Here is a 113,090-nt window from a genome sequence, read left to right as displayed (position 1 = left end):
GATATGGTGAAGGGCTACTTCAATATGGGGCTGGCCCGCTGGGGCACAGCGACCCTGCTGACCATCAGCGCAGCCATCGGTATTATCCTGGCGATGACGGTGACGGGCATCTGGGGGTGGAAGGTATGATGGTTGTTGACTCTGAGTTGGCACATGAGGATCTGGCCATCAGCGCAGGAAGCCATATCGGCATCATTCTGACCATCTCGGTGACCGGAATCAGGGGGTGGAAAGTATGATGGATCTGCTCTGGCTGCTGGCCAAGGATGCCTTCTGGTCGGCCATACCGGCGGTGGGTTTTGCCATGATCTTTAACGTGCCGCCGCGCATGCTCAAATATTGCGCCATGGGCGGGGCGCTGGCCCACAGCCTGCGTACCCTGCTCATCCATTACGGCATGACCATCGAATGGGCTACCCTGGCGGCGGCGACCACGGTCGGGTTTGTCTGCGTCTACTGGTCACGCCGCCTGCTGGCGCCCCGCCCCGTATTCAGCGTCGCCTCCATTATTCCAATGATCCCGGGCAGCTATGCGTTCAAGACCATGATTGCGGTGGTGGAGCTCAATATCTCGGGGGTGAGCATGGAGCTCATCCAGAGCGCGGTGGAGAACGGGTTAAAGTCTATCTTTATCGTAGGGGCCTTAAGTTTTGGGTTGGCGATCCCCTCTCTGGTCGTATATCGTAACCGGCCCATAATTTAGATGGTTTTGTGAGAGGCTGACACCATGAAGATTTCCATGATCGCCGCCATGGCCCAGGATCGGGTGATCGGCAAGGACAACCAGATGCCCTGGCATCTGCCGGCCGATCTAGCCCACTTCAAGCGGGTCACGCTCGGCAAGCCGGTACTGATGGGGCGCAAGACCTTCGAGTCCATTGGTCGCCCCTTGCCCGGGCGCCGCAATTTGATCATTAGCCGCAACGCCGCTTATACAGCTCCTGAAGGAACCGAGGTGTTTCCATCCATTGAGGCCGTGTTGGCAACGTTGGCAGAGGTGGGGGAAGTGGACGAGCTGATGGTGATCGGCGGTGGTCACCTCTATGGCCAGCTGCTGGCCAAGGCCGATTGCCTCTATCTGACCCGCATCGAGCTGGCGGTGGAGGGGGACACCCGTTTTCCTGCGTTTGATGACGGCCAGTGGCAGCTTGTCGAAAGCGAAGCCTATCCCGCCGACGAGAAGAACCCGCATCCCTATCGTTTCGAGACCTGGCAGCGCTGCTGAACCTCATTGCATCATCGTTGAAGCCAAAAAGCCCCTGGTGCCGCACAAGGGGCTTTTTCTTGCAATGAAGCTTCTGTCTGGCAGACAAGATCTCTGCCATGGCTGCACCAAACCGCGCTACTTCATTCGCTCCTTTTTCGGCTTGATATCGTTAGGGTTGTAATGATTTTCACAGCCCTGATGACTGCTCGGGAGCATGTCCCGGCGCCACCACCGAACAGTCTGATCTTTCTCCCGCTCTTCATGACTTGTCAAAACGCAACAATGATGAGTTACCTGACCACATAATTGATGCCGGCATGACCCATGCTTTTTTGACGCTCAAGCTTTCCTGTTTTTCATCCCGGCTATGGCGTCGCCAACCTTGTTAATACGGGCGATTCTGAACCTGCTGACGACTCCCATTTTCTTGCCAGCGTTCCCTCTGTCACTGACTGTTCAATAAAAATATCAATTATTAAATGGCGAAGTATTTTTCATCCTGTCATCTGAATAATGTTCAACTTAATGTATTTTTGTTGTTCAAATAAACCCTTTTCAATCAATGAATTGGCTGATTCCGTTCTTTTCTAGTGGCATATAAACCTTTTTTTCTAGATGCAAATTGCTTAGTGTTAAAAGCAATTGGCTCGCGTTCGGCAGGCAAATTGCCAAGATGCCGACCATGAAAAAAGGACAGTATGACAGTCAAAATCGAAGTCAAATCACTCTATAAAATCTTCGGAGAACAGCCGGAAAAGGCGTTCAAATTACTGGCGAAAGGGCACGACCGCGCCAGCATTCTAAAAAAGACCGGACAGACCCTGGGTGTGCAGGGGGTCGATCTGGCCATCCACGAGGGGGAGATCTTCGTCGTGATGGGCTTGTCCGGCTCGGGTAAATCTACTCTGGTGCGGCTCTTCAACCGGCTGATCGAGCCGACCCGTGGTCAGGTACTGATCGATGGTGAAGACATTGCCACCATCTCGGACAGAGAACTGCGTCAGGTGCGGCGCAAGAAGATCAGCATGGTGTTTCAGTCTTTTGCTCTTATGCCTCATTTGACCGTGCTGGAAAATACCGCCTTTGGCCTGGAGCTGGCTGGTGTGCCACTTCTCGAGCGCCAGCAAAGTGCCCGTCAGGCTCTCGATCAGGTGGGGCTGGGGCCCTGGATGAATGTCTTCCCCGACGCCCTCTCCGGTGGCATGAAGCAGCGGGTTGGCCTGGCCCGGGCGCTGGCCAATGATCCCGACATTCTGTTGATGGATGAGGCCTTCTCCGCGCTGGATCCGCTGATCCGCACCGAGATGCAGGATGAGTTGCTCAAGCTGCAGGCCAGCCACCAACGCACCATCGTCTTCATCTCTCACGACCTGGATGAGGCGATGCGCATCGGTGATCGCATCGCCATCATGCAGGATGGGCAGGTGATCCAGGTCGGGACACCCGACGAGATCCTGAGTCAGCCTGCCAACGACTATGTGCGTGCCTTTTTTCGCGGTGTGGATCTGGCCAACGTGTTCAGTGCCCGCGATATTGTCAGCCGTAAGCAGATGCCGCTTATCAAGAAGCACACCACGGACGGGCCGGCCAACGCCCTGCGCCAACTCAAGCAGCAGGATCGTGAGTTTGGTTATGTGGTTGATCGTGCTCGTCGTTTCGTGGGCGTTGTCTCTCTCGCATCGCTGGCGCGCACTGTGGATAGCAAGGGCAGCCTGGAACAGGCCTTGCTGGATGAGGTGACGCCGCTATTGGCTGATACCCCGCTGCATGAGCTGATCAGCCAGGTAGCGGCGGCTCCCTGCCAGGTGCCGGTTATTGAGGAGGATGGTACTTATCTGGGCCTCATTTCAAAGGCGAATCTACTCAACACCCTGGACAGGAGTACCCCGGCATGAAGCAATTACTCTCCCTCTGCCTGGCACTCCTGTTGCTGGCAAGCTACCCCGCATGGGCTGAAGAGGCGACGGCCAATCATCAAGATGATGCGGTCAGCAGTGAGACTAAGGACGCGGCCGAGGATCCCTGGGGCAGTTCAACCGAGACGGCGGTGGCCAGCAATGACTGGCAGGCCGAGCTTGCTGCGAAAGCGGAAGAGCCGGCTTTCGACCCCCTGGATCCTTTCCAGCATGCCTGGGTGCCACTCGATAGCTGGGTCGAACAGGGCATTGGCGTGCTGGTGAGCAACTTTAGACCCCTGTTCCAGATCATACGTGCACCCGTCGAAGTGACACTCAATGCGCTGACCAGTGCGCTGCAAAGCATTCCTTCTTCCATCATGGTTGTGCTATTGACCCTGGTTGCCTGGCAACTGGTCAGTGGGCGGATGGCGTTGGGGACGTTGGTCTCGCTGATCGGCATAGGTCTTATCGGTGCCTGGGCTGATGCCATGGTGACCCTGTCGCTGGTGTTGACTTCACTCTTCTTCTGCATCCTGATTGGCTTGCCGGCCGGTATTCTGCTGGCCCGTAGCGAGAAAGCGACCAGCTGGACCCGGCCGTTGCTGGATGCCATGCAGACGACCCCGGCCTTTGTCTATCTCATCCCCATCGTCATGTTGTTTGGCATAGGGAATGTGCCCGGGGTGGTGGTGACCATCATCTTTGCATTGCCGCCCATGATCAGACTGACCATCCTCGGCATTCGTCAGGTACCGGAGGATCTCATCGAAGCCGGGAATTCATTTGGTGCCAGCCCCTCCCAGCTGCTGCTCAAGGTGCAGCTGCCGCTCGCCATGCCCACCATCATGGCAGGGGTCAATCAGTCGCTGATGCTTTCCCTCTCCATGGTGGTGATCGCCTCCATGATAGCCGTGGGGGGTCTTGGCCAGATGGTATTGCGCGGTATCGGACGTCTCGACATGGGGATGGCCTCGGTAGGGGGGCTTGGCATTGTGCTGCTGGCCATAGTGCTGGATCGCATGACCCAGGCGATGGGCCAGTCCAAATCAGGGCATGTTGGCCGCTGGTATCGGCGTGGTCCTATTGCCCTGTTGCTCGCCCCGTTCGAACATCGCCACAAGACTCACACCAAAGGAGGACAAGTATGAAAGCCATTACCCAAGGAATGACGCTGGGTTGCCTGCTGCTGAGCACGGCCGCCATGGCCGGTGTCACGGTTCAACCCATCCAGAGCACGTTGCCGGAGGAAGCCTTTCAGACTCTGCTGGTGAGCAAGCTGCTGGGTGAGCTGGGTTATGATGTCAAACCAGCCAAAGATGCGGACTACAACGTAGGATATGCCTCGGTCGCCAGTGGCGATGCCACTTTTCTCGCTTTCAACTGGGATCCGCTTCATAAGGACAAGTATGAAAAGGCCGGGGGCGATACCAGGTTCTACCGCAAGGGTACCTATGTGACCGGGGCGGCCCAGGGTTATCTCATCGACAAGGCTACTGCCGACAAATACGGCATCACCAACATAGCCCAGTTGAAGGATCCCAAGCTGGCTGCCCTGTTTGACAGCGATGGCGATGGCAAGGCTGATCTGGCCGGCTGCAATCCGGGTTGGGGCTGCGAGATGGTGATCAATCATCAGCTCAAGACATACGGTCTGGCGCAGACAGTGACGCATCAACAGGGCAATTATGCGGCCATCATTGCCGACACCATTACCCGCTTCAAGGAACAAAAAACCGTGCTCTACTACACCTGGACCCCGTACTGGGTGAGTGGTGAGCTGGTGCCCGGCAAGGATGTGGTATGGCTGGAAGTGCCTTATACCGCCTTGCCAGAGGGACGTGAGGGGGATACCCAATTGGCGAATGGCAAAAACTATGGCTTTGAAATGAATACCATGCACATAGTCGCCAACAAGGGGTTTGCCGAGGCCAACCCCTCTGCCGCCAAGCTGTTTGCCGAGATGAAGCTGCCCATCAATGACATCAACGTACAAAATGGGCTGATGAAGCAGGGTCAGAACAAGCCGGCGGATATCGAGCGTCACGCAGATGCCTGGCTCAAGGGGCACAAGGATTTGGTCAACGACTGGCTGACTCGGGCTCGCGCCGCGAAGTAAGCGGGGGCAGGGAACAAGAAGATGCAACCGTACCGCTCAGGCATCCAAGTTCTTTGAGTGTCACTTATAAAAGTGCCCGGCAGTTGCCGGGCGCTTTTTGTGGTCGGAAGGGTGCGTTGCCGGACGGGATCAGATGCCGGAGCCGTCGCTCTCGCCATTCTCCTCGTGCAGGCCGCACTCGCGCTTGAGGCCGAAGAAGCGGGTCTGCTCCTCGCTCATGCCGGGCTCCCACTTGGTGGTGGTGTGCACATCGCCCACCGACAGGTAACCCTGCTCCCACAAGGGGTGGTAGGGGAGGTCGAACTCCTTGAAGTAGTAGAAGACGTCCTTGTTGCTCCAGTCGATCACCGGCAGGAACTTGAAGCGACCGCGCTGGATGGCCAGCACAGGCAGCTTGCCCCGGCTGCCGGATTGCTCCCGGCGCAGACCCGAGAACCAGGTGCGGGCGCCCAGCTCGCTCAGGGCGCGATCCATCGGCTCCACCTTGTTGAGCTGGTTATAGCGGGTGATCCCCTCCACCCCCTGTTCCCACAAGAGGCCGAAGCGGGCCTCCTGCCAGGCCGGGCTGAGCGCGGCCCGGTAGATCTTGAGGTTGAGGGCGAGACGCTCGGTCAGCTCGTCGATGAAGCGGTAGGTCTCGGGGAAGAGATAACCGGTATCGGTCAGCACTACGGGCACGTCGGCCCGCTCCCGGCTCACCAGGTGCAGCATGAGCGCCGCCTGGATGCCGAAGCTGGACGACAGCACATGCTCTCCCGGCAGGTTGGCCAGCGCCCAGCGCACCCGCTCGGGGGCGCTCATGGCGTCCAGCTCCCGGTTGAGGGGAGCCAGCGCCTCGACCTGCTCCTCCCGGCTCAAGGCCAGCAGGGCGTCGAGGTCGAGCTGGCCGTCGGCAGTGCGCGCCAGCCGGGCTGTATCAGTCTGTTCAGGCTGCATAGAAGTCCCTCGCGGAGTCGATGACCGGAGCTATGATCCCGGCGCGAATGACAAAATCGCCGAAGCACTCGCCTGGGTTGCGATCCTTGGCCCAGCGGCCGATCAGGGCGTCCAGCTCGGCCAGGATCTGCGGCTCCGTGATGTTCTCCAGGTGCAGGCGCGGGATGCGGGTCCCCTCCAGGTTGCCACCCAGGTGCAGGTTGTAGCGGCCGGGTGCCTTGCCCACCAGACCCACCTCCGCCAGCATGGCGCGGCCGCAGCCGTTGGGGCAACCGGTGACCCGGAAGATGATGGCGTCATCGGCGAGATCGTGTTTGGCCAGCAACCCCTCGATGTCGGTGACGAAGGCCGGCAGCATGCGTTCGGCCTCGGCCATCGCCAGCGGGCAGGTGGGCAGGGCCACGCAGGCCATGGACTGTTTGCGCTGCTCGCTCACGCCGTCATCCAGCAGGCCGTACTGGCGCGCCAGCGCCTCGATGCGGGCCTTCTCGCCGGTCGGGACGCCCGCGATGATGAGGTTCTGGTTGGCGGTCAGGCGAAAATCTCCCTGATGCACCTTGGCGATCTCCAGCATGCCGGTTTTGAGCGGCTTGCCTGGGAAGTCCAGCAGGCGGCCATTCTCGATGAACAGGGTCAGGTGGTGCTTGCCGTCGATCCCCTCCACCCAACCGAAGCGATCGCCGCGGCTGGTGAACTCATAGGGGCGAACCGGCCCGAACTGGATACCGGCACGACTCTCTACCTCAGCCTTGAAGGCCTCGACCCCCACCCGTTCAAGGGTGTACTTGGTCTTGGCGTTCTTGCGGTTGACCCGGTTGCCCCAGTCGCGCTGGGTGCCGACCACGGCTGCCGCCACCTCCAGCACGTGGGAGAGGGGCACGAAGCCAAAGTCGCTCGCCTTGCGCGGGTAGGTGCTGGTGTCGCCGTGAGTCATGGCCAGACCCCCGCCCACCAGCACGTTGAAGCCCACCAGCTTGCCACCTTCGGCGATGGCCACGAAGTTCAGATCGTTGGCGTGGATGTCCACGTCGTTGTGGGGCGGGATCACCACGGTCGTCTTGAATTTGCGCGGCAGGTAGTTGGAACCCAGGATCGGCTCCTCGTCATCCCCCAGCTTCTCGCCGTCCAGCCAGATCTCCACGTAGGCGCGGGTCTTGGGCAGCAGGTGCTCGGAGATCTTCTTGGCCCACTCGTAGGCCTCCTGATGCAGCTCGGACTCCACCGGGTTACTGGTGCACAGCACGTTGCGGTTCACGTCGCCGGCGGTGGCGATGGAATCGATGCCGGTGCTGTTGAGGGTCTGGTGCATCAGCTTGATGTCGCGCTTCAGTACCCCGTGGAACTGGAAGGTCTGGCGGGTAGTCAGGCGGATGCTGCCGTACAGGCTGTGTTCCTCGGCGAACTTGTCGATCACCAGCCACTGGGCCGGGGTGATGATGCCGCCGGGCAGGCGGGCGCGCAGCATGACGTTGTGCAGGGGCTCCAGCTTCTGGGCGGCGCGTTCCGGGCGAATGTCGCGGTCATCCTGCTGATACATGCCGTGAAAGCGGATCAGCTGGAAGTTGTCGCCGTTGAAGCCGCCGGTGAGCGGGTCCTTGAGATCCTGCTCTATGGTGCCGCGCAGAAAGTTGCTCTCGCGTTTCAGACGTTCGTTGTCGGCCAGCGGTCCTTCCACCGGTCCTGGAATAACTTGTTTGCTCATCAATAGACATCCCTTTGATAACGTTTGGCACGACGCAATTCGCTCAGATACTCTTCTGCTTCCTCACGGCTCTTCTGGCCATGTTCGGCAATCACATCCAGCAGGGCTTCCTGCACATCTTTGGCCATATGATTGGCGTCGCCGCACACATAGAAGTGAGCGCCTGCTTCCAGCCACTGGTAGAGCTCGAGCCCCGCCTCGCGCAGGCGATCCTGCACATAAATCTTGTTGGCCTGATCCCGGCTGAAGGCCAGGGAGATCTTCGACAGCAGGCCCGACTTCACATAACGCTGCCACTCCACCTGATAGAGGAAATCCTGGGTAAAGTGGGGGTTGCCGAAGAAGAGCCAGTTCTTGCCGTCGGCCCCTTGCGCTTCCCGCTCCTGCAAGAAGGCTCGGAAGGGGGCGATGCCGGTGCCCGGGCCCACCATGATGACGGGGGCATCGGGGTTAGCAGGCAGGCGGAAGTTGTCGTTGTGCTCCACGAATACCCGCACCTCGGCATCTTCCGGCAGACGGTCCGCCAGATAGGAGGAGGCGGCGCCGCTGCGCACTGTGCCGTCTTCCTGCGGGTAGCGCACCACGCCGACGGTCAGGTGCACCTCTTCTTCCACCTCGCTCTGGCTGGAAGCGATGGAGTAGAGGCGCGGAGTGAGCGGGCGCAGCAGGCCCAGCAGCTGTTCGGCTGTGAGCTCGGTCGGGAAGCGTTTGAGCACATCCACCACCTGGGCGCTGGCCACCAGCGCGTTGACCTGGGCCTTGTCACCGGCCAGATCTTTGAGCGCCGCGTTGTCCGAGATCTCTGCCAAGCCGGTGATAAAGCCGCCGTGCAAGCGAGTCAGCTCCAGCTCGCGGCTGAGCACCTCGCGCAGGCTGCCGCGGGCGGTGGCCTCGTCGCCGGAGAGATGAGCCAGCGCCAAGACCTCACCGACCAGGTCGGCATCGTTGTCAAACCAGATGCCCAGCGCATCGCCCGGCTGATAGCGGATGCCGGACTCTTCCAGGCTGATCTCGATGTGGCGGATATCCTTGGTCGAGTCGCGGCCGGTGATCTTCTGGTTGACCGAGAGCCTGGCCGGGAAGGGGTTCTCCTTGCTGTACTGGCTGTGGCCGACCGCCTGCTGTACCGCGCTGGCTACGCTGCTGCCGGCAGGGCCGGCAGAGAGGGTGGCGGCGATGGCGTTGAGCGCCTGCTCGCCCCACGCCTTGGCGGCATCCTGATAATCCACGTCCAGGCTGGCGAGTTCATGCACCCGATCGGCGCCGGCCTTGGTCAGCAGGCTGTCAAAGTCCTTGCCGGTCTGACAGAAGAACTCATAGGAGCTGTCACCCAGCCCCAGTACGGCGAACTTGAGCCCTTCCAGCTTGCCAACCTTGCCCTTCTTGAGCTGCTCGTACAGATCGACCGCGCTCTCCGGTGGTTCACCCTCCCCGTAAGTGCTTACTACCACCAGCAGGTGGGTCTCTTTCTTGAGCTGCTTGGGTTTGTAGTCCGCCATGGAGGTGAGGGTCACCGGCAGGCCACGGGCTTCGGCCTGCGCCTTGATGGCGCTGGCCACGCCCTTGGCGTTGCCGGTCTGGGAGCCGTAGAGAATGGTCAGGCTGCCGCTGGGGGTGGCGGCTGCTGCCCCGGTCACGGCAGGCTGGCTGCCCGCCTGGGAGAGACCGTAGAGATAACCGCTCACCCAGGCCAGTTGCTGGGTATTGAGGGTCGATAGCGCCTGGCTCAGTTGTCGCTGCTGCTCGTCAGAAAGGGGAGTCAGGTTGGTCAGGGAGTCCTTCAATTGCATCACACACGTCTTCCATGGTCTGATTTTTGGTCAGGTTAAGGGGTGTGATGGATAACAACAAAGAATAAAAATGTCTTTTTTATTCTATTACTGCATTAAAAAGGCGATGGAGAGGGTCGCAAGGCGACGCAGGTCGACAGGGTTCTCATGGTATAAAGGGCGATGAATGAGCCCGTATTACCCACACAGGAAGCGTGAATGTCGATCATCAGCTTGTTTCATGTCAATGCCTTCAGCCGGCGCCCCTTTGGCGGCAACCCGGCGGTAGTGGCGCTGGGGCCGAGCCAGCCGGATGCCACCCTGCTGGCCATGGCGGCCGAGTTCAACCAGTCGGAGACCGCCTTTTTGGTGCCCCTTGGCCATGCCCGCTACCAGTTGCGCTGGTTTACCCCCGAGCTGGAAGTGGATCTCTGTGGTCACGGCACCCTGGCGGCGGCCCACGTGTTGTGGCAGACGGGAGCGGTGGCAGAGGATGAGGTCATTGGCTTCGAGACCCGCAGTGGCGAGCTGCTGGCCCGGCGCGAAGGGGAGTGGATCTGGCTTGATTTTCCGTGCATCCCACTCACCCCTCTGACGCTGGACCCTGCCTATGCTGTCGCCCTTGGTTGCAAGCCACTGCAGGCGCTGGCGGCCGGCGCTAAGTTCTTGCTGGAGCTCGCCAGCGAGGAGGAGGTCCGCGCGCTCAGCCCAGATTTTCAGGCCCTGCGCGCCCTGCCTGGCCGCGGCCTGATGGTGACGGCGCCCTCGCGCGATCCGGACCATGACTTCGTCTCCCGCTACTTCGCCCCCTGGGTCGGGGTAGACGAGGATCCGGTGACCGGCTCCAACCACTGCGCCCTGGTGCCCTTCTGGGCCGAACGGCTAGGCAAACAGCAACTGCGGGCCCGCCAGATCTCGGCCCGGGGCGGTGAGCTGCGGCTTGAATTGCAGGGAGATCGGGTGCTGATGGCGGGTCAGGCCGTCACCTTGTGGCAGGGGGAGTGGCTGTTGCCGCCAGCCTCATAAGCGGCAAGCTGGCGGCGGCTTGAGTGTTCGCCACCGGTTTGTGTCCGCCATAAAAAACGCCCCGCAGTGGCGGGGCGTTTTGATTGTCATGGACGGCAGCAGTGCTGCTACGGCCTTATGTCTGCGGCGCTTACTTTTGTGGACGCAGAGCCGGGAACAGGATGACGTCGCGGATGGTGTGGCTGTTGGTGAACAGCATCACCAGACGGTCGATACCGATACCCTGACCGGCAGTCGGCGGCAGACCGTGTTCCAGCGCAGTCACGAAGTCGGCGTCGTAGAACATGGCTTCGTCATCGCCGGCGGCTTTCTGGTCAACCTGAGCCTGGAAGCGCTCGGCCTGATCTTCCGCATCGTTCAGCTCGGAGAAGCCGTTGGCCAGCTCGCGGCCGCCGATGAAGAATTCGAAGCGGTCGGTGACGTCCGGGTTCTGGTCGTTGCGACGGGCCAGCGGAGAGACGGCGGCCGGGTACTCGGTGATGAAGGTCGGCTGCAGCAGCATGTGCTCCACGGTCTCTTCGAAGATCGCGGTGATCACATGACCCAGCTCCCAGCTCTTCATCAGCTCGATGTGCAGGCGCTTGGCGACGGCGGTGGCCTTCTCCAGGGTCGCCAGATCGTCGCGGGTCACATCCGGGTTGTACTTCAGGATGGAGTCAACCATGGAGAGACGCTGGAACGGCTGACCGAAATCGATGGTCAGGCCCTCTTCGCCCTCTTTGGCGTAACGGATCTTGGTGTCGCCCAGAATGTCTTGCGCCAGGGTGCGCAGCATCTCTTCGGTGAGGTCCATCAGATCGATGTAGTCGGCGTAGGCCATATAGAACTCGAGCATGGTGAACTCGGGGTTATGGCGAACGGAGATACCTTCGTTACGGAAGTTGCGGTTGATCTCGTAGACACGCTCGAAGCCACCGACCACCAGACGCTTCAGATAGAGTTCCGGAGCGATACGCAGGTACATGTCGATGTCCAGCGCGTTGTGGTGGGTGATGAACGGACGGGCAGAGGCGCCACCCGGGATGACCTGCATCATGGGGGTTTCCACTTCCATGAAGCGCTTGTCGTTCAGGAACTTGCGGATACCGGCCACCACCTTGGTACGGGTCACGAAGGTCTTGCGGGACTCTTCGTTGGCGATCAGATCCAGGTAACGCTGACGGCAGCGGGCTTCCTGGTCGGTCAGACCCTTGTGCTTCTCGGGCAGCGGGCGCAGTGCCTTGGTCAGCAGGCGGATGTCGGAGACGTGCACGGACAGCTCGCCGGTCTGGGTCTTGAACAGGGTGCCTTCGACACCGACGATGTCACCCAGATCCCACTTCTTGAACTGCTCGTTGTAGAAGCCTTCCGGCAGGTCGTCACGAGTCACATAGACCTGGATCTTGCCAGCCATGTCCTGCAGGGTCGCGAAGGATGCCTTGCCCATGATCCGGCGGGTCATGATACGACCGGCAATCTTCACCCGTTTACCCAAGGCTGTCAGCTCCTCGGCGCTTTTGTCGCCAAACTCTGCCTGCAGATCGCCGGAGAGGCTGTCACGACGAAAGTCGTTGGGGAAGGGATTGCCCTGGGCGCGCAGGGCGGCCAGCTTGGAACGACGCTCTGTCATCTCATTGTTGAGTTCGAGAGTTTGGTCGACTTCCGGAGTAGTGGTTTGTTCAGACATGGTGATTCCTGCTTGTTTACAGACCTGATTTCAGGCTGGCTTCGATAAACTTGTCCAAGTCACCGTCGAGCACCGATTGGGTATTACGGGTTTCGACGCCGGTGCGCAGATCCTTGATACGGGAGTCATCCAGCACGTAAGAGCGGATCTGGCTGCCCCAACCGATATCGGACTTGGTCTCTTCCAGGGCTTGTTTCTCAGCGTTTTGCTTCTGAATTTCCAGCTCGTAGAGCTTGGCTTTCAGCTGCTTCATACACTGATCTTTGTTTTTGTGCTGGGAACGGTCGTTCTGGCACTGTACCACGACACCGGTCGGGACGTGGGTGATACGCACCGCGGATTCAGTCCGGTTAACGTGCTGACCGCCGGCACCGGAGGCGCGGTAGACGTCGATACGCAGATCGGCCGGGTTGATATCGATTTCGATATCGTCGTCGATCTCGGGATAGACGAACACGGAGCAGAACGAGGTGTGGCGACGGCCACCGGAATCGAACGGGGATTTGCGAACCAGACGGTGCACGCCGGTTTCGGTGCGCAGCCAGCCGAAGGCGTATTCGCCGGTGAACTTGATGGTGGCGGACTTGATGCCGGCCACGTCACCCTCGGAGCATTCGATGAGCTCCGGCTTGTAGCCGTGGGCATCGCCCCAGCGCAGGTACATGCGCAGCACCATGTTGGCCCAATCCTGTGCTTCGGTACCACCGGAGCCGGATTGAATGTCGATATAGCAGTCGGAACCGTCGTGCTGGCCGGAGAACATGCGGCGGAACTCCAGCTCCACCAGCTTGGCTTCCAGTTGCTCGGCTTCGACGATGGCCTCAAGGAAGGTCTCTTCGTCTTCCCCTTCCACGGCCAGGCTTACCAGCATCTCGACATCTTCCACGCCCTGAGTCAGGGTATCGATGGTGCCAACCACGTTTTCCAGCGCGACGCGCTCCTTGCCGAGCGCCTGTGCGCGCTCCGGCTCATTCCAGACGTCGGGCTGTTCCAGCTCGGCGTTTACCTCTTCCAGACGCTCTTTCTTGGCGTCATAGTCAAAGGTACCCCCTAAGAAGCTCGGTCCGCTCAGACAGCTCCTTAAGTTTGTTCAATACAGGATTAACTTCGAACATCGTGAAAACTCTCAGGATCGATGTGATTTGAAAACGGGTCATTCTAGCCAATTGTGGAAGGAATAAACAGGGCCGCCTGTCCTTGTGCGTGCCCTGTAGGCAATTTCTGGTGCAGTTTTCCCCACTCCAGTAGAAAATACCGCCCGCAACCCTGAATAAGGGTTCAGTTCTGGCTAATAACGTCGCTATAACATACGGGTGCCATGCACTTTTTGGGAAATCCTGTTCCTGATCTCATAAGAAGAACCATGATGAAAAATCTATCACTCAAGCAAAAGATACTGTTATCGGTGGTGATCGCCCTCTCGCTGGTGATCACCTTGCTCTCCTGGCAAGGCTACAGCAGCCAGAAGTCGCTGCTGTTGCAAGGTAGTCAGGAGCAGGTACAGCGTCTGGGCAACCAGCAGGCTGAACGGATCAGCGACTGGCTGGCTGCCCGTCGCGATGTAGTGCAGGCCCTTGGCAACAAGGCTGGCGCCGAGCCCCTTAATGCCCTGCAGCAGGCACAGGTATCCGGCCGCTTCCAGCTCACCTATTTTGGCGAGAGCAGTGGCAAGATGAATGACTCTGACCCATCCATCAACCGTGACGGTTATGATCCCCGCTCCCGTGGCTGGTATCAGGAGGCCATGGCCAAGGGGGGCATGATCGTCACCAAACCCTATCTGGACGTGGCCTACAACATCCTGGTGGTGACCCTGGCCCAACCGGCCCAGGGCGGTGTGGTTGGCGGCGATCTCTCCATCGCCTCTCTGGTGGAAGACGTCACCAAGATGACTCTGCCGGCCGACGGTTTCGCCGTCATGATGCACAAGGATGGCACCGTCATCGCCTACAAGGATGCCGCCAAGGCGATGAAGCCGGCCACCGAGATCGACAACGATCTGACCAACGCCCTGATTGAGCAGAGCAAGGCCAGCCACGAGCTGGTGCCGGCCTACTTCGACGGCGAAGGACGCGACAAGCTGCTGTGGGCGGTGGACATTCCGGACACCGACTGGGAGCTGGTATTGGTGCTGGACAAAGCGACCCTGGAGGCGCCGCTCTCCTCCCTGTTGATGACCCAGCTCGGCCTGGCCCTGCTGGTGCTGGTGGGCAGCATCCTCGCCATCTCCTGGTTGGTCAGCCTGCTGCTCGGCCCCCTCACCAAGGTTTCCCATGCACTGGCTCGCATCGCCGACGGTAACGGCGATCTTACCCAGCGCATTAAGATCGACACCAATGACGAAGTGGGTCAGCTGGCCAACAGCTTCAACCGCTTCGTGGGCAGTCAGCACCAGCTGATCGGCAATATCCGCAAGCTGGCCAGCGAGCTGGACGCCGATGCCGAGCGCAGCCTAGTGACCAACCAGGCGGCGGTTGAAGAGTTGCAGCGCCAGCAGCAGGAGGTGACCATGGTCGCCACCGCGGTCACCGAGATGGCGAGCGCCACCCAGGAGATCGCCAACAACGCCGAGAGCACCGCCGCTGCGGCCCAGCAGTCGGCCCAGAGCAGTGAGCAGGGCAAGATGCTGGTCAACAAGACTCGTCAATCCATCAACGGTCTGGCCGATGAAGTGGGTCAGGCGACCGAGGTGATCGGCGAGCTGAGTCGTCACGCCCAGGCCATCTCTGGCATCCTCTCCACCATTCAGGGGATTGCCGAGCAGACCAACCTGCTGGCGCTCAATGCCGCCATCGAAGCGGCCCGTGCCGGTGAACAGGGTCGCGGTTTCGCCGTGGTGGCGGACGAGGTGCGGGTGCTGTCGCGCCGTACCCAGGACTCCACCCAGGAGATCCAGTCCACCATAGAGACGCTGCAGCAGACCACCTCCCGTGCCGTGAGCCTGATGCAGACCAGCCAGGGGCTGGCCGACAACAGCGTGCAGGATGCCGATGCCGCCGCTGCCGCGCTCGAAGAGATCACCCAGGCCGTCTCCCTCATCTCCGACATGGCGGGCCAGATTGCCACTGCCGCCGAGGAGCAGACCCAGGTGACCGGCGAGATCACCCAGAACACCACCGCCATCAAGGATGTGAGCGACGAGATCACCGCCGCCGCCATGCGGGATCTAGATCAGGCCGCCGGACTCAAGGGACGGGCAACCGACCTGAACCAGCAGGTCGCGACCTTTATCCTGTAATCAGGCAGACCCGTTGCAACCGAGCCCCGCGATCGATGATCGCGGGGCTTTTTATTGGTCGTTATCGTGGTCGCAGCGGTTGGGAAAGGGGAAGTAGGGGGGAAACGGCAACCTGCGCTTAACTCCCATGTGCCAGGGGACAGCATATCTGGCCTTTGGTCAGCACTTTGCCAAGCAGATTGATGCCCAAAACAGAGAGCCCACCTTGTGGTGGGCTCTTGTCATCATGGTTCTGTCTGGTCGGGCTTACAGGAAGGGCAGCGCCATAAACAGCTTGATCACCATGGCGTTGATGATGTCGATGAAGAAGGCCCCCACCATGGGCACCACCAGAAACGCCAGGTGAGAAGGGCCGAAGCGCAGGGTGATGGCCTGCATGTTGGCAATGGCCGTCGGAGTCGCCCCCAGGCCAAAGCCGCAGTGACCCGCCGCCAGCACGGCCGCATCGTAGTTTTTGCCCATGACCCGGAAGGTGACGAAGACGGCGTAGAGCGCCATCGCCACTGTCTGGGCGGCCAGCAGGATGAAGATGGGCAGCGCCAGGCTGGCCAGATCCCACAGCTTCAGGCTCATCAGCGCCATCGCCAGGAACAGCGACAGGCTGATGTTGCCGAGCAGGGAGACTTCGCGGTCACTCACCTCATGCCAGTTGAGCAGGGTCAGGGCGTTGCGCAGCAGTACGCCGACGAACAGCACGCAGACGAAGATCGGCAGCTCGAGGACACTGCCCTTGAGGTAGAGGGAGAGCAGCTCGCCCCCTTTCAAGCTAATGGCGATGAGCGCCAGGGTCTCAATCACGCTGAACGGGGTGAGCGGGCGCTCCATGTCGGGCATCTCGAAGCCCTGGGGCGCGTCATCCTGGTTGTGCTCTTCGCCCGGCACCTGCACCTTCTTCACCAGATAGCGGGCCACCGGGCCGCCGATCAGGCCACCCAGCACCAGACCGAAGGTGGCGCAGGCGATGGCGAGTTCGGCAGCAGACTGCACGCCGTACTTGTCGGAGAAGGTAGCGCTCCAGGCCGCTCCGGTGCCGTGGCCGCCGGAGAGGGTGATGGAGCCGGCCAGCAGCCCCATGTGGGGATCCAGACCGAGCAGAGTGGCCAGGCCCACCCCCAGGCTGTTTTGTACCAGCAGCAGGCCGGTGACCACCATCAGGAAGGTGACCACCGCCTTGCCGCCGCGCTTGAGGCTGCCCAGATCGGCGGAGAGGCCGATGGAGGCGAAGAAGGCCAGCATCAGCGGGGTTTGCAGGCTGGTGTCGAATTGCAACTCCATCTGCAGGGTGGAGCGCAGCAACAGCAGTACCAGCGCGACCACCAGGCCGCCGGCAACCGGTTTGGGGATGTTGAAGGTGCGCAGCAGCCCGACGCGGGTAACCAGCAGACGACCAAGCAGCAACACCAGGGTGGCGGCGACAAGAGTGGCGTAGGAATCAAGTTGTAGCATTCAGTACTCCCATGTTGATTGGCTGTGTCTTTCGGTGGTGAAGACTCACAGATTCAGCCGGGATAAAAACAGTGCGGCGAACGTGCCAGCAAAGAAGGGGAAAGGTTCCCCGCTCCATGAAGATGGAGCCAGTGCGGGCCTGACATGCTCAGGCATCCAGATGAGATTTTGGTAAAATCCGGCGGACTGTAGCAAAAAACACCTATTAATTCCATATTTCATGCCTTATTGACCATTATTTGTTCTTTTTTCGAGATTTAATACCTATGGGGTAGGGCGTGTTGAGGTTCGAAATGGTTGGCTCCTGCTGCCCGTCAAACCCAGCCCGGGCGTGGGAAAAACAGTGTGTTTGACTGAGGGATAACAATGGATATGGCACACCTTGCCGCCCCATCGTGCTTGGGCAGGTATCACAAGATGCGACGGATGGGGTGTGAAGAAGAGGGGCTATCCCTATATAATCCGCCGGTTTCCGGCCCACTGATCCGGCCAACCAAGAGGAGAGGGTGTGAAGAAGTCCATCTACATCGCCTACACAGGCGGCACCATTGGGATGCAGCGTTCCGACCACGGCTATGTGCCGATGGCGGGCTTTATGGAAGATTGTCTGGCGCGGATGCCCGAGTTTCATCGGCCCGAGATGCCCGATTACCATATTCACGAATATGATCCCCTCATCGACTCCTCCGACATGACCCCGGCGGACTGGCAGCGCATCGCCGAGGACATTCGCGACAACTACGAGAAATACGACGGTTTCGTCATCCTGCACGGTACCGACACCATGTCGTTCACCGCCTCGGCGCTATCCTTCATGCTCGAAGATCTGCACAAGCCGGTCATCATCACCGGCTCCCAGATCCCGCTCGCCGAGCTGCGTTCCGACGGTCAGCAGAACCTGCTTAACGCCCTCTATATCGCGGCCAACTACCCGATCCACGAAGTGACGCTCTTTTTCAACAACCAGCTCTATCGCGGCAATCGCAGCAAGAAGGTGCATGCGGACGGCTTCCACGCCTTCGACTCGCCGAACTATCCGCCGCTGCTCAATGCCGGCATCGCCATCTCCCTGGAGGCAGGCGAGCTGGGGGTACCGTCCGATCAGCCCCTGGTGCTGCACGACATCACCCCCCAGCCCATCGGCGTGGTGACCCTCTATCCCGGGATCTCCAGCGAGGTGATCGCCAACATCCTGCAGCAGCCGGTGAAGGCGCTGATCCTGCTCTCCTTCGGGGTCGGCAATGCACCGCAGAATCCGACCATGCTGGCGCTGCTCTCCGAGGCCTCGGCTCGCGGTGTCATCATCGTCAACCTGAGCCAGTGTCTGCACGGCAAGGTCAACATGGGCGGCTATGCCACCGGCAACGCCCTCTCCCGCGCTGGGGTCATCTCGGGCTTCGACATGACCGCCGAGGCGGCACTGACCAAGCTGCACTTCCTGCTGAGCCAGGGCTTGCCCTCCCACCGCATTCGCGAGCTGATGCAGCAATCCCTGCGCGGGGAGCTGACCCCCTGATGGTGAGGCGCAGATAAAAAAGAGGGGAGCCAATATGGCTCCCCTCTTTCGTTTCGTCACCGCGATGCGTGAGCTCGCTCAGTGGCTGATCTCGATACGGACTATCTCTTCCTCGTCGCGGTACTGGCGCTTGAGCTCGCTCTTACTCTTCATCACGATCTCGCCGTCACGGCCAATGTTCATGTGCTCGGGATTTTCAAGGTGCATCGCCTGCCAGGCCATCACGGCCTGCAGGGAGGTGGCCTTCTGCTCGTCGGTGAGGGGCTTGCCATCTGGCCACTTGCCAAGCTCGACCGCGGTCTTGAGCCGCTCGTACACCTCTTTGGGCATCTGCCTGATTGCTTGTTGAAACTCACCTTGTTGATACGACATCCGGCCTCTCCTTGAAATTGAGCCATGAACCCGGGCTTAGGCGGGCAGATCCTGGCGGACTATATCGGTAGATCCTGGCGGACTACGCCGGCCATCTGCTCCATCACCCGCACTACCTGACAACTGTATCCGAACTCGTTGTCATACCACACGTAGAGCACGCAGTGATCCCCTTCGGCGATGGTGGCCTGGGAGTCCACGATGCCGGCGAAGCGGGAACCCACCATGTCGGAGGAGACCAGTTCGGTGCTGGCGCTGAAGTCAATCTGGCGATGCAGGGCCGAGCTCAGCGACATCTGTTGCAGATAGGCGTTGAGGCTCTCCCGATCGGTGGCCTGCTCCAGGGACAGGTTGATAATGGCCAGCGACACGTTGGGGGTCGGCACCCGGATGGCGTTGCCGGTCAGCTTGCCCTTGAGCTCGGGCAGCGCCTTGGCTACCGCCTTGGCGGCGCCCGTGCTGGTCATCACCATGTTGAGGGCTGCACTGCGACCGCGGCGCTCGCCCTTGTGATAGTTGTCGATCAGGTTCTGATCGTTGGTGTAGGAGTGCACCGTTTCGACGTGGCCGTGGCGGATGCCGTATTTCTCCTGCATCACCTTGAGCACAGGGGTGATGGCGTTGGTGGTGCAGGAAGCGGCGGAGATGATGCGATCTTCCGGGGTAATCACCTCGTGGTTGACCCCGAATACCACATTCTTCATCTCGCCCTTGCCGGGAGCGGTCAGCAGCACCTTGCTGGCGCCGCGCGCCTTGAGATGTTCGCTGAGGCCGGCCTCGTCGCGCCAGACACCTGTGTTGTCGATGATCAGGGCGTTCTGGATGCCGTAGGCGGTGTAATCGATATCGGCCGGGCTATTGGCGTAGATCACCTGGATGTAGGTGCCGTTGGCGATGATGGCGCTGCGTTCCACGTCCACTTCGATGGAGCCGTTGAAGGGGCCGTGGACGGAGTCGCGGCGCAGCAGGCTGGCGCGTTTTTCCAGATCTCCGTCACGACCGCCGCGTACCACGATGGCGCGCAGGCGCAGGGAGTTGGCGGCGCCGGTGCGTTCGATCAGCAGGCGGGCCAGCAGGCGGCCGATGCGACCAAAACCGTAGAGCACTACATCCGTCGGCTGGGGAACCTCACCACGGCCCAGGGCCGGTGCCAGTTTGGCTTTCAGATAATCCTCGATGCCCGCCTCATCCTGATGTTCCTGCCAGTAACCGACGGCCAGTTTACCCAGATCGATCTCGGCAACGGTCGGTTTCAGGGCCACGATGACCTGCAGCAGGGGAAAGCTCTGTTGGATGGGGAGAGGAGCGCCCTGGTGGCGGCGTACGACCCTGTGGGCCTTGAGGATATCGATGGTGGAGGCGTTTTGTAGCGGACGTCCGTAGACGGTGATCTCGACCCCTTGCTGGCGATAGAGACGACCAATCAGGGGTTGCATGGCTTCGGCGAGCTCCTGGCTCTCCTGCCACGCTTGCAAGTAGTGCTCGTGGGTCATTAACCAGATCCTTTATTTCACGTTGTTGGTGCAAATAGAAAATCGTCGAATGCAGATCACTGTAGGGGTGTATATTTCGTTATATTATTCTGCAATCGCGGCCTCTTGAGTGGCGCGCGCATTGTAATGGATATGTAACCGGTTTGCTAGCCGGAGGTGGCCGCATCAGGCTCCTATTGTAATTAACCAGATGTGAGTCATGACAGAACTGCCTATGCGCCCAACACTCATCCTGCTCCCGATCATGTTTGCCGCCGCAGGCTGCAATGACGATCGGCTCCACAACATTTGCAACAACCATCCCGAGTTGTGTCAGGACTTGGTGGACGATGGCTGGTGCCGCTACGAGCGCACCGACATCATCCGCAGCCGTTTCTACCTCAAGGAGGAGGAGACGGATCGCCGCAAATACGAGCTGATTCGCAACCTTGAGCGTTACCTCAAGTGCGCAGAGCGCTCCACCAACATCGAATACAAGAATGCCAAGGAGCTCAAGAGTCCGCGGGTGGAAGGCATGCTGGCCGCCGGCGAACAGCTGGCCCAGCTGGATGTGGCGACCCGCAACTCCCAGGATCCCTACCTGCTGCTCTGGCACTGGACCAACAACACCAACGAGCTGGCTCGCCAGCAGTTCATGGCGCTCGAGGGCAAGCCGGTGCTCGAGGAGCCTGAATTGCAGCTGGCGCTGGGGGGCATCTATGCCAAGAGCGATCCGGCCAAGGCGATCGACACCCTGCAGCACGGTCTCTCCCTCTACCGGCAGGGGGACGCGGTCAACAGCCGCCTGCTGACCTCCCTCAGCACCCTCTACATGGGTCAGAAGCAGTATGGGCAGGCCTACCTCTGGGGCAAGGTGAGCGAATCGTTCAAAGGCTCTCCCGAGGTCTCCACCGCGCGCTTTGGCATCTATCACACCCTGAGCAAGACCGATCTCGAAGCCTACGACAAGCGGGCCGCCGAGCTGGTCGAGCAGATCCGGCAAGGCAACTACCGGCCTTGAGACAATGATGACGTTACAGACACAGACTTCCTGTTGGCCCGACCCCTTTGCCATCGACTTTGTCCACGGCCAGGTGCCGACCGATGGCAGCAACCTGGAGCGCCTGACGGTACGCGCCGTGGTGGCGCGAGATGACGAGCTGCTGCTGGTGCACTCCCGGGTCAATGGCGACTTCATGTTCCCGGGCGGCGGCGTCGAGGCAGGTGAGAGCCATGCCGTGGCGCTGGCCCGCGAATTGCGAGAGGAGTGCGGCGCCGAGCTGCTGGAGGTGGGGCCCCTGCTCGGCGAGACCCGCGAGTACCGGCCGGCCCGGGAGCAGGGGGTCGATGCCTACTGCATACGCTCCCTCTATTACCTCTGCCGGATCGGGGAGACGCTGGTGGCCCCACAGCCCCAGCCCTACGAGATCCGGCTCGGTTTCGCACCCGGCTGGATCGCCATCGAGGAGGCGCTGCAGATCAACAAGACCCAGCTGGCGGGCCCCTGTCCGCAGTGGACTGTGCGCGAGACCCGGGTGTTGGCCCAGCTGCAGCGCTGGTGGCAGCGCGGCGTGTTCGATGAGTGGTAATGTCGAGAAGCGGATATAAAAAGAGCGCCTTGTGGCGCTCTTTTTGATGGCAAGGGATGAGGTTACTTGACCTCTTCTCCCTTGGCCTGCAGATCGGCGTGATAGGAGGAACGCACGAAGGGACCGCAGGCGGCGTGGCTGAAGCCGAGCTCCATCGCCACGTCTTTCAGCTCGTCGAACTCTGCGGGCGGCACGTAGCGCTTCACCGGCAGGTGGTGACGGCTCGGCTGCAGATACTGGCCCAGGGTCAGCATGTTGACGCCGTGCTCGCGCAGATCCTTGAGCACCTCGACTATCTCTTCGTTGGTTTCGCCAAGACCCATCATCAGACCGGACTTGGTCGGTACGTGCGGGTGCATCTCCTTGATGCGGCGCAGCAGCTCCAGCGACCACTTGTAGTCGGCGCCCGGACGAGCCACCCGGTACATGCGCGGGGCGGTTTCCAGGTTGTGGTTGAAGACGTCCGGCGGGGTCTCGCGGAACACCTCGAGGGCCTGCTCCATGCGACCGCGGAAATCAGGGGTCAGGATCTCGATGCGGGTCTGCGGGCTGTGCTCGCGGATCTGCTTGATGCAGTCGGCGAAGTGCTGGGCTCCGCCGTCGCGCAGATCGTCGCGGTCCACCGAGGTGATCACCACGTACTTGAGGTTCATCTCCTTGATGGTGAGCGCCAGCTTCTTCGGCTCTTCCGGATCCAGCGGGAGCGGACGGCCGTGGGCCACGTCGCAGAAAGGGCAGCGGCGGGTGCAGATGGCGCCCATGATCATGAAGGTCGCCGTGCCGTGGTTGAAGCACTCCGCCAGGTTGGGGCAGGAGGCCTCTTCACAGACCGAGTGCAGCTTGTTCTTGCGCAGGGTGCTCTTGATGTGCTCGATCTTCTGGCTGGAGGGGGGCAGTTTGATCCGCATCCAATCCGGTTTGCGAAGGAGTTCTTCGTTGGGATCCGGCATGAATTTCACCGGGATCAGGGCCATCTTGTCGCCATCGCGCAGCTTGACGCCCGGCTCCATACGAACGGGTTTGCTCATGATTCACTCTCGGTGTTTGTTATTGTCTGATAGCCAATCAGGCTGGCCAGTTCGGCCACCAGAATGGATTGCGCCTCGGCCACGCTTTGCGGGCCGCCCAGGGCGCTGGTCTGGGTCATGGCCATGCCCGCGTAGCCGCACGGATTGATGTGCAGGAAGGGGGTCATGTCCATGTTGATGTTGAGGGCCAGCCCGTGAAACGAGCACCCCTTGCGGATGCGCAGGCCGAGGGAAGCCAGTTTGGCCTCCATGCCGAGCTCGTTTTTCACGTAGACACCGGGGGCGTCCGCTTTGGCATAGGCCGTGATGTCGCTTTTCGCCAGGGTATTGATGATGGCGGTCTCCAGCGCGGTGACCAGTTCGCGCACCGTCAGCTTGCAACGGCGCACATCCACCAGCACATAGAGCACCAGCTGGCCGGGACCGTGATAGGTTATCTGGCCGCCGCGATCGCTCTGTACCACCGGGATATTGCCCGGGTTCAGCAGATGTTCGGCCTTGCCAGCTTGCCCCTGGGTGTAGACGGGATCGTGCTCCACCACCCAGAACTCGTCCGGGGTCTCGCCGGTGCGGCTGTCGGTGAAGGCTTTCATGGCGTCCCATACCGGTTGGTAGGGACGACGGCCCAGATGTCTGACGATAAGCGTGGGCTGGGCGGAGATCCGGGATGACATGGCTTCCTCACGGCAGGCTACTGCCAAAAACAGTCGCCCCGCAGAACGGGGCGAGAGAGACGTTACAGTACGTATTTCACCAGCTCGATCTTGCCGAGGGCGGTATACATCGCCTCGATGTGCTCCTTGCTCTGGGCGGTGACCGTCACTCGGACCGAGTGATAGTTACCCTTGGAGCTGGGCTGGACGGTCGGGCTGTAAGTACCGGGGGCGTGCTGCTGCAGCACTTCCACCACCATGTCCGGCAGCGCCGGATCGGCGACGCCGAGCACCTTGAACGGGAATTTGCAGGGAAACTCCAGCAGTTCATCAAACTTGGTATTCATTTACTCACCTTTTGCATCGTCACGGGGACGACTTCATCTTGGATGGCTAGTTGCCGGTGGCCCCTTGGGGCCGCCATTGCTGTCTATATGGGCACGATCCTGGCCAGGATCAAGGCCCGGAGCGGTCAGACAAGAATGGGAGTGCTGCTTTTTACCACAAATCGGGGTGTGGCGGAACCTGCAGTTTGCAGGGTTATTCACTGCCCTGACGGCCAGAGACAGCAGCGGCGCCTGTTGGCGCCGCTGTTGGGTGAGGATTGTGCGTCCCTGTTACTTGAACCAGCTGGAAACCAGCAGTACCAGATAGTCCCACAAACGGCTCATCAGACCGCCTTCCTGCACCTCTTCCAGAGCAACCAGCGGAACCTGCTTGATCTCCTTGTCGCCCTGCTTGAGGTACACGGTACCGACTCGCTGACCCTTGGCCAGCGGAGCTTTGAGCTCGCTGTCGAGCTGGAAGTCAGCTTTGAGGTTGTTGCCCTGACCGCGGGTCACCAGCACGGAGACATCCTGGTCGACGCCCAGTTTTACCTCGGACTTGTCACCCATCCAGATCTTCTGGGTGACCAGCTCGGTACCAGCCTTGTACGGGGTCAGGCTCTGGAAGAAACGGAAACCGTAGGTGAGCAGCTTCTTGCTCTCGGCGGCGCGGGTGGCTTCGCTGTTGGCACCCAGCACGACTGCGATCAGGCGCATGCCTTCGTTGTTGGTGGCGGAGGAGACCAGGTTGTAGCCCACCTGGCTGACGTGACCGGTCTTGATGCCATCCACCTGCAGGGACTGGTCCCACAGCAGGCGGTTGCGGTTGTGCTGGGTGATGCCGTTGAAGACGAAGGACTTCTGGGAGTAGATCTTGTACTCCTCCGGCAGATCGCGGATCAGCGCCTGACCCAGACGGGCCATGTCATGGGCGGTACTGTAGTGGCCTTCCGCATCCAGACCGTGGGGGTTCACGAAATGGCTGTCATTCATGCCGAGCTTGGCTGCCCAGCTGTTCATCAGGCTGGCGAAGGAGTCGGTGCTGCCCGCCAGGAATTCGGCCATGGCGACGCAGGCGTCGTTGCCGGACTGGATGATGATGCCCTTGTTGAGATCATCAACGGAGACCTGTTTGCCCACCTCGATGAACATTTTGGAGGAGTCGGCGTAGTTCTTGGACCAGGCGTTCTGGCTGATGGTCACCATGTCGGTGCGCTTGATGTTCCCCTTGGCCAGCTCCTGGCCAATGATGTAGGAGGTCATCATCTTGGTCAGACTGGCAGGCGGCAGACGCTCTTCGGCGTTCTGCTCGGCCAGCACCTGACCGGAGTAGTAATCGATGAGAATATGGGCCTTGGCGGAGATTTCCGGCGCGGCGGGAACGACCACAGGGTTGGCGTTCGGCGTAGGGACAGGCGTGTTGGCCTGAGCGGTGGCGCTTATCAGAGAGGCCAGAATAACGGAACGGGCAAATTTGGACATCTTGAAATTCCTGCGAGCCAGATGGGGAATGAATGCGGGCCTAACTATACCAGATGCACCCGCCGGTCATAGTCCGACGTGGCGATCAACTCTGGTTTTTTATCCATCGGCCCCGTTCACCACGCCACAAAGCGACGTGATGAGCGGGTTTGCCGGCAGATAGACCCACAATCTGGAGGGGATCAGGGCACGATGAACGCCTGTTCCAGCCCACCCTGGCGAACTTTTTCCAGTGTGCTCAGTTGTTGGTCGGCCGGGATCGGGCCTATCAGCACCCGGAAGATGGCACCATGGGTGTCGATCCGGTAGGGCACGCCGTAGCGCTGGGTCATTACCTTGCCCATCGCCTCGGCTCGCTCCCGGGAGCCGCTGGCCAGCACCTGGATCATCTTGCCCTGACCACTGGCCGCCTGGGGCTGAGCCTGTTTGGCCGCAACCGGCTTGCTGGCGCTGCTGGCCGGTGTGGCGGCAGGAGTGGTCGGCTTGGGCGAGGGGGCAACCTGGGTATCTGCAGGTGTTTCGGCCGGCATCATCGGGGCCATCGGCTCCATGATCACTCGCTGATCCGGCGTGTCGCTGATGAGTTCAAGCCGCACACGGGCCTCGCCAGTGTGGACCATGTCCAGCTGCTCGGCGGCGGCGTAGGAGAGGTCGATGAGGCGGCTGCTGTCAAATGGACCGCGGTCATTGACCCGCACTATGGTCTCGAGGCCGTTGTCCAGATTGGTGACCCGCACATAGCTCGGGATTGGCAGGTTGCGGTGGGCGGCGCTGAACAGCTTGCTGTCCAGCACGTCGCCGTTGGCGGTCTTGTTGCCGTCCAGATCCTTGGCCAGCCAGCTGGCGGTGCCCTCCTCGGTGTAGTGCTTGATGTCGCGCCATACCTCGTATTTCTGCTTGCCAATCCAGTAGTTCCGGTTGCCGCTGGTACTCAGGGGCTCGGGGCGCGGAATGGCGCCGGTGGCTTGCGGTATCTCGATAACGGGCGGTTTGCTGACCGGTGCTTGCGGTTCGACCGGGGCGCTCTGTTCCGGCTGGCTGCTACAGGCGGCCAGCAACAAGCTCAGGCTGAGCGGGAGGAGTTTGTGACGAAGTTGCATACGCTTCCTGAATGGCTTGGCTAAGTTGATACACCGCCATCGCATAAAGGGGGCTGCGATTGTAGCGGGTGATCACATAAAAGTTATGCCGTGCGACCCAGTATTCCGGTCCATCGGCTTGTTCGAACACCAGCAACTTGACCGGCGTCTGCGGGGCCGGCGGGGTGGCAAGCTCGATGCCTGCCGCCGCCAGTTCCGCCCACTGTTGTGTCAGCTCGGGCTCGGATCTCAGCAGGGGCTCGATCGCCAGCAAACCGGTCTGGGCCGGTTCGACCACCGACTCGCCCCAGCGCCACTGATGTTCGGCAAAGTAGTTGGCCACGCTGCCGATGGCATCGGCCGGATTGGCAAACAGATCCCGTTTACCGTCACCGTCGAAATCGACGCCGTAGTGACGATAGCTGGAGGGCATGAACTGCCCCATCCCCATGGCCCCGGCGTAGGAGCCCTTGAGGCGCGCCAGCGGCCAGCCCTCTTCCCGGGCCAGCAGCACCAGCTGGGCAAACTCCTTGGCGAAGAAGTCGGCCCGCGCCGGATAGTGAAAACCCAGGGTATAGAGACTGTCCAGTACCGGATGACGCCCCATCTGTCGGCCGTAGAAAGTCTCGACCCCTATGATGGCCACGATGAGCGCCGCAGGCACCTTGTAGGTCTGCTCGGCCCGGCTCAGGGTGGCGGCATGGCGCTGCCAGAAGCGCAGTCCGTCGGCAATCCGCTCCTGAGTCACGAACAGCGGCCGGTAGCGATACCAGGGCTTGGCCTCCCAGGGACGGTTGATGGTGTCGAGCACCTCTTGGCGCAGCCTGGCCTCCTTGGCGGCGGCCTGCAGCGCCGCCAGCGGTACCTGTTGCTGCTCGGCGAGCTGCGCCAGACGCTCCTGCGGCACACCGGCCTGGGCCGCAATGGCCCAGAGGGAGAGCAGTGCCCAACCCCATCTCATCAGGCGAGTAGCCTTCTATGAGTCTGAATTGACATCAGTATGCCAAAACCGGCCATCAGGGTCACCATGGAGGTGCCACCGTAACTCACCAGCGGCAGAGGAACCCCCACCACCGGCAGTATGCCGCTCACCATGCCCATGTTGACGAATACATAGACGAAGAAGGTGAGGGTCAGGGCGCCGCCAAGCAGACGCTCGAAGCTGCTCTGGGCCTGCATCGAGATAAACAGGCAGCGGCTGATGACATAGAGGTAGAGCACCAGCAGCAGGGCGACTCCCACCAGACCGAACTCCTCGCTGAATACCGCGAAGATAAAGTCGGTGTGGCGTTCGGGCAGAAATTCGAGCTGGGACTGGGTGCCCTGCAGCCACCCCTTGCCGAAGACGCCGCCGGAGCCGATGGCGATCTTGGACTGGATGATGTGATAGCCACGCCCGAGGGGATCTTTTTCCGGGTCGAGCAGCATCAGTACCCGCTGGCGCTGGTATTCGTGCATCAGGAAGAACCAGAGCACCGGCATGAAGGCCAGTGCCATCACCACCGCCAGCCCGATCAGCCACCAGCTCAATCCCGCCAGGAAGATGACGAAGAAACCGGAGGCGGCCACCAGGATGGAGGTGCCGAGATCGGGTTGGGCCGCGATCAGCAGGGTCGGCAACAGCACCATGACCAAGGCGATCGCCACGTGGCTGAGCTTGGGGGGCAGCGAGTGGCGGCTGAGCCAGGCGGCCACCATGATGGGCATGGAGAGCTTCATCACCTCGGAGGGCTGGAACTTCATAAAGCCGAGATCCAGCCAGCGCTGGGCCCCCTTGCCGATATGGCCGAACACGTCCACCGCGATGAGCAACAGCACCACCACCACAAACAGCGGCACCGACCAGCGGGCATAGAGGGAAGGGGGCAGCTGGGCCATGGCGATCATCAGGGCGAAGGCGATCCCGCCGCGTACCAGCTGGCGCACGATGGAGTCCATGTCCTGACCTGAGGCGGAGTAGAGCACCACCATGGAGAGGGCCATCACGGCCAGCAGGCCGAGAAACAGCGGCAGGTCGATATGCAGCTTGTACCAGATGCTCTGCTGGCGAGCAGAATTACTCATGAGGGGTGACCTCTTCGGATTGGGGCTGCTTGACCGGTGCCGGCGGCAGCTGGGGGTCGGGCGGCAGCAGATAGGCATCCAGCATCTGGCGTGCGATAGGCGCACCGGCTCGACCACCGCCGCCACCAATCGAGTTCTCCAGCACCAGGGCGACTACCGCCTTGGGCGCTTCAAACGGCGCATAGGCGACGAACAGCGCGTTGTCGCGGTGCTCGGCCTTGACGGTTTTGATGTTATAGACCTGGTTCTCCTTGAGACCGACCACCTGGGCGGTACCCGACTTGCCACCCGAGGAGTAGGGGGCTTTGGCAAACGAGAGGCGACCACTGCCTTCGCGGCCATGGTTGACGCGCCACATGCCGTCCTGGGCCACTTTCCAGTAGCTGTCGTTTTTCACCTGCAGAGCCATCTTCTGGTTGACCGGGGCGTCTTCGTTGCCTGTGGCTGAAGTCAGGCGCTTCAACAGGTGAGGCGTCACGTCGTGACCGTTCTGGGTCAGGATGCTGATCGCCTTGGCCAGCTGGATTGGGGTGGCGCTCCAGTAGCCCTGACCGATGCCGACCGAGATGGTGTCACCCTGATACCAGGGCTGGCGCCAGCGCGCCATCTTCCAGTCGCGGGACGGCATGACACCCTTGGTCTCTTCATAGAGATCGACGCCACTGTAGCGGCCGAAGCCGAACTTGGTCATGTAGTCGTGGATCTTGTCGATGCCGACCCGGTAGGCGAGATCGTAGAAGTAGGTATCCGCCGACACCTCGATGGCGCGGTAGACGTCGAGCCAGCCATGGCCCCAGCGGCGCCAGTCGCGAAACTTCTTGGTGGTGCCCGGAATGGAGAAGCTGGGGCCGCCGAAGTAGCGATAGTTGGGGGTGATGGCCCCCTCGTTGAGCCCCATCACCGCCATCATGGGCTTGACGGTGGAGGCGGGGGCATAGATGCCCTGGGTGGTACGGTTTACCAGGGGACGGGCCGGATCGTTGAGCAGCGCCGAGTAGTTGGCGCTGGAGATGCCGGTCACGAACAGGTTGGGGTCATAGCTCGGGCTCGACTCCATGGCGATGATGGCACCGGTGGAAGGATCCATCATGACGATGGCTCCCCGCTGGCCTCCCAGCAGCTGCTGGGCCTTGAGTTGCATCCGGATGTCGATGTTGAGGTAGATGTCCTTGCCCGGGAGCGGCGGCTGGAACTTGAGGGTGCGCACTACCCGGCCGCGGTTATTGACCTCGACTTCCTGATAGCCGGCCACCCCGTGCAGATCGTCCTCGTAGTACTTCTCCACCCCCTGCTTGCCGATGTCCTTGGTGGCGGCATAGTTGGCGAGCTTCTCCTCCTTTTCGAGGCGTTCCACGTCGCGGGTGTTGATCTTGGCCACATAGCCGAGGGCATGGGTGAGGGTATCGCCAAACGGGTAGTAGCGCTTGAGGTAGGCCTCGATGCTGGCGCCCGGGTAGTTGTGCTGGTTGACCGAGAAGAGGGCGACCTGATACTCGGTCAGCTTCTCGTACAGCGCCACCGGCTTGAAGCGGCGCTGACGTTTCACCTCGGCCAGGAACTTCTCCTTGGTCCCCTCCGGCAGCTTCAGCAGGGCGATGAGGTCGTCGGCGGTCTTCGCCAGATCCTTGGTCTCTTCCGGCACGATTTCCAGGCTGTAGACCGGGCGGTTCTCCGCCAGCAACACGCCGTTGGCGTCATAAATGAGGCCGCGGGGCGGCGCCACCGGCACGACCCGGATCCGGTTGTCATTGGAGCGGGTCTGATAGGTGTCGTAGGACTCTACCTGCAGGTAATAGAGATTGCCCAGCAGCACCAGCATCAACACTATGATGCCGATGTAGGCTACCAGGGTGCGCCGGAAGAACAGATTGCCCTCGGCACTGTGATCGCGCATCTCGATGCGTTGTTTCAGCATGCCTCTACCTCAACTCCATAGGGGGCAATAACAGCAAGAACGGCATGGTTCACTCTCTGTAGTACGCAAATGCAGCAGGGACGATCGGCCACGACATCATGGATCACTCCCTGTGATACGGGTGATTGGTGGTAATGCTCCAGGCCCGGTAGAGGCTCTCGGCTACAAGAACTCGCACCAGCGGGTGGGGCAGAGTCAGCGGTGACAGGGACCAGCTCTGCTCAGCCGCGGCCTTGCATTCGGGCGACAATCCCTCGGGCCCGCCCACCAGCAGGGCCACGTCGCGACCGTCCAGCTTCCACGCCTCGAGTTGGCTGGCCAGTTGCTCCGTGGTCCAGGGCTTGCCCGGGATATCCAGGGTGACGATGCGCGAGCGACCGGCCGCCGCCAGCATGGCCTCCCCCTCTTTTTGCAGGATGCGGGGAATGTCGGCATTCTTGCCGCGCTTGCCGGCGCCAATTTCCACCAGCTCGAACGGCATGTCTTTCGGGAAACGGCGACGGTACTCTTCGAAGCCATGTTCTACCCAGGCGGGCATCTTGGTGCCCACCGCAATCAACTGGATCTTCATGGTCGTTACGCCTGGATCGGGGCGCCGCCCCACAGTTTTTCCAGTTGGTAGAAGTCGCGATATTCATCCTGCATCACGTGCACGATCACCGACCCCATGTCTACCAGTACCCATTCGCCGCTCAGCTGGCCTTCCACGCTCAGCAGATCGAGTCCGGCATGGCGGGCTTCGCTGGCCAGATGACTGGCGATGGCGCAAACGTGACGGTTGGAGTTGCCAGAGCAGATGATCATGGTATCAGTGATGCTGGATTTGCCGCGCACATCGAGGGTGATGATATCGCGGCCTTTCATGTCATCGATCTTGTCGATGATAAAGGCGTGCAGTTCTTGGCCTTGCAATGAGTCTCTCCTGTATTCCGGCGCGCTCGTACGGCGTGAGGGCGGCGGATTATATCATGGTCAATCCCGTTTCCCCATTGGGCTGAGACGGGATTACGACAGGGTCTTACTGGCCGGTGGCGCGGTAGAGCCCCTGTTGATCAATATAGTGTGCAACCGACTCGGGCAGGAGGTAGCGGACATCCTGTCCCGCTTCCAGCAGCGCCCGCAGCCGGGTAGCCGACAGCGCGACGGGCTGGTTGTCCGCCAGCCAGATATGGCCGGCCAGACGCTGATGCAGTGCCTGTACCCGGGTGGTCTGGTGGCGAGCCAGCAAGTCGGCGATCTCCGCGGGATAGTCGGGCTGCCAGCCGGGGCGTGAACTCACCACCAGATGGGCATAATCGAGCAGCTCCTGCCAGCGATGCCAGCTTGCCAGGCTCAGCAGCGAATCCATCCCCATCAGAAAGCAGAGCGGCGTGTCGGGCAGCTCGTTCCTCAGCTCGACCAGTGTATCAATGGTCCAGGAGGGGGTGTCGCGCTTGAGCTCCCGTTCATCCACCACGAAACTGCGATTCTCCGCCGCCGCCAGCTTGACCATGGCCAGACGCTGTTCGCTCGAGCAGAGAGGGTGTGCCCTGTGAGGCGGAATATGGTTCGGGATCAGGCGGATCTCTTCGAGCCGCAAGGCATCGCGCGCCTCGATGGCGGGTCTCAGGTGGCCGATGTGGATGGGATCGAAGGTCCCCCCCAGCAGGCCGACAGGAGCCTTCAGTGGTCTGATAGGAGCCTTCAGCACGGACTCTCCTCCATCGCCAGCGGCAACGGGGTGCCATCGCGAAAGCCGAGAGCCAGGGTCTGCAGCATCAGCCAGGCCTGCTCGGTGTCGAAGCGGCGCTGGGCGTCATCGAGCCGGGCCATCAGTTGCCACAACTGCTGCAGCTTGGCGAAGGGGAGCCGGGTCAGCGCCTGCTGGATCAGCTGCTGGCGGCTCTGCCAGATGCGCAGTCGGCTGAAATGCTCCCCCAGCGGTTGGCCACTGCGCATGGCCAGCGACAGCTCGGTGAGCTGCTCCAGCTCGCGGCACAGGGTCCAGGCCAGCATGCCGGGTTCGGTGCCCTCGGCACGCAGGGCTGCCAGGATCCGCTGGGCCCGGTTTACCTTGCCCTCCAGCAGGGTATCGACCAGCTGGAACGGGGTAAAGTGGGCGTGGCGGATGATGGTCTCCTGCAGATAGGCGACGCTGATGGGCTGGGGCGGCGAGAGCAGGGTCAGCTTCTCTATCTCCTGGCTCGCGGCCAGCAGGTTGCCCTCATAGCTGTGGCACATGAAGTTGATGGCGTCCGGCAGCGCCTTGAGACCGAAACGCTGGAAACGGGCATTCATCCAGCGCGGGAAAAACTTGGGCTCGGGATGGTTGACCGGCACATAGGTGCCGATCTGGTAGAGCTTGTCGAACCAGGCCGCCTTCATCTGGGTCTGGTTGAGACGACCACCGCTCAACACCAGCAACAGGTCGGGGTGGAGCTGTTTGCCGATCTCGCTGATGCGGGCGGCGAGATCCTTGTCGACCTTGGCGGGCAGCTCCAGCTCGATGATCTGGCGGGCGGAGAAGAGGCTCATGGCTTGACAGGCGTCGTAGACCTGATTCCAGTCCAGTCCCTGCTCGACCACGAAGCTGTGGCGTTCATCGAATCCCTGCTTGTGGGCGATCTGGCGGATGGCGTCGAGCGCCTCCAGCCGCAGCAGTGGCTCGTCGCCAAAAACGAGATAGCAGGGCCGAAGCCCTGCTTTGAGGTGTTCACCAAACTGCTCGGGGTAGATCCGCATCAGAAGCTGACCTGGCTCAACTGACGGATCACCTGGCTGGCTGCCTGCTCCTGCATCTCGCGGTTGAGCTGCTCCTGCTCGCGGGAGGAGGCCAGCGCCGCATCCGGCTTGTTCAGGAAGCTGCGGTTGAAGTTGATGGGGAAGACTTGAGTCGGCTTGCCCGGTACTGCGACGGTGAAGCGGGTGCTAAAGCCCAGCACATACTCGGTATCGGCCCCCAGAGCATTGACCGAGGCAACCTGGCTGGAGCTGCCGATGCCGCCCAGAGTCAGCACCGGGATGCCCTCCTTGTCGGCCAGGGTGACGCCCGCAGCCTTGAGGCGGGTGGTGACCAGGCGATAGAAGTCGCTCTTGTTGTCGCCCACGACCTTCATGGTCATCAACTCCGCCGGGATGCCGGTGCCGCGCATATGAAAACCGCAACCCTGCAGCAGCAGGGCTGCCAGCATGATGGCCATCCAGCGAGTGAAGATGGAGCCCATATGAAATCCTCTTTGCGTTAAGTGAAGAGCGGCGGGCGCAAGGCCCGCCGTTATCATCGGTTTACCGTCACCGCTTGGCAACGATCAGTTAGCGACCAAATCAGTTGGCAACGATGTTGAGCAGTTTGCCCGGCACATAGATCACCTTGCGCACGGTCAGGCCGTCGGTGAACTTCTGCACCGAGGCGTCGGCCATGGCCAGCTTCTCGACGTCGGCCTGGCTGATCTCGGCCGGCACGGTCAGTTTGCCGCGCATCTTGCCGTTGATCTGCACCACCACCAGCTTCTCGGTCTCGACCATGGCGGCCTCGTCGGCGACCGGCCAGGTGGCGTGGTCGATGTCGTCGCCCTTGCCCAGCATCTTCCACAGCTCGAAGCCGATGTGCGGAGTGATGGGGTAGAGCATGACCACGACCGCTTCCATCGCTTCCTGCATCAGGGCGCGATCCTGAGGCTCGGAGCCCAGTTTGGCCAGGTTGTTCATCAGCTCCATGATGGCGGCGATGGCTGTGTTGAAGGTCTGGCGACGACCCACGTCATCGCTCACCTTGGCGATGGTCTTGTGCAGCTCGCGACGAATCGCCTTCTGCTCGCTGGAGAGGGCGGCCACATCCAGCGCCGGCACGGCGCCACCGGCAACGTGTTCGAAGGTGATGCGCCACAGACGACGCAGGAAGCGCTGGGCACCTTCCACGCCGGAGTCGGACCACTCCAGAGTCATCTCGGCCGGGGAGGCGAACATCATGAACAGGCGGACGGTGTCGGCGCCGTAACGCTCCACCATCAGCTGCGGGTCGATGCCGTTGTTCTTGGACTTGGACATCTTGGTCATGCCGGAGTGGATGACTTCGCGGCCCTCAAGGTCCACCGCCTTGATGATGCGGCCTTTCTCGTCACGCTCCACCTTGACGTCGGTCGGGCTGACCCAGACGTTGCCACCCTTTTCGTCCTTGTAGTAGAAGGCGTCGGCCAGCACCATGCCCTGGCAGAGCAGGCGCTTGAACGGCTCGTCGCTGTTCACCAGGCCCGCGTCACGCAGCAGCTTGTGGAAGAAGCGGGCGTAGAGCAGGTGCATACAGGCGTGCTCGATGCCGCCAATGTACTGATCCACCGGCAGCCAGTGGTTGGCGGCCGCGGGATCCAGCATGCCCTTGTCGTAGTCCGGGGAGCAGTAGCGGGCGTAGTACCAGGAGGACTCCATAAAGGTGTCAAAAGTGTCAGTTTCCCGGAACGCTTCCTGACCGTTGTAAGTGGTCTTGGCCCACTCGGCATCGGCCTTGATCGGGCTCTGGATGCCGTCCATCACCACGTCTTCCGGCAGCAGTACCGGCAGCTGGTCTTCCGGCGTCGGCACTACTGTGCCGTCAGCCAGGGTCAGCATGGGGATGGGGGCACCCCAGTAGCGCTGACGGGAGACACCCCAGTCGCGCAGGCGGTAGTTGACGGTGCGCTTGCCCTTGCCAATTGCCTCCAGCTTGGTGGCGATGGCATCGAAGGCCGCCTGGAAGTCGAGACCGTCGAACTCGCCGGAGTTGAACAGCACGCCTTTCTCGGTGTAGGCCGCCTCGCTCACGTCTAGCTCGCCATCGGCCGGCTTGATCACCGCCTTGATGTCGAGGCCGTATTTGGTGGCGAATTCGAAGTCACGCTGGTCGTGACCCGGTACCGCCATCACGGCGCCGGTGCCGTAGTTCATCAGCACGAAGTTGGCGACCCAGACCGGGACCTTGCGACCATCCAGCGGATGAATGGCGTACAGGCCGGTGGCCATGCCCTTCTTCTCCATGGTGGCGAGCTCGGCTTCGGCCACCTTGGTGTTCTTGCACTCTTCGATAAAGGCGGCCAGCTCCGGATTGTGTTCGGCAGCCTGCAGGGCCAGCGGGTGGCCGGCGGCGATGCCCACGTAAGTCACGCCCATGAAGGTGTCCGGACGGGTGGTGTAGACCTCAAGGTGCTCATCCTGCCCATCGATGGCGAAGCTGATGTTGACCCCTTCGGAGCGGCCAATCCAGTTGCGCTGCATGGTCTTGACCATCTCGGGCCAGCCTTCGAGGTTGTCGATGTCGTTCAGCAGCTCTTCGGCATAGTCGGTGATCTTGATGAACCACTGGGGGATCTCTTTCTGTTCCACCGGGGTGTCACAACGCCAGCAGCAGTTGTCCACCACCTGCTCGTTGGCCAGCACCGTCATGTCGTTCGGGCACCAGTTGACGGAGGAGGTCTTCTTGTAGACCAGGCCCTTCTCGTAGAGCTTGGTGAAGAACCACTGCTCCCAGCGGTAGTAATCCGGCTTGCAGGTGGCCAGCTCGCGATCCCAGTCATAACCCAGACCCAGCATCTTCAGCTGGTTCTTCATGTATTCGATGTTTTCGTAGGTCCAGGGCGCCGGCGCCGTGTTGTTCTTGATGGCGGCGTTCTCGGCCGGCAGGCCGAATGCGTCCCAACCGATGGGTTGCAGCACGTTCTTGCCATTAAGGCGTTGATAACGTGAGATAACATCACCTATGGTGTAGTTGCGCACGTGACCCATGTGTAGACGACCAGACGGATAGGGGAACATGGACAGGCAGTAGAACTTCTCCTTGTCTACTTTCTCCACGGCCTTGAAGGTTTTCTTGGCATCCCAGTGCTTTTGCACTGCTGGTTCGATTGATTGGGGAACGTATTGCTCTTGCATTGGTGACATCCGGATCTGTGAAATGGATAGATAAATCAGCTGGGAAATCGCAATAGAATACCCATATCCTGCGGCGGCAACAACCGCCAGCGTCCCTCGGGCCTCAAGCCGGGTCTGATCGGGGTTTAGTAGAGGAGGAACGGCCATGGACAAACATAAAAAAGGATACGAAACCTTCATCGCCGAGCTGAAAAAGCAGTGGCAGGAGACCGGAGAGTTCCAGGGAGAGCGTCTCAACCGGATGATTGCCAGGGTGCAGGCCTATCTGGAGGCAGCCAGCGATCTGACCCAGGACGAGCTGGCACTGATCGCCGAGTACGTGAAGCGGGATCTGGGCAACTATGATGAGGGGCGCAGTGATGAGGCGGTGGAGGAGTCAGCCTTTATGCTGGCGCTCAAGGACACTGCCTGGTCCTGGCTGGCGGACGTGACCGATCGGGCCCAGGTGGAGTGGCGCGAATTGGCGGACGAGCTGGAGCATAAGGGCGTCTACGAGGCGGGGGAGTGGGTCGGGCTGGGGGTCATGGAGTGCAACCAGTGTGGCTGGCGCCATAAGGTTCTGCGTCCCGAGCAGCTGGATACCTGTCCCGAATGCGGCGGCACTGAATATCACCGTGAACCCCTCTCGCCCTGATTGCCAATCTCTTGAGCATCCAACGAAAAGAGGCGCCATCAGGCGCCTCTTTGTGATTATTCGGTGGTGTTACTTGCCCGCCACGGCGAGGCCGCCAAAGCGGATCAGCGGGGCATAGAAGCCCTTGCCATCGTTGTGATGCAGGGTATCGCCGACTGCTTCCAGCGCCCCCAGCAGACGATAGAAGTTGCCCGCCACCGTGATGCCGCGCACCGGTTGGATACGCACCCCGTCACGACAGAGAAACCCTGACGCGCCAAAGGAGAAGTCGCCGCTGACCGCATCGGCGCCCGAGTGCAGGCCGTCCAGCTTGACCAGCTCCAGATAGTCGCCGCTCTGCACCTCTGCCTCGCTATGAGGGCCGGTACCGAACACCAGGTGACGAGGGGTCACATCCAGCGCACTGCGGGCGCCGCGAGCCGCCGAGCCGTTGCTCGCCACGCCGAAGTGGCGGGCGGTGGCGCTGTTGTGCAGCAGGGTCTTGAGTTCCCCCTCGCCAATCAGCAGCAGATCCGAGGTGGTGGCCCCCTCGCCGTCGAAGGCCTTGATGTTCATGCCACCCGGCATATGGACCCGGCTCTCCAGGGTGAGCCAGCGGGAGGCAACGGGTTGCCCCACCTTGTCTCGCCAGGGGTTGATCCCCTGCTGGGCCCACTTGCCCGAGAGCGCCGCCTGGAAGCAGCCAAACAGGCTGGCGAAACAGTTAGTGCTGAAGATAACGCTGTAGCGGCCGCTCGTGACCGCCTCACCCGGCAGCAGGCCCGCGGCTACGGTATGGATCTGTTGGGCAAGGATCTGGCTGTCCAGCTCGTCGAAGCGACGGCCATACTGCCCTTGGGAATGCATGGACTGTTGGCCATCCCGTTCGACCAGAGCCGAGGTGTAGCAGCCGACGGAAAATTCGCCGTGCTCGCAGAAAGTGCCCAGGCTGTTGGCGAGCCAGAGACGGCTCTCCCCTTCGAAGAAGCTGTTGTAGGGGGCGCCGGTCACATCCGGCAGGGCCAGCATGTCCGACTCGAGGCGCAGGGCCAGGGCGATCTTCTCTTCCACGGGCGTGGTATCGGGCTGATTAATCTCGGCGCAGTCGGTGGTGAGCCGGCTGTTGGCGACCGAGATTGCCTGATCCGCATCCACCTTGGCAAAGCGGCTGGCGTCACAGGCATCCTGCAGCATGGCATTGAGCGCGGCCTCATCGAGGGACTCGGAGTAGGCGATGCCGACCCGGCCCTCTTTGATCAGGCGAATACCGATCTGCTGGCTGCTGGTGACCTTGTATTCCCCAAGCTCCCCCTTGTCGGCCTTGAGGGAGAAGGCCCTGTCCTGATTGGCGATGATATCCGCTTGTGCATTGATATCGGCGACCTTGTCCAGCAGGCGGGCAAGCAGTTGGTTCATGTCGATGGCGCTCATCAGGCGTTCCCCCCGATCAGCATAAGGTCCACTTTCAGGAGCTTAATGGTGTCATTCATCGGGCATTCCTCCCGATCAGCATAAGGTCCACTTTCAGGCGCTTAATGGTGCCATTCATCGGGCATTCCTCCCGATCAGCATAAGGTCCACTTTCAGGCGCTTAATGGTGTCATTCATCAGGCATTACCCCCCACCAGAATATTGTCTACTTTCAGGGCGGGCTGGCCGACCGAGGTGGGCACAGAGCCGGAGACGGAGCCGCACATGCCGGCGGCCAGCGCCAGATTGCGGCCCACCATGGAGATCTCTTTAAGCACCTGAGGGCCGGTGCCGATCAGGGTCGCCGACTTGAGCGGTCTGGTCACCTTGCCGTGCTCGATGAGGTAGGCCTCCTGCACGTTGAAGTTGAACTCGCCGGTACCCGGTTGCACCGAGCCGCCACCCATTTTTTTGGCATAAATGCCGTGCTCTACCGTGGCCAGCATCTCGTCCAGGCTGTAGTTGCCCGGCTCGATATAGGTGTTGCGCATGCGCGAGGTGGGGGCGAACTTGTAGGATTCGCGTCGCCCCGAGCCGGTGCGGGCGTAACCTGTCTTGAGCGAGCCCATCCTGTCCACCAGAAAGCCGGTCAGCACCCCATCCTTGATGAGCTGGGTGTGCTGGGTCGCCATTCCTTCATCATCGACGTTGATGGAGCCCCAGGCGTTGCCCTGCAAGCCTTCGTCCACCGCACTGACCGCGGGATTGGCGATCAGCTGGCCCATCTTGTCGTGGAACACCGAGGCCTTTTTGGCCACCGAGGTGGTCTCCAGCAGATGGCCGCACGCCTCGTGGAAGATGACGCCGCCAAAGCCGCTCTCCATGATGACCGGCAGGGTACCGCTCGGGCAGGGGGCGGCGCCCAGCTTCACCAGGGCCTGGCGAGTGGCGGTGAGGGCCAGCTCGCGGGGATCGATGCGCTCGGCGTGTTCCCAGCCCATCAGGGCGCCGGGGGCCTCGTAGCCCATGCTCTGCTCGCTCCCTTCCCGGGCGATGGTCTGGGCCATGATGCGGTTGTAGTGGCGACGATCGCTGACCTGCAACCCTTCGCTGTTGAGGATCTCCACCTCCTGCTCCCAGCCCAGCACGTTGCCGGAGAACTGGCTCACCTTGTCGCTCTCGGCGCGGACCGCGGCATCCATGGTGTGCAGATAGGCGATCTTCTGCTCCAGCAGCTTGTCCGCCGACAGGGGCAGGGCCACCGGATGGCGGTCGGTGAGACGGGTGAAATCGAAGGCGGTGGCGGTCACCACGGGGTCACGCCTGTCCTTGGCCGCCAGCAGGGTGACGATGCGCAGCAGCTCGTCACGGCTGGTCTGGTTGGTGTAGCCGTAGAGCACCTTGTGGCCGTAGCACAGGCGCACGCCGATGCCGAAATCGAGGCCACCGCTGATGTTCTCTATCTGGCTGGAGAGCAGGCTGAGCTGGCTGCGGCGCTTGCGCTCCACAAACAGCTCGGCAAAGTCGGCACCCAGCGCCAGGGCGTGATCGAGCACGTCGCGGGCGATGGCAGGGGCCAACAGGGAGAATGAGGTCATAGAATTTCCTTTTCTGATCTGTCCGTTTGCTTCCGGCGCCCTGCTTTGCTTGTTATGGGGCGTCAGACTCATTGTTACAGACCAGCACAAAAAAGTCGCTATAGCGTCATACGATGATACCGATTGAGAAAATCGGCGCGAGATATGCGCCCAAGCGGTCAGTACTCGGGCTGACCGCCGGGCATCAATCAGAGGAGTTCGTGGATTTCGGCCAGGATCTGGTCGACCCACTGCTCGATGCGGGAATCGGTCTGGTCGTACTGGTTTGCATCGTCGAGGGCCAGGCCGACGAAGTGGCGACCATCGTCGATCAGCGCCTTGGAGGCATCGAACTCGTACCCCTCGTTGGGCCAGTAACCCACCAGTTTGACCCCCTTGGGCACCAGCTGATCGTGCAGCATGCCGAGGGCATCCTGATACCACTCGCCGTAACCGAGCTGATCGCCAAGGCCAAACAGGGCCACGATGCGCCCCTCCAGCTCCAGATCGGCGATATCTTCCCAGCGGGACTCCCAGTCCTCCTGCAGCTCGCCAAAATCCCAGGTGGAGATGCCGAGGATCAGGATGTCGTAATCCTGCATGCGCACCAGGGGCACATCCTTGATGTTGTGGATGTCGACCAGCTCGGGGCCGATGAGGGCGCGGATCTTCTCGGCGGCCATCTCGGTGTAGCAGGTGGTGGAACCGTAAAACAGACCAATCTTCATCGCTCTTCTCTTGACTGCTGTGGGCTGCGCCATGTTGGCAACCTAAGGGGAGGGCGCCAGTCTAGCAGATTGCCGGGGCCCCTTCACTGCCCTCAGATATTGGCTGGCGGGCAAGCGGGCTTGCACGGGGGGCGAGCCCGCGCGCTACAATGGGCCATCTTTTTTCTGACTGCGGCGCATCATGAGCAAGCCTGACTCCCATCCCCTGATCGAACCTTTTCTCGACGCCCTCTGGCTCGAACGAGGGCTGTCTGACAACACGGTCAGCTCCTATCGCACCGACTTGGAAAAATTCGCCCTCTGGCTCGACGGGCAGGGCAGCTCCCTGCTGCTGGCGGGCATGGATGACATTCAGCACTATCTCGCTTGGCGGGTCGACAACCAGTTTGCGGCGAGCAGCACGGCTCGCTTTCTGTCGGCCCTGCGCCGTTTCTACCAGTATCTGAACCGGGAAAAATTGCGCAGTGACGATCCCACCGTGCTGCTGGAAGGGCCCAAGCTGCCCAAGAAGCTGCCGGCCGATCTGAGTGAAGCCGAGGTGGAGGCGCTGCTGCAGGCCCCGCTGGTGGACGATCCGCTGGAACTCAGAGACAAGGCGATGCTGGAGCTGCTTTACGCCACCGGGCTGCGGGTCTCCGAGCTGGTGGGGCTCACAGCCGAGCATGTCAGCCTGCGCCAGGGGCTGGTGCGGGTGGTGGGCAAGGGCAACAAGGAGCGGCTGGTACCCATGGGGGAAGAGGCTGTCTACTGGCTGGAGCGCTATTACCGGGAAGGGCGCGGTCTGCTGCTTGGCGGCACCAGCTCGGACGTGGTGTTTCCCTCCAAACGGGCCCAGATGATGACCCGACAGACCTTCTGGCACCGTATCAAGCTCTACGCCCTGCGCGCCGGCATCAACGGGGAGCTCTCCCCCCACACTCTGCGGCACGCCTTCGCCACCCATCTGCTCAATCATGGCGCCGACCTGCGGGTGGTGCAGATGCTGCTGGGCCATGCCGATCTCTCCACCACCCAGATCTACACCCATGTGGCCAATGAGCGGCTCAAGGCGCTGCACGGCGAGCATCACCCGCGCGCCTAGGCCAGATAGAGGCGGTTTTTCCCCTCCTGCTTGGCGCGATAGAGGGCGGCATCCGCTTGCGCCAGCACCTGGGCCGGCGGAGCATCCAGCGCCTCGGCAAGGCCGCCGCTGAAACGCACTTCGAGGGGGGGCTCGCGCCACTCCTGATCCACCATGGCTTGGCGCCACGCCTCCATCAGCTGGTGGGCCTGGGCCAGCTCTCCCTGCTCGAAGATGGCGACCATCTCTTCGCCGCCGAAGCGGCACAGGGTCGCCTGATCTTCCAGCAGTTGGCGGCCTATGGCGGCGGTGCGTCTCAACACGGCATCCCCGATGGGGTGGCCATATTCATCGTTGATCTGCTTGAAATTGTCGATGTCGATGATGGCAAGCACATAGGGAACGTGCTCCTGGTGCAGCCTGGCGAGCAGGCCGTCCATGTAGCGGCGGTTGTAGAGCCCGGTGAGGGCATCGCGCTGGGCCTTCTCGCTCTCGGCCTGCATCTGGTCGGAAATCATGGTGATCTCGTCCTCAAGCTCCTCGATACCCGGAATGCTGGGGATGGCGATGGGCTGCCCGGGCGGGGTAACCCGCAGCAGGCGCACCACCTGCACCAGCATGCTGATGGTATTTTCCAGGCGCTGGTGGAAGATGATGGCCACCAGTATGAACATGGCCAGGGAGAGGATCAGCCCCACCATCATGGTGGGCAGCAGCTCCTTGATAACGAAGGAGTTGCTGAACGGAAACACGGTAATGACCTGCCAGCTGGGGTTGTTGGTCAGGGTGTAGTAGGCGATCAACTCGTCATCCCCGGTCGTGAGGGTGCCATTTTGGCCCTTGATTCGGGGCAGCCAGGGCTCATCGAGCGGGGTGACATTCAGGAGCGGGTTGCTGTGTGCGATGATGAGCTGATGTTGGCGATCGTAGAGCAGATAAGCCATCTGTTTCCCGCCCTGCAGCATGCGGCCGATCCGGTCCGAGACTTTCGCCAGATCGACATCAATGCCGACCACGGCCACTACTTTGCCTTGCTGATTCAGTACTGCTCGCGACAGGGTGATCACCGGAATGTGCTGGACGCTGTCGAGATAGGGAGCGCTCCAGGTGTTGATCCCCGGGGTATGAATGGCAGCCTGATACCACTGCTGCTTGGCCATGGTTTGAGTCGAGGGGGTCGCCAGATGGTTGAAGTTGACCAGGGAGTTATCTCGCTGCACATAGTAGAGTCCCTTCAATAAGCTGCCCGAGCGGCTGAGTTGTTGCCACACCGAGTTGTGCCGCGCCTTCATCTCCGGCGGGAGCATACCGTCATAGGCGGCGAGATCGGCCGCCAGAATGTTGAGCTGCTCTTCGACCGAACTCAGCGCGTTGTCCCACTGCTGGGCCGTGCTGCTGCTGAAAAACTCCATGCGATCGCGCACGACATTCTGTTGTTTGATGGCAAACAGGTAGAAGCTGCTGGCTGTCATCAGCAACAGGGGCAGGGAGAGCAACAGCAAATAGCGCAGAATGAAACCATGTTTCGGTCTGGTCTTCACTGTCGGGGATGTCATGGCGATGACTCCTGTAGATTTTGCATGCATTCGATCATGATGTGGCGCAAGAGCCGCGAGTGTTTAGCCCCAGGCTGAATTGTGCCGTAGTCTACGGTGTTGTGGCCTAGTGTCAGCAAAAAAACCGCCGAAAGGCGGTTTTTTGTACACACGACAGGGGCGGGTGCTTATTTCTCCTGCCGGGCCTTGAGCAGATCGCGGATTTCGGCGAGCAGTTCCTGATCCTTGGTCGGGCCGGCCGGTGCCGCCGCGGCTTCCTCTTCCTGTTTGCGCTTGAGGGTATTGATCGCCTTCAGCCCCATGAAGATGGCGAAGGAGATGATCAGAAAGTCGATGATGGTCTGGAGAAACTTGCCATAGGCGATGACCACGGCCGGGGCCGATCCTTCCGCCGCCTTGAGAGTGATGGCCAGATCGCTGAAATCCACCCCTCCCAGGATCAGACCTATGGGTGGCATGATGACGTCGCCGACGAACGAGGAGACGATTTTGCCAAAGGCGGCCCCTATGATGATACCGACCGCCATGTCGATCACGTTGCCTCTGGATGCAAAGGCTTTGAACTCCTGGATAAGACTCATTATTTCCTCCGAAACCGAACAAGATAGAGTGTGGATCGTGTGGGCGATCCGCATCAGGAAAACGGAGGCCACGCCGCGTTGTTCCTGTCGTCTTCTCTAGCTTGCTGAGGTTGCATCTCCTTGGCAATCGGGGAATGCGGATTTTTTGGTGCCAAGGGAGTATTAATAATCAAGCAAATAACGGATTGAATAACAGGTGCCATCCATATTAGTGTGTTGGACTCAATCATTTATGCTGCAAGAGTAAAATGGTGAAGCATTTAATATCGATGGCAATGCTTCTATGCACATTTGCTGCCTATGCCGGGGTGAACCCGCAAACCCTGAAGGAGACGGTCTCCAGCCGGTTGGGGGTTCCCGTCTATCTGGTGGATCGTACCCCGATCCCCGGGCTCTACATGGTGGGCACCTCCCAGGGCGTGCTCTATAGCGATGCCAACGGAGACTATCTGGTGCAGGGGGTCATGCTGGACATGACCCGCGACATGAAAAACCTGACCCTCTCCGGCCTGCGTCATCAAAGGCGCATGGCGCTGGCGCAGATAGGTGAGCCCCCCATGCTGCTTCGGGCAACGAAAGAGACGCACCGGATCACCCTCTTTACCGATGACGCCTGTACCGATTGTCGCCGGGCGCTGGATCAACTGCCCCGCCTGCAGGAGTTGGGTGTCACGGTGCAACTGCTGCCGATCGTGTCGCCCGCCGGCGGGCAGGGCCGGAGCTCGCCGGAGCAGTGCGAGGCTGGCGCCTGGCGTCACCCCCAATTCAGTGAACATTTGCCAGTGGCGCGCTGTAGTGAGATCCTCTCCCACTATATCGGCCTGAGCCAGTGGCTCGGGATCAAGGCGCTGCCGAGCTGGGTCCTGCCAAACGGAGACCTGGTGCGCGGTTACCAGAGCCCTGAACAACTGCTCAAGATACTGGATCACATCGATGCCCCTGCAAATCCGTCGTCGTCCGCGAGTTGATGATTCCCATCTGCCCGCCACCCTTCATCCCTTGCTGCGGCAAATCTTCGCCAGCCGTGGGGTCGAAGACCCTGCCTTGCTGGAGCGCAGCGCCAATCAGCTGCTGCCACCCCGGCGCCTGTTCGGCATGGCGCAGGCGGTGCCGCTGCTGGCGGATGCCCTGGCCGCACAGAAGCGGATCCTCATCGTCGGTGACTTCGATTGCGACGGCGCCACCAGCTCGGCCCTGTGCGTGCTGGCCCTGCGCGCCATGGGTGGCCGCCACATCGATTTTCTGGTGCCCAACCGCTTCGAGTTCGGGTATGGGCTCACCCCGGAGATCGTCGAGCTGGCGGTGGCCCGCGGCGCCGAGTTCCTCATCACGGTGGACAACGGCATCTCCAGCATCGCCGGGGTGGCGGCAGCCAAGGCGGCCGGCATGCAGGTACTGGTTACCGATCACCATTTGCCGGGCCAGGAGCTGCCTGACGCCGACGCGATAGTGAACCCCAACCAGCATGGCTGCGACTTCCCCTCCAAGTCCCTGGCCGGGGTGGGGGTGGCCTTCTACCTGATGGCGGCCCTCAACACCCACCTCAAGCAGGCGGGCTGGTACGAGCGCCACGGCATCCCGGCCCCCAATGTGGCGGACTATCTGGATCTGGTAGCCCTCGGCACCGTCGCCGACGTGGTGGCGCTCGATGGCAACAACCGCATCCTGGTCCATCAGGGGCTGCAGCGGATCCGGGCCGGGCGCTGCCGCCCCGGCATTCAGGCGCTGGTGGACGTGTCGGGTCGGGATGGCCGCCGCCTCACCGCCGCCGATCTCGGCTTCGCGCTGGGGCCGCGCCTCAACGCGGTGGGCCGGCTCGATGACATGTCCCTCGGGGTCGCCTGCCTGTTGTGTGACGACCTCAACCTGGCGCGCCAGCTGGCGTCCGAGATGGACAGCCTCAACCAGGAGCGCAAGGAGATAGAGCAGGGGATGCAGCAGGAGGCCCTCGCCACCCTGGAGCAGATCCGTTTTCGCGATGGCGAAGTACCGTCGGGGATCGTATTGCATCGGGACGAGTGGCATCAGGGGGTGGTGGGGTTGGTGGCCTCCAAGGTGAAGGAGAAGTACTACCGCCCCGTCATCGCCTTTGCCGAGAGCAGCGAGACCGAGCTCAAGGGTTCCGGGCGCTCCATCCCCGGCGTGCACCTGCGCGATGCGTTGGAACTGCTCGATACCCGCCACCCGGGGCTGATGGGCAAGTTCGGTGGCCACGCCATGGCGGCGGGGCTGACCCTGCCCAAGGCCAATATCGAGGCGTTCGGTCGTGCTTTCGAAGCGGTCATCAGCGAGCTGGTGACGCCTGAGCTCTTGACCGGGGTGCTGCTCACCGATGGCGAGCTCTTGCCGGACGAGCTCAACCTCGAGCTGGCGGAGCTTATTCGCGCCTCAGGCCCCTGGGGTCAGGCCTTCCCCGAACCGCTGTTTGACGGCGAGTTCGTACTGGTGCAACAAAGGTTGGTGGGGGAGAAACACCTCAAGATGATGCTGACGACCGACTCTGGCCATGCGGTGGATGCCATCGCCTTCGGGGTCGATTTGCAGCGCTGGCCCGATGCCTCGGTCAAGCGGGTGCGGCTGGTCTACCGGCTCGATGTCAACGAGTGGCGAGGTAATCGCAGCGTGCAACTGCTGGTGGAGCATCTGGAGGCCGCCGGCCTCTGATCCCGTGAGTCTCTCTTGCTGCCGATAACGGTCACTCTGGGGTGGCCGTTTTTTTATGGAGTGAACCCGAATTTTGCCGTTGACCCGTCTATTGCTTCACGGTTTAAGCTTTCCTTCATCGGGTTACGGACCCCACTGCGAGTCGTTGTTATGAAAATATCCGAACTGGCCCGCCGCTGCGGTGTGGCCCGCTCCACACTGCTCTACTACGAGAAGTTGGGGGTGATTGCGGGAGTGAGAGCAGCCAACGGCTATCGCCACTACGACGAATCCGATCTGCAGCGTCTGCAGATGGTGCAGGCGCTGCAGGCGGGGGGGCTCAGCCTCAAGCAGTGCCTCGCTTGCCTGGCGGGGGAGATAGATCAGGAGGTATTGCAAGCCCGGGTCAGAGAGCTGGACGGCGAGCTGGCGCGGATGCAAAGAGCGCGGGATCTGCTGGCAGGCCTCGCTGGCTTGCGTACAGGCTCCGGCGACGAGTTCAAGGCCTGGCAGTTGCAACTGCAGCGTGAAGCGCCAGAGGCCTACTTCGACTGGGTGATGAAGCAGGGATTCAGTGAAAAGGAGCGCTACCACTTGCAATGGCTCAGCAAGGACATGAACGAGCATGATCGCTACATCCGGGATTTTAAACAGTTGCTGGATGGCATGAGCTATTGGGGACCGGGAGATCGCGCCTTCACCCAGCAGCAATTCGCCGCGCTGCCTATTCAACCGCGCCGGATCCTCGACATGGGCTGCGGGCGGGGCGCCTCTACCCTGGCTCTGGCCCAGGTGACGGACGCTGCCATCGTGGCCATTGACCTCGACGAGGAGGCGCTGGCCGCCTTGGCCAGATCGGCCAGCGCGGCTGGCTTTGAGCAGGTCACTACCCTGTGCGCCAACATGGCGGCACTGCCGGTAGAGCTGCCTGCGGCGGACCTTATCTGGGCGGAGGGGAGCGCCTACGTCATGGGGGTGCCCGATGCGTTGAAAGCGTGGCATGCGCTGCTGTCATGCCCCGATGCCTGCATAGTGCTGAGCGAGCTGGTGTGGCTGACCGACATGCCGCCAGAGGAGGCGCTGGTGTTCTGGCAGCAAGAGTATCCGGCGATGCAGAGCTTGCCCGCTTTGCTCGAAACAGTGCGAGCGGCCGGTTATCGCTGCCTCTCCCATACCCTGTTGCCCATGGTTGCCTGGCACAACTATTTGAATCCCATCGAGCGCAATCTGGCGCGCCATCGCGCCGAGCTGGGGGATAGCCCAGCCTGGCAGGATCTGAGCCGGGAAGTGGCCATCCACCGCCAGTACCTGGGCAGCTATGGTTATGTGATCTGTTGCCTGCAGGTGGCCTGATCATCCCATCAAGCGAGAGAGAAAGAACAACATGAACATACTTATTCGACCCGAAACGGGCGCCGATCATGACGCCATCGAAGCGGTGACCGTGGCCGCATTCCTCAAGGCCCCCCATACCGATCACAACGAGCAGCTGATCGTGCGCGACCTGCGCCAGGCCGGGGCACTCAGTCTGTCGTTGGTGGCGGAGCAGGCGGGGCGGGTGGTCGGCCACCTCTGCTTCTCGCCGGTGACCATCACGGATGGCAGCAAGAACTGGTTTGGCCTTGGTCCCATCTCGGTACTGCCCGAGCTGCATGGCAAGGGGATAGGGTCACACCTGATGGCGGAAGGGCTGGCCGCTCTCGAGGAACAAGGTGCGGACGGTTGTGTAGTGCTGGGGGATCCTGGCTTCTACGGCCGCTTTAGCTTTGAGCAGAACTCGGCGTTGCTGCTACCCGGTGTGCCACCCGAGTACTTTATGGCCAGGTCGTTTGGTGCAACCAGTGCCCGTGGTGAGGTGAGCTACCACCCGGCTTTCAATCAGGGATAACAAGACAGAATTGCGGTCAGCGGCCGCCGTGTCTGGATAAAAAATGAGGCGCCTTATGGCGCCTCTTGTCTATGGTACTTCCTTCACGCGGGATCAGCGCTTGCCAGCCCAGGGGTGAGCCTTGGGGCGCAGCGCCAGTGCCAGCACCAGCAGCAGGGCGGTCAGGCCGTACAGGGGCCAGTTACCAAAGCGCAGGTAGGGGGTCTCGCCGTGGGCGGGGCGCACTTCGCTGCGCAGCACCGCCGCCTCGAACTGCGGGATCTGGCCGATGATGCTGCCGTCGATCTCGGTGACGACCGTGATGCCGGTGTTGGTGGCGCGCAGCAGCGGGCGCGCCAATTCGAGGGCGCGCATCCGGGCGATCTGCATATGCTGCCAGGGACCGATACTGGTGCCAAACCAGGCGTCGTTGGAGACGGTCAGCAGGAAGTCGGTCTCTGGCGTGACATTGCGGCGCACCTCTTCCGGAAAGATGATCTCGTAGCAGATGGCCGCGGCAAACTTGAGCCCCTTGGCGATCAGGTTGGGCTGGATTGCATCGCCCCGGCTGAAGGAGGACATGGGCAGATTGAAGAAGGGGGCGATGGGGCGCAGCAGATCTTCAAACGGCACGAACTCGCCGATGGGCAGCAGGTGATACTTGTTGTAGCGATTCGGGTGGTTGTAGAAATAGGACTCCTTGCCGTCCGCATCCTGAACTCCCATGCCGAGCACGGTATTGTAGAAGCGCTGCTGCTCCTGGTCGTAATGAATGATACCCGCCAGCAGGCCGGTCTCGTTTACCTTCATCGCCTTGTCCAGATTCTCCAGATAGGGGCCCATCTGCTGCTCGAGGGCCGGGATCGCCGACTCCGGCCAGACGATGATGTCGGCATCCTGATTCTCGCGACTGAGATCCTGATAGGTGCGCACCGTGGGGGCCAGCGCCTCCGGATCCCACTTGAGGGACTGGGCGATATTGCCCTGCACCAAAGCCACCTTGACCGGCTCGCCCCGGGTGACCCAATCAATCTGCATCAGGCTGTGACCACCGGCCACCAGGGCGGCGGGCAGCAACAGCCAGAAGGGAGAGCGGGACTTCCACACCATCCAGAGGGCGGAGCTGGCGAGCAGCAGCGCGAGCGTGATGCCCTGTACCCCCAGAACGGGGGCGAAGCCCTTGAGCGGGCCGTCGATCTGGGTGTAGCCGAACCAGAGCCAGGGGAAGCCCGTCATCACCCAGCCGCGCAGCCAGTCTGCTACCAGCCAGAGTGCCGGGAAGGCGAGCAGCCAGCGGCTCCAGTGACGGCCGCCAAAGAAGCGGGCGAAGACCCAGCAGGCCAGCGCCGGATAGAGCGCCAGATAGGCGGAGAGCAGGGCCAGCAGCACGAAGGCGACCGGCAGTATGATGCCGCCAAATTCCGTCATGCTGACGTGGATCCACCACAGCCCCGGCAGAAACAGCCCCATGGCGTAGCCAAAACCGCGCCAGGCCGCCTGCCTGGGGGTTGCCTTGTCCAGCAGGGCATAAAGGCCGAGCAGGGAGGGGATCACCAGCGGCCAGTAGTTGAAGGGAGAGAAGGCGAAGACGGCGCAGGCTCCGGCTGCCAGGGCACTGATACTTAACAGGATTTTGGATGTCACGGGTGATGTTTTCACGGGTGATGGATGCTCGTCTTGGGCTGCTGGGTTGAATGGGCGGTATCTTACCCCGTAAGGCGGGTGACCGCGAGCCTGCAGATAGCACAACGCCCCGTGATCGGGGCGTTGTTGGTATCATCCAAAGCGGCGTTATTGCGGCTCTGATTGGGCCACCGCGTGGTTCTCCGGGATCTTCACCTGCAGTTGCTGCAAACGGCGCCGATCGGCGTGCATCACCTTGAACAGGTAGCCATCCAGCTCGATCTCCTCACCCTTCTTGGGCAGGTGGCTGAAGGCGTGCATCACCAGACCGCCCACCGTATCCACCTCTTCATCGCTGAACTTGGTGCCGAAGAAGTCGTTGAAATCCTCGATCTCGGTGAGGGCGCTGATGGAGAAGACCCGCTTGCTGAGACGACGGATCTCTTCGGGCTCGTCCTCGATATCGTCAAACTCGTCGTCGATCTCGCCGACGATGAGCTCCAGTATGTCTTCAATGGTCACCAGACCGGAGACGCCACCAAACTCGTCGACCACGATAGCCATGTGGTAGCGCTCTTCGCGAAACTCCTTGAGCAGGCGGTCGACCCGTTTGCTCTCGGGCACGATCACGGTGGGGCGCAGAATGTTCTCGAGCTGCAGCGGCTCCTTGGCCAGATCGCCGCCGAAACCGAATGGCAGCAGATCCTTGGCGAGCAGTATGCCCTCGACGTGATCCTTGTCTTCGTTGATCACCGGGAAGCGGGAGTGGCCGGATTCGATGATCACCGGCAGGATCTCGTCCACCGGCTGGGATTTCTCGATGGTCACCATCTGGGAGCGGGGGATCATGATGTCGCGTACGCGCAGATCGGCGATCTCCAGCACCCCTTCGATCATGTCCTTGGTGTCCTGATCGATGAGGTCGCGCTCTTCGGCATCGGCTATCACGTCTACCAAATCATTGCGGTCTTTTGGCTCGCCCTGGAAGAGTTGGCTGAGTTTGTCGAGCCAGGTTTTCTTCGGCGAGCCGGTACTAGGGTGATCGTCGGTCATTTTTTCTCTTGGTTACTCATTGAAGATACTGATGTTTTGTCTTTGCTATATGAGGATGGCCAACATCCGTTTCAAGCTGCCGGCCCGCCCCTTTCGCCATTACACTTCGTCGTTCAGATAAGGGTCGGAATAGCCGAGTTCCTGCATGATGTCGCGCTCGAGCTGCTCCATCTCTTCGGCTTCCTCATCCTCGATATGGTCATAACCTAGCAGATGCAGACTGCCGTGCACAACCATGTGCGCCCAGTGGGCCTCCAGCGGCTTGCCCTGTTCGCTGGCCTCACGCTCCACCACCTGGCGGCAGATGACGAGATCGCCGAGCAGCGGCAGCTCGAGGCCAGGGGGCGCTTCGAACGGGAAGGAGAGCACATTGGTGGGCTTGTCCTTGCCGCGATAGGTGAGGTTGAGCTCGTTGCTCTCCGCCTCGTCGACGATGCGTACCGTTACCTCGGCCTCGGTCTGAAAGCCGAGGATAGTGCCATCGAGCCAGCCCTGCAGCTGGGCTTCGCTCGGCAGCCCCTCGGTGCTGGCACTGGCCAGTTGCAGATCCAGGGTCACGCTCATTGTTCGTTCTCCTTGCGGGTGTTTGCCGCGTTTTTCTCGGCTGCCTGAGCGGCATCGAACGCCTCGTAGGCTTGCACGATGCGGGCCACTACCGGGTGGCGCACCACGTCGGTGGACTGGAAGAAGTTGAAGGAGAGGCCGTCGACATTCTGCAGCACTTCCAGGGCATGGCGCAGGCCGGACTTGGCGTTGCGCGGCAGGTCGATCTGGGTGATGTCGCCGGTGACCACCGCTTTGGAGTTGAAGCCGATGCGGGTCAGGAACATCTTCATCTGTTCCGTGGTGGTGTTCTGGGCTTCATCCAGGATGATGAAGGCATCGTTGAGGGTGCGACCGCGCATATAGGCGAGCGGCGCCACTTCGATGATGTTGCGCTCCATCAGCTTCTCCACCCGCTCGAAACCCAGCATCTCGAACAGGGCGTCGTAGAGCGGGCGCAGGTAGGGGTCCACCTTTTGGGAGAGATCGCCGGGCAGGAAGCCGAGCTTCTCACCCGCTTCCACCGCCGGACGGGTCAGCAGAATGCGACGGATCTCCTGGCGCTCCAGGGCATCCACCGCCGCCGCTACCGCCAGATAGGTCTTGCCGGTACCGGCCGGACCAATGCCGAAGCAGATGTCGTGGCGCACGATATTGGCGATGTACTGGGCCTGGTTGGGGCTGCGTGGCTTGATGAGGCCGCGCTTGGTCTTGACCGTCACCTCCTTGCCATAGGGGATGCTCGGCGTCGGCTCGTCATCCTGCTCCAGCACCCGCGACTCCAGAATGGCCAGATGAACCATGTCGGGGGTGATGTCGGTCACCTTGCCCCCCTTGAGGGGCTGGGTCTCGACGTAGAGGTGCTTGATGATGACGGCAACTGCATCCACCTGGGCCTGCTTGCCCAGTAGCTGGAAGTGGTTGTCGCGGTAGCTGATCTCGATGCCGAGGCGGCGCTCCAGCTGCTTGAGGTTGTCATCGAAGGGGCCGCAGAGGCTGGCGAGGCGCTGGTTGTCGGCTGGCTCCAGATGCAGATTCAGGGTCGAGATGTGTCGGCTCACGGTATCCTCGTCTCAAGGCGCTCCCCCTGCGCCCGGGCACAGGGGGAGGAGGGGATTAATGGGGAGTGAAGGCGGCAACGCCCAGCTCGTCCGGCACGTTGTCGGGACGACGGGCCAGGATCTCGCTCGGGGCGGTGGCGATGCGCAGGTTCATCTCGCTCTCGCCGCGGATAAAGGTGCCGCGCAAGGAGTTGGGCAGCACCTCGGTGATCTCCACGTCGGCAAAGCCGCCGATCAGGGTGTGTGGGCCTTCGAAGTTGACCACCCGGTTGTTCTCGGTGCGACCGCACAGCTCCATGGGGTTGAGCTTGGAGGGCCCCTCCACCAGGATGCGCTGGGTGGTGCCCAGCATGGCGCGGCCAATCTGCATCGCCTGGTTGTTGATGGCGTGCTGCAGGCGGGACAGACGGGCTTTTTTCACCTCCATGTCGACGTCGTCGGGCATGTCGGCGGCCGGAGTGCCGGGGCGCGGGCTGTAGATGAAGCTGAAGCTCATGTCGAAACCGACATCCTCGATCAGCTTCATGGTGGCCTCGAAATCCTCATCCGTCTCGTTCGGGAAGCCGACGATGAAGTCGGAACTGATGGTGATGTCGGGACGGGCGGCGCGCAGGCGGCGGATCTTGGACTTGTACTCCAGCACTGTATGCGGGCGCTTCATCATGGTCAGGATGCGATCAGAGCCGCTCTGCACCGGCAGGTGCAGGAAGCTGACCACTTCCGGCGTGTCCTTGTAGACCTCGATGATGTCGTCGGTGAACTCGATGGGGTGGCTGGTGGTGTAGCGTACGCGGTCGATGCCGTCGATGGCCGCCACCAGGCGCAACAGCTCGGCGAAGGTGCAGATGCCGCCATCGAAGGTGGCGCCGCGATAGGCGTTGACGTTCTGGCCGAGCAGGTTCACCTCGCGCACGCCCTGCTGGGCGAGCTGGGCGATTTCGTAGAGCACGTCATCCATTGGCCGGCTCACCTCTTCACCACGGGTGTAGGGCACTACGCAGAAGGAGCAGTACTTGGAGCAGCCTTCCATGATGGAGACAAAGGCGGTGGCCCCTTCGGCGCGCGGCTCGGGCAGGCGGTCGAACTTCTCGATTTCGGGGAAGCTGACGTCCACCTGGGCGCCACGGCCCTCCTGAACCTGTTTGATCATCACCGGCAGGCGGTGCAGGGTCTGCGGACCAAACACGATATCCACGTAGGGGGCGCGGCTGCGAATGGCGTCGCCCTCCTGAGAGGCAACGCAGCCACCCACACCGATCACCAGATCGGGCTTGCTTGCCTTGAGCTTCTTCCAGCGCCCCAGCTGGTGGAACACTTTTTCCTGCGCCTTTTCGCGAATGGAACAGGTGTTCAGCAGCAAGACGTCTGCCTCTTCGGGCTCTTCGGTCAGCGTGTAGCCATTGCTGGCATCCAACAGGTCAGCCATCTTGGACGAGTCATACTCGTTCATCTGGCAACCCCAGGTTTTAATGTGAAGTTTCTTGCTCATTGCTTCTCTTGACTGGTTTTGAAATCGGCATGGTCAAAGGACCGCGCATTTTACTCCGCAATCGGGGTGCTGACCAGTTAATATCCAGTCGCCATGGCGGCCAGCGAGCCTCTTGTTCAATCGAGGGTGTATCTATTTCCCCTTGATTTGACACGGCAATTCTCCGTTTGCCTCACTGTTTCCGGCGCGTCCTTGCGTTATGATGCCCCCATCAGGTTCAGGCCCGCGTCATCGTCGGGCCACCCCTCTTCAGGAACAACGTTATGGAACACTGTGATATTGCCATCGTCGGTGCCGGCATGGTGGGCGCCGCCACCGCCTGCTTGCTGGCGGCCCAGGGCCTCTCGGTGCGGGTCATCGAGACCCGGCTGCCGGAATCCTACGACCCGGCGCAGCCGCTGGATCTGCGGGTCTCCGCCATCAGCCAGGCCTCGGTGGAACTGCTGGAGCAGGCCGGCGCCTGGCAATACCTGCAGCAGATGCGGCTGTGCCCCTATCGCCGGCTGGAGACCTGGGAGCTGGACGGCTTTGCCACCCGCTTCAACGCGGCCGACCTCGGCCTGCCCCAGCTGGGCTACATCATCGAAAACCGGCTGGTGCAGTTGGCGCTGCTCAAACGGATGGAGGATTTTCCCAATATCCAGACCCATACCCCGGCGGCGGTGCTGAGCCTGCGCCAGAGTACCGACGATGTGATGCTGCAGCTGGACGATGAAACGATGCTCTCGGCGCGCTGGGTGCTGGCCTGTGACGGCGCGGAATCCCATACCCGCAAACTGGCCGGCATCGGCGTGTCGCGATTCGAGTATCGCCAGCACTGCATGCTGATCAATATCGATACCGAGTTCGCGCAAGAGGACATCACCTGGCAGCAGTTTACCCCGAGCGGTCCGCGCGCTTTCTTGCCGCTGCCCGGCCGGCATGGCTCCCTGGTATGGTATGACAGCCCGGCCCGCATCCGGGCGCTGGCCGCCATGAGCAACGAGGCGCTGGCCACCGAGGTGCGTCGCCACTTCCCCGCTCGTCTCGGTGGTTTCACCGTAATGGCTAAGGGGAGTTTCCCGCTGGTGCGTCGCCACGCCAACGACTATCACGCCGGGCGGGTGGTGTTGCTCGGCGATGCTGCCCATACCATCAACCCGCTGGCGGGGCAGGGGGTCAACCTCGGCTTCAAGGATGTGGCCTGCTGGGCGGATCTGCTGCACAGCGCCGGTGCCGAGTGGCACAAGCCCGAGTTGGCGACCCGTTATGAAAGGCGCCGACGTCCGGACAATCTATTGATGCAGTCAGGGATGGATCTCTTCTACGGGGCATTCAGCAACGACATAGGGCCACTCAAGCTGGCCCGCAATCTGGCCCTCAATGTGGCGGACAAGGCGGGGCCGCTCAAGGAGATGGCGCTGCGCTACGCCCTGGGCCTGGTCTGAGACAGATTGGCAATAGATAGGTTGGGGCTGTTATCGCCCACATGGCCACAACGACAAGGGGGTCGGTTCTGGTGAACCGACCCCCTTGTGTATCATGCCTGTTGTTGCTGCAAGATTACGGATGAGCCGCGCGATAGAGGGTCCACTCTTCGACCACCTGGCCATCCGGCAGATGGCAGTATCCCACGGCGCCATCGGCTTCCTGCTTGATGATGACCTTGCCTCCCTGCTCGCCGCAGTAGACCGAGGCCGGATTGGCCATGCCGACCGGGGCAGGCGCTTTCTCGGTGGCGCAGCCGGCCAGCAGCAGAACGGGTAGTAGCGCAATAACCGTTTTTATCATGTTGATCTCCCTTCATATGTTGACTGGGTACTTGCTGCCCCATCTTATGCCTCTCTCATTGGCAAGGCAAAAGATGAGTCCGGCTTATCGTTTGGTCGCGGGGCAGACAGTCGGGTGAGCCTCCAGGACCAGTTGCAGGAAGCGATCCCGGATGGGATCGGCAAATTCCGGGTTCCACACCAGACTGATTTCCCACTCTGAATAGGGACCCGAGAGGGGGTAGAGGGTCACATCTGGGCCTGCGATGAAGCTGACGCTGCGCGGCAGTATGGCGTTGCCTATGCCGGCGGAGACCAGGGCGACCAGGGTCTGGACATCTTCCGTCTCCTGGATCATGCCGGTCAGCCGGTTGGCGCCGAGGAAACCGGCGATCTGCTGGCTAAGGCCGGGGCAGCGATGGCCGACCATCTGCAACAACGGCTGGCTGGTCAGAGCCTGTTCGACGTCGAAATTGGCCGGATCCGATCCCGTGACTTGGGTGGGAACGGCCAGCACCAACCGGTCGGTCAACAACCTGTGCTCCTGCAGTTGCGGCGCCTGGGGCCGACGCATGAAGCCCAGCTGCAGTTGGCCACAGAGCAGCTGTTCGTGCTGGATGGCGGAAGGCATGTCTTGCAGATGGACCATCACCTCGGGAACCAGCTGCCTGAAGCGGGCCACCAGCGAGGGGGCCAGCGCGAAGCTCGACAGTCCGAAACCTATCTTGAGCCGCCCGGCGATGCCGCTCGCCAGCGCCAGGGCATGGCGCTCGAATCCCTTGCCGTGTTCGACCAGGGCGTTGGCCTGGGTAAGCAATTGGGCGCCAAGGGAGGTCAGCTCGGCGCCGTGCCTGCCCCGGTGAAACAGGGTGCAGCCAAGGGCCTGTTCCAGCCCTTGGATCTGCTTGGTGAGGGCCGGCTGGGTGATGAAGAGCCGGTTGGCGGCCTCCCGGTAGTTGGCGGTCTTTGCCAGCATCACGAAAGCCTGCAGTTGCCTCAAGTCGAATTTCATTCCAGTTGGTTATCCAATGTGGCGATTTATTGATTATAAATTATCACACCTCCTTGTTGTAATGGATGTGCGGCGGGCCTGTTGCCCGTCCGGCACACAAGGAGTCACGCCATGTCTAGCGAACGCTATCTGTTCTTAATCAAGGGATCCCTGGTGATGGCACAGCCACTGGCTGCCCCCGAAACGGGAGAGCTCTTGACGAGTCTGCTGCAACAGGGTTTTGCGGTTGGTCCCCTGCAGGTCTGGGCAAGCAACGCCGAGCAGGCCCTCGCCTGCTATGAGCGAGCCGCCCAGCAGCGGGCCTTCGGCGATATCCTGGCGGGGGCCGAACCCGCCGTGGCAGGCGTTTTGTCATGAGCAGGCTAACCCTGCGGGCCGCTGCCCTGCTGCTGGACATGGATGGCACCCTGGTGCACTCCACCGGTGAGGTAGAGACGGTGTGGCGGCTCTGGTGCCGCCGCCACCGGCTGGCTCCCGAACCCGTATTGGCCATCTGTCACGGGGTGCGCTCGCGGGAGGTGATCCGCACCCTGACCCCGCAGCTGGACCTGGCGCAGGAGGTGGCCCTGCTCGACGAGTTGGAGATCCATCACACCGGCCAGGCTGAGGCCCTTTCCGGCGCCCGTACCCTGCTGGCAAGCCTGCCGACTGAGCGCTGGGCGCTGGTGACCTCGGCCAGCCAGCGGGTGGCCCGTCATCGGCTGCTGAGCGCCGGCTTGGCGTTGCCCACCCTGCTGGTGGGGGCTGACGATGTGGTAAACGGCAAACCGGATCCCGAGCCCTATCTGCTTGCGGCAGAGCGGCTGGGAGTGGCGGCCGCCGATTGCCTGGTATTTGAGGATGCACCGGCTGGCATCACCAGTGCCCTGCGGGCCGGTTGCACCGTGGTACAGGTGGGAGGCAGACAGCGGCTGGATCCCGGCGTCAGTGCGCTGATCCAGGATTGGCGTCAGGTGAGCATGGTGGAGGCAGATGACGGCCTGCAGCTGAGGTTGTTGACCTGAGCGGTCATAAAACCCTCGGCGAACGGGGCGGGCAGAAGGGTAGCCTGTTGAGGGATGGCTGTCCGCGGTGTGGGAGACTTTGTCACCCTGTTGTTTGGATGGAGTTCCTGATGTCGGCCAGTGATGGATGTCTTTTGCCGCGCTCGCAACAAGCTTCTTTGGTTGAAGTTTGCGGAGAGCTCATGAGCTTCGGGCTTCCCAACTCGCGATATTACCTGCGGGGGTGCCGGGTTTTGCCCGGCTCAGCGGCCATACTCCTGACTGCAGGTCGTGTCCTGATACCACTCTACCCGGTTGCGGCCGTTGTGCTTGGCGCGATAGAGCGCCGCATCGGCGTGGGAGAGCAGCTGTTCCAGGTTGAGATGGCCGGGCTCGCGATAGGCGAGCCCTATGCTGACCGTGATCGTGACGGGGCGCATGGCCTCGTCAATGACTTGCAACTGCGCCACCTCGCTTCGCAGCCGATCGACCAGCTCCCAGGCCTGGGACGGCGGCACATCGGGCAGCAGCAGCGCAAACTCCTCGCCACCGAGCCGTCCGAGCAGAGTGCTGCCGGGCATCCCCTGGCTGATGGCCATGGTGAATGCCTTGAGCGCACGGTCCCCCGCCTCATGGCCGTGGTTGTCATTGAGTTGCTTGAAGTTGTCCAGATCCAGCATGCAGACGGCGACCGGCTTATGTTGCTGATCCAGCTGTGCCAGCATTTGTTGGGCGCTCGGCCAGAAGCCCGCACGATTGAGGGCGCCGGTCAGGTGATCGTGGTGGGCCATGTACTCCATCTGGCGCAGCAGGATGTTGCGGGTCGCCATGATGCTGGCTGCCGTGAGAGGGGTGAGGCCGATCAGCATGATCCCGATCCGCACCGAGAACATCCAGTACTGGGTCTGGGCGTCGTGGTTGATGACGAGATAACCGCTGGAGATGGCAAGCAGGGTCAGGGTTGTAAAGCCGAGCGACAGCAGGGTGGTGGTAAAGAGCGAATAGCTGACGGCGCACCACAGCAGGGCAGGGACCGGGAAGGCGAGGGAGCCCGGGCCCGAGACGATCTCCGCCAGCAACAGGGAGCAGATAAACATCAGCAAGGGCAGCACTCTTGCCCAGGAGACGTGTGGCAACCACAGCGCCTTGAACCAGGTTCGTATCGCGCCGGCATGGGGCAGCGTCAGGAGCACCGGCAGCAAGGCCATGTAGTTGACCAGTTCGCTTGCAAACCAGAAACCCAGTCCGTGCAACGAGCGGCCATTGAACAGGATGGGGTTGATCAGGGCGCCGACCAGCCCGGCGGCAAACGAGGCGGCCATGCTGATCAGCAGCAGGTAAACGATGGCGTTGGGGTGCCTGAGGCGCACATTATCCCTGCCCAGTCGTCGGTAGAGCAGATAGCCGACACCGACGCCCACCAGGTTGCCCAGGGTCAGCAGGCCGGTTTTCAGCAGCGAGTCATCGGTGAAGAGAGCAGCCAGCAGATAACCGGCTATTCCGCCCAGCCAGCCGGCGGGGGAAGCCAGAATGGGGTAGCGGATCATGATGCCGAGGAACACGGCGTTGGCGGGCCAGAAGGCGGCCAGCATGTCGGGAGGGCGGGTGAAGATCCCGGCCAGTGAAAAGAGGCATATCAGGGTGGCCATACACAAGAAGGCGCAGGGAGGGGCGCGGAGTACGTCTATGTACGAGGGTTTTATCTCTTCCATGAGAGACTCCTGATGGCGACTTTGGCCATGGCGGTGTATGGAGATGGCTGCGAAAGAATCCATAAAAGCATAGAATAATCATTGCGTTAGGCAACTGTTGATTTCACTGTTATTTAGAGTGGAATGCTGATGCCGGTCAATGATTGATTGTATTTATTGCTTTTAGAATGAGGGTCTCTCCATGGTCATCCAGAGGTACATGTGTGAGTCTCGCTCCTCCCTGCAAACGGTATTACCTGCTGGTACCCATGACCCTGCTGCTGGGTGGCCTGGTGCTCATCACGACACTGATATTGGGCGTGCAGGGGTTGCTGCGCGATATCGACAGGACGATCGCCAGCTATGACCGCATCGCCGCCTCCATCGAAGCCACCCTGATCCATGAGATGATACAGGTCAGTGAGCGCCAGATTACGGTGCTCGACGATTCGCTGGACAGGGAGGCGATCGCCCGTGGCGAGTCGGCCCTGAACCCTTACTGGACCATAGCGCACCGGATCCAGCCCGATGATCACTTCATCTATTTCTATAATCTGCGCCATGATCGCATCGATACCTATCCCGCCTGGGAGCGTCCGCCGCAATTCAAGGCCACCGAGCGACCCTGGTATGCCGCAGTCACCCAGGCCGGGGAAGAGCCATTATGGCTGGGCCCCTATCCGGAATATGACACCAGGGTCCAGACCCTCACTCTGGTCAAACGGGTCATGGACAAGGAGGATCGCCTGCTGGGACTGCTGATGGTCGACATGCAGTTTGCATCCCTGCAGCGGGCGCTGCAAAACTCCCTGGGCGATGAGCAGGCGGTGGCCATCTATCTGACCCCTGCCGGCGATGATGATGTCATCGTTGCCAGCAACCTCGACTTGCTTGCCCGGCGCGGGGAGAAGCCCGAGGGCATCTGGAGCTGGCCGGGCTTCGGCGTGCTTGGCAACGGGGTGCATCTCACCCATCCCTTGCAGGACATAGGATGGGATCTGCATATCTATCTCTCTGCCCCCCTCTTTCGCGCCATCCTCGGGGAAGATCTGCGGATGCTGGTGTTGCCCCAGCTGCTGCTTGCCGTCATCTGGCTGCTGAGCCTGCTCGTGCTGGTCAGGATCTTCCGGCTGGAGCAGCGTCTGGTGGCCGGCTCCCTCAGCGAGATCTCCCGGGATGTCCAGAGTGGCCGGCGCTTCCCCGGTCACAAGACCTGGTTTGTCGATGACAGCCTCTCCAAGGTGGATCTGGTCAGGGCCAATCTGCTGCGCGGACAGGATGCCCTGCACCACGACCCTCTCACCGGGATCATGAACCGTCGGGCGTTCGATGCCAGGCAGCAAACCCTGCTGAAAGAGGGGATGCCTCATTGGCTGCTCCTGCTCGATGTAGATTTTTTCAAGAACATCAACGACTCCCATGGTCATGCCTGCGGCGATCAGGTGTTGCGCCGGATAGCGGCTCTGTTGGCAGAGCAGTTGGGCGAGGGGAATGTCTATCGTTTTGGCGGGGACGAGTTTGCCGCCTTGCTGACCATGGAACGGGCTGATCTGGAGGAGAGATTGCGGCGGCTGTTCATCCGGGTGCGCAATCAGCAGTGGCGCGAGAAGCGGATCGCCGTCACCCTGAGCGCAGGGGGAGTCCACTATCCGGAGGTGCACCACAACCTGTTCGAGCGGGCCGATGAGTACCTCTACCAGAGCAAGCGGCTGGGGCGTGATCGCTGGTCCCTGTCAGCACAGATCCAAAATGAGCAGAGTAACGCGGATAGTACTGACAAATTCTGTCCGAGCGATGATGGCTAAATGCTCCCTGCCTGTCGGGGGACCTTGCCCCCAACCTCTTGCCAGCTTTCTGATAAAGTTGTTTTTTGATTTAAATTCAATGGATTATAAATTCATTATCCAGTGCAAGAGAGGCACCTGTCGCTCTCCTGCGACACTGGCACATCCTGTCGTAAATCGTATAGTTCGGGAAAATTAATCAGCGTTGACAGGAGTATCCATGGGGATGAACAAGCGTGGCCTGAGTGCCCTGGCTCTGTTGGGTGGCTTGTTGTTGGGAAGTTCGGTGGCACACGCTTCCGAGACGCTCAATACCATCCTGGGGGGCGGTGCCGGCGGCGTGGCGGGCACCATGATCGGCAAGGAGCTCGGTGGCGACACCGGGGCACTGGTGGGGGCCGCCATTGGCGGTGCGGCCGGTGGTGCAGCAACAGCCAACAGAGGCAACAAGAATGAAGCCGCCCTCGGCGGCGCCGTCGGAGCGCTCGGTGGCGCCGCCATCGGCAAGAGTGTCGGCGGTGATACCGGTCGGCTGATCGGGGCTGGGGTGGGCGGTGCCAGTGGCTCGGCCATCGGTGCCAAGACGGGGGATGGCCACAAGAGCCGGGATCGTTATTACGACGACGATGATCATCATCACCGCCACTACTACAAGAAACACAAGAAGCACAAGAAACACAGATGGCACGATGACGACGATGATTGATGCCCTCCGGTGCGTGTGAATGAAGACGGGGCCTGCAGGCCCCGTTTCTGTTTCTGGCTCACACCAGCCGGTGTTGGCGCCGCCCGGCGGCGAAGGCATTGATGTTGTCGATCAGCTGGTCCGCGAGGCGCTGCATCGACTCCTCGCTGGCCCAGGCCACATGGGGGGTCAGGATGAAGTTGGGATATTGCAGGGCCTGCATCAGGGGGTGATCGGGGGGCGGCGGCTCGACGCTCGCCACATCGAATCCGGCGCCGCCGAGACGGCCGTTGGCCAGCGCCCGCAACAGGGCGGCTTCATCCACCAGACCGCCGCGTCCCACGTTGATCAGCAAGGCGCCCGGTTTCATCAGCCCCAGTTCCCGCTCGCCGATGAGGTTGCGGGTATAGGGGGTGAGCGGGCAGTGCAGGCTCACCACATCCGAGCTTTGCAGCAGGTCATCCAGCGGCAGCCGGTCGTCATCCGCGTTGCCTCCGATCTGGCTCTGGGCGTAACGTACCTCCATGCCTATCCCTTTTGCCCGCTCGCCCAGCGCCTGGCCGAGCGTTCCCTTGCCAATGATGCCAAGCCGCTTGCCATGCAGATCCGCAATGGGGTGATCGAAGAAGCAGAACTGGCCGCTCTGCTGCCAGCGTCCCTCCAGCAGCGACTGGCGCCAGGCAAACAGGTTGCGCGACAGGGCCAGCATCAGTGCCATGGCGTGTTCCGGCACCGAGGGACCCGAGTAGTTGCGGATGTTGCAGACGCCGACGTTGGCGGCGCGGCAGGCCTCCAGATCCACGTTGTCGCTGCCGGTGGCCGCCAGCGCGATGAGCTTGAGTTGGGGCAGCCTGGCCAGTTCCCCGGCCCCGATGCGCACCTTGTTGATGATGGCGATGCTGGCGTCCTGGAGCCGCTCGACCACCTGCTCTGGCGTCGTACTCGGATAGCTCTGCCAGTGATGGGGGAAGTCGGGATGGTGCAGGGTGATGCCTGCATCCAGGGTATCGCTGTCGAGAAACACAATCTGCTGCATGGTCCTTCCTACCATGAACGGGGCCGAACGGTCATGATGCCAAAGAGAATGCAGCCAGAGCCAGTGTCGCGGGGCGCGAAGGAGGGCTTTCTGCGGCAGATGTGACCGTGCCCGCGCTTTGGCGTGCAGGGGCAGGGCTGGATCAGAGCCAGCCCAGGTGGTTGAGCCAGCCCTGAATGCGGGTTGGCGTCTCCGCCAGTTCCATCAGGGCGTAGGGGCGATAGTTGAGCTTGTGGCTGCGACGGGTCTCGCTAAGGCGCTCTGCCGCCGCGAGCTGCGGCCATCTGCCGCCCTCTTCCTGATAGAGATCCAGGGTGGGGATGGTGGCTTGGGCCACCTGCTTGGCCAGGGTCTGGTTGCTCTGTTGATCGGGGAAGAAGCCGTCAAGCAGTACCAGCGCATCGGGGGCGGGCAACTGCTCGCTGGCGATGAGGTTGGTGGTCCAGGCAGCCCCTGTGCCCTGGGCCAATATCAGCTTGAAGCCGCCATCCTGCAGCTTGGCCTCGGCCAGCTTGCTGATCCGCTCGGCAAACTGCTTGCGAAAGGCGTCGCTGTTTTTCGCTTTCTTCTCGGCGGCCGGGTCGAGCTCGGCCTGCTCGGGAGAGGGGAGCAGCAGCAAAGTATCGAAGCCCAGCAGGCGAAGATCCCGGGTGAGTTGCCATAGTTGGCCGCTGCGTTGCCAGTCCGGCAGCAAGATAGCGAGCCCCAGATAGTTTTCGCTGTCGTGCTTGGCAAACAGCACCGTCTGCTTGTCGATGCGGGTGACGTCAGGCAGCCCTTGCCAGTCGCTCTCCTGCCAGTGATCGACGGGGGCGGGCGGCGCGACCTCAATGGCTTGCGCGCCATGGCTGGCCAGCATCGTCAGTAACAGCAGTGATAAGGATAATCTGGCCATAGTGTGCTCCCTCGGTTATCTGGGTTAGCGGCCACGGCGTCATTTTCTGAAGGTGCGAGCAAGGAGCAATAAAAAAGCGAGCCAGTGGCTCGCTTTTTTGCATCCTGTTCAAGGGGTCAACTTAGTTGACGCGACGCTTGAATTCACCGGTGCGGGTATCGATTTCGATCTTGTCACCGATCTCTACGAAGGCTGCCACAGACAGCTCGTAGGTAGTGCCTTTCAGACGGGCAGGCTTGGTCACTTTACCGGAGGTGTCGCCACGGGCAGCCGGCTCGGTGTATTCCACTTCGCGAACGATGGTGGTCGGCAGTTCTACGGAGATGGCTTTCTCGTTGTAGAAAGTCACTTCGCAGATGTCTTCCATGCCGTCTACCAGGTAGTTCAGCACGTCACCCAGGTTGTCTTTCTCTACGTCGTACTGGTTGTACTCGGTGTCCATAAAGACATACAGGGGGTCGGAGAAGTAGGAGTAGGTGCACTCTTTACGTTCCAGCTGAACCACGTCCAGCTTGTCATCGGCCTTGAAGACGGTCTCGGTGGCGCTGCCGTTCAGCAGACCCTTCAGCTTCATTTTGACCACGGCGGAGTTACGGCCGGATTTGTTGAATTCAGCCTTCTGGACCACCATCGGCTCGCTGCCGATCATGACTACGTTACCAGCGCGGATTTCCTGTGCGGTTTTCATGTAAAAAATTCCTGTTCGTGAAACGGACGGATAAAAACTGCCAGATTATATACGGCTTTCCAGAAATTTCACCAATCGTGTGACGAGATCCCCATCGTGCTGCAACTTCTGTGACCAGCTTCGCCCATGTTGCTGCCAAATGGCGCTATAGCGTGGCCAGTTAGCCCAGAATGCGCGGCAATCCTCGCCCCGATTGAGGGCGAAATTGAAGTCGCGCAGCCACTGACCGCACTCGGCGGGCAAGTCCGCCAGATAGTGGTCGAGGAAGTGCTCCAGCTTGATCAGATGGGCCTCTTCCTCCTGCTGGTAGATGTGCCACAGGAAGGGGCGGGCGGCCCACTGGGCGCGCACGAAGGAGTCTTCCCCGCGCACCAGATTGAGATCGCAGCTCCACAGCAGCCGATCGTAGCCGGCCTGATCCGTCATCGGCAGCAGCTTGATGGCGAGGTTGCCCGAATGGAGCAGATCGCCTGCCCTGGCCGTAGGGATGGCATCTTCCAAACCTGCGCCACGCAGTACGTCGTGCAATGAGCGCCCCAATGGAAGCAGCAAGGTGACCGGCGTGGTGCCCTGGCACCAGCTCTCGACCAGACTGGTCAGCGCCTCGCTCTCGTAGGTAAAGAGGCTGACTCTCAGCTCGTTCTCTTGTTTGGGCGGCAGGCCCAGGCTCGCCCAGTAGGCGGCAAGGCCAGTTTCATCCTGTTGCCAGCGATCCCGCTCGGCCAGCAGTGCCCGCTCGCAGAGCAGGCCGCCGGTTCTGGCGCTAAAACCCGGGAAGAAGAAGTATTTGTCGAGGCTCCGGTTGCACACCCGCTGGGGGGAGGCGAGGCCGTGGCAATCCTCGACCCAACTCTCGGCCGAGAGGTACTCCAGATTGATCCAGCAGGGGGGCGGGCTCTGCTCGGCCATGCGTTCGACAAAGGGGGAGGGCAGCTCGCAGGCAAAGGCCTCGATGACGACCCTGGCCGGGGTGATGTCGGCGGGCAGGGTTTCATGCCAGTGCTGGATATGGATACCCTCGACCCACTGGCAGTCCAGCTCGGGGTTGAGCCCCAGGCAGATGCGGGCGAAGCTGGCCAGATCGTCCACCCAGAGCCGCACCGCACCATGCCCCTCCTGCTCCAGCTGCCGGGCGAGTCGCCAGGTGACGCCGATGTCACCGAAGTTGTCCACTACGCAGCAGAAGATATCCCAGTCGAACCGGGGCAGGGGGCTTGTCATATCGGGGATCCAGATGCAAAAAAACCGGTGCGCAGGGTAGCACACCGGTGGACTGGCTTCTAATCGTCAGCAGGTCGCAGGTAGTCTGGCGGATCACTCCTTGCCGTAGACGTTGTTCTCCTGCTCGCGCACCCGGATAAAGGTGGTGCGCTTGGTCAATTCTTTCAGCTGGCTGGCACCGACATAAGTACAGGTGGAGCGCACGCCCCCCAGGATATCGCGCACGGCATTCTCCACCGGGCCGCGATAGGGCAGCAGCACCGTCTTGCCCTCGGAGGCACGGTACTCGGCGACGCCGCCGGCGTGCTTGTCCATGGCACTCGACGAGCTCATGCCGTAGAACTTCATGAAGGGCTCGCCATCCACGTCGATGATTTCGCCGCCGCACTCCTCATGGGCCGCCAGCATGCCCCCCAGCATCACGAAGTCGGCGCCGCCGCCGAAGGCTTTGGCCACATCCCCCGGGCAGGTACAGCCGCCGTCGCCGACGATCTGGCCACCAAGGCCGTGGGCGGCATCGGCACATTCGATGATGGCGGAGAGCTGGGGATAGCCGACACCGGTCTTGACCCGGGTAGTGCAGACCGAGCCCGGGCCAATGCCTACCTTGACGATGTCGGCGCCGGAGAGGATCAGCTCCTCCACCATCTCGCCGGTCACCACGTTGCCCGCCAGGATGACGTGATTGGGGCAGGCCTCACGGATTTTGCGCAGGAACTCGACGAAGTGCTGGGAGTAGCCGTTGGCCACGTCCACGCAAATGAAGCGCAGCGCCTCGGACATGGCGAGGATCTGGCGGGTCTTGACGAAGTCTTCGTCCGACGTGCCGGTCGATACCATCACATGACCCAGCAGGGCAGGGTCGGTCTCATTGACGAAGGTTTGCCACTGCTTGAGGCTGTAGTGTTTGTGCACCGCCGTCATCATCTCGAAACCGGCCAAGGCGCGGGCCATGGCGAAGCTGCCGACGGTATCCATGTTGGCGGCGATGACGGGCACCCCTTGCCATTGGGTCCGGGTGTGCTTGAAGGTGAACTGACGGGTCAGGCTGACTTGGGAACGGCTCTTGAGAGTAGAGCGCTTGGGGCGAAACAGGACATCCTTGAAACCGAGCTTCAAGTCTTCTTCGATACGCATTGCAAATTCCTTATTGAGCCTTGAGTGATGCGTCACTGTTGCAGTGGCAAATTTTCGGCAGGCACAAAAAAACCGGGGGTTTTCAGGGCCTCCGGTTTACAACAGTGTAGGCAAAAATCCCCCCGGAACAAGACTGATATTTCACCAACTGTTGTGGTAGCCTTTGGCGTCACAACCTGAGGTTGGCCGATGGTTTCATCCAAGGCTAACCCGGTGTTTCTCTTCCCCCGCCATTTCCCGTCGCCAGACATTGGTTGTCGCCTCGTCATCCCCCTCCGCCCTCCTGGGCTACCGCCCGGCACAAAGCGATGTTCCCTCGCAAGACAGTGTGATAAGTCTGGGCCTCACCTTGTGAAGATGAGACGGCTGAGGTTGTGGTATGAGCAAGTGGATAGCAGGCACGGCACTGATATTGGCCCTCTGCGGCAGCGCACTGGCGGCGCTGCAGGAAGGGTATGGCTGGGTGGAGAAGGGGCTGATCCTCCCCACCGGAGTGGCAGTCAAGATGAAGCTGGATACGGGGGCGCGCACCTCTTCAATGGATGCTCAGGATCTGGAGCAATTCACGCGCGATGGCAAACCCTGGGTACGCTTCTGGCTGCGAGTGACCGATGCCGACAGCGACAAACAGGTCTCCCGGCAGTTTGAACGGCCGGTGGAACGTCACGTGACGGTGCGCGGCGCCGGGGGCAAGGAGAAACAGAAGCGGCCGGTCGTGACCATGTCCGTCTGTGTGGGGAGCCGGGTCTATGAGGGTTGGTTTACCCTGCGGGATCGCAGCAAGATGATCTATCCGGTGCTGCTGGGGCGCCGTATGCTGGAAGAGATGGGGCCGGTGGATGCAGGTCGCACCTTCACTCGCCAGCCGGATTGTCGCTAAATCTGCGCTGCCGATGTGCAGCCAAACAGATGTACAGCCAAACAGAGGGGCCGCAGCAAGCGGCCCCTCTGTTTATCTACCGAGTAATTTATTTGGCGCTGGCCGACAGCGGCAGCCAGAGACTCACTTCCAGACCCCTGTCCGGCAGGTTGTGTACATCGAGATCGGCACCATGCAGCTGGGCGATGCGCGAGACGATGGCCATGCCAAGGCCGACTCCGTCCCCCTGCTGGGGATTGACCCGATAGAAGCGCTCGCACAGCCGTGACAGGGCGTGGTCCGGAATGCCGGGCCCGTTGTCGCTCACATCCACTCTCACCCGGCTGCCTTCCCGCCGCACCTGCACCCGGATCTCGCCACCTGGCTGGGTGTAGCGCAGGGCATTGTCGATGAGGTTGCCAAACAGCAGCTCGAGCAGGGTGGCCTGTCCCATTACCCGCAGTGGCGTATCGCTCTCGAGCGACAATTGCTGATCCTTTTGCAGGGCGATGGGGGCCAGGGTCGCCAGGGTACCTTGCAGCAGGTGGCCGATCTCCAGTTCGACCAGCACGACCTCCTGCTGGTTGTCGATGCGCGCCTGGGTCAACAGTTGGCGGATCAGGCGATCGCTGCGATCCAGCGCCTGCAGCATCTTGTGCAGCGACTGGCGGCGGCTCTCCTCATCGTCCGCCGCCAGGGCGTTTTCGCTGTGGATCCTGAGCACCGCCAGCGGGGTGCGCAGCTCGTGGGCCGCTTCGTTGGTGAACTGTTTCTCCCGCTCCAGGGTTTCGGCCAGCGCCTGCATCAGGCGGTTTATCTCGTTGACCAGCGGCGTCAGCTCCTGAGCGTCCGCCTTGAGGTTGAGGGGAGTCAGGTTGGCGGGGTGGCGCTCGCTGATGGCCTGGGCCAGCTGACGCAAGGGGGCCAGGCCATGGGTGATCAGCCACCACAGCAACCCCAGCAGGAAGGGCAGGGTGATGAGCAGCGGCAGCATGGCGAGGGTCGCCATCTTGCTGGCCAGCTCGCTCCGCTCGTCATCCCGCTCCGCCACAACCAGCCAGGTTCGCTCCTCCTCGTTGTAGAGGGTGAAGGTGCGCCAATGGTGGTGATCCTTTTCCACCGTATCGAAGCCGCGGGTCAGAGTGACCAGCGGCTGGCGCGGGGCGCTAGGGGAGCTCAGCAGCAGATTTCCCTGCTCGTTCAGCAGCTGAAAGTAGAGGTTGCGTTCGAACTCGTGACCATAGGGGGTGATCTCCCTGTCCTCACCGGTGATATTGAGGCTCTTGTCTTTCTGCCAGCCATCGGGATTTTGCTGCTCCCACTCCTGATAGATGGTGCCATCCAGGGGGAGCGGCCCCTCCTGTGCCATGTAGCGGGCCAGCAGCTTGTTGGTGATGCGGGCCGACTGGGCAAGACGAGCGTCGAACAGCTCCTCCATCTCGTGGCTTGCCTCCATGTAGCCGATGAAGGTGCTGATGGTGAGGCTCGCGCTCACCAGGGTCAGGATGCCGGTGAGCAGAAAGCGGCGAATGGAGCTCGAGCGTCTCATCGTGCCTGGGTCCGTCCTGCCTGATCGAGCTGGGGAATGATGTAGCCGACCCCGCGGATGTTGCGGATAAGGTCGCTGTAAAACTTCTTGCGCAGGTGGTGGATGTGAACCTCCACCGCGTTGCTCTCGGCCCCCTCATCCCAGCCATAGAGACTCTGCTGCAACTGCTCCTTGCTCAGCACCCGGCCGCTTTGGCTGAGCAGCTCCAGTAGCAGTTTGTACTCGTGGGGAGTGAGCTTGACCGCTTCCCCCTGATAGGTGACCTGCTGGGATTCGGGATAGATGAGGATGTCGCCATACTCCACCATCGCCTGGGCCTGCCCCTTGCTGCGGCGCACCAGGGCACGCAGGCGGGCGTTGAGCTCCTGCAGGGCAAAGGGCTTGACCATGTAGTCATCGGAGCCTGCATCCAGCCCGATCACCCGATCGTCGAGGGCATCGCGGGCGGTGAGGATCAGCACCGGCAGCTGGTGCCCCTCCCGGCGCAGCTTGCGCAGCAGGCTGAGGCCGTCGATGTCCGGCAGGTTGAGGTCGAGGATGAGGGCGGCAAATTCGTCGCTCTTGAGGGCCGCCAGGGCGGGCAACCCCTGCTGCAACCAGTCCACCGTGTATCCGCTGTGGCGCAGGGCATCCTGCATGCCATCGCCCAGCATCACGTCATCTTCTACCAGCAGGATGCGCATCTCTCTCTCCATCACGTCAGGGAACAAGCCGGTAGTCCGGCTTTACGACATAAACGACTCTGCCCACCAGTATGCAAGCTGGTGGGCAGAGTTTAAATAGCTGTCTGATCAGGCTGGCTTTTTACAGCTTGGTGAGGCGTTCGCGAATTTCGCTGCGGCGCCCCTCGTCGGCCAGCTCGCGCCCCGGGCGGGCTGGGGCGGCCAGCGCCTTGTCCAGATAGGTTTTCGCTTCTGCCTTGCGCCCCTGATCGAGCAGGAAGTCGCCATAGAAGAAGTTGGGGTCGATGCCGGTGGGGTTAATGACGAGCGCCTGCTTGAGCAGCTGCTCCGCTTTTTCGTCATCGCCAAAGCCGACCGGCCAGCCGGGCACCTGATAGTAGAGGGAGCCCAGGCTGGTGTAAGCCGAGCCGTCGAGGGCCTTGGGATCCTGCTTGAGGGCCAGCTCCAGCTTGGCCTTGGCCTCTTTCACCAGCCCGAGCGCCCCCAGGCCGCCCTTGGCGCCGGCCCAGGTGCTCTTGACGATGGCCGACCAGATCAGCAGATCGGTGCGAAAGGGCTCCTTGGCACTGGCCTGTTCGGCCTGGCCGCTCAGGGTCTCCAGGCAGCGCTCCTTGGCCTTGTCGACCTGCTGGTACTGGCAGACGGCCCATTGCTGCTGGATGGGGATCAGGGCATCGTCTGCCGCCTGGGCGCCGGCGGCCCCCAGCAGGATGGCGAGGACGCCGTATTTGCAAGCAATCCGGGTCATATCAGGACTCCTTCTTGGTCGGGATGGAATGGGGCAGCGCCTCGTGCGGCAGATGCCGGGCATAGCGTTCGATGATGGGCAGCTGCTTGGCCAGCGCCTTGTCGACGATGCCGGGCAGCAAGGCGTTGAGACGCACGAACAGCTGCTCCGGCCAGCCGAGCCAGCGGCGGCGGGTCTCGTTGCACAGGGCGATAACCGCCTCTTCGGCCACCTCCTGGGGGCTGTCGGTGTGGGTGCCGAGCTCGGCGTTCATCTCGTAGGCGGCCTCCGAGTTGAGACGGGTGCGGGTGGCTCGGGGTGCAAAGTGGAGCACCTTGATGCCGCTTCCCTCCAGCTCCCGTCCCAGCGCCTCGCTAAAACCACGCAGGGCGAACTTGCTGGCGCAGTAGACGCTGTAGCCGGGGTAGCCGATGCTGCCAAAACTCGACCCCACGTTCATGATGATGCCGGGTTTGCGCATCTGCGGGAGCAGGGTCCGGGTCAGCTGGATGGGGGCCTCGATGTTGAGCCGCAGCTGACGCTCCACCTGTTCGCTGCTCTGATCCTCGAGCCAGGCAAACTGGTTGCAGCCTGCGTTGTTGATCAAGACGTCGATCCCCTCTTCCAGCAGGGGATGCTGCAGCAACCTGGCCCGCTCCTGGGACGATCCCAGATCGGCGATCAGCACCTGGTGGAGCTCCGGATGGGGCAGGGACTTTCGCAGCCGCTCCAGTGCCGGACCTCGTCGTCCGTTTAACAGCAGATGGGCCCCCTGGGCCGCCAGCTCCTGCGCCAGCTCTTCCCCTATGCCGCCACTGGCTCCGGTGAGCAGCACGCGTTTCCCTTCAAGTTGCATGGTATGTGCTTCCTTCACTGTGGGCGGTTCACGCCCGGGCGGTCAGGTTGTAGAGCATCTCGCCATAGAGGCGGTAGACCACGCGGGCGGCATGGATGATGGCGGCCTGGTCGGCAGGGTTCTCCACCCGGTTCATCAGGGATTCGAAGAACTTGAGATGCTCCTGATCCAGGGCACCATGGGAGCTCAGGTAGCTCATCGCCTGGGGAGGCAGCCCCAGCCCGCTCTTGATCTGATCCGCCACCGTCAGGGCGATGGCGACGCTGGTTCCCTCCAGCACCTGCACCATGCCGAAGAAGCCCATGGGATTGCCCCGCTGGATCTGGTCGTAGAGGAAGGCCACCATCAGCTCGATGGGCAGACCGGGCTGGCCGTGGCGCACCGCCTCGGCATCCCCGCCGCAGGCGCGGATGTCGCTTAAGATCCACTCCTGATGGCCGTACTCCTCCTCTATGTACTCCTTGATGGCCGCGCGCACCCACTCGTACTCCTGACCCAGCTTGCCACCGGTTGCCATCAGCAGGGGAACCGTGTGGCGCACGTGGTAATAGGCTTCGGTCAGGAAGGCGAGATAGGTCTCGCGCTGGATGTCGCCACGGCGGCAAGCCTCGATGATGGGCGCATTGAACAGGTGCTCGCGCTCCTGGGAAGTGGCTTGTTGCAGGGTCTGGTAGAAGCTCATGCTGATTCTCCTGTGAGGCCTTCGCTGAGGCACTGGCTGATCTGCCGGGAAAAGTGTTGATAAATCTCGTTGCGACGGGGCCGGCCGTTGGCGGTCAGCAGCTCGGGGGACTGATCCAGCGCTACCGGCAACCAGTGATGCAGGCGGGCGTAGTCGGGCAGCCGGCTGTTCAGCTGTGCGATCTGGCGGGGCAGATCCCCTTCGCTGCCGGGCAGGGGCTGGATCAGCGCCACGTTGGCCGGCTGGCCGTCGCCAAAGACCACGATGCGGGCGATGGCGGGGCAGAGCTGGGCCTCGGCCTCTACCCACTCGGGGGAGAAGTTGCGACCAAAGGCGGTGATCTGGACATTCTTCTTGCGCCCGGTGATGTGCAGGTAGCCATCCTCATCCAGGTAGCCGAGATCGCCGGTGGCGATGGTGGCGGCCTCATCGTGGGCGGCATCTCCATGGCCGAGATAGCCCAGCATGGCGTTGCCGCTCACCAGGATCTCGCCATCTCCGGCGATGGTGACCCGGCAGTGAGGCAGGGGGCGACCGACGCTGCCGGGCCTGTCCGACTGCGGGTTGTTGAGCGCCACCACGGAGCAGCATTCGGAGAGGCCATACCCTTCATAGACGGGCAGACCGGCGGCGCGGGCGCGAGCGATCAGCTCGGGGGCCACCTTGCCACCCCCGACGGCGATAAAACGCAGCCCCTGCAACTGGCGAAGCAGCGCCGGGTTGTTGCCGGCCAGCACCAGCAGCAGGCGCAGCAGCTCGGGCACCAGCACCAGGCTGTGGCTGGGCCAGCGCAGCAGCGCCTGGGCCAGCATGGCCGGGTTGAGGGCACTGGAGCCGGAGAAGCCGATCTCCCCGAGTGACGGGATGCGGCTGCAGGCACCGGTCAGCAGGGGCACGTAGAGGCCGGTCAGGTTCTCGAGCAGGGTTGCCAGTGGCAACAGGGTGAGGTGCTGCTCCACCCGGGCCGGGGCGACCCGCTCTGCCAGTGACTGGCAGACCGTCATCATCCGGGCCAGGGAGAGGCAGACCCCCTTGGGTTGCCCCGTGGTGCCCGAGGTGTAGGTGATCTTGGCGGTGCCTGCGGGCAGGGCCGGCGGGTTGAGCGGGACATGCCGCCACAGGGGGACGGTCAGCTCGCCGGGCGTACCGTCGGCGAGGGAGGTCACCGTCAGCACAAGGGGGGCGGCCGGGTGCCAGTCAGGATGGGACGGGCCCACCAGAGCATCGGCGCCGCTGCTCTCGAGCAACCACGCCTGCTGGGCCAGGCTGAAGAAGTGGGGGACGGGGATCACCACGATTCCCGCCCGGGTGCAGGCCAGATCGATCAGCGCCCAGGGCAGGCCGTTGTCCAGTTGCAGGGCCAGGCGCCGGATCTGCGCCTGTTGCAACTCGTCGGCCAGGCGCAGGATCTGCTGCCACAGCTGGCGGTAATCCAGCTGCTGCCGGCTATCCATCAGGGCCGGCTGTGTCGGGTTCTGCTTCGCCGTGCTGGCGATGGCATCAAACAGCGTCATTGGGCGCACCTTTTATCACGAGCCATACGGCAGGCCTCTCGGGAGTCGTCGAACAGGGCGGGCATGGGGGCCAGCAGGTTGAGCAGCAGGCTGCTTTGGGCGAGCACCTCGCGCCCCTGATTGAGGTCACCCACCATCACCCTGGGCTGGCAGCGGTAGTATTCCCCCCAGGCGGCGGCATCTTCGCCCACCTGATGCGCCTGGGCGGGAGCCAGCTCCACCGGATCGAGGCGCAGGCGATGAAAGCTGTTGCGCAGCTTGGCGGTGCCGGTGAACACCACGTAGTCGAGGGCGTTGTCGCACAGCAGGCGACAGAGCGCGGCAAACATCAGGCGGGCATTGCCCGGCTCGCTGCAGGCCAGATTGCCCACCTCTATGATGCGCTGGCGCTCCGGGCGTACCCCGAGGCGGGTCTCGATGGCCGCCTCTACGGGGTGCTCCAGATACTGCTCCAGATAGAGCGCACCCGCGCTGGCCAGGTTGAGACCACAGGCGCCGACCAGCACGCCGTCGGCACGGTAGAGTCCAAGCAGGCAGGGCAGGAAATGGGGAATGCGGGCGTTGAATTCCTGGGTGTAGGCCGCCTGGATATAGGCCTGCAGCGCCATGACCTGCTGCGGGGAGTCGGCCAGCATCAAGCGGTAGGGTGCCTGGATCTCTGTGGTCATGGAATGCTCCTTCTCTTGCGATGAGTTGAGCCTAAAAGGGCAAACTTAAGAAAGCCTTAAGGGGCGCAAAAAGTTGCCATGACCGGATGGAAGTCATGACGGTGGGCAAAGGGCTGCTGGCCTCGATATGCAGTGGCGTGGCGGCGATAAAACAGTTGCCAGCGGCGGGGCGGGCAGGCAATCTGCCCGGCTGTCACTTGCCAGAGGTATCGTCATGTCATCCACCCCCTGCTGCCCCCTGTGTGCCAGCCATCAGGCCTACCCCCTGCCGGTGGCGGGCAAGCGTTATTACCGCTGCGAGCGGTGCGAGCTGGTCTGGCTGGATGCGGCGGATCATCTGGATGCCGAGGGGGAGAAGGCGGTCTATGACGGCCATGACAACCGGGTGGATGATCCCCGTTATCGTGCCTTTTTGATGCGGCCCTTTGGCGAGGTGCTGGCCCGGGTGCCAGCGCCTGCCAGCGGCCTCGATTTTGGTTGTGGCCCGGGGCCTGCGCTCATCGCCATGGGCCGGGAAGCGGGCTTTGAGATGGCGGGCTACGACAAGTTCTATGCCGATGAGCCCGAGTTGTTGACGAGACAGTATGACTTTATCACCAGCACAGAGGTGATCGAACACATCGCCGAGCCACGGGTTGCACTGGATCTGCTGTGGCGCTGCCTCAAGCCCGGCGGCATTCTGGTGTTGCAGACCCAGCGGGTGCTCGGTGACGAGCGCTTTAAAACCTGGCGCTATCGCCACGATCCGACCCACATCGTCTTCTTTGCAGAAGCGTCGTTTCGCACCCTGGCGGTCAGCTGGCAGGCAGAGGTTGAGTTTCCCCACGCCGATGTGGCCCTGTTCACCAAACCCTGACCCCGCCATTTTCATTTGGCGATGAGTTGGGCATGCTGATGATCTGATACCAAGGAGCGGTGATCCATGTCCATTCCCCATCTGTCGTTGCAGGATGCCCGTCATCTGCAACTGGCAGCCCAGGGCCTGCTCGCCCCGCGCCGTAGCAAGGCGCGTCCGGCGGATCTGCTGGCTACCATCCGCCGCATGGCGCTGTTGCAGATAGACACCATCTCGGTGGTGGCGCGCAGCCCCTATCTGGTGTTGTTCAGCCGGCTCGGACAGTACGAACCCGGCTGGCTCGAGCAACTGCTGGCCGACGGCGACATTTTCGAATACTGGGCCCATGAGGCCTGCTTCATTCCCCGCGAGGATTACCGGCTGCTGCGTCATCGCATGCTGGATCCTGCCGCCATGGGCTGGAAGTTTTCGGCCCACTGGCTCGCTACCCATCAGCAGGACATTGACCGGCTACTCGAGCAGATCCGCCAGCAGGGGCCGGTGCGGGCGGCCGATTTTGCCCGCCAGGGGGAGAAGGGCAACGGCTGGTGGGATTGGAAGCCGGAGAAGCGCCATCTCGAGGTGCTCTTCACCGCGGGGCGCCTGATGGTGCGCGAGCGGCGCAACTTCCAGCGGGTCTATGATTTGGCAGAGCGGGTCATGCCCGGCTGGTGCGACGAGCGGGATCTGCCGAGTTTGGAGACAGCGCAGCGAGAGATGGTACGTGCCAGCTGCCGGGCGCTGGGGCTGGTCAAGGCTGACTGGGTGGCCGATTACTATCGGCTGCGACGCGGCAAATACGATGCCCTGCTCCATCAACTGGCCGACGAAGGAGAGCTGTTGCCGGTGCGGGTGGAGGGATGGCAACACGGTGCCTTCGTCCACGCCTCGCAGGCTGACGAGCTGGCCAAGGCGCAGGGGGGCACCCTCAGGGCGACCCATACCACGGCCCTGTCGCCCTTTGATCCTCTGGTGTGGGATCGCAGGCGGGCCCGCGAGCTGTTCGGGTTCGACTACCGCATCGAGTGCTATACCCCGGCGCACAAGCGCCAGTACGGCTACTTCGTGCTGCCGCTGCTGCATCGCGGCAAACTGGTGGGCAGGATGGATGCCAAGGCCCATCGCCAGCAGGGGATCTTCGAGATAAAGAACCTCTATCTGGAGGCCGGGGTCAGGGTGACTCGCACCCTGGCAAGGGAGTTGGCAAATGCGCTGCAAAAGCTGGCGCAGTGGCACCAGACGCCGACGCTGGCCTATGGCGATATTCCGCCCCCCCTGTTGGCGCTATGGCGCCCGGAGCAGGGGCTGTGAGGGGAGCGCAGAGGGAAAGACGCTCTGCACTCAGGGGATTGGCACATGGGAGAAGAGGGATGAAGGGATTCTGGCTGCTGTCGGGCGTGATCCTTGCCATGCTGATGCCGGTCGCCTCGGCACAGGAGAGTGACGCGCCGGTGCGGATCTGCCTCGGCAATGGCAGTGAATGGCCTCCCTACACGTATTGGGTGCGCCACAACGGCGTGCCGGAACCCGAACGGCTGACCGGGGCGGCGGCGACCCTGGTGCTCGATGCCCTGCGCCAGAATGGCCTGTCTCACCAGATCCGCTACCTGCCATGGGCCAGGGTCAAGCAGGAACTGGTCGACTATGACCAAAACGGCCTGTGCGAGCTGACCTGGGATGCCAGCTACAAGCCGGAGCTGGCGGCCCATGTTTACTACAGTGTTCCCCTCTATCACACCCGTCTCGGCCTCTTTTATCTCAAGCGCCGCTTCCCCGAGGCACCGGATCTGGAGGTGGCCAGCCGCGGCCGGATGTGCGGACTGCTCGGCTACAACTATGCCCCCTATGGCATCAACAAGAAGCTGCGGCGGGTCAAGCGGTTGCAGCAGGCACTCGACCTGCTGGCGCGGGGGCGCTGCGATTTTCTGCCAAATTCGGTCGAGCCGCTGCTAAGCGGCCTCAGCCTTGGCATCTACCAGAGCGAGCCCGGCTTGACCCATCTGCGCCTACCCAATCGCAAGGGGTTCTATCTGATAGTGAGCAAGGGATCGCCACGGGCCCGGGAGCTCATTACTCAGCTGGATCAGACGCTGGTGGCCTTTGAGGAGGAGGGGCATACCCGCGAGGTGATGGCGAAGTTTCTGCCGCCGCTGGAGTGACGGCGTCGCCGGATATAAAAAAGGCCAGCCGGTGCAAACCGGCTGGCCTTGGTCATGGATGGGGATATCACGCGGCCAGGCGGGTCAGTACCTTCACCAGCAGCTCGATGCGCGGAGCAATGCTCGCCAGATCCAGATACTCCTCGTCACTGTGGAAACCGGCGCCGATAGGGCCCAGACCATCCAGGGTCGGAATGCCGAGGGCGGCGGTCAGGTTGGCATCCGAGCCGCCACCGACCTCTTGCCAGCGGATGGGCAGACCCAGCTCTTGACCACACTCCTCCACGATGGCCATCAGGGCCTTGGTTCCTTCTGACGGCACCATGGCCGGCTTGTGGGCCTCGCGAGTCAGCTTGATGGTGACCCCTTCCAGATGAGGGCGCTCGGCCAGGGTCAGCAGCCGGTCGTTGACCTGGCTGTACTCCTGGTTGTCCCAGAAGCGCACGTCCACCACGGCGCTGGCGTGGGCCGGCACTATGTTGGCGCCATTGCCCCCCTCGACGATGCCGATGTTGAGGGTGGTGCCGCTCTCGAAGTTGGTGAGGGCATTGATGGCCAGGATCCAGTGACCCAGCTCGGTGATGGCGCTGCGCCCCTTCTGCGGCTCGTTGCCCGCGTGGGCCGCTTTGCCGGTGAAATCGAGGCGATAGCGGGCCATCCCCTTGCGCGCCTTGACCAGAGAGCCGTCGGCACGGGCCGCTTCGGCCACCAGCACTTGACGGGCCTGTTTGGCCACCGAGGCCAGCCAGTCGCTGGAGTGCAGGGAGCCAATCTCTTCGTCCGGGTTCATGCAGACGCAGATGCTCAGGCTATCGCGCACCTCGCGGGGCAGGGCCCGCAGAGCATAGACGATGTTGAGCAGGCCGGATTTCATGTCGGAGACGCCGGGACCGTAGGCCCGCTCGCCATCGACGCTCATCGGGCGGGCGGCGGCGGTGCCGAGGGGGAAGACGGTGTCCATATGGCCAATCAACATCACATCGATCTGCTCGGCATCAGGCCGGTTGCGAATTTCCAGTCCCACGCCAGCGACCCCGCAGTCGACCCGCTTGATGTGCCAGCCACCCATGGCCTCGTATTTGGCGGCCATCAGATCCGCCACTGCGGTTATGCCAGGTTGGTGCAATGAGCCGCAATCCAGGTTGATGAGAGGGGCCAGCTCGGCCAGGTATTCATCCAGAGAAAAAGTCATCGGTTGCTCCACTTGTGTGGTTGTACGAAAAGGGTCAGAGAAGGATGTTCATCACCAGCATGGCGCCGAAGGCGTTGAGCACTGAGATGGCGACCATGATGGGGATGTAGCGCCCTTCGGTGCCGATGCAGCCGAGGATGCGGCCCATGTACTGCACCTGGGAGCCCATCAGGTAGATGGCGGGGGCCAGGATGGCGATGTGGGTACCGTTGAGGATCCCCTGATCGAACAGGGTGATAACCACGCCGACCGCGCCGCCCATGGACATCCAGGCACCGATCAGCACGGCAGCTGCCTCACCGGGCAGGCCGAACACCGCCATGATGGGGGAGAAGATGGCACCCATGGCGTCCAGGGCGCCGGTGATCTGCAGCGCCTTGATGATGACGAAGGCCATCAGCACGTTGGGGACGGTGGAGGTGGTGGCGATGACCCATCCCTTTTTGGCCCCTTCGACGAAGATATCGGTGACGATGGGCTTCTTGACGTTGGCCTGGCTCATTTGGCTTGCTCCTGGGTGCTGGGGGTCGTGGCGTGCTGGGTGTTGTCGCTGTTTTTGCCTTCGGTCAGGTTGAGGTAGACCCGAAACAGGTTGGCGCCGACAAATTTGAAGGCAAACATCACCACCACGGCGAGACCGATGGAGGAGCTGACTGCCGGGCTGCCATCGGCCAGGGTCAGGGTGAAGAGCACGGCGCCGGAGGAGAAGAAGTTGACTATGGTGGCACCGGCAGAGAACTGGAACATGGTGAAGACATCGGTCTCGCGCTTGGTGATGAGCCCTTCATCCTTGAGCTGGCGGGTCATGGCGGCGCCGGCATCGGTACTCTGCAGGGAGGCGATCAGCGCCAGACCCGTGTTGCCCGGGATCCCCATCAGCGGGCGCAGCAGCGGGGTCAGCAGCTTGCGGGCGGCATCCAGGGCGCCGTAGTGTTCCAGCACATTGATCATGCCGAGGGCGAACATCACGGTGGGGATCAGGGTCAGGGCAAACAGGAAGCCGTCGCGGGCGCCGTTGCCCCCCTTGCCGCGCATGTCGGTCATGGCAGTCTTGAGGCCGTCGCCGTTCTCGCTGACGCTCTGTACCATGGTGCCGAACGAACCGTTCAGTGTGGTGAAGTCGAACACTCCGTACCACTGGTTGGACTGCAACAGTCCCGAAAAGAAGACGATGGCGAACGCCAGTGCCAGGTAACTGCCTATCGTTACCGAGCGTGATTTGTCAGTCATGATTTAGCTCCATCTGAATAAATATTTAATCGCTTGCAGTATGAATGATGCAATTATCAGTAAATTGATGGCGGTCAAACAGGCGCACTGTCTTTGGTGTTTGTTGTGGTTTTATGTGATGGTGATCGTTGCTTTGATGGATAAAAATCCGGTTTTTGCAGGGATTTTTGAATGGCAGTGTTATGCGGGCGGTATGACAGGGGCGCCGGATGGCGGAAAAGAAAAAACCGGGCGCGAGGCCCGGTTTGGTCATGCAAGTCGGTGGTGATTACTGGAATACCAGTACCATCAGCAGACCGATGGTGATGGCGGACACCAGGAAGGCGAAGCCATAGAACACATAGTGGTGCAGCTTGGTGGTGTGGATCCCGAGGTCATGCAGACCGTGGTAGATACGGTGCATGCCGTGCCAGATGGGCAGGGCGATGATCACCAGCAGGATGCAGGCACCCCACCAGGAGCTGGCGAAGGCGTGCACGCGATCGTAGCTCATGGTCTCCACGTCCATGATGCCCATGGGCACCAGCAGACCGGTAATGAGGACAATGACCGGCAGCAGCATGGCGACGACCATGCCGCCTGCACCAAACAGACCCCAGTAAATTGGTTCGTCAGAACGTCTCATTGTTTTCTCCTCAAGCCACGATGATCAGGACAAGCAGGGATACCACCGCCAGCGCCACATACTGGGCCAGAACGATCGGTTTCTCCGGCACCAGGTCTTCACCCCGGAAGATGCGCATGGCTTTCGGCGCCAGGGCAAACCAGGTCTTGGCGTGGAACAGGCAGGCCGCCAGGGCAATCACATGGAACAGGATGGCGATCGGGCTTTGCAGGGATTCCAGCCAGCCGTTGAACGCTTCCTGACCCTGTACCAGACGCATCAGACCCCACATCAGCACGACGGCATAGATGGAGACGAAGATACTGGTACCCTCGCGGATCATGTAACCGGTGTAGAAGGCATTCTTCAGCCACCAGTCTTTCTTCATTTCGCGGACGTAAGGCTTACGTTTGCTTTGGGTGTTGTTCATGGTCTCATTCCTGATCTCAATCTGGCTTGAACATGGCAATCATGTAGTCCTTGGCGCTTTCGACCTTGCCAAGCTGGATGGCAGCGGCCGGATCCACGCCTTTCGGGCACACTTCGGAGCAGTAGCCCACGAAGGTACAACCCCAGACACCTTCGTCCTGGCTCAGGATCTTCATCCGCTCTTTGGACGCGCTGTCGCGGTTGTCGGCGTTGTAGCGATAGGCCAGAGCCAGTGCCGCCGGACCGGTGAACTTCTTGTTGATGCCATATTGCGGGCAGGCTGCGTAGCACAGACCGCAGTTGATGCACATGGAGAACTGGTGATACTTCGCCATGTCAGCCGGAGTCTGGGTGTACTCGCCATCGCACAGGCTGCGCGGCTCGCTCGGGATGATGTAGGGCTTGATGCTCTCCAGCTTCTCGATGAAGTCGGACATGTCGACCACCAGATCGCGCTCGATCGGGAAGTTGTTGAGCGGCTCGATAGTCATCTTGCCCGGCAGGTAGTCGCGCAGGAAGGTCTTGCAACCCAGCTTGGGCACGCCGTTGACCATCATGCCGCAGGAGCCGCAGATCGCCATCCGGCAGGACCAGCGGAAGCTCAGAGTAGAGTCCAGGTGATCCTTGATGTACTGCAGGGCATCCAGCAGGGACATCTCTTTCAGGTAAGGCACCTGGAAGGTCTGCATCCAGGGCTCGTTATCCTGCTCGGGACGGTAGCGCAGGATTTCAATTTCGATCATCTCAGCCATTCTTCTTAGCCTCGTCTTGTTTCTCACCCTCGGAACCGTACACGCGTTTCGCCGGTTGGGATTTAGTGATCTTCACATCGGAGTAATCGATGGTCGGGGCCCCTTCATCGTTGTAGAAGGAGAGAGTGTGCTTGAGGAAGTTCACGTCATCACGCTCCTCATAACCGTCCAGACGCTGGTGGGAACCACGGGACTCTTTACGGTTGATGGCGGAGTGAGCCATGGCTTCGGCCACGTCCAGCATGTAGCCCAGTTCGATGGCGTACAGCAGGTCGGTGTTGAAGACAGAGGACTTGTCGTTGATCTTGATCTTCTTGTAACGGGCTTTCAGCTCGTTGATCTTGTCGATGGTGCCCTGCATCAGCTCTTCGGTACGGTAGATACCGACACCGGCTTCCATGGACATGCCCAGCTCATTGCGGATATCGGCCGGGTTTTCGGTGCCATCGATATCGAGCAGGGAGAGGTGCTGCTTGATGAGCGCCTCGGCCTTGGCGACCAGCGCCTGGGTGTTGCCGTGCTGCTGGGTAGCGGCAAATTCGGCAGCCTGTTCACCGGCCACTTTACCGAATACCACGATCTCGGACAGGGAATTGGAACCCAGACGGTTGGCGCCGTGCAGACCGACGGAGGCACACTCACCGGCGGCGTAGAGGCCGGCCAGACGGGTGGCGCACTTGCCGTCAGTTTCGATACCTCCCATGGTGTAGTGGGCGGTCGGACGTACCGGGATCGGTTCCTTGACCGGATCTACACCCACGTAGGCCTTGGCCAGTTCGCAGATGAAGGGCAGACGTTCTTTCAGGTACTTCTCGCCGAGGTGGCGCAGGTCGAGGTGAACCACGTCGCCCATCGGGCCCTGGATCACGCGGCCTTTTTGCTGCTCTTGCCAGAATGCCTGGGAGAGACGGTCACGGGGACCCAGCTCCATGTGCTTGTTCTTCGGCTGGCCAACCGGGGTTTCCGGGCCCAAGCCGTAGTCTTGCAGGTAGCGGTAGCCATCCTTGTTCAGCAGGATGCCGCCTTCACCACGACAACCTTCGGTCATCAGGATGCCGGTGCCAGGCAGGCCGGTCGGGTGATACTGGACGAACTCCATGTCGCGCAGCGGTACGCCGTGGCGGTAGGCCAGGGCCATGCCGTCACCGGTGACGATGCCGCCGTTGGTGTTGTAGCGATAGACACGACCGGCACCGCCGGTAGCCAGTACCACGGACTTGGCCTGGATGAAACGGGTGATGCCGTTCTGGATATCGAAGGTCAGTACGCCCTGGACGCGGCCATCTTCCACGATCAGATCAAGGCAGAAATGCTCGTCGAAACGCTTGATGCTCGGGTACTTGATGGAGGTCTGGAACAGGGTGTGCAGAATGTGGAAACCGGATTTGTCAGCGGCAAACCAGGTGCGCGGGATCTTCATCCCGCCGAAACGACGGACGTTGGCCTTGCCATCCGGCTTGCGGCTCCAGGGGCAGCCCCAGTGTTCCAGCTGGATCATTTCGTTGGTAGCGTTTTCGACGAAGTATTCCACCACGTCCTGTTCACACAGCCAGTCACCGCCAGAGACGGTATCGTTGAAGTGGTTTTCCAGGGAGTCATCATCACGGACGACGCCGGCGGCACCACCTTCGGCAGCAACGGTATGGCTGCGCATCGGATAAACCTTGGAGATCAGCGCGATCTCCAGTTCCGGGTGGGCTTCAGCAATGGCGATTGCGGCACGCAGGCCACCACCACCGGCGCCGATGATGGCAACATCGGTCTTGATAATATCCACATCTGCCTCCTTAGGGATAGATTTGCTGGGCACGATTTTGCTCTATGAAAAAAATTCAAGTTTGATACAAGTCAAACAGCTTGGTTTTATTCCATTTTTACTAGTGATTTTTCTATCAAACACCCTGTTCCCTGGATGAAAATGTTGCAATTATCGCCGGTTTTCAGTGTTACTGAGCAATCGAACACACAGCCGCGAAAACTTTAACTACCGGATTGTACGTAGTTTTCTTTCAACAAAATGAGAATTACCTCTCTTTTTGGGTATCCGCAAAAAAGTTTTTAAGTTTTTTATTAAAAATGTTTATTGAGAATTATTACCAGTCATGATTTCGGATTAGTAAATCTAATTTATGTTGTGGGTGTGTGGCGAGGTGACCAGGTGTGGTGCCGTCCCGGGAATCGGGAAGGGAAGGGGGAGAGGTAAATCTGCTCGGTATTGGATTAATCACTGAAAAATAAGGGCTATTATGAAATGAAAGGGGGCCGGTGTGGCCCCCTTTTTAGCGCATTCAGATGCGGAACATACCCACCTGATTGTTCAGTTCACCCGAAATATTTTTCAGTTGTTCCGAGAGATGACGCGAGCTGTCGGCGTCTACCGCCAGTTCGTCAGAGACATCTTTCACCGCCTGAATGTTGCGACTGACCTCGTCGGTCACGGCCCGCTGCTCTTCGGCAGCGCTGGAGATCTGGGTTGCCATGTCGGAGATCTGGTTGATCGAGAGGGTGATCTGCTCGAGCGCCTGGGTGGCGTTGTTGGCATCATCCACGCTGTTTTGCGCCAGCAGCTGGCCCTCGTGCATGGTGCTGACCGCGCCCTGGGTGTTGCGTTGCAGGGTTTCGATCATGTTGCGGATCTCGACGGTGGAGCTGTGGGTGCGTTGTGACAGCACCCGCACCTCGTCGGCTACCACAGCGAAACCACGACCCTGCTCACCGGCACGGGCAGCCTCGATGGCGGCGTTCAGAGCCAGCAGGTTGGTCTGCTCGGCGATGCCCTGAATAGTGGAGAGGATGGTGTTGATCTCCTGGGCGTTCTTCTCCAGTTCCTGAATGATGTTGGAGGCTTGTTCGACCTGGGTTGCCAGATCCGTGATGGAGCGCTGGTTGCGGGCGATGACCTGCTTGCCGTGCTCGCAGCTGCTGGAGGAGGAGCGCGCCGCCTCGGCGGTCTGTTCGGCATTGCTGGCCACTTCCACTGCGGTGGCGGACATTTCGTGCACGGCGGTGGCAATCTGGGAGATCTCGTTCTGCTGGCGCGCCAGCCCCTGACTCGATTTCTCGGCCATGTTGTGGGAGGACTTGGCCTGCTGGTTGAGCTGGGTGGAGGAGTTGGAGATATCCTGCACCATGGTGTGGATCCGATCGATGAAGGTGTTGACGTGTTTGGCTACAGTTCCCACCTCGTCGTCCCGCTCGATCTTGATGCGGCGGGTCAGATCGCCATTGCCACGGGAGAGATCGGCAATGGCCTCACCCAGGGTTTTCAGCGGTGCCAGGGAGCCGTGGATGGCCACGTAGGAGAAGCCGGCCACTATGATGATGGTGATCAAGCCTTGCAACAGGGCCGAGGTGACCATGCGTCTGACTGACTGATAGGCCACCGCATCATCCACCACTATGCCGTAGTACCAGTTGGTGTTGGGGATAAGGTTCAGGTCGAACACGCTCAGCTTGCCGCTGATATCCATCTCGGAGATGGTGCCGTCATTGGCAATCCGGTTGACGCCGGCAGCCGTCAGCTCGGGGGAGAGCTCGGTGGCCGGTTTCAGGGTCAGCGAGGTGTCAGGGTGGGCGATGATGGTGCCATTGCTGTCGATCAGCACAGCGTAGGTGCCCTCGGTGTTGACCGCCAGAATGTCGGAGACCAGACCGCTGATGGAGACATCACCGGCGATCACCCCCTGGGTGTTGCCGCGCTGGAATGGCTCGGCGATGGTGATGATGAGTTGGCCCGTGGTGATGTCGGCATAGGGAGAGGTGATGGTCATCTTGCCCGCAGTCGTGGCGTCCTGATACCAGGGGCGCTTGCGGGGATCATAACCGGCTGGCAGGTCGGTCGGTTTGCTCTGGATCATCCGGCCATCCGTGGTGCCCACATAAACCAGATCGAAGCCGCCTGCATTCATGGATTGGGCGAGATGGCTGATGGGCTCGTCTTCCTTGGCAAAGGCTTCCTTGGTGGAGCTGACCATGTTCACCCTGGCGTCGAGCCAGCGGGAGATCCCCTTGACGTTGGCAGCAGAACTTTCGTCGATGAAGTTCCAGATCAGTCGTTGAGTCTCGCTGCGCAGTTGCGAGGTGTTGTACCAGACCTGCAGACCGGTGATCACCAGAATGATGACCCCGATGGCGAGGACGAGTTTGTTTTTGATCGACAAGTTCATAATTACATCCTTGTGAGCGTCAGTCTGAAGTAGGTGTATTGCGTTGTTATTGTTGTGAGCCAACTCTTATCGGCCGAGTTTGAACTTTTTGTATCCCGATCAGCTTTCTAAAGTTAGTGCTGATCGGGCGTCTTAGCCATCTACAGGGTCAGGGTGGCCGGATGGGAGGAAGCGATCCGGACGATTGGTGAAAATACCGTCGACGCCCCACTGCGCCAGCCGCTGCTGATCGGCGAGATGATCCACGGTATAGACCAGCACCTTGAGCCCCCGTTGGTGGGCATCCTCAATCAGCATCTCGTCGACAAAATCCACATCGCAGTTGATGGACCAGGCCCCCAGGCGTTCGGCGAACAGGGCCAGGTTGAGGGGCAGGTTGGCAGTGAGGGCGCCGAGGCGGATCTCGGGCCGCAGGCCGGCAAAGCTGGCCAGCTCGGGGTGATGAAAGGAGGAGACAATCCACTGGGCAGTGGTAAAACCAAGCTCGGCCTCTGCCTTTTTGGTCAATGCCGCGACTGGCTTGGCGGTATTGGCCCCCTTGAGCTCGATATGCAGCTCGCAGCGGCCTCTGATCAGGCTCATCACCTGCCACAGGGTCGGGATGGGCTCGCCGTCGCCTGCATCCAGACTCTGCAGATAGGCGCAGGATTGCTCGCTCAGTACCCCCTCGCCATTGGTACAGCGTTCCAGCCGTCGGTCATGGAAGACCCACAATTCGCCGTCGGCGGCCTGCACGTCGATCTCGATGGCCTCAGCTCCCTGTGCCAGCGCCAGGGCGATCGCCTTGAGGGTGTTCTCGGGCGCCAGTCCGCTGGCTCCCCGATGGGCAATGATCTGCATGCTTGCTCCTTTGCGTGCCGGGTCGGGTCAGCCCCGGGTCAGGTGAATGTCTATCTGCTGGTGGGGCAGGGTGAGCCCCTGCTGCTGCAGTTTATCCAGCACCAGCGAATGGACCTCGTGGGTGATGGGCATCCGGTGATCCATGTTGTTGACGTAGAGACGGATCTCGTAGATCAGCGCCGAATCGGTGAACTCGACCAGGAACACCTCCGGGGTCGGGCTATCCAGCACCAGGGTCGATGCCTGTATCGACTCTTCCAGAATGCGCTGCACCAGCTTGGGATCCCGGGTGAGGCCGATGCGGATGCGCAGTTTGACCCGGGTGATGGCATCCGACAGCGACCAGTTGATGAACTGCTCGGTGATGAACGCCTTGTTGGGGACGATGATCTCCTTCCTGTCCCAATCCACTATGGTGGTGGCCCGGGTCTTGATCTTGGTGACGGTACCGGTCAGATCCCGGATGGTGACGGTGTCGCCGAGGCGGATCGGTTTTTCGAACAGTATGATGAGGCCGGAGACGAAGTTGGCGAAGATCTCCTGCAAACCGAAACCCAGGCCCACCGAGAGGGCCGCCACCAGCCACTGGGTCTTGGACCAGTCGATGCCGAGCATGGAGAAGCCGGTGAGGGCGCCTATCAGGATCACCAGGTACTTGCTGACGGTGGTGAGAGCAAAGCCGGTCCCCGGTGAGAGGCTCAGGTGCTGGAGCAGGGTTAGCTCCATCAGACCGGGCAAGTTGCGGGCCGTCACCACCGTCAGGATAAAGATGAAGGCCGTCATCATCAGATCCTGCAGGGTGATGGCGGAGAGCTGCTCGATGCCGCCTATCTTGTTGCTCACCTGCCACACCTCGATGTTGCTCAGGAAGCTGAAGGCGGAGTTGAGATCCGACCATTGCACCAGCAGCAACATGGTGAAGCCCAGCATCAACAGGGTGCGCACCAGCCCGAGGGACTGGGCGCTGATGGTGTCGAGATCCAGCTCCGCCTCTTCCACCACATCGGGGATCTCCGAACTGAGATCGCTGTTGGGATCGTCCCGCTGGGCCAGGATCTCGGCCCGCTTGCTCTTGGCCCGTTCGAAGGCGAGGCGGCGGCGCTGGATCAGCATCCAGCGTCTGGCCAGGTAGTAGACGAGCAGGGCGCCGAGCCCCATCAGCAGACTCAGCTCCAGCTGCCTGAGCAGGGTGCGGGAGGTGTAGAAGTAGCCGAACAGGGAGCCGATCACCGCCAGCAGGGGGGCCAGCATCAGGCTGTTCCAGATAAAATGGTGCAGCAGATGGGGCTTGCTCATGTCGCTCTGGCCCCAGGTCAGCGGCAGCCGCTCCCGGTTGAGGCGGGCGAAGAACAGCAGCAGCCAGAGGGCGCCGATGATGAAGGCCAACCTGCCGAGGGAGTCGTAGAAGGCGTGCTCCTGGTAGCTGTTCGCCATCCCCTGTACGAAGAAGCTCGGGATCAGCACCAGCAGCAGGGTACGAAATTGCCCCCAGACTCGCTGTACTCGCTCTTTGGACCAGCGGAAGTGGTGGATCAGGATCCCTTTCTCCAGAGTGAGGTGGCGCGCCATCATCAGGGCCAGCAGCAGGAACCAGATCTCGCCAAGCCCCCGGCCCACCGCTACCGCGCAGGGATATTGCCAGACCCCCTCGAGCAGGCCGCGCACCATCAACACTATGGCCGGGAACGGCAGCGAGGCGATCAGGGTACGCAGCAGCAGGCGACTGGTGAGGCTGTACTTGTCCTGGGTGACCTTGCCGATGCGCGGCGCCACGTGTTCGCAGAAGCGGACCAGGTGGCCGGCCAGCTTGAACCAGCTCCAGGCCAGCACCAGCAGGCCGAGACCGGCCATCGTGAGGGTCAGGGGATTGTTCTCGGCGATGGCGCGGGGCAGTTGCAACCAGTTGTTCGGGTTGAAGGCCAGCGCCAGGGCGGCGGGGATGCCGAGGATGACCTGGGGAGTGAAGGGGCGCACGTCCGGCAGCCAGAACAGGTGGCTGGCGCTGAGCTCGCGGATCTCGTCGATCTTGCTGTTCTGGCGGCTGTAGAGCAGCTTGAGCCGGGTCTGTTCCTGGATCAGGGTATCGGAGGCATCGTTGAGACGGGTCAGCAGCTGGCGGCGGGCCTTGAGCAGGTTGTCGAGTACCGCCAGTTGCGAGCGATCCAGAGTCACCTCTTCGCCGGCCAGCAGTTGTTCGCGCAATTGACGAGGATCGGCGAGGTCATCCTGCTCGGTCTCGTACTGATATTTGGCCCTGCGGGCGTTGACGATGGCCGACTCCAGCTTGTCCAGCGGGAAGTAGGCGGGCAGATCCGCCAGCTTGCTGCGCAGGTTTTCGCCATAGGCATTGCTGATCTGCAGCCACTCCAGCTGTTCGCGCACCGAGTTGACCAGCTCGTTGAGGGTAAACAGGTTCTTGTCGATGGTGCGCTGCTCGTCCTGAACCCGCTCTATCTCGTCTTCGAGACCGCTGAGTTGCAGGGAGAGGGCCTGGTTCTGCTTTTGTTGCTCCAGCAGCAGCGGCATGTCGGAGGTGAGCTGTTTGCGCAGCCGCTCGCTCTCCGCCAGCGCCTGCTCCGTTTTCTCACGGCGCAGCTGGTTCTGCTGGTTCAGCAGGCTGGTCTGCCACTCATCCTCGTCGGCGATGGCCAGGTTGAGCTCCTGCAGCTTCAGCTTGCCAAGATCGTTGCGTTGCTGGGCCGAGAGCTGCTCCAGCTCCAGCATCTGGATCCGGTCAGAGAGGCTTTGCTCCTTCATGCGGGTCACCAGTTGCTGGGCCTCCAGCAGCCGATCCGACTCGCTCCCCAGGCTCAGGCGATCCAGCTGGCTGCGAGTCAGCTGCAGCTGCTTGCGCAGGTCGTCCACCCGCAGGTGATACTCCTGGCCCGTGCTTTCGAGCTGATTGAGGCTGTCCATCACCCCCTGGCGCTCCTTGCGCAGGTTGAGCTGGCGGTTGTTACTCAGGCCAATGGCCTGGCGCAGGGTCTCCTCCTTGAGGCGGGAGAGGGGAGGCCGGGCAGCGGGTTGATAGTTGTGCAGGCTCTCCTTGAGGCGGCTCGACTCCTGGGGATAGTCGATGAGGATCTGCTGGTAGGCCTTGCTCTGTTCCCGGTAGCGTTCGGCCTCGCGGGCAAACTGCAGTGCCTGCTGATAGCTCTCGCGCAGCTTCTGGTTTTCGGGGGTATCGCTTTTGGGTACGCTTTGCAGCAGGGCTTCGGCCTGGGTGACGGCGTCCTCGGCCCAGGCGGATGACAAGGGGACAAGACAGAACAAAAAGAGGGTGAGCAGGCGTTGCAACATGAGGCTCGTTTCTGGTCATGAAGGATGGCCCTAGCCTAAAGCAGTGAAGGGCGGTGGGTAAAGGTGGTTATCCTTAATGACTCATCACATAAATAACAGGAACTCATCCGGACGTTCCGCTATGATGCCGCCGCTTTCTCCTCTTTGAGCCGATTATGTCAGCCGTTGATCTGGGCACCGCCCCCCTCTCTCGCCTCTTCTGGCGTTACGTTACCCCGACCGTGGCCACCATGCTGGTCACCGGCATCTATGTCACCATAGATGGCATCTTCGTCGGTCATGTGCTCGGGCAGGATGGCCTGGCCGGTCTGATGCTGGCCTATCCCATCTGCGCCATTCTTTATGCGGTGGGAGCCCTGATCGGCATGGGGGCCTCCTCGCTGGTCTCCTTCCATCTGGGGCGGAGCGACCCGGCCAGAGCGCGCCGTATCGTGGGCAACGCGCTGGTGCTGGTGGTGTTTTCGTCGCTCCTGCTCAGTGTTATCGGGCTGCGCTATGGCGGCCCCATGCTGGCCTGGATGGGGGCCGAGGGGGAGATCTTTACCGCAGGCCTCGCCTATTTGCAGGCTTATGCCTGGCTGGGCGGCTTTGCGGTGCTCTCGATGACGTTCAGCTCGCTGCTGCGCAATGATGGGCGGCCCGGCTTTGTCAGCCTCATCATGGTGCTTGGTTGCCTGATCAATGTGCTGCTCGACTATCTGTTGATGGTGGTGTTTCCGTTTGGCCTGGCTGGAGTGGCCACGGCCACCATGCTGGCCCAGGCGGTCACCGGTCTGTGCTGCCTGTGGCACTTCTTCACCCCCCGCAGCCAGCTGCGCATCGGTCTGGACAGCCTGCGCCCCGACCCGGCACTGATGGCCGATACCCTGAGGCTCGGTGTCTCCAGCTTTCTGATGTACCTCTATCTGTCTGTGGTGTTGGCGCTGCACAACAAGGCGCTGCTCTCGGTCGGCACCTCCCTCCATGTGGCTGCCTACGGGGTGATCAGCTACACCGAGGCCTTTTTCTATCTGGTATTCGAGGGGATAGCCATGGGCATCCAGCCCATCGCCAGCTTCAACGCCGGGGCCGGCCACTGGCAGCGGGTGCTGCGCATACGCAATCTGGCGCTCGGGGTGACCCTGGGCATCGCCCTGTGTGGCATGGTGCCGCTCTACCTGTGGCCGGAAGCGGCTGTCTATCTGTTCGCTGGCGACAACGCGGCGCTGCTTCCGGTGGCGAGCCTCGGGATCTGGCTCTACTTCTGGGGCCTGCCGATGGAGGGATTGTTGCTGGTGGGGGCCACCTATTTCCAGGCCATCAACCGGGCCCGTATTGCCTCCTTGCTGACTGGTGGCAAGCTGGTGCTGATCGGCGCCTTCTTGTGGGGATTCTCCTCCTTGTGGGGTGTCCCCGGTGTCTGGCTGGCGTTGCCCAGTTGCAGCGCCTTGCTGGTGCTGCTGATGTGGCGTGCCATGCGCGGGGAGGCCAGTGCTCACGGGGTGGCGAGCTAGCCGTAGTGATAGGATGGTAGACGACAAAAAGGCAGCCAACTGGCTGCCTTTGTCGTCGTGGGGCTTAAGGTTTGAAAGCCCCGATAAAGATGGCGGGATCGACCCGGGTATCGTTGAGGCTGACGTTCCAGTGCATATGGGGGCCGGTGGCGCGGCCGGTAGCGCCCACCCGGCCGACGATGCCGCCGCGGGGCAGGCTCTGGCCCAGCTTCACGTCGACCTTGGACATATGGCAGAACATGCTGATGAGCCCCTGGCCGTGATCGACGAAGACGGTGTTGCCGTTGAAGAAGTAGTTGCCGATGAGGATCACCTTGCCTGCCGCCGGTGACTTGATGGGGGTGCCGGCACCCACGGCAAAGTCGAGGCCGGAGTGGGGATTGCGTTCCTCACCGTTGAAGAAGCGGCGCAGGCCGAACGGGCTGGAGAGGGGGCCATTGACCGGTTTGTCGAACAGCAGATTGCTGGGCTGGTTGGGGCTGAAAGTCTGGTAGGCGCGGGTCTGCTCCGCCAGCTCGCGGTTGATGCGCACCATGTCCTCGGCCAGCGGATTGACCTGGCGACCGTTCTTGAGCTTGATGTGCTGCTCGCGGTAGTGCTTGGGAGTGACGGTGAAGTTGAGGGTTCGACCATCATTTACCTGCAACTGGTGGGCACCTGTCTTGCTCTTGAGGGAGATGCCGACGATGGCGATCCAGCGCTTGCCCTCTTCACGCACTACCAGCACCGGTTTGCCCTGATAGCGGGCAGTCGGTGCCTGCGCTTCACTGCCCAGCGGCACCACGGCGACACCGCCCGGCACCGGATGATTGAGCAGACGGCTGATAAAGCCTTCGGCCAGTGCCGACTGGCTGGCCAGCAACAACAACAGACAACAAACAACTCTCATGACGATACCACTCGCGATCAAAACAGGGGGAAACGGAACTGCTGCAAGGGGCTGATTGTGCCTCGTTCCCACCGTGACGGCCAGCCTGTGAGCCTGCCCGTGCCGGTTTTGTGGCGCTGCTGCGTCAGGTTTGTGTGATGAGGGCAGGGCGTTGCCATTGAGTCGTATCCGCCCTGCCTCTAGAATCGGCATCCAGTACTGATGCCCACGATACACAGAGGAGATGACATGAACGGATTACCCACTTTGCGCACAAACCCGGCACGCCACCCGATCGGCCGTGGCTGGGTCTGGGTCCGCAGCGGGTTCGATATCTTCAACAAGGGGATGGGCGTCAGCGTGGCCATGGTGCTGGTCTGGTTTGTGGTCGGCATGGTGCTGGATCAGTTGCCGGCGGGCAGCCTCATCTCCCAGCTGCTTTATATGGTGTGGGGGGCAGGTTGGGCCGTGGTGGCAGCTCGGGGCTATCGGGGGGAGGCCCTCAATTTTGCCGATCTGTTTGCCGGATTTCGTCACAAGCTGACCCCGCTGATGCTGGGGGGGCTCCTGGTGCTGGGGCTGTTCAGCCTGATCGGGCTGGTGTGTCTCGGATTGCTCTCCAGCTGGGGATTGCTTCCCGTGCTGAGCCAGGATCCAGAGACCATGGTGGTATCGCCCGGCCAGCTGCAACAGCTGTTGCTGGTGCTGCTGGTGGGCACGGCGCTGCTCATTCCGGCGCTGATGGCGGTGACCTTTGCCCCGGCCCTCATCTATTTCCACGATGTGGGCATTGTGCAGGCCGTGCGTCTGAGCTTTGCTGGCTGCTGGCGCAATATGTGGCCCTTCTTCTGGTGGGGGGCTCTGTGCGCCATCCTGCTGCTGTTCGGCGCCGCCTTGATGCTGGTCGGTCTGTTGGTGGTGATCCCGGCGCTCAACTACTCCATTTATGTGGCCTATCGGGATATCTTCCTCGATGAGAGCGAAGAGGCGCAGCCGCCCGTCACACCGTTCGGCTTCGAAGCCTGATGCAAGATAAAGAAGGGGCCTTAAGGCCCCTTTTTTATTGTGGTGGTTACTCCTGCCAGAGAGGATCGTCCGCCATGCGCGCCACCAGAAAGTCGAGGAAGCTGCGCAGCAGCGGCGACATCTGCTTGCGGGTTGCATAGACCCCGTAGACGCCGAGCCGCTTGGGTTGCCACTGGGGCAGCAGGGCAATCAGCTCGCCACGTTCCAGATAGGGCTGCGCCGAGTAGCGGGGCTGCAGGCTGATCCCGGCGCCTTTCAGGGTCGCTTCCAGCAGCAGGTTGGAGATATTGGCGCTGAGGTTGCCGCTGACCGGCACCGACTCCGGGCCATCCGGCCCGCTGAACTCCCACAGGCTCTTGCCGAAATAGGTGTAGGTCAGGCAGTTGTGCAACGCCAGATCCTGGGCCTTGTGCGGGGTCGGGTGGCGAGCCAGGTAGTCCGGGCTGGCGCACACCACAGAGTGGCAGGTGCCGAGACGGCGGGCCACCAGATTGGGATCCAGATCGTTGGTGATGCGTACCGCCAGATCGATCCGCTCCTCCACCAGGTTGACGGTTCTGTCGAGCAGCAGGATATCGATGGCAGTGCCCGGATAGCGGGCAAGGTAGTCGTTGGCTGTCCCCACCAGCAGCGCCTCGGAGAGGGAGTAACTGCTGGTGATCCGCAGCTGTCCCTTGGGGGCGTCATCCCCCCGTATGGCGACCTGCTCCATCTCCTCGCCCAATGCCAGCATGAGGCGGGCGCGGCCCAAGGTCTCTTCCCCCGGGCCGGTCAGGCTCAGACGCCGGGTAGTGCGGTGCAGCAGGCGTGCCCCCATCCAGTGTTCCAGTTCTGCCAGATAGCGGGAGACCATGGCCCGCGACATCTCCAGCTTTTCGCCTGCCCCGCTCAGGCTGCCCTGCTCCACGACGGTGACGAAGACCCGCAATGCGGTCAGTCGATCCATGTATGCCCCTCAATATGCTCGATATACGCAACAGTGATGCGCGTTACACGCTGTATTTGCAACTTAATCGTTCCAATAGACTGTGTCCATCCAATGACCCGAATGATGAATGAGGAACACATGATGAACAGCACCCTGATCCGCAACCTGACCCTGGCCACCACTCTGTTGAGCGGCGCAGCCCTGGCCAGCCCTTTGAGCGTGACCGTTTACAACCCGGGCGAGCAGGGGATCTTCCCCGTCTCCTCCTCCTTGGTGGCGGGCGACAAGGAGGCGATCCTGATCGATGCCCAGTTTGACGTAGAGAATGGCCAGGCACTGGTGGATCTGATCAAACAGAGCGGCAAGAAGCTGACCACCGTCTACATCAGTGGCGGCGACCCGGATTTCTACTTCGGCCTGGAGCCCATCAAGGCGGCCTTCCCCGACGTGAAAGTCCTCGCCGATCAGCATGTGGTGGATCACATCAACAAGACCAAGGATGACAAGCTGGCCTACTGGGGCCAGATCCTGGGTAAGGGGGCTCCGAAAAGCCTGACGGTGCCCGAGGTGATGACCGCTAACCATCTGACCCTCGAAGGGCAGCAGATCGAGGTGCGGGAGATGAATACGCCGAGTGCCTATTTGTGGGTGCCTTCCATCAAGACGGCGCTGGGCGGCGTGGCGGTATACGGTGGAGTCCACGTCTGGATGGCGGATAGTCAGACCAAGGCGGCCCGCACCAGCTGGGTCGAGACCCTGAACGGCTTGCTGGCGCTCAAGCCCGAGCGCGTGGTGCCGGGCCACTTCCTCGGTGCCGAGCCCAAGGGTAGCGATGCAGTCACCTTTACCCGCGACTATGTGCAGCGTTTCGAGCAAGAGTTGGCGCAGGTCAAGCACTCAGGCGAGCTGGTCGAGCGTATGCAGAAAGCCTACCCCGCCCTGCCGGTCGATGACGGCCTGGCCATCGGCGCCAAGGTCAATACCGGTGAGATGAAGTGGTAATACACCGAGCCGTTTCCCTGTGTTTTTTACCGGGCCCTGGGCCCGGTTTTTTGATCCGGACGATATTCAAGGAAAATTACGCCATGAATGCACACACTCTCACTCTGCATTACGTCTATGACCCCCTCTGTGGCTGGTGCTATGGGGCCGCCCCCCTGCTGGCGGCCGCCGCAGGCATCCCGGGGATCGCCATCGAGCTGCATGCCGGCGGCCTCTGGCTGGGGGCTCGTCGCCAGCCGATGGGGATGGCGCTGCGTGACTATGTTCGCCCCCACGATGAGCGGATCGCGGCCTTGACCGGTCAGTCCTTTGGCGAGCGTTACTTCAACGAACTGCTGCTCCGGGAGGGGGGAATGCTGGACTCAGAGCCTCCCATTCGCGCCATCCTGGCGGTGACAGCTCTGGGGGGAGATGGACTTGCCATGTTGCACCGGCTCCAGCAATCCCACTATCGGGACGGCATCTGGGTTGGTGCTCTCGCCACACTGGCCGCCTTGGCGGCGGAGCAGGGCATATCGCAAGAGGCGTTTATCAATGTCTATCAGGAGGTGGATCTGGCCGCTCATCTGGCGGATAGCCAGGGCTGGATGGAGCGGCTGGGTGGCCAAGGGTACCCCACTCTCGGAGTGGAGCAGAATGGCCGGATCCTCGGCATTCGGGTCGCCGATTTTTACGGGGATCCGGAGAGTCTGTGCCGCCAGTTGATGGCCCTGATGCGCTGATCCCGCAGGCTCGATTCAGAGACGCGGAAGAGAGTTTTTTTCATGTGAAATAACATGATGGCAGAAGCGCTATGAGGGACTTCTGTTTTCTGCATGCGGGCTATGCTCTATATGACCATTTCCGGGAGATATTTCGGGAGTGAAGACTCATATCAAGGAAGCCCTCATATGTTCAAAAACATGTCTATTGGCCAGAAATTGAGTGCCGGATTCGCCATTCTGGCGTTGCTTGTCCTTGGGTTGGCCTGGTTTTCCAGCAGTCAGCTGGCGCGGCTTTATGATGATACCGAAACCATCACCAGCAACCTGTTGCCATCGACTCGTCTGGCCGCCCAGATGCATGTTTCCATTCTGGATGCCCGTCGCTCTGAACTGGCCCAGGTGATCGCCAGTCTCAACAAGGATGATGAGGAAGTGAACGAGCGGGCCCGTACCTTTGATCAGGCGAAACAGGAGTTCGAGAAGGCTATTCAGGCATATGGCGCCCTCACGTTCAGTACCAGCGAAGAAAAACAGGTCTATGAGCAGGCGAAGGCGGCCGGAGCCAAGTATTTTGCGGTGCATGACGAGTTAATGAAGGCTTTTGCCGCCGATGATCTGCAGAAGGTCAAGAGTTTGCGTCGTAACGAGACCCGGGTCGCATTGGAGGAAGTCGGCGCCAAGGCATTTCAGTTACGGGAGATCAATACCGAAATAGCCAACAAGATGACCCAGAATGTGGCTGCACTCTACAGCAGTGCCAAGACCATGAGCATCATCGTCAGCCTGGTGACCCTCGGGTTTGTGGTGGCGATAGCCTGGTTGTTGACGGGACAGGTCCGAAATCCAGTGATGGCACTGCTTGAGCAAACCCGCAAGGTGTCGGCGGGGGATCTCACCTCGCACCTCGACATGCATAAATTCAACAACGATGAACTGGGCACTCTGGCCAAAGGGTTTGGCGAGATGCAGGGCAATTTGCGAACCCTGGTCAGCGAAGTGTCGGGCTCTGTTGTGCAGCTGAGCTCCGCCGCCGAGGAGATAAGTTCGGTAGCCAGCCAGTCCGCCAACAACATGAATGCCCAGCAGCATGAACTGAACCAGCTGGCGACTGCGATGAACGAGATGCAAGCGACGGTACAGGAGGTTTCTCGCAACACCAGCGATGCGGCGAGTGCCGCCACCTCGGCCAGTGAAACGGCCGAGCTTGGCGCAAGAACGGTGAATGATTCCATCCAGCGCATCGAGCGGGTGGCCGGCGCCATCGAAAGCACGGCCGTGGTTATCCGCCAACTGGGGGATGACAGCCGCAATATCGGCATGGTGCTTGAGGTTATCCGCGGCATTGCCGAGCAGACCAACCTGCTGGCACTGAACGCGGCCATCGAAGCCGCCCGAGCCGGTGAACAGGGGCGCGGGTTTGCGGTAGTAGCCGATGAAGTGCGTACCCTGGCCAAGCGTACCCAGGATTCCACCTCCCAGATCAACACCATCATCGCCGAGCTGCAACAGCGCGCCGAGCAGGCGGGCACGACCATGATGCAGAGCCAGGAGCTGATGAATGCGACGGTCGCGACGGCCCGTGAGGCCGGTGAGTCCATCTCCCAGATCAGTGGCTCGGTCAGCAGTATCTCCCACATGAATATCCAGATCGCCACGGCAACCGAGGAGCAGGGGGCGGTGAGCGAGGAGCTCAATCGCAACGTGGTCAATATCAGCCACGCTTCGGAGGAGGTTGCGGCTGGCGCCACCCAGATGGCGCAGGCATGCAACGAGCTCAACCATCTGGCCACCCAGTTGCAGGATATGGTTCGCCGCTTCCGTGTTTGAGGACACTTGAAGGCAAGCCCGGTTACCGCGAGGTGGCCGGGCTTTTGTTATCTGGAGATCGGGTACTTTCCCTTGATGACCTGGGGGTCATGCTTGTTCCAGAAGCCAATCTTGTGCATGCTGATGGCTCTTTTGCCAGTCAGGACTCTTGTTGTATGAATCTTCGCGATCTCGAATATCTGGTGGCACTGGATGAGGAGAAACACTTTCGCAAGGCGGCGGAGCGCTGCTTTGTCAGCCAGCCGACCCTCAGTGGTCAGCTGCGCAAGCTGGAGGATGAGCTGGGGGTGATCCTCATCGAACGTACCTCGCGCAAGGTGTTGTTCACTCCGGCCGGTGATGCCATGGCGCATCAGGCCAGGCGGGTACTCAAGGAGGTGCGTGAACTCAAGAGCATAGGTCAGCACTTCTCCGACCCCATGTCGGGAGAGATCCATATCGGTTTCATTCCCACGGTGGGACCTTATCTGCTGCCCCGCATCATCCAGACCTTGCGTGAAAGCTTTCCCCAGCTTGAGTTCTATCTCTATGAAGAGCAGACCCACGTACTGCTGAAACGGCTGGAAGAGGGGGAGCTGGATTGCGTCATCCTGGCCGAAATGGAGGGGATGGACGGGTTTGGCGCCATCCAGCTCTACCATGAGCCGATGTGGTTGGCCGTCCCCAGCCACCACCCGGAGGCCCAGGCCAGACAGGTACCGCTCGGCAATCTCAAGGGCAAGAAATTGCTGATGCTGGAAGATGGCCACTGCCTGCGGGATCAGGCGATGGGCTTCTGTTTTGCCGGTGGGATTGGCGAGGATCAGCGCTTCAAGGGCACCAGTCTCGAGACCTTGCGCAATATGGTAGCAGCGGGCAGTGGCATGACCCTGATCCCTCAACTGGCGGTACCGCCCAATCACGATGAAGGTGGGGTAAGTTACCGCCCGGTGATAGAGCCTGTGCCCGGGCGAACCATCGCCATGCTCTATCGTCATTACTCGGTACGCCGGCCTTGTTTCAACGAGCTGGCCGCCCGCATCATCAAATTGATGGCTGGGCAGTTGACCAAATAAAAAAATCGGCAGCCAAGGCTGCCGGTTCTGTTTTTGCTATGCGGGGATCAGAAGATATCGTCGGTCGAGACGGGGCCTTCGCTGTTTGTGTTGTCACCACCATAGACCTGGTTGCCGTCCGAGCTGGGAGAGGCATAACGGGTCGGTTCTGTCCCCTCCTTGAAGTACTCATTCGTACCACCACCGGCGGCCAGCAGGCCGGTTTCGCTGTCGATCCTGACCGTCATAATCCCCTCTGGTACAGGCATCTTGTGCTCGGGTACTCCCTTGAGGGCGACTTTCATGAAGTCGATCCACATGGGTTGGGCAGTACCGCCCCCGAACTCACCACGGCCAAGACTGCGCTGATGGTTGTCAAAACCGATCCAGGAGGTGGCAACCAGCTCAGGGGTATAGCCGGAGAACCAGGCATCCCTGGATTCGTTGGTGGTCCCCGTCTTGCCGGAAATATCGTGACGCTTGAGGTCACGGGCAGCACGCCAGCCGGTACCACGCCAGCCATTGCCACCCCAGATGGCGCTCGTCAGGGTGTCGGTGATGAGGAACGCGCTCTCGGCACTGATGGTGTGGGGCGCCAGCATGGGGGCAAGGGGCGCCGGATGAGCGTCAGAGCCGGGCTGTTGTGTTGGCTGCGACTCGGGCAGCAGCGCTGCTTGTTGTTCGCAATCGGCACAGGCAATCACGGGGTTGGCCTGATAGAGGATGTGTTCCTGGCTGTCGGTCACCTTGTCGATAAAGTAGGGGGTGACCAGGAAGCCGCCGTTTGCCAGCACAGAGTAACCGCGCACCACCTCGAGCGGAGTAAATTCGGCAGCACCCAGTGCCAGCGACTCATGCGGGGAGATGAAGTCACGCGGGAAGCCGAATCGGGTCAGCCCGTCGATGTAGGTATCCAGACCGATGGCGCGCATCAGGCGTACCGACATGACGTTCTTGGACTTGGCCAGCCCTATGCGAAGGGGGGTGGGGCCTTCATAGATGGCGGGCGAGTTTTTTGGTTGCCACATGGGGCCTTTGGATGGATCCCATTGGTTGATCGGGGCATCGTTGATCAGGGAGGCCAGGGTATAGCCGTGCTCCAGCGCTGTGGCGTACAGGAACGGCTTGATGTTGGAACCGATCTGGCGGCGTGCCTGATCGACCCGGTTGAACTTGGACAGCTCGAAGCTGAAGCCACCGACCACGGCCTCAAGGGCGCCATTTTTCGGGTTCATGGCGACCAGTGCCCCGTTGACGTCCGGGATCTGCGCCAGCAGCAGCTCTTCGCCCTGCTCGCGCACCCAGATCTGGGCACCCACTTTCAGGACATCACGAGCCGATTTCGGTAGATAGCTCTGGCGATCGTCGGTGATAAAGGAGCGAGCCCACTTGATGCCATTCCAGCCAAGCTCTGCCTCCTTGCCATTTTTCAATACCAGGGTGGCATTGCGATCCCCGAGCTTGGTCACCACAGCGGCCATCAGCGGCTCGTAGGTGGGCTGCTTGGCAAGGTGTGCCACTATCTGCTCATAATCCCAGGCCGGTTCACCCGCTTTCCACAGCTGTGCAGCCGGGCCGCGATAGCCGTGGCGCATGTCGTAGTCAAAGACGCCGTCGATCAATGCCTTTTTGGCTGCCCGCTGACGCTCCGCGCTGACCGTGGTGTAGACATGCAGACCCATGGTGTAGGCATCTTCGCCAAACTGCTCCACCATCTTCTGGCGAACCATCTCACCGAGATAGGGAGCGTTCAGGGTCACCTCGGCGCCGTGATAGCGGGCCTTGATCGGCATCTGGGATGCCTCATCAAACTGGGCACGAGTGATCTTGCCAGTCTCCAGCATCCGGCCCAGCACCACGTTGCGGCGAGCAAAGGCACGCTCGGGAGAGCGGATGGGGTTCAGCATGGAGGGCGCCTTGGGCAGACCTGCAATGATGGCGATCTCGTCCAGCCCCAGATCCTTGACCTCTTTGCCAAAGTAGACCTGAGCCGCAGCCCCGACTCCGAAAGAGCGGTAACCGAGGGGGATCTTGTTGAGGTAGAGCTCGAGGATCTCGTCCTTGGTGAGGTTCTGCTCGATCCGCCAGGCCAGGAACACTTCCTTGATCTTGCGAACGAGCGTCTTCTCGTTGCTCAGGAAAAAGTTGCGGGCTACCTGCTGGGTAATGGTACTGGCACCTTGGCGAGCCTGGCCCGAAATGGCCCAGACAGAAGCAGCACGGATGATGCCAATCGGGTCAATCCCCGGGTGCTCATAGAAACGGGCATCTTCGGTTGCCAGCACGGCATCGATCATCTGCTGCGGGATTTCGTCAAGGCGCAATGGAATACGACGAATTTCGCCATATTGGGAGATCAATTCACCATCGCGGCTGTAGACCCGCATCGGGGTCGCCAGCTTGACGTCACGCAGGGCGGTGACATCGGGCAATTGGGGTTTGATATAGAAATAGATGCCGATGAGGCTGGCAACACCCAGCACTGCACCCAGCATCATGACAATAAACAGGCGAACGAGCCATTTCAGCATGGAAGAACTACCAATCGTCTTAAAATTAGCCAACGGGCGCAGAGTATAGCCCTTTTGCCATCTGGAATTCGAGGTTTTCCTGTGGCCAGCGACCCACCTAAGAAGGGAGGCGAGAGGTTAGCATTACGGGGAACAATAACCAAGAATGGGATCCCCTCGGTCAGAAAGCGAGGTGGGTCACTTTTCGGTATAAACTTTATGACATTGATACTTAGAGCATTTAGGATTAATCAACCCGTCCTCTTGTGACGAGTGTCCTACACTCAATTCGGGAACAGAACCCCATAACGCATGGATGTGTATATGTTTGGGCTATTTAGCAAAGGCTCCCTCCTCCCCTTGGTGGGCGTTGATTTTGGCAATCAGACCATCAAGGCCGTCACCATCAGCGGACGTCCCGGCAAACTGCACATAGATGCGGTGGCCGATATCGTTACCCCGAAAGGGACGCTGGTCGATTACCAGCTGCAGGATATCGAGCGGGTCAGCCAATCCCTCAAAAACCTCAAACGCCAGCTCTCGGGCCACAGCGACTATGCCGCCACGGCGGTGACGGGCTCCAACGTCATCACCAAGGTGATCCAGATTGATGCCAGCCTGAGTGATAAAGAGCTGGAAAATCAGGTTCAGCTGGAGGCCGAACAGATCATCCCCTTTCCCCTCGATGAAGTGAGCCTCGATTTCGAGGTGCTGGGCACTACCAGCAACAATGAAGATCGCCAGGATGTGCTGCTCAGTGCAGCCCGCACCGAGAGCGTCAATGGCCGGGTCAGCGCCCTTGCCGAGGCCGGTATTGTCGTCAAGGTCGTCGATGTGGGAGCCCATGCGTTGGGGCGTGCCGTGTTGGCCTGCTTGCCTGAGTTGAAGGAGAGCGATCGGCCGGTCGGGGTGATCGATATCGGTGCCAGCGCCATGACCTTCGCCGCTTTGGTCAAGGGGGAGGTGATCTACTCCCGTCTGCAGAACTTCGGTGGGGATCAATACAGTCAGGCGCTCTCCTCTTTTTATGGGATGGCACTGGATGAGGCGGAGCAGGCCAAGATCAAGGGAACCCTGCCGGTCGACCACGAACTCGATGTACTGATGCCTCATATCAATGCATTGCTGCAACAGGTTCGTCGCAATATCCAGCTGTTTTGCAGCTCTTCCGGTTATCGCGAGATTTCGAAGCTGGTGCTGACCGGTGGGGGCAGCCTGCTGCCGGGTCTGTCACTACAGGTGCAGGAAGAGGCCAATTGCGAGGTGTTGCACCCGGATCTGTTTGCCCTGTTTGGCAAACCCAAAGGGGAAGCCGAAGCGACCCACGGCGCTAAATATATGACGGCATTCGGGTTGGCTCTGAGGAGTTTCACGCCATGTCAAATATAAACCTGCTGCCATGGCGTGAAGCCAGGGCCCAGCGGCAGAAGAAAGAGTTTGGCGCCCTGCTGGGGGCATTTGTGCTGGTGACGGTGGCATTGGGATTTGGCGCCGACTGGTTGGTCAATCGTCAGGTCAGCGCCCAACAGCAGCGCAATCAGCGACTGGTGCAGGAGATGGCTATCCTGGATGCCCAGTTGGGCGAGATCCGCTTGCTCAAGGAGCGCCGCAAGGAGTTGATCGACCGGATGCAGTTGATCGAACAGCTGCAGATGCGCCGCAACCTGCCCGTCCGCCTTTTTAATCAGTTGCCCTCCCTGGTGCCCAACGGGGTTTACCTCAACACGCTCTCCATGCAGAACAACATCATCGATGTGAATGGCAAGACCGAGGCCTATGGTCGGGTTGCCAGCATGATGCGCCGTATCGATGGCTCGGGCTGGCTGAGCCAGTCGAAGATCAGCACTATTTTTGCGGCGGATGTCGCTCCCGTATCCCTGAGTCAATTCTCCATGATGTTTCTGGTGGCCAAGGCCTCCGCGACTGACGATGTGGCCAAGGAGGGCAAATGAATCTTCAGCAATTGAACGAGCTGGATATCAATGACATCGCCAGCTGGCCGAAATGGGCCAAAGGGATCTTCATCTTTTTTTGCTGTGCGTTGACGGGAGGCGCCCTCTATTACTATGTGATCGCCAATTCGCTGACCCTGCTGACTCAGGAGACCGACAAGGAGACCGAGCTGAAAGCCCAGTTTGAAAGCAAGGCGATGCTGGCGGCAAACCTGGGTGCCTATAAGGAACAAATGGTGACGCTCGAGCAGATGGTCGATACCCAGCTCAAGCAACTGCCCAATACCCATGAAGTGGCGGGCTTGCTGGACGATATCAGCTTTATCGCCACCGACAACGGTTTGAAACTCAACCGGATCAACTGGGAACCCGAGGTCAAGCATGAGTTCTCGACCGAGCTTCCCATGCGTATCGAAGTGGTGGGCAGTTACCACGAGATCGGCAAGTTCACCGCGGACATGGCGGCCTTGCCCCGTATCGTCATTCTCGACTCCTTTACCCTGGGACAAAACAAGGATGCAGGGGATCTGATCTCGATGTCGATGCTGGCCAAGACCTACAAGTACAACGGCAAGACAGGGGAGGCGAAGTAATGAGACGCATCTGCTGGTTGTTGCCTGCCTTGCTGCTGGCTGCCTGTGGTGGCCAGGAGGACATGGATGCTTATGTGGCTCAGACCAAGGCACGCCCTCCCGTCCCTATCGAGCCTCTGCCAGAACTCAAACCCTTTTCTCCCATGGCATACCAGCAGCGTGAGCTGCGCAGCCCCTTCATGGCACCGCAGCCGGAGGCGGCTGGCGGGGGGGACAACAGTGCCAAACTGCAACCGGATTGTGCGCTGGTGGTGAAGGATCGTGAAAAGGAGATGCTGGAAAATTACTCCCTTGCCAGTTTGTCGATGCAGGGTTCTTTGGGCAAAACAGGGCAATTGTGGGCTCTGATCCGTACGCCGGATGGTCAATCGGTACGGGTAGGCCTCAACCAATATATGGGTCTGGATCAGGGGCGCATTATCAAGATCTCCGATACAGCGGTGGATTTGCTGGAAACCATTCCGGATGGGAAGGGGTGCTGGGTAACAAGAGAAACCCAGTTGGCCATGGCCAATATGCAAGAAAAACAATAATCAGGGACGAACAGCAATGAAAACAACAAGAGAGTGTGTAACCAAAGTGGCTCTGCTGTTTTGTGCCAGTGCCTTCTTCGGCCAGGCCTGGGCGGTGGCAACCCTGCAGGAAGTGAAGGTGAATCCCTTGCTTGCAGACCAGTTGCAACTGGAACTCAGTTTTAGCGAGCCTGTCAGCGGCTTTACCGATCGCCTCTCCTACCAACCCAACCAGCTGTTGCTGCATGTGCCCGGTGCGATGGGTGCATTGAAAGTGAACCCCTTGCCGATCCAGCGCCAGGGGGTCGACAGCATCAAGGTGGAAGGCAAGGGCGCCGGGCTCGACATCAAGATTGCTCTCGATCAGCTGGCGCCCTATCAGGTCAGGCAGCAAGGCAGCAAGTTGCTGGTGTCGCTGGGGGAAGGGGCATCTTCCTCCTCTCTTGGCAGCAATGACAGTGCATTGTTGGCACCCGCAGTCACCGCTTCGACGCCCGCTTCCTCCCCGTCGGCACTCATCAATACCCAGGTGGTCGCCAAGTCGATGCCGGCGACAGCGCCGGTGGCTGCCCCGACAGCCTCCAAACCCGTGCTCAACAGTTATCAGAGCAACGGCGGCGGAGCCTATTTCAACTCGGTGACCGGTGTTGATTTTCGCCGCGGCAAGGATGGCCAGGGTGAGTTTCTGGTGACGCTGGACAACAGCTCGGCGGCCGTGGATGTGAGCAGCCGGGGCCAGACGGTACTGGCCAAATTCCACGGCACCCGGGTGCCGGATGGCTTGCTCAATCTCATCAATGTGCAGGATTTCGCGACGCCGGTCTCCCAGGTGGAGGTATCGCGTCAGGGCAACGATACCCTGTTTGAGCTGTCGGTGAATGGCCAGTTTGACTATCGCTACGATCAGGCTGACAAGCTCTTCATCATCGAGGTGAAAAAGCGCGCAGCTACCGCTGCCAAGCAGTATCAGGGCAAGCCCATCTCCTTGAACTTCCAGGATATCCCCGTTCGTACCGTGTTGCAGTTGATCGCCGATTTCAACAATCTCAACCTGGTAACGACCGATTCGGTCGGGGGCAACATCACCCTGCGGTTGGATGGCGTGCCCTGGGAGCAGGCCCTCGACATCATTCTGAAAGTGCGGGGGCTGGACAAGCGGCTGGATAACAACATCCTGCTGGTGGCTCCTGCCGACGAGATTGCGACCCGGGAGAAACAGCAGCTTGAGAGCCGAAATCAGGTGGCGGATCTTGCCCCGCTCTACACCGAATATCTGCAGATCAACTACGCCAAGGCATCCGAGGTGGCTGCCCTGCTGTCATCCGACAGTACCAAGCTGCTCTCCCCCCGTGGCGCCGTGAGCGTGGATGAGCGCACCAACGTGTTGGTGGTCAAGGATACGGCGGATGTGATCAGCAGCATCAAGCGGATGCTCGACATTCTCGACATTCCGGTCAAGCAGGTGGTGATCGAAGCCCGCATGGTGACCATAGATGATGGCTTTGACGAGGCCCTCGGGGTGCGCTGGGGGGTAACCAAGAACGACGGGCACGGCAACAGCACCTCGGGCAGCATCGAAGGCAATGATAGCTCCGGCAACGATAACGGTGTGTCGGCCATCACCAGACCCGGCGCCGATGACAGGTTGAACGTCAATCTGCCGGTGACCAATGCGGCCGGTACCCTGGCCTTCCAGGTTGCCCGTTTGGCCAATGGTACTCTGCTGGATCTCGAGCTCTCTGCTCTTGAAAAAGAGAGCAAGGCCGAGATCATCGCAAGCCCCCGGGTTACCACGGCCAACCAGAAACCGGCGCTGATCGAGCAGGGTACCGAGATCCCCTATGTGGAATCCTCCTCCAGCGGGGCGACCTCTGTCACCTTCAAGAAGGCGGTGCTGAGTCTGAAAGTGACGCCGCAGATCACCCCTGACAACCGTGTCATTCTCGATCTGACCGTGACCCAGGATACCAAGGGTGAAACCGTGCCGACCGGTACCGGCGATGCCGTCTCCATCAACGCCCAGTCCATCACCACCCAGGTGCTGGTCAACAATGGCGAGACGCTTGTGCTCGGCGGCATCTATCAGCAGACCATCAAGAGCGATGTGACCAAGGTGCCGTTGCTGGGGGATATCCCGGGGTTGGGGGCGCTGTTTCGCAAGACCACCAGCGAAAACAAAAAGCGCGAGCTGCTGATTTTCGTGACGCCCAAGATAGTGACCGACGCTTTCTGAAGGCTTTACATGTGAAGGTAAAACACATATAACCTTACGCCCCAATGAGGCTGGGGCGTAAGGGCTGCGGTTGCCAGTCCTGATTTCTATTGAGATAATCCCCCTCCTGATCCATCGCAAGATAAGGTTCATAGGTACCCCGATCCAGTATTTATCGGGGTCGTACAGTTTGTAATTACTAACGAAAAGACATGGCTGAGAAACGCAATATTTTCCTGATAGGTCCCATGGGTGCGGGCAAGAGCACCATAGGTAGACATCTGGCAGAACAACTGCATATGGAGTTTTTCGACTCAGATCATGAGATTGAGCGCCGCAGTGGTGCTGATATCAGCTGGGTGTTCGATGTTGAAGGCGAAGAGGGTTTCCGTATTCGCGAAGAGAAGGTGATCGGCGAGCTGTCGGAGCAGCAGGGTATCGTGCTGGCGACCGGTGGCGGTGCCATCAAGAGCCGCGAAACCCGCAACAAGTTGTCTGCCCGCGGCATCGTGGTCTATCTCGAAACCACTATCGAAAAGCAGCTGGCGCGCACCCAGCGTGACAAGCGTCGCCCCCTGCTGCAGACCGAAGAGCCGGCACGTGAAGTGCTCGAGCGTCTGGCAAAAGAGCGCAATGCCCTGTATGAAGAGGTGGCCGATTTTGTGGTGCACACCGACGACCAGAGCGCCAAAATCGTTGCCAATCAAATTGTAAAACTGATCGGTATGTAATCTAGAGGACGTCCATGGAACGGTTGAAGGTCGAACTGGGTGAACGCAGCTATCCCATCGAGATAGCCGCAGGCTTGTTGCAGCGCCCCGAGGTGCTGGCATCGGCCATCAAGGGCAAGCGGGTGATGATAGTGACCAATACGGTCGTCGCCCCTCTCTATCTTGAACGGGTCAGCGCCCTGCTGTCGGATTTTCAGGTAGAACACCTGATCCTGCCAGATGGCGAGGCCTACAAGAACTTGGCGACCTTTGAGCAGATCATGTCTGCTCTGCTTGGAACCAACCATGGGCGTGATACCACGCTGATCGCCCTGGGGGGCGGTGTGATAGGGGATGTGGTGGGCTTTGCGGCAGCAAGCTATCAACGTGGCATTCCTTTTATCCAGATCCCGACCACACTGCTCTCCCAGGTTGACTCCTCCGTCGGCGGCAAGACCGCCGTCAATCATCCCCTCGGCAAGAACATGATCGGGGCTTTCTATCAGCCCAGACAGGTCATCATCGACACCGAGTGCCTGAGCACCCTGCCTGCGCGTGAATTTGCCGCCGGAATGGCCGAGGTGATCAAATACGGCATCATTTGGGATGCCGAGTTCTTCAGCTGGCTGGAGCAGAACATGACCCGTCTGCAACGGCTGGACCCTGCCGCCCTCTCCTATGCCATCAAACGCTGCTGCGAAATCAAGGCCGATGTGGTCGGGCAGGACGAGACCGAGCAGGGGGTACGTGCACTGCTCAATCTGGGTCATACCTTTGGTCATGCCATCGAAGCCGAACAGGGTTATGGCAACTGGCTCCATGGCGAGGCCGTTGCGGCCGGCACCATGCTGGCGGCCGACACTGCGCTGGCCAGGGGTGAGATGACCGAATCACAGGTGGCACGCGTTCGCGCCTTGCTGCTGGCGGCCAATCTTCCCATCAAGGCCCCGGCCGAGATGGATTTTGCCGCCTTCATTCGCCATATGCGCCGTGACAAGAAGGTCCTCGAAGGCAAGTTGCGCCTGGTATTGCCGGTGGGTATCGGCCATGCACAGGTGGTGGCCGATGTCTCCGATGCCGAACTGTTGGCGGTGATCGAGTCTGGACGTGACTAATAATAAGCTGCTTAAGCTTCCTTCCCAGCGGCAGCTGGTTGACCGGCTGCTGCATCTGATTGAATTCAATCACCCTTTCATTTTTCTCTCCGGCAAACCGGGCAGTGGTCGCGGCACTCTGTGCGAGACCCTGATCAGCCAGTTGCCGGAAAAGGTACGTGTCGTCAGCCTGATTGGCACGCCGGCCATGAAGATGGCGGATGTGCGTCAGCTGCTGCTGCCCCAGGTGGTGGCCCGTCCCCTGTTCAATCCTCAGGACGCGCTGGCAGACAGCTTCTTTCGCATGCTGGAGGGGGCCAAGCCGGCGACCCTGCTGCTGATCATCGAACGGGCCGATGAGCTGCCTGCCGACGTGCTGGGAGAGCTGTGGGCCATCAGTCGTCACAACGACACCCTGGCGGCACCGCACCAGCTGGCCATCCTGGTCTCGGGCAGTGACACCTGGTGTCGTAGTCAGCGGCCACTGCTCAAGGGACGCGCCATGCCGCCTCTCGAGCTGGAGGTCCAGTCTCTGAGTCCGCCGGAACAACGCATCTTCCTGTACGAGAAAGCTAAGGAGCTCAAGATCCCGACGGCCCTCTTGCCCAAAGTGAAAGTGGAAGAGATCCTGACAACGGCAAGTGGACACCCGTCCACCATCATGCAGTTACTGGAGGATATCATGACCGACAGAAGGCCCAAGAAGCGTCAGGCAGAACTGCCTGTCAAGAAGATTGCCCTCTCTATTGCCGCGCTGGCGGCTGGCCTGCTGGCCCTGAGCTATCTGCTGCCGGCCCTGTTTGGTGGCGACACCTCCACCACACCTCAGGAGTCGACTCAAACGACGGCCCTGCCGCCTCCGGTTCCGGGCGATTCTCCCGTCACTGCGGGTGGCGCCGATGACGGAGCCGCCAAGGGACAAGATGATGGCGCAGCTACGAATCCCAACGCCGTGGTCAAGGATTGGCAGCCGGAGTCGAAAGTACTGCCCAAGTCGGTAGAGAGTGATACCGTCACTACCGAGTCCACCAATTATGAAGGGCGCCGGGTGGTGATCTCCGATGAAGTCGTCCAGAAGTTGATGACGGATCCCGGTGTGAGCGGTGCCCTGCCGACCGAGGTGGTCGACGAGCTGACCGGCAAGAGCACAGTAGCCAGCGGCGCCGTTGCCAGCGCGGCAAGCGGCGCACAGCAAAAGCCTGTCAAGGCAGCCGAGCCTTCGGCCACTACGAGCCAACCGGCCGTTCAGCCGGCGGCTGTGCCGGCTCCCAAGGTGGCCCTGACCCCGGTGGCGACCCTGAACAAGAAGGCACGCAACCACTACAGCATCCAGCTGATGGGGGCGAGCAACACCAAGGCGGTGGATCAGTTTGTTGCCGAACATGGTTTGTCCGGCAAGGTCTGGGTTTATCAGACCCAGTTCCGTGGCAGCCCCTGGTTTGTGGTGCTGCAGGGGGACTACGCGACCCTGACCCAGGCCAAGAGCGCGATCCGCAAGCTGTCGCCAGCCCTGCTGAAGGGGCAGCCCTGGCCCAAGTCGTTTGCCCAGGTACAAAAAGAGCTGAAGCAATAGCCTTGATACCGGATAAGGGGGTAGAATCATCCCCCTTTTTGGGTCTTGCCTTCTTACACACCGGATTTCCATGAAGAAAACACGCGCTTTTTTAAAATGGGCCGGGGGAAAATACTCCCTGGTTGAAGAGATCGCCGAGCGCTTGCCGGCCGGGCGTGTGTTGCTGGAGCCCTTCGTCGGGGCCGGGTCCGTGTTTCTCAACACCGACTACGACGCCTATGTGCTCAACGACATCAATCCGGATCTCATCAGTCTCTACAATCATCTCAAGCTGACGCCGGATAACTTTATCGACGAGGCGCGCAAGCTCTTTGTAGCTGAACACAACCACAAGGCGGCCTATTACCGGCTGCGCACCCAGTTCAACCACACCGAAGACACCTTCGAGCGGGCGTTGCTGTTCCTGTTCCTCAACCGTCACGGTTTCAATGGCCTGTGTCGCTACAACAAGAAGGGTGGTTTCAACGTGCCTTTCGGTTCCTACAAGAAGCCCTATTTCCCGGAGAAGGAGCTGTGGGCCTTCGCCGAAAAGGCGCAGAAGGCGACCTTCATCTGCGAAAGCTACGCCGATGCCATCAAGCGGGCTGAGGAGGATTGGGTGATCTACTGTGATCCCCCTTACGCGCCGCTCTCCACCACGGCGAGCTTTACCACCTATGCGGCCGGTGGCTTTACCCTGGATGATCAGGCGGTGCTGGCCCGTCTGGCCCGCCACACCGCCGCCCATAAAGGGGTGCCCGTGCTCATCAGCAACCACGATATCGAACTGACCCGCGAGCTCTATCGCGGTGCCCGTCTTGACGAGATCCTGGTCAAGCGCACCATCAGCCGCAACGGCGGTACCCGCAACAAGGTGGCCGAACTGCTGGCGCTTTATCCGCCCGGCATAGAGCCCGAACAGGGCTATTACCCAAGCGACAGCGAGCTGCTGCCGCTGAGCTGATAAAACGGCGCCCTCGGGCGCCGTTTTTTGTTGGCGTATTGTCATCCTTCAGGCTGGCATTGGGATCGTGGAGAGGATGGCGGGAAGGATTGCCCCCTTTCTCGGCCTTTCGAGTCGTTTTCACCGGATATTTACGCTAAAATTGCGCCGTTTTTTCTCCCTGGCTGCCAATGGATGATGCTGATGAAAGACTTTCTGATTGCCCCCTCGATCCTCTCCGCCGATTTCGCCCGTCTGGGTGACGATGTTGCCAAGGTGCTGGCCGCCGGTGCCGACGTGGTTCACTTCGACGTGATGGACAACCACTATGTGCCGAACCTGACTATCGGCCCCATGGTCTGTCAGGCCCTGCGCGACTACGGCATCGAGGCGCCCATCGACGTCCACCTGATGGTCAAGCCGGTGGATCGCATCATTCCCGATTTCGTCAAGGCCGGGGCTTCCCTCATCACCTTCCACCCGGAAGCCTCCGATCACGTTGACCGCTCCCTCGGTCTCATCAAGGAGCAGGGCTGCCAGGCTGGTCTGGTGCTGAATCCGGCCACCTCTCTCTCCTGCCTCGAGTATGTGATGGACAAGCTGGACGTGATCCTGCTGATGTCGGTCAACCCGGGCTTCGGTGGCCAGAGCTTCATTCCCGGTACCCTCGACAAGCTGCGCCAGGTGCGCCGCCTGATCGACGAGAGCGGCCGCGACATCCGCCTCGAGATTGACGGTGGTGTCAAGGTCGACAACATCCGCGAGATCGCCGAGGCCGGTGCCGACATGTTCGTGGCCGGTTCCGCCATCTTCGGCAAGCCGGACTACAAGGCCGTTATCGATCAGATGCGTGCGGAGCTTGCTGATGTCCGTCGTTAATCGTGAATTTGATCTGGTGCTGTTCGATCTGGATGGCACCCTTATCGACAGTGCCGCCCAGCTGGCACTGGCGGTCAACCGTACTCTGGCCGACCTGGAGCTGGCCGAGGCCGACGAGGCGCTGGTGCGCACCTGGGTCGGCAACGGTGCCGACAAGCTGATCCAGCGGGCGCTTGCCCATTGCGAAGCCGATCCGGCGCTGTTTGCCAAGGCCCGTGCCCTGTTTGACGGTCACTATCAGGCTTGCCTGCTGCAAGGACTGGACATGTATGAGGGGGTGGAGCAGAGCCTGCGCCGCCTGCAGAAACTGGGTTACCGCCAGGCGGTGGTAACCAACAAACCGAGCCAGTTCGTGCAGCCCATTCTCGATGCCCTCGGCATTGCCGATTGCTTCGCACTCTGGCTTGGTGGCAACTGCGTACCCCAGAAGAAACCCAATCCGGAGCCCCTGCTGCACGCCTGCCACGAACTGGGGGTGAGCCCGGCTCGCACCCTGATGGTGGGCGACTCCGAAAATGACGTGCTGGCTGCCAAGGCGGCCGGCATGAAGGTAGTGGGGCTCACCTACGGCTACAACTATGGCCGCCCTATCGCCGATTCCCATCCTGACTGGGTATGCGAGCAGTTTGCACAGCTCGATGCACTTTTGGTCTAATAGCGCAGCTGGGCTGGCTGAATAACAAGGATTACTACTCTCATGACTAAACCTATCGTATTGAGCGGCGCACAGCCCTCTGGCCAACTGACTATCGGCAACTACATGGGAGCCCTGCGTCAGTGGGTCAACATGCAGGATGAGTACGATTGCCTCTACTGCATCGTCGACCTGCACGCCATCACTACCCGTCAGGATCCGGTGGCACTGCGCAAGGCCTGTCTCGATGCCGCCGCCCTCTATCTGGCGGTGGGGATCGATCCCAGGAAGAGCACCGTTTTCATCCAGTCCCACGTGCCGCAACACGCCGAGCTGGGCTGGATCCTCAACTGCTACACCCAGATGGGTGAGCTGTCGCGCATGACCCAGTTCAAGGACAAGTCCGCCCGTTTCGAGAACAACGTCAACGTCGGTCTGTTTGGTTATCCGGTGCTGATGGCGGCCGACATCCTGCTCTATCAGGCCAATCAGGTGCCGGTCGGCAACG

105 protein-coding genes (2 of these 105 running past the window's edge) are annotated in these 113,090 nt (G+C 61.0%); 45 read left to right on the top strand and 60 right to left on the bottom strand.

The annotated features are described in order from the left end of the window. From ACB028_RS03130 to proX, 6 genes are all read left to right on the top strand, one after another. Positions 1–129, top strand: the 3' end of a protein-coding gene (locus ACB028_RS03130; protein ID WP_042025757.1) for a threonine/serine exporter family protein. It extends 669 nt beyond the left edge of the window; 129 of the gene's 798 nt are visible here — the last part of the coding sequence; the start codon falls outside the window, past its left edge; it ends in the stop codon at positions 127–129. A gap of 106 nt (positions 130–235) precedes the next feature. Further along, positions 236–703 (top strand): threonine/serine exporter family protein, encoded by a 468-nt coding sequence (locus tag ACB028_RS03125; RefSeq protein ID WP_026456638.1) that lies wholly within the window; start codon positions 236–238, stop codon positions 701–703. Between the two features lie 24 nt (positions 704–727). Next, complete coding sequence (gene folA, locus ACB028_RS03120; RefSeq protein ID WP_371143469.1) at positions 728–1,225, top strand: type 3 dihydrofolate reductase; 498 nt, start codon at positions 728–730, stop codon at positions 1,223–1,225. Between the two features lie 680 nt (positions 1,226–1,905). Further along, positions 1,906–3,102: a glycine betaine/L-proline ABC transporter ATP-binding protein ProV gene (gene proV / locus ACB028_RS03115; protein ID WP_371143468.1), complete on the top strand. Its 1,197-nt coding sequence runs from the start codon at positions 1,906–1,908 to the stop codon at positions 3,100–3,102. Beyond that, entirely contained in the window at positions 3,099–4,253 is a 1,155-nt protein-coding gene (gene proW, locus ACB028_RS03110; RefSeq protein WP_042025754.1) for a glycine betaine/L-proline ABC transporter permease ProW, read from the top strand. Before proV ends, proW begins: the two co-directional genes overlap by 4 nt. Further along, on the top strand, positions 4,250–5,221 hold the full coding sequence (gene proX, locus ACB028_RS03105) for a glycine betaine/L-proline ABC transporter substrate-binding protein ProX (RefSeq protein WP_371143467.1): 972 nt from the start codon (positions 4,250–4,252) through the stop codon (positions 5,219–5,221). The genes proW and proX overlap by 4 nt, the downstream gene beginning before the upstream one ends. Before the next feature lie 129 nt (positions 5,222–5,350). On the opposite strand, the gene ACB028_RS03100 is transcribed toward proX, so the two are convergent. The 3 genes from ACB028_RS03100 to ACB028_RS03090 are packed head-to-tail and all read right to left on the bottom strand — an operon-like array spanning position 5,351 to position 9,649. After that, entirely contained in the window at positions 5,351–6,157 is an 807-nt protein-coding gene (locus ACB028_RS03100) for a phosphoadenylyl-sulfate reductase (protein ID WP_371143466.1), read from the bottom strand. Continuing rightward, positions 6,147–7,859 carry an assimilatory sulfite reductase (NADPH) hemoprotein subunit gene (gene cysI, locus ACB028_RS03095; RefSeq protein ID WP_371143465.1) on the bottom strand — a complete coding sequence of 571 codons (1,713 nt, stop codon included), beginning with the start codon at positions 7,857–7,859 and terminating at the stop codon, positions 6,147–6,149. Before cysI ends, ACB028_RS03100 begins: the two co-directional genes overlap by 11 nt. Continuing rightward, the gene (locus ACB028_RS03090; protein ID WP_371143498.1) at positions 7,859–9,649 is read right to left on the bottom strand and encodes an assimilatory sulfite reductase (NADPH) flavoprotein subunit; all 1,791 of its coding nucleotides are present in this window, start codon (positions 9,647–9,649) and stop codon (positions 7,859–7,861) included. Before ACB028_RS03090 ends, cysI begins: the two co-directional genes overlap by 1 nt. Positions 9,650–9,847: 198 nt before the next feature. Here ACB028_RS03090 and ACB028_RS03085 point away from each other — a divergent pair, with 198 nt between their 5' ends. After that, entirely contained in the window at positions 9,848–10,654 is an 807-nt protein-coding gene (locus ACB028_RS03085) for a PhzF family phenazine biosynthesis protein (RefSeq protein ID WP_371143464.1), read from the top strand. 130 nt (positions 10,655–10,784) lie between these two features. Here the strand turns inward: ACB028_RS03085 and lysS are convergent, their stop codons facing one another. Further along, on the bottom strand, positions 10,785–12,320 hold the full coding sequence (lysS, locus tag ACB028_RS03080) for a lysine--tRNA ligase (RefSeq protein WP_042025745.1): 1,536 nt from the start codon (positions 12,318–12,320) through the stop codon (positions 10,785–10,787). A gap of 16 nt (positions 12,321–12,336) precedes the next feature. Then, positions 12,337–13,435, bottom strand: a protein-coding gene (gene prfB / locus ACB028_RS03075) for a peptide chain release factor 2 (protein WP_371143463.1) whose coding sequence is annotated in 2 segments (ribosomal slippage) — positions 12,337–13,359 and positions 13,361–13,435 — 1,098 coding nt in all. Because the reading frame shifts where the segments join, the coding sequence is not laid out codon by codon here. A gap of 251 nt (positions 13,436–13,686) precedes the next feature. On the opposite strand from prfB, the gene ACB028_RS03070 reads away from it, so the two are divergent. After that, positions 13,687–15,558 carry a methyl-accepting chemotaxis protein gene (locus ACB028_RS03070; RefSeq protein ID WP_371143497.1) on the top strand — a complete coding sequence of 624 codons (1,872 nt, stop codon included), beginning with the start codon at positions 13,687–13,689 and terminating at the stop codon, positions 15,556–15,558. Between the two features lie 246 nt (positions 15,559–15,804). Here ACB028_RS03070 and gltS read toward each other — a convergent pair whose 3' ends face one another. Then, on the bottom strand, positions 15,805–17,004 hold the full coding sequence (gene gltS, locus ACB028_RS03065; protein WP_026457592.1) for a sodium/glutamate symporter: 1,200 nt from the start codon (positions 17,002–17,004) through the stop codon (positions 15,805–15,807). A 508-nt stretch (positions 17,005–17,512) separates the two neighbouring features. On the opposite strand from gltS, the gene ansA reads away from it, so the two are divergent. Then, positions 17,513–18,520 (top strand): asparaginase, encoded by a 1,008-nt coding sequence (ansA, locus tag ACB028_RS03060; protein WP_042025741.1) that lies wholly within the window; start codon positions 17,513–17,515, stop codon positions 18,518–18,520. Between the two features lie 78 nt (positions 18,521–18,598). Here the strand turns inward: ansA and ACB028_RS03055 are convergent, their stop codons facing one another. Next, a complete protein-coding gene (locus ACB028_RS03055; protein WP_124239221.1) occupies positions 18,599–18,892 on the bottom strand; it encodes a YeaC family protein in 294 nt (97 codons plus the stop codon). Between the two features lie 59 nt (positions 18,893–18,951). Beyond that, positions 18,952–20,385 carry a glyceraldehyde-3-phosphate dehydrogenase gene (locus ACB028_RS03050; RefSeq protein WP_201976810.1) on the bottom strand — a complete coding sequence of 478 codons (1,434 nt, stop codon included), beginning with the start codon at positions 20,383–20,385 and terminating at the stop codon, positions 18,952–18,954. Positions 20,386–20,584: 199 nt separating this feature from the next. Between ACB028_RS03050 and ACB028_RS03045 the strand changes: the two genes are divergently transcribed. Both ACB028_RS03045 and ACB028_RS03040 read left to right on the top strand, forming a co-directional pair. Then, on the top strand, positions 20,585–21,385 hold the full coding sequence (locus tag ACB028_RS03045; RefSeq protein WP_201976811.1) for a DUF2989 domain-containing protein: 801 nt from the start codon (positions 20,585–20,587) through the stop codon (positions 21,383–21,385). Positions 21,386–21,392: 7 nt separating this feature from the next. Then, positions 21,393–21,953 carry an NUDIX domain-containing protein gene (locus ACB028_RS03040; protein ID WP_371143462.1) on the top strand — a complete coding sequence of 187 codons (561 nt, stop codon included), beginning with the start codon at positions 21,393–21,395 and terminating at the stop codon, positions 21,951–21,953. Positions 21,954–22,015: 62 nt separating this feature from the next. Here the strand turns inward: ACB028_RS03040 and lipA are convergent, their stop codons facing one another. The 14 genes from lipA to leuS form a co-directional block, all read right to left on the bottom strand. Beyond that, positions 22,016–22,981 (bottom strand): lipoyl synthase, encoded by a 966-nt coding sequence (gene lipA / locus ACB028_RS03035; RefSeq protein WP_042025734.1) that lies wholly within the window; start codon positions 22,979–22,981, stop codon positions 22,016–22,018. Beyond that, complete coding sequence (gene lipB, locus ACB028_RS03030) at positions 22,978–23,655, bottom strand: lipoyl(octanoyl) transferase LipB (RefSeq protein ID WP_201976813.1); 678 nt, start codon at positions 23,653–23,655, stop codon at positions 22,978–22,980. The genes lipA and lipB overlap by 4 nt, the downstream gene beginning before the upstream one ends. 62 nt (positions 23,656–23,717) lie before the next feature. After that, entirely contained in the window at positions 23,718–23,981 is a 264-nt protein-coding gene (gene ybeD, locus ACB028_RS03025; protein WP_026457356.1) for a DUF493 family protein YbeD, read from the bottom strand. 270 nt (positions 23,982–24,251) lie between these two features. Further along, positions 24,252–25,442 carry a serine hydrolase gene (locus ACB028_RS03020; protein ID WP_371143461.1) on the bottom strand — a complete coding sequence of 397 codons (1,191 nt, stop codon included), beginning with the start codon at positions 25,440–25,442 and terminating at the stop codon, positions 24,252–24,254. 182 nt (positions 25,443–25,624) lie between these two features. Next, the gene (locus ACB028_RS03015) at positions 25,625–26,542 is read right to left on the bottom strand and encodes a septal ring lytic transglycosylase RlpA family protein (protein ID WP_371143460.1); all 918 of its coding nucleotides are present in this window, start codon (positions 26,540–26,542) and stop codon (positions 25,625–25,627) included. Then, positions 26,484–27,482 (bottom strand): lytic murein transglycosylase B, encoded by a 999-nt coding sequence (gene mltB / locus ACB028_RS03010; protein WP_371143459.1) that lies wholly within the window; start codon positions 27,480–27,482, stop codon positions 26,484–26,486. The genes ACB028_RS03015 and mltB overlap by 59 nt, the downstream gene beginning before the upstream one ends. Continuing rightward, a complete protein-coding gene (rodA, locus tag ACB028_RS03005) occupies positions 27,482–28,585 on the bottom strand; it encodes a rod shape-determining protein RodA (RefSeq protein WP_042025730.1) in 1,104 nt (367 codons plus the stop codon). Before rodA ends, mltB begins: the two co-directional genes overlap by 1 nt. Continuing rightward, complete coding sequence (gene mrdA, locus ACB028_RS03000; protein ID WP_371143458.1) at positions 28,578–30,500, bottom strand: penicillin-binding protein 2; 1,923 nt, start codon at positions 30,498–30,500, stop codon at positions 28,578–28,580. The genes rodA and mrdA overlap by 8 nt, the downstream gene beginning before the upstream one ends. 103 nt (positions 30,501–30,603) lie before the next feature. After that, positions 30,604–31,071 (bottom strand): 23S rRNA (pseudouridine(1915)-N(3))-methyltransferase RlmH, encoded by a 468-nt coding sequence (gene rlmH, locus ACB028_RS02995; protein ID WP_026456715.1) that lies wholly within the window; start codon positions 31,069–31,071, stop codon positions 30,604–30,606. A 5-nt stretch (positions 31,072–31,076) separates the two neighbouring features. After that, positions 31,077–31,412 (bottom strand): ribosome silencing factor, encoded by a 336-nt coding sequence (gene rsfS, locus ACB028_RS02990; protein WP_201976818.1) that lies wholly within the window; start codon positions 31,410–31,412, stop codon positions 31,077–31,079. 106 nt (positions 31,413–31,518) lie between these two features. Next, positions 31,519–32,187: a nicotinate-nucleotide adenylyltransferase gene (gene nadD / locus ACB028_RS02985; protein WP_234923309.1), complete on the bottom strand. Its 669-nt coding sequence runs from the start codon at positions 32,185–32,187 to the stop codon at positions 31,519–31,521. Beyond that, the gene (gene holA, locus ACB028_RS02980) at positions 32,184–33,221 is read right to left on the bottom strand and encodes a DNA polymerase III subunit delta (RefSeq protein WP_371143457.1); all 1,038 of its coding nucleotides are present in this window, start codon (positions 33,219–33,221) and stop codon (positions 32,184–32,186) included. The genes nadD and holA overlap by 4 nt, the downstream gene beginning before the upstream one ends. Then, positions 33,221–33,703 carry an LPS assembly lipoprotein LptE gene (lptE, locus tag ACB028_RS02975; protein ID WP_042025723.1) on the bottom strand — a complete coding sequence of 161 codons (483 nt, stop codon included), beginning with the start codon at positions 33,701–33,703 and terminating at the stop codon, positions 33,221–33,223. Before lptE ends, holA begins: the two co-directional genes overlap by 1 nt. A 100-nt stretch (positions 33,704–33,803) precedes the next feature. Further along, complete coding sequence (leuS, locus tag ACB028_RS02970; RefSeq protein ID WP_042072336.1) at positions 33,804–36,380, bottom strand: leucine--tRNA ligase; 2,577 nt, start codon at positions 36,378–36,380, stop codon at positions 33,804–33,806. 145 nt (positions 36,381–36,525) lie between these two features. On the opposite strand from leuS, the gene ACB028_RS02965 reads away from it, so the two are divergent. After that, positions 36,526–37,014, top strand: coding sequence for a zinc ribbon-containing protein (locus ACB028_RS02965; protein WP_026458125.1), 489 nt, complete (start codon positions 36,526–36,528; stop codon positions 37,012–37,014). Positions 37,015–37,083: 69 nt separating this feature from the next. Here ACB028_RS02965 and ACB028_RS02960 read toward each other — a convergent pair whose 3' ends face one another. The 3 genes from ACB028_RS02960 to fldB form a co-directional block, all read right to left on the bottom strand. Beyond that, positions 37,084–38,424 (bottom strand): TldD/PmbA family protein, encoded by a 1,341-nt coding sequence (locus ACB028_RS02960; protein WP_371143456.1) that lies wholly within the window; start codon positions 38,422–38,424, stop codon positions 37,084–37,086. Positions 38,425–38,600: 176 nt separating this feature from the next. After that, complete coding sequence (locus ACB028_RS02955; protein ID WP_371143455.1) at positions 38,601–40,001, bottom strand: TldD/PmbA family protein; 1,401 nt, start codon at positions 39,999–40,001, stop codon at positions 38,601–38,603. A 188-nt stretch (positions 40,002–40,189) separates the two neighbouring features. Beyond that, positions 40,190–40,708 (bottom strand): flavodoxin FldB, encoded by a 519-nt coding sequence (fldB, locus tag ACB028_RS02950; RefSeq protein WP_042025718.1) that lies wholly within the window; start codon positions 40,706–40,708, stop codon positions 40,190–40,192. A gap of 181 nt (positions 40,709–40,889) precedes the next feature. Here fldB and xerD point away from each other — a divergent pair, with 181 nt between their 5' ends. Continuing rightward, a complete protein-coding gene (gene xerD, locus ACB028_RS02945; protein WP_042025717.1) occupies positions 40,890–41,789 on the top strand; it encodes a site-specific tyrosine recombinase XerD in 900 nt (299 codons plus the stop codon). Here the strand turns inward: xerD and ACB028_RS02940 are convergent. Both ACB028_RS02940 and mscL read right to left on the bottom strand, forming a co-directional pair. Then, a complete protein-coding gene (locus ACB028_RS02940) occupies positions 41,786–43,324 on the bottom strand; it encodes a diguanylate cyclase (RefSeq protein WP_371143454.1) in 1,539 nt (512 codons plus the stop codon). The genes xerD and ACB028_RS02940 overlap by 4 nt on opposite strands. Positions 43,325–43,491: 167 nt before the next feature. Next, positions 43,492–43,905 (bottom strand): large-conductance mechanosensitive channel protein MscL, encoded by a 414-nt coding sequence (mscL, locus tag ACB028_RS02935; RefSeq protein ID WP_026458293.1) that lies wholly within the window; start codon positions 43,903–43,905, stop codon positions 43,492–43,494. A 269-nt stretch (positions 43,906–44,174) separates the two neighbouring features. Between mscL and ACB028_RS02930 the strand changes: the two genes are divergently transcribed. The 4 genes from ACB028_RS02930 to ACB028_RS02915 all read left to right on the top strand — a co-directional run bounded on the left by ACB028_RS02930 (position 44,175) and on the right by ACB028_RS02915 (position 48,436). Then, complete coding sequence (locus tag ACB028_RS02930; protein WP_371143453.1) at positions 44,175–44,873, top strand: disulfide isomerase DsbC N-terminal domain-containing protein; 699 nt, start codon at positions 44,175–44,177, stop codon at positions 44,871–44,873. After that, a complete protein-coding gene (recJ, locus tag ACB028_RS02925) occupies positions 44,839–46,569 on the top strand; it encodes a single-stranded-DNA-specific exonuclease RecJ (protein WP_371143452.1) in 1,731 nt (576 codons plus the stop codon). Before ACB028_RS02930 ends, recJ begins: the two co-directional genes overlap by 35 nt. A 150-nt stretch (positions 46,570–46,719) precedes the next feature. Further along, positions 46,720–47,901: a MerR family transcriptional regulator gene (locus ACB028_RS02920; RefSeq protein ID WP_371143451.1), complete on the top strand. Its 1,182-nt coding sequence runs from the start codon at positions 46,720–46,722 to the stop codon at positions 47,899–47,901. Positions 47,902–47,932: 31 nt separating this feature from the next. Then, positions 47,933–48,436, top strand: coding sequence for a GNAT family N-acetyltransferase (locus ACB028_RS02915; RefSeq protein ID WP_371143450.1), 504 nt, complete (start codon positions 47,933–47,935; stop codon positions 48,434–48,436). A 93-nt stretch (positions 48,437–48,529) separates the two neighbouring features. Here the strand turns inward: ACB028_RS02915 and lnt are convergent, their stop codons facing one another. From lnt to miaB, 5 genes are all read right to left on the bottom strand, one after another. Next, a complete protein-coding gene (lnt, locus tag ACB028_RS02910) occupies positions 48,530–50,074 on the bottom strand; it encodes an apolipoprotein N-acyltransferase (protein ID WP_371143449.1) in 1,545 nt (514 codons plus the stop codon). A 132-nt stretch (positions 50,075–50,206) separates the two neighbouring features. Continuing rightward, on the bottom strand, positions 50,207–51,091 hold the full coding sequence (gene corC / locus ACB028_RS02905; RefSeq protein WP_026455931.1) for a CNNM family magnesium/cobalt transport protein CorC: 885 nt from the start codon (positions 51,089–51,091) through the stop codon (positions 50,207–50,209). A 99-nt stretch (positions 51,092–51,190) separates the two neighbouring features. Then, a complete protein-coding gene (gene ybeY, locus ACB028_RS02900; RefSeq protein ID WP_371143448.1) occupies positions 51,191–51,655 on the bottom strand; it encodes an rRNA maturation RNase YbeY in 465 nt (154 codons plus the stop codon). Continuing rightward, positions 51,652–52,695 (bottom strand): PhoH family protein, encoded by a 1,044-nt coding sequence (locus ACB028_RS02895; protein WP_371143447.1) that lies wholly within the window; start codon positions 52,693–52,695, stop codon positions 51,652–51,654. The genes ybeY and ACB028_RS02895 overlap by 4 nt, the downstream gene beginning before the upstream one ends. A gap of 55 nt (positions 52,696–52,750) precedes the next feature. Next, positions 52,751–54,184 (bottom strand): tRNA (N6-isopentenyl adenosine(37)-C2)-methylthiotransferase MiaB, encoded by a 1,434-nt coding sequence (gene miaB / locus ACB028_RS02890; protein WP_042025709.1) that lies wholly within the window; start codon positions 54,182–54,184, stop codon positions 52,751–52,753. 263 nt (positions 54,185–54,447) lie between these two features. Between miaB and ACB028_RS02885 the strand changes: the two genes are divergently transcribed. Next, on the top strand, positions 54,448–55,611 hold the full coding sequence (locus ACB028_RS02885) for an FAD-dependent monooxygenase (RefSeq protein ID WP_371143446.1): 1,164 nt from the start codon (positions 54,448–54,450) through the stop codon (positions 55,609–55,611). Positions 55,612–55,726: 115 nt separating this feature from the next. On the opposite strand, the gene ACB028_RS02880 is transcribed toward ACB028_RS02885, so the two are convergent. Both ACB028_RS02880 and ACB028_RS02875 read right to left on the bottom strand, forming a co-directional pair. After that, on the bottom strand, positions 55,727–55,954 hold the full coding sequence (locus ACB028_RS02880) for a DUF333 domain-containing protein (RefSeq protein WP_026455936.1): 228 nt from the start codon (positions 55,952–55,954) through the stop codon (positions 55,727–55,729). Between the two features lie 84 nt (positions 55,955–56,038). Further along, the gene (locus tag ACB028_RS02875; RefSeq protein ID WP_042072318.1) at positions 56,039–56,944 is read right to left on the bottom strand and encodes a LysR substrate-binding domain-containing protein; all 906 of its coding nucleotides are present in this window, start codon (positions 56,942–56,944) and stop codon (positions 56,039–56,041) included. 111 nt (positions 56,945–57,055) lie between these two features. Between ACB028_RS02875 and ACB028_RS02870 the strand changes: the two genes are divergently transcribed. Beyond that, complete coding sequence (locus ACB028_RS02870; protein ID WP_026455938.1) at positions 57,056–57,301, top strand: hypothetical protein; 246 nt, start codon at positions 57,056–57,058, stop codon at positions 57,299–57,301. Further along, positions 57,298–57,948, top strand: a complete 651-nt coding sequence (locus tag ACB028_RS02865) for an HAD-IA family hydrolase (protein WP_371143445.1) — start codon at positions 57,298–57,300, stop codon at positions 57,946–57,948. Before ACB028_RS02870 ends, ACB028_RS02865 begins: the two co-directional genes overlap by 4 nt. A gap of 242 nt (positions 57,949–58,190) precedes the next feature. Here the strand turns inward: ACB028_RS02865 and ACB028_RS02860 are convergent, their stop codons facing one another. Further along, the gene (locus tag ACB028_RS02860) at positions 58,191–59,639 is read right to left on the bottom strand and encodes a diguanylate cyclase (protein WP_371143444.1); all 1,449 of its coding nucleotides are present in this window, start codon (positions 59,637–59,639) and stop codon (positions 58,191–58,193) included. Between the two features lie 203 nt (positions 59,640–59,842). Here ACB028_RS02860 and ACB028_RS02855 point away from each other — a divergent pair, with 203 nt between their 5' ends. Further along, entirely contained in the window at positions 59,843–61,423 is a 1,581-nt protein-coding gene (locus ACB028_RS02855) for a diguanylate cyclase domain-containing protein (protein ID WP_371143443.1), read from the top strand. A 199-nt stretch (positions 61,424–61,622) separates the two neighbouring features. Beyond that, positions 61,623–62,108, top strand: coding sequence for a glycine zipper domain-containing protein (locus ACB028_RS02850; protein ID WP_371143442.1), 486 nt, complete (start codon positions 61,623–61,625; stop codon positions 62,106–62,108). 58 nt (positions 62,109–62,166) lie between these two features. Here ACB028_RS02850 and ACB028_RS02845 read toward each other — a convergent pair whose 3' ends face one another. From ACB028_RS02845 to ACB028_RS02825, 5 genes are all read right to left on the bottom strand, one after another. After that, positions 62,167–63,123 carry a D-2-hydroxyacid dehydrogenase gene (locus tag ACB028_RS02845; protein ID WP_371143441.1) on the bottom strand — a complete coding sequence of 319 codons (957 nt, stop codon included), beginning with the start codon at positions 63,121–63,123 and terminating at the stop codon, positions 62,167–62,169. A 142-nt stretch (positions 63,124–63,265) separates the two neighbouring features. Then, on the bottom strand, positions 63,266–64,018 hold the full coding sequence (locus ACB028_RS02840; protein WP_124239546.1) for a DUF3530 family protein: 753 nt from the start codon (positions 64,016–64,018) through the stop codon (positions 63,266–63,268). Between the two features lie 121 nt (positions 64,019–64,139). Continuing rightward, complete coding sequence (gene efp, locus ACB028_RS02835) at positions 64,140–64,706, bottom strand: elongation factor P (RefSeq protein WP_026457209.1); 567 nt, start codon at positions 64,704–64,706, stop codon at positions 64,140–64,142. 45 nt (positions 64,707–64,751) lie between these two features. Next, positions 64,752–65,927 (bottom strand): elongation factor P maturation arginine rhamnosyltransferase EarP, encoded by a 1,176-nt coding sequence (gene earP, locus ACB028_RS02830; RefSeq protein WP_371143440.1) that lies wholly within the window; start codon positions 65,925–65,927, stop codon positions 64,752–64,754. A 93-nt stretch (positions 65,928–66,020) separates the two neighbouring features. After that, on the bottom strand, positions 66,021–67,064 hold the full coding sequence (locus tag ACB028_RS02825) for a GMP reductase (protein ID WP_371143439.1): 1,044 nt from the start codon (positions 67,062–67,064) through the stop codon (positions 66,021–66,023). 379 nt (positions 67,065–67,443) lie between these two features. On the opposite strand from ACB028_RS02825, the gene ACB028_RS02820 reads away from it, so the two are divergent. Next, positions 67,444–67,944 carry an ATP-dependent zinc protease gene (locus tag ACB028_RS02820; RefSeq protein WP_371143438.1) on the top strand — a complete coding sequence of 167 codons (501 nt, stop codon included), beginning with the start codon at positions 67,444–67,446 and terminating at the stop codon, positions 67,942–67,944. Positions 67,945–68,032: 88 nt separating this feature from the next. On the opposite strand, the gene ACB028_RS02815 is transcribed toward ACB028_RS02820, so the two are convergent. The 7 genes from ACB028_RS02815 to ACB028_RS02785 form a co-directional block, all read right to left on the bottom strand. Next, positions 68,033–69,472, bottom strand: a complete 1,440-nt coding sequence (locus ACB028_RS02815; protein WP_224211208.1) for an ATP-binding protein — start codon at positions 69,470–69,472, stop codon at positions 68,033–68,035. Continuing rightward, positions 69,469–70,155 carry a response regulator gene (locus tag ACB028_RS02810; protein WP_026457848.1) on the bottom strand — a complete coding sequence of 229 codons (687 nt, stop codon included), beginning with the start codon at positions 70,153–70,155 and terminating at the stop codon, positions 69,469–69,471. The genes ACB028_RS02815 and ACB028_RS02810 overlap by 4 nt, the downstream gene beginning before the upstream one ends. A 121-nt stretch (positions 70,156–70,276) precedes the next feature. Beyond that, positions 70,277–70,903 (bottom strand): tetratricopeptide repeat protein, encoded by a 627-nt coding sequence (locus ACB028_RS02805; RefSeq protein WP_371143437.1) that lies wholly within the window; start codon positions 70,901–70,903, stop codon positions 70,277–70,279. A gap of 1 nt (position 70,904) precedes the next feature. Further along, entirely contained in the window at positions 70,905–71,738 is an 834-nt protein-coding gene (locus ACB028_RS02800; protein ID WP_371143436.1) for an SDR family oxidoreductase, read from the bottom strand. A gap of 28 nt (positions 71,739–71,766) precedes the next feature. Beyond that, positions 71,767–72,420 carry a TenA family transcriptional regulator gene (locus tag ACB028_RS02795; RefSeq protein ID WP_026457851.1) on the bottom strand — a complete coding sequence of 218 codons (654 nt, stop codon included), beginning with the start codon at positions 72,418–72,420 and terminating at the stop codon, positions 71,767–71,769. Then, a complete protein-coding gene (locus ACB028_RS02790; RefSeq protein ID WP_371143435.1) occupies positions 72,417–73,934 on the bottom strand; it encodes an AMP-dependent synthetase/ligase in 1,518 nt (505 codons plus the stop codon). Before ACB028_RS02790 ends, ACB028_RS02795 begins: the two co-directional genes overlap by 4 nt. After that, the gene (locus tag ACB028_RS02785; protein ID WP_061475613.1) at positions 73,931–74,602 is read right to left on the bottom strand and encodes a thermostable hemolysin; all 672 of its coding nucleotides are present in this window, start codon (positions 74,600–74,602) and stop codon (positions 73,931–73,933) included. The genes ACB028_RS02790 and ACB028_RS02785 overlap by 4 nt, the downstream gene beginning before the upstream one ends. Positions 74,603–74,816: 214 nt before the next feature. On the opposite strand from ACB028_RS02785, the gene ACB028_RS02780 reads away from it, so the two are divergent. From ACB028_RS02780 to ACB028_RS02770, 3 genes are all read left to right on the top strand, one after another. Next, the gene (locus ACB028_RS02780) at positions 74,817–75,458 is read left to right on the top strand and encodes a class I SAM-dependent methyltransferase (protein ID WP_371143434.1); all 642 of its coding nucleotides are present in this window, start codon (positions 74,817–74,819) and stop codon (positions 75,456–75,458) included. A gap of 66 nt (positions 75,459–75,524) precedes the next feature. Next, positions 75,525–76,748, top strand: coding sequence for a winged helix-turn-helix domain-containing protein (locus ACB028_RS02775; RefSeq protein WP_371143433.1), 1,224 nt, complete (start codon positions 75,525–75,527; stop codon positions 76,746–76,748). A gap of 59 nt (positions 76,749–76,807) precedes the next feature. After that, positions 76,808–77,596, top strand: coding sequence for a hypothetical protein (locus tag ACB028_RS02770; protein WP_371143432.1), 789 nt, complete (start codon positions 76,808–76,810; stop codon positions 77,594–77,596). 67 nt (positions 77,597–77,663) lie between these two features. Here ACB028_RS02770 and ACB028_RS02765 read toward each other — a convergent pair whose 3' ends face one another. Genes ACB028_RS02765 through ACB028_RS02755 form a run of 3 tightly spaced genes read right to left on the bottom strand, consistent with a single transcriptional unit; the run spans position 77,664 to position 80,018 of the window. Beyond that, the gene (locus tag ACB028_RS02765) at positions 77,664–78,788 is read right to left on the bottom strand and encodes a M20 family metallopeptidase (RefSeq protein ID WP_371143431.1); all 1,125 of its coding nucleotides are present in this window, start codon (positions 78,786–78,788) and stop codon (positions 77,664–77,666) included. A gap of 34 nt (positions 78,789–78,822) precedes the next feature. After that, on the bottom strand, positions 78,823–79,290 hold the full coding sequence (locus ACB028_RS02760; protein ID WP_026457021.1) for a YjiG family protein: 468 nt from the start codon (positions 79,288–79,290) through the stop codon (positions 78,823–78,825). Then, entirely contained in the window at positions 79,287–80,018 is a 732-nt protein-coding gene (locus ACB028_RS02755) for a nucleoside recognition domain-containing protein (protein ID WP_042025688.1), read from the bottom strand. The genes ACB028_RS02760 and ACB028_RS02755 overlap by 4 nt, the downstream gene beginning before the upstream one ends. A 40-nt stretch (positions 80,019–80,058) precedes the next feature. Here ACB028_RS02755 and ACB028_RS02750 point away from each other — a divergent pair, with 40 nt between their 5' ends. Beyond that, the gene (locus tag ACB028_RS02750) at positions 80,059–80,286 is read left to right on the top strand and encodes a hypothetical protein (protein WP_371143430.1); all 228 of its coding nucleotides are present in this window, start codon (positions 80,059–80,061) and stop codon (positions 80,284–80,286) included. Here ACB028_RS02750 and frdD read toward each other — a convergent pair whose 3' ends face one another. The 7 genes from frdD to mscM all read right to left on the bottom strand — a co-directional run bounded on the left by frdD (position 80,287) and on the right by mscM (position 90,109). Continuing rightward, positions 80,287–80,643 carry a fumarate reductase subunit FrdD gene (frdD, locus tag ACB028_RS02745; protein ID WP_026457019.1) on the bottom strand — a complete coding sequence of 119 codons (357 nt, stop codon included), beginning with the start codon at positions 80,641–80,643 and terminating at the stop codon, positions 80,287–80,289. It abuts the gene before it with no gap. A gap of 10 nt (positions 80,644–80,653) precedes the next feature. Next, positions 80,654–81,052, bottom strand: coding sequence for a fumarate reductase (locus ACB028_RS02740; RefSeq protein ID WP_026457018.1), 399 nt, complete (start codon positions 81,050–81,052; stop codon positions 80,654–80,656). Between the two features lie 16 nt (positions 81,053–81,068). Further along, positions 81,069–81,803 carry a succinate dehydrogenase/fumarate reductase iron-sulfur subunit gene (locus ACB028_RS02735; protein WP_026457017.1) on the bottom strand — a complete coding sequence of 245 codons (735 nt, stop codon included), beginning with the start codon at positions 81,801–81,803 and terminating at the stop codon, positions 81,069–81,071. Beyond that, on the bottom strand, positions 81,796–83,580 hold the full coding sequence (gene frdA / locus ACB028_RS02730; RefSeq protein ID WP_026457016.1) for a fumarate reductase (quinol) flavoprotein subunit: 1,785 nt from the start codon (positions 83,578–83,580) through the stop codon (positions 81,796–81,798). Before frdA ends, ACB028_RS02735 begins: the two co-directional genes overlap by 8 nt. A 511-nt stretch (positions 83,581–84,091) precedes the next feature. Then, complete coding sequence (locus tag ACB028_RS02725) at positions 84,092–85,969, bottom strand: methyl-accepting chemotaxis protein (RefSeq protein WP_042025687.1); 1,878 nt, start codon at positions 85,967–85,969, stop codon at positions 84,092–84,094. 132 nt (positions 85,970–86,101) lie between these two features. Then, on the bottom strand, positions 86,102–86,809 hold the full coding sequence (locus ACB028_RS02720) for a glycerophosphodiester phosphodiesterase (RefSeq protein ID WP_371143429.1): 708 nt from the start codon (positions 86,807–86,809) through the stop codon (positions 86,102–86,104). Positions 86,810–86,836: 27 nt separating this feature from the next. Continuing rightward, positions 86,837–90,109, bottom strand: a complete 3,273-nt coding sequence (gene mscM / locus ACB028_RS02715; RefSeq protein ID WP_371143428.1) for a miniconductance mechanosensitive channel MscM — start codon at positions 90,107–90,109, stop codon at positions 86,837–86,839. 155 nt (positions 90,110–90,264) lie between these two features. Here mscM and ACB028_RS02710 point away from each other — a divergent pair, with 155 nt between their 5' ends. Then, the gene (locus ACB028_RS02710) at positions 90,265–91,602 is read left to right on the top strand and encodes an MATE family efflux transporter (protein ID WP_371143427.1); all 1,338 of its coding nucleotides are present in this window, start codon (positions 90,265–90,267) and stop codon (positions 91,600–91,602) included. Between the two features lie 64 nt (positions 91,603–91,666). Here ACB028_RS02710 and ACB028_RS02705 read toward each other — a convergent pair whose 3' ends face one another. Further along, positions 91,667–92,491 carry a M23 family metallopeptidase gene (locus ACB028_RS02705; protein ID WP_201940384.1) on the bottom strand — a complete coding sequence of 275 codons (825 nt, stop codon included), beginning with the start codon at positions 92,489–92,491 and terminating at the stop codon, positions 91,667–91,669. A gap of 228 nt (positions 92,492–92,719) precedes the next feature. Here ACB028_RS02705 and ACB028_RS02700 point away from each other — a divergent pair, with 228 nt between their 5' ends. After that, a complete protein-coding gene (locus tag ACB028_RS02700) occupies positions 92,720–93,496 on the top strand; it encodes a BPSS1780 family membrane protein (RefSeq protein ID WP_371143426.1) in 777 nt (258 codons plus the stop codon). 46 nt (positions 93,497–93,542) lie between these two features. Here ACB028_RS02700 and ACB028_RS02695 read toward each other — a convergent pair whose 3' ends face one another. After that, positions 93,543–94,442 carry a LysR family transcriptional regulator gene (locus ACB028_RS02695; RefSeq protein WP_371143425.1) on the bottom strand — a complete coding sequence of 300 codons (900 nt, stop codon included), beginning with the start codon at positions 94,440–94,442 and terminating at the stop codon, positions 93,543–93,545. 123 nt (positions 94,443–94,565) lie between these two features. On the opposite strand from ACB028_RS02695, the gene ACB028_RS02690 reads away from it, so the two are divergent. The 4 genes from ACB028_RS02690 to oxyR all read left to right on the top strand — a co-directional run bounded on the left by ACB028_RS02690 (position 94,566) and on the right by oxyR (position 99,012). Further along, positions 94,566–95,426 carry a Vmh family MBL fold metallo-hydrolase gene (locus ACB028_RS02690; RefSeq protein ID WP_371143496.1) on the top strand — a complete coding sequence of 287 codons (861 nt, stop codon included), beginning with the start codon at positions 94,566–94,568 and terminating at the stop codon, positions 95,424–95,426. An 83-nt stretch (positions 95,427–95,509) separates the two neighbouring features. Continuing rightward, positions 95,510–96,148, top strand: coding sequence for a DsbA family protein (locus ACB028_RS02685; protein WP_371143424.1), 639 nt, complete (start codon positions 95,510–95,512; stop codon positions 96,146–96,148). A gap of 168 nt (positions 96,149–96,316) precedes the next feature. Next, positions 96,317–97,957 carry a methyl-accepting chemotaxis protein gene (locus tag ACB028_RS02680; RefSeq protein ID WP_026456064.1) on the top strand — a complete coding sequence of 547 codons (1,641 nt, stop codon included), beginning with the start codon at positions 96,317–96,319 and terminating at the stop codon, positions 97,955–97,957. A 155-nt stretch (positions 97,958–98,112) separates the two neighbouring features. Then, positions 98,113–99,012 (top strand): DNA-binding transcriptional regulator OxyR, encoded by a 900-nt coding sequence (gene oxyR, locus ACB028_RS02675; RefSeq protein ID WP_042072284.1) that lies wholly within the window; start codon positions 98,113–98,115, stop codon positions 99,010–99,012. 47 nt (positions 99,013–99,059) lie between these two features. Here the strand turns inward: oxyR and ACB028_RS02670 are convergent, their stop codons facing one another. Then, entirely contained in the window at positions 99,060–101,522 is a 2,463-nt protein-coding gene (locus tag ACB028_RS02670; protein WP_061475607.1) for a penicillin-binding protein 1A, read from the bottom strand. A gap of 303 nt (positions 101,523–101,825) precedes the next feature. Between ACB028_RS02670 and tapM the strand changes: the two genes are divergently transcribed. From tapM to trpS, 12 genes are all read left to right on the top strand, one after another. Beyond that, positions 101,826–102,890 carry a PilM family type IVa pilus assembly protein TapM gene (gene tapM, locus ACB028_RS02665; RefSeq protein WP_042025676.1) on the top strand — a complete coding sequence of 355 codons (1,065 nt, stop codon included), beginning with the start codon at positions 101,826–101,828 and terminating at the stop codon, positions 102,888–102,890. After that, positions 102,878–103,453: a PilN family type IV pilus biogenesis protein TapN gene (gene tapN / locus ACB028_RS02660; RefSeq protein WP_042072279.1), complete on the top strand. Its 576-nt coding sequence runs from the start codon at positions 102,878–102,880 to the stop codon at positions 103,451–103,453. Before tapM ends, tapN begins: the two co-directional genes overlap by 13 nt. Next, positions 103,450–104,046, top strand: a complete 597-nt coding sequence (gene tapO / locus ACB028_RS02655; protein WP_026455954.1) for a PilO family type IV pilus biogenesis protein TapO — start codon at positions 103,450–103,452, stop codon at positions 104,044–104,046. The genes tapN and tapO overlap by 4 nt, the downstream gene beginning before the upstream one ends. Then, on the top strand, positions 104,046–104,579 hold the full coding sequence (locus ACB028_RS02650) for a pilus assembly protein PilP (protein ID WP_042072277.1): 534 nt from the start codon (positions 104,046–104,048) through the stop codon (positions 104,577–104,579). Before tapO ends, ACB028_RS02650 begins: the two co-directional genes overlap by 1 nt. A 16-nt stretch (positions 104,580–104,595) precedes the next feature. Further along, the gene (locus ACB028_RS02645) at positions 104,596–106,791 is read left to right on the top strand and encodes a type IV pilus secretin PilQ (RefSeq protein ID WP_371143423.1); all 2,196 of its coding nucleotides are present in this window, start codon (positions 104,596–104,598) and stop codon (positions 106,789–106,791) included. 191 nt (positions 106,792–106,982) lie between these two features. Continuing rightward, entirely contained in the window at positions 106,983–107,501 is a 519-nt protein-coding gene (aroK, locus tag ACB028_RS02640) for a shikimate kinase AroK (protein ID WP_042025672.1), read from the top strand. A gap of 14 nt (positions 107,502–107,515) precedes the next feature. Further along, the gene (aroB, locus tag ACB028_RS02635; protein ID WP_371143422.1) at positions 107,516–108,595 is read left to right on the top strand and encodes a 3-dehydroquinate synthase; all 1,080 of its coding nucleotides are present in this window, start codon (positions 107,516–107,518) and stop codon (positions 108,593–108,595) included. Continuing rightward, positions 108,588–110,147 carry an SPOR domain-containing protein gene (locus ACB028_RS02630; protein WP_371143421.1) on the top strand — a complete coding sequence of 520 codons (1,560 nt, stop codon included), beginning with the start codon at positions 108,588–108,590 and terminating at the stop codon, positions 110,145–110,147. The genes aroB and ACB028_RS02630 overlap by 8 nt, the downstream gene beginning before the upstream one ends. Before the next feature lie 70 nt (positions 110,148–110,217). Beyond that, a complete protein-coding gene (locus ACB028_RS02625) occupies positions 110,218–111,090 on the top strand; it encodes a Dam family site-specific DNA-(adenine-N6)-methyltransferase (RefSeq protein ID WP_042025669.1) in 873 nt (290 codons plus the stop codon). Between the two features lie 183 nt (positions 111,091–111,273). After that, entirely contained in the window at positions 111,274–111,948 is a 675-nt protein-coding gene (gene rpe / locus ACB028_RS02620; RefSeq protein ID WP_371143420.1) for a ribulose-phosphate 3-epimerase, read from the top strand. Then, a complete protein-coding gene (locus ACB028_RS02615) occupies positions 111,935–112,603 on the top strand; it encodes a phosphoglycolate phosphatase (protein WP_042025667.1) in 669 nt (222 codons plus the stop codon). The genes rpe and ACB028_RS02615 overlap by 14 nt, the downstream gene beginning before the upstream one ends. A gap of 42 nt (positions 112,604–112,645) precedes the next feature. Further along, a protein-coding gene (trpS, locus tag ACB028_RS02610; RefSeq protein WP_342010376.1) for a tryptophan--tRNA ligase crosses the window boundary here: on the top strand, positions 112,646–113,090 show its start. Its footprint extends 560 nt past the window's final position; only the first 445 of its 1,005 coding nucleotides appear in the window; it begins with the start codon at positions 112,646–112,648; its stop codon lies off the right edge, out of view.

Origin of the sequence: Aeromonas sp. S9(2024), from assembly GCF_041403185.1 — a bacterium.
GTDB lineage: Bacteria > Pseudomonadota > Gammaproteobacteria > Enterobacterales > Aeromonadaceae > Aeromonas > Aeromonas enteropelogenes.
The sequence above is the reverse complement of the archived record's forward strand: the minus strand, read 5'-3'. Positions and strand labels throughout refer to the sequence as shown.

What these genes read in the sequence shown, in the direction of transcription:
- ACB028_RS03125 (WP_026456638.1), top strand. Translation starts at nt 236, where the DNA reads ATGATGGATCTGCTCTGGCTGCTGGCCAAGGATGCCTTCTGGTCGGCC.
- folA (WP_371143469.1), top strand. Translation starts at nt 728, where the DNA reads ATGAAGATTTCCATGATCGCCGCCATGGCCCAGGATCGGGTGATCGGC.
- proV (WP_371143468.1), top strand. Translation starts at nt 1,906, where the DNA reads ATGACAGTCAAAATCGAAGTCAAATCACTCTATAAAATCTTCGGAGAA.
- proW (WP_042025754.1), top strand. Translation starts at nt 3,099, where the DNA reads ATGAAGCAATTACTCTCCCTCTGCCTGGCACTCCTGTTGCTGGCAAGC.
- proX (WP_371143467.1), top strand. Translation starts at nt 4,250, where the DNA reads ATGAAAGCCATTACCCAAGGAATGACGCTGGGTTGCCTGCTGCTGAGC.
- ACB028_RS03100 (WP_371143466.1), bottom strand. Translation starts at nt 6,157, where the DNA reads ATGCAGCCTGAACAGACTGATACAGCCCGGCTGGCGCGCACTGCCGAC.
- cysI (WP_371143465.1), bottom strand. Translation starts at nt 7,859, where the DNA reads ATGAGCAAACAAGTTATTCCAGGACCGGTGGAAGGACCGCTGGCCGAC.
- ACB028_RS03090 (WP_371143498.1), bottom strand. Translation starts at nt 9,649, where the DNA reads ATGCAATTGAAGGACTCCCTGACCAACCTGACTCCCCTTTCTGACGAG.
- ACB028_RS03085 (WP_371143464.1), top strand. Translation starts at nt 9,848, where the DNA reads ATGTCGATCATCAGCTTGTTTCATGTCAATGCCTTCAGCCGGCGCCCC.
- lysS (WP_042025745.1), bottom strand. Translation starts at nt 12,320, where the DNA reads ATGTCTGAACAAACCACTACTCCGGAAGTCGACCAAACTCTCGAACTC.
- ACB028_RS03070 (WP_371143497.1), top strand. Translation starts at nt 13,687, where the DNA reads ATGAAAAATCTATCACTCAAGCAAAAGATACTGTTATCGGTGGTGATC.
- gltS (WP_026457592.1), bottom strand. Translation starts at nt 17,004, where the DNA reads ATGCTACAACTTGATTCCTACGCCACTCTTGTCGCCGCCACCCTGGTG.
- ACB028_RS03055 (WP_124239221.1), bottom strand. Translation starts at nt 18,892, where the DNA reads ATGTCGTATCAACAAGGTGAGTTTCAACAAGCAATCAGGCAGATGCCC.
- ACB028_RS03050 (WP_201976810.1), bottom strand. Translation starts at nt 20,385, where the DNA reads ATGACCCACGAGCACTACTTGCAAGCGTGGCAGGAGAGCCAGGAGCTC.
- ACB028_RS03045 (WP_201976811.1), top strand. Translation starts at nt 20,585, where the DNA reads ATGACAGAACTGCCTATGCGCCCAACACTCATCCTGCTCCCGATCATG.
- ACB028_RS03040 (WP_371143462.1), top strand. Translation starts at nt 21,393, where the DNA reads ATGACGTTACAGACACAGACTTCCTGTTGGCCCGACCCCTTTGCCATC.
- lipA (WP_042025734.1), bottom strand. Translation starts at nt 22,981, where the DNA reads ATGAGCAAACCCGTTCGTATGGAGCCGGGCGTCAAGCTGCGCGATGGC.
- lipB (WP_201976813.1), bottom strand. Translation starts at nt 23,655, where the DNA reads ATGTCATCCCGGATCTCCGCCCAGCCCACGCTTATCGTCAGACATCTG.
- ybeD (WP_026457356.1), bottom strand. Translation starts at nt 23,981, where the DNA reads ATGAATACCAAGTTTGATGAACTGCTGGAGTTTCCCTGCAAATTCCCG.
- ACB028_RS03020 (WP_371143461.1), bottom strand. Translation starts at nt 25,442, where the DNA reads ATGTCCAAATTTGCCCGTTCCGTTATTCTGGCCTCTCTGATAAGCGCC.
- ACB028_RS03015 (WP_371143460.1), bottom strand. Translation starts at nt 26,542, where the DNA reads ATGCAACTTCGTCACAAACTCCTCCCGCTCAGCCTGAGCTTGTTGCTG.
- mltB (WP_371143459.1), bottom strand. Translation starts at nt 27,482, where the DNA reads ATGAGATGGGGTTGGGCACTGCTCTCCCTCTGGGCCATTGCGGCCCAG.
- rodA (WP_042025730.1), bottom strand. Translation starts at nt 28,585, where the DNA reads ATGAGTAATTCTGCTCGCCAGCAGAGCATCTGGTACAAGCTGCATATC.
- mrdA (WP_371143458.1), bottom strand. Translation starts at nt 30,500, where the DNA reads ATGCTGAAACAACGCATCGAGATGCGCGATCACAGTGCCGAGGGCAAT.
- rlmH (WP_026456715.1), bottom strand. Translation starts at nt 31,071, where the DNA reads ATGAAGATCCAGTTGATTGCGGTGGGCACCAAGATGCCCGCCTGGGTA.
- holA (WP_371143457.1), bottom strand. Translation starts at nt 33,221, where the DNA reads ATGCGGATCTACCCCGAGCAGTTTGGTGAACACCTCAAAGCAGGGCTT.
- lptE (WP_042025723.1), bottom strand. Translation starts at nt 33,703, where the DNA reads ATGGGCTCCATCTTCACTCGCTGGATGGCCATCATGCTGGCAGCCCTG.
- leuS (WP_042072336.1), bottom strand. Translation starts at nt 36,380, where the DNA reads ATGCAAGAGCAATACGTTCCCCAATCAATCGAACCAGCAGTGCAAAAG.
- ACB028_RS02965 (WP_026458125.1), top strand. Translation starts at nt 36,526, where the DNA reads ATGGACAAACATAAAAAAGGATACGAAACCTTCATCGCCGAGCTGAAA.
- ACB028_RS02960 (WP_371143456.1), bottom strand. Translation starts at nt 38,424, where the DNA reads ATGAGCGCCATCGACATGAACCAACTGCTTGCCCGCCTGCTGGACAAG.
- ACB028_RS02955 (WP_371143455.1), bottom strand. Translation starts at nt 40,001, where the DNA reads ATGACCTCATTCTCCCTGTTGGCCCCTGCCATCGCCCGCGACGTGCTC.
- fldB (WP_042025718.1), bottom strand. Translation starts at nt 40,708, where the DNA reads ATGAAGATTGGTCTGTTTTACGGTTCCACCACCTGCTACACCGAGATG.
- xerD (WP_042025717.1), top strand. Translation starts at nt 40,890, where the DNA reads ATGAGCAAGCCTGACTCCCATCCCCTGATCGAACCTTTTCTCGACGCC.
- ACB028_RS02940 (WP_371143454.1), bottom strand. Translation starts at nt 43,324, where the DNA reads ATGACATCCCCGACAGTGAAGACCAGACCGAAACATGGTTTCATTCTG.
- mscL (WP_026458293.1), bottom strand. Translation starts at nt 43,905, where the DNA reads ATGAGTCTTATCCAGGAGTTCAAAGCCTTTGCATCCAGAGGCAACGTG.
- ACB028_RS02930 (WP_371143453.1), top strand. Translation starts at nt 44,175, where the DNA reads ATGGCAATGCTTCTATGCACATTTGCTGCCTATGCCGGGGTGAACCCG.
- recJ (WP_371143452.1), top strand. Translation starts at nt 44,839, where the DNA reads ATGCCCCTGCAAATCCGTCGTCGTCCGCGAGTTGATGATTCCCATCTG.
- ACB028_RS02920 (WP_371143451.1), top strand. Translation starts at nt 46,720, where the DNA reads ATGAAAATATCCGAACTGGCCCGCCGCTGCGGTGTGGCCCGCTCCACA.
- ACB028_RS02915 (WP_371143450.1), top strand. Translation starts at nt 47,933, where the DNA reads ATGAACATACTTATTCGACCCGAAACGGGCGCCGATCATGACGCCATC.
- corC (WP_026455931.1), bottom strand. Translation starts at nt 51,091, where the DNA reads ATGACCGACGATCACCCTAGTACCGGCTCGCCGAAGAAAACCTGGCTC.
- ybeY (WP_371143448.1), bottom strand. Translation starts at nt 51,655, where the DNA reads ATGAGCGTGACCCTGGATCTGCAACTGGCCAGTGCCAGCACCGAGGGG.
- miaB (WP_042025709.1), bottom strand. Translation starts at nt 54,184, where the DNA reads ATGAGCAAGAAACTTCACATTAAAACCTGGGGTTGCCAGATGAACGAG.
- ACB028_RS02885 (WP_371143446.1), top strand. Translation starts at nt 54,448, where the DNA reads ATGGAACACTGTGATATTGCCATCGTCGGTGCCGGCATGGTGGGCGCC.
- ACB028_RS02880 (WP_026455936.1), bottom strand. Translation starts at nt 55,954, where the DNA reads ATGATAAAAACGGTTATTGCGCTACTACCCGTTCTGCTGCTGGCCGGC.
- ACB028_RS02875 (WP_042072318.1), bottom strand. Translation starts at nt 56,944, where the DNA reads ATGAAATTCGACTTGAGGCAACTGCAGGCTTTCGTGATGCTGGCAAAG.
- ACB028_RS02870 (WP_026455938.1), top strand. Translation starts at nt 57,056, where the DNA reads ATGTCTAGCGAACGCTATCTGTTCTTAATCAAGGGATCCCTGGTGATG.
- ACB028_RS02865 (WP_371143445.1), top strand. Translation starts at nt 57,298, where the DNA reads ATGAGCAGGCTAACCCTGCGGGCCGCTGCCCTGCTGCTGGACATGGAT.
- ACB028_RS02860 (WP_371143444.1), bottom strand. Translation starts at nt 59,639, where the DNA reads ATGGAAGAGATAAAACCCTCGTACATAGACGTACTCCGCGCCCCTCCC.
- ACB028_RS02850 (WP_371143442.1), top strand. Translation starts at nt 61,623, where the DNA reads ATGGGGATGAACAAGCGTGGCCTGAGTGCCCTGGCTCTGTTGGGTGGC.
- ACB028_RS02845 (WP_371143441.1), bottom strand. Translation starts at nt 63,123, where the DNA reads ATGCAGCAGATTGTGTTTCTCGACAGCGATACCCTGGATGCAGGCATC.
- ACB028_RS02840 (WP_124239546.1), bottom strand. Translation starts at nt 64,018, where the DNA reads ATGGCCAGATTATCCTTATCACTGCTGTTACTGACGATGCTGGCCAGC.
- efp (WP_026457209.1), bottom strand. Translation starts at nt 64,706, where the DNA reads ATGAAAACCGCACAGGAAATCCGCGCTGGTAACGTAGTCATGATCGGC.
- earP (WP_371143440.1), bottom strand. Translation starts at nt 65,927, where the DNA reads ATGACAAGCCCCCTGCCCCGGTTCGACTGGGATATCTTCTGCTGCGTA.
- ACB028_RS02825 (WP_371143439.1), bottom strand. Translation starts at nt 67,064, where the DNA reads ATGCGTATCGAAGAAGACTTGAAGCTCGGTTTCAAGGATGTCCTGTTT.
- ACB028_RS02820 (WP_371143438.1), top strand. Translation starts at nt 67,444, where the DNA reads ATGAGCAAGTGGATAGCAGGCACGGCACTGATATTGGCCCTCTGCGGC.
- ACB028_RS02815 (WP_224211208.1), bottom strand. Translation starts at nt 69,472, where the DNA reads ATGAGACGCTCGAGCTCCATTCGCCGCTTTCTGCTCACCGGCATCCTG.
- ACB028_RS02810 (WP_026457848.1), bottom strand. Translation starts at nt 70,155, where the DNA reads ATGCGCATCCTGCTGGTAGAAGATGACGTGATGCTGGGCGATGGCATG.
- ACB028_RS02805 (WP_371143437.1), bottom strand. Translation starts at nt 70,903, where the DNA reads ATGACCCGGATTGCTTGCAAATACGGCGTCCTCGCCATCCTGCTGGGG.
- ACB028_RS02800 (WP_371143436.1), bottom strand. Translation starts at nt 71,738, where the DNA reads ATGCAACTTGAAGGGAAACGCGTGCTGCTCACCGGAGCCAGTGGCGGC.
- ACB028_RS02795 (WP_026457851.1), bottom strand. Translation starts at nt 72,420, where the DNA reads ATGAGCTTCTACCAGACCCTGCAACAAGCCACTTCCCAGGAGCGCGAG.
- ACB028_RS02790 (WP_371143435.1), bottom strand. Translation starts at nt 73,934, where the DNA reads ATGACGCTGTTTGATGCCATCGCCAGCACGGCGAAGCAGAACCCGACA.
- ACB028_RS02785 (WP_061475613.1), bottom strand. Translation starts at nt 74,602, where the DNA reads ATGACCACAGAGATCCAGGCACCCTACCGCTTGATGCTGGCCGACTCC.
- ACB028_RS02780 (WP_371143434.1), top strand. Translation starts at nt 74,817, where the DNA reads ATGTCATCCACCCCCTGCTGCCCCCTGTGTGCCAGCCATCAGGCCTAC.
- ACB028_RS02775 (WP_371143433.1), top strand. Translation starts at nt 75,525, where the DNA reads ATGTCCATTCCCCATCTGTCGTTGCAGGATGCCCGTCATCTGCAACTG.
- ACB028_RS02770 (WP_371143432.1), top strand. Translation starts at nt 76,808, where the DNA reads ATGAAGGGATTCTGGCTGCTGTCGGGCGTGATCCTTGCCATGCTGATG.
- ACB028_RS02765 (WP_371143431.1), bottom strand. Translation starts at nt 78,788, where the DNA reads ATGACTTTTTCTCTGGATGAATACCTGGCCGAGCTGGCCCCTCTCATC.
- ACB028_RS02760 (WP_026457021.1), bottom strand. Translation starts at nt 79,290, where the DNA reads ATGAGCCAGGCCAACGTCAAGAAGCCCATCGTCACCGATATCTTCGTC.
- ACB028_RS02755 (WP_042025688.1), bottom strand. Translation starts at nt 80,018, where the DNA reads ATGACTGACAAATCACGCTCGGTAACGATAGGCAGTTACCTGGCACTG.
- ACB028_RS02750 (WP_371143430.1), top strand. Translation starts at nt 80,059, where the DNA reads ATGAATGATGCAATTATCAGTAAATTGATGGCGGTCAAACAGGCGCAC.
- frdD (WP_026457019.1), bottom strand. Translation starts at nt 80,643, where the DNA reads ATGAGACGTTCTGACGAACCAATTTACTGGGGTCTGTTTGGTGCAGGC.
- ACB028_RS02740 (WP_026457018.1), bottom strand. Translation starts at nt 81,052, where the DNA reads ATGAACAACACCCAAAGCAAACGTAAGCCTTACGTCCGCGAAATGAAG.
- ACB028_RS02735 (WP_026457017.1), bottom strand. Translation starts at nt 81,803, where the DNA reads ATGGCTGAGATGATCGAAATTGAAATCCTGCGCTACCGTCCCGAGCAG.
- ACB028_RS02725 (WP_042025687.1), bottom strand. Translation starts at nt 85,969, where the DNA reads ATGAACTTGTCGATCAAAAACAAACTCGTCCTCGCCATCGGGGTCATC.
- ACB028_RS02720 (WP_371143429.1), bottom strand. Translation starts at nt 86,809, where the DNA reads ATGCAGATCATTGCCCATCGGGGAGCCAGCGGACTGGCGCCCGAGAAC.
- mscM (WP_371143428.1), bottom strand. Translation starts at nt 90,109, where the DNA reads ATGTTGCAACGCCTGCTCACCCTCTTTTTGTTCTGTCTTGTCCCCTTG.
- ACB028_RS02710 (WP_371143427.1), top strand. Translation starts at nt 90,265, where the DNA reads ATGTCAGCCGTTGATCTGGGCACCGCCCCCCTCTCTCGCCTCTTCTGG.
- ACB028_RS02705 (WP_201940384.1), bottom strand. Translation starts at nt 92,491, where the DNA reads ATGAGAGTTGTTTGTTGTCTGTTGTTGTTGCTGGCCAGCCAGTCGGCA.
- ACB028_RS02700 (WP_371143426.1), top strand. Translation starts at nt 92,720, where the DNA reads ATGAACGGATTACCCACTTTGCGCACAAACCCGGCACGCCACCCGATC.
- ACB028_RS02695 (WP_371143425.1), bottom strand. Translation starts at nt 94,442, where the DNA reads ATGGATCGACTGACCGCATTGCGGGTCTTCGTCACCGTCGTGGAGCAG.
- ACB028_RS02690 (WP_371143496.1), top strand. Translation starts at nt 94,566, where the DNA reads ATGAACAGCACCCTGATCCGCAACCTGACCCTGGCCACCACTCTGTTG.
- ACB028_RS02685 (WP_371143424.1), top strand. Translation starts at nt 95,510, where the DNA reads ATGAATGCACACACTCTCACTCTGCATTACGTCTATGACCCCCTCTGT.
- ACB028_RS02680 (WP_026456064.1), top strand. Translation starts at nt 96,317, where the DNA reads ATGTTCAAAAACATGTCTATTGGCCAGAAATTGAGTGCCGGATTCGCC.
- oxyR (WP_042072284.1), top strand. Translation starts at nt 98,113, where the DNA reads ATGAATCTTCGCGATCTCGAATATCTGGTGGCACTGGATGAGGAGAAA.
- ACB028_RS02670 (WP_061475607.1), bottom strand. Translation starts at nt 101,522, where the DNA reads ATGCTGAAATGGCTCGTTCGCCTGTTTATTGTCATGATGCTGGGTGCA.
- tapM (WP_042025676.1), top strand. Translation starts at nt 101,826, where the DNA reads ATGTTTGGGCTATTTAGCAAAGGCTCCCTCCTCCCCTTGGTGGGCGTT.
- tapN (WP_042072279.1), top strand. Translation starts at nt 102,878, where the DNA reads ATGTCAAATATAAACCTGCTGCCATGGCGTGAAGCCAGGGCCCAGCGG.
- tapO (WP_026455954.1), top strand. Translation starts at nt 103,450, where the DNA reads ATGAATCTTCAGCAATTGAACGAGCTGGATATCAATGACATCGCCAGC.
- ACB028_RS02650 (WP_042072277.1), top strand. Translation starts at nt 104,046, where the DNA reads ATGAGACGCATCTGCTGGTTGTTGCCTGCCTTGCTGCTGGCTGCCTGT.
- ACB028_RS02645 (WP_371143423.1), top strand. Translation starts at nt 104,596, where the DNA reads ATGAAAACAACAAGAGAGTGTGTAACCAAAGTGGCTCTGCTGTTTTGT.
- aroK (WP_042025672.1), top strand. Translation starts at nt 106,983, where the DNA reads ATGGCTGAGAAACGCAATATTTTCCTGATAGGTCCCATGGGTGCGGGC.
- aroB (WP_371143422.1), top strand. Translation starts at nt 107,516, where the DNA reads ATGGAACGGTTGAAGGTCGAACTGGGTGAACGCAGCTATCCCATCGAG.
- ACB028_RS02625 (WP_042025669.1), top strand. Translation starts at nt 110,218, where the DNA reads ATGAAGAAAACACGCGCTTTTTTAAAATGGGCCGGGGGAAAATACTCC.
- rpe (WP_371143420.1), top strand. Translation starts at nt 111,274, where the DNA reads ATGAAAGACTTTCTGATTGCCCCCTCGATCCTCTCCGCCGATTTCGCC.
- ACB028_RS02615 (WP_042025667.1), top strand. Translation starts at nt 111,935, where the DNA reads ATGTCCGTCGTTAATCGTGAATTTGATCTGGTGCTGTTCGATCTGGAT.